The organism is Cupriavidus necator A5-1, from assembly GCF_000744095.1.
GTDB classification, from domain to species: Bacteria; Pseudomonadota; Gammaproteobacteria; order Burkholderiales; family Burkholderiaceae; genus Cupriavidus; species Cupriavidus necator_A.
The window spans coordinates 168,631-283,973 of record NZ_JQLI01000008.1 but is presented as its reverse complement, the minus strand read 5'-3'; the positions used below and the strand labels follow the sequence as shown (position 1 = coordinate 283,973).

The following is a 115,343-nucleotide window of genomic DNA, read 5'->3' as shown; positions in this document are numbered from 1 at the left end:
TGCGGCCGATATCGTTGGCCAGCACTTCATAGCGGATGCCTTGCAGGATGGCATCGCGCACGGTGGACGTGGTCAGCACCACGTAGCCCATCTCGGCATAGTGGCGCGGCACGAAGGCGGCACCGGCGCGCAGGCCGACGTCCGGGTCCGAGGTGGCTTGTTCGAGCCAGTCGAGCAGCGCCAGGTAGGCGGCGCCGGGGATGCGCGTGGTCGTCTGGGCGCCGCTGGCCTGGAGGATATCGGGCGGCACGCCGACGGCGCGCAGCTGGTCGGCGGCGGATATGCCCTGCCGCTCGCCGTGGTCGAGCACGGCGCGGAGGTAGGCGAGCGATACCGTGCCGCTGGCACCGCCGTCGGGCTGGTTGGCGCGTGGCAACAAATCACCTGTCATGCGGGATCAAGACCGGGCCCCGATCTTTATCCAAACTCCGGGTAGCGTCAATGCGGGCCTGCCCCGCCTCAAATCAACAGATCGACGCGAGGAGACAACATGCCCCCTGATCCCTCGCATGCGCCATCGCATGCGCCGCACCGCAGCGCCGATGCCGAGACGCTGCACGCGCTGTCGCGCCGCGGCTTCCTGAAGGTCGGCTTCGGCTTTACTGCCGCGCTGGCCTGTACCGCGCTGGTGCCGTCGCTGGCCGGCTGCTCGGCCGGCAATCCCGCGCCACAGGCCGGCATGGCCTGGCTGCGCCCCGACGACGTGGCGCTGTTCCGCGCGCTGCTGCCGGCCATCGTCACCGAGCTGGCCGAAGCGCCGCCGCCGCGGCGCGCGGCCCTGGTGCAGGACGCGCTGCGCAATATCGACACCACCTGCGCCGCCATGGGCGAGGGCGCACAGGCCGAGCTGCGCAAGCTGTTCGGCCTGCTCGCCAGCACGCTGCTGCGCTGGGCGCTGACCGGCATCCGCCAGGACTGGAATGCCGCCACGCCGCAGCAGGTACAGGCCTTCCTGGCGCGCTGGCGCGCCAGCCGGCTGGCCACGCTCAATGCCGGCGCGGTGGTGCTGGTCAAGCTCACCAGCGTGGGCTACTACGTGCTGCCCGCCGCCTGGGCGGGCACCGGCTACCCCGGCCCGAACGCGGCCGTCTACAAGGCGCTGCACGCCTGATACCGAACATGGCCATCGACAATCTCTACGACGCCGGCATCGCCGCCGGCTGGAAGGTGCTGGACGCGTCCACCTTCACCACGACGCGCACGCTGGATGCGGACGTCGTCATCGTCGGCAGCGGCGCGGGCGGGGGCATCAGCGCCGAGGCGCTCAGCCGCGCCGGCCTGCGCGTGGTGCTGCTGGAGGAAGGCGCGCTGCGCACCTCGGACAGCTTCCGCGACATGGACGAGAACCGCGCCTATCGCGAGCTGTACCAGGAGGCCGCCGCGCGCACCACGGCCGACGGCGCGATTGCGATCCTGCAGGGGCGCTCGGTGGGCGGCAGCACCACGGTCAACTGGTCGTCGAGCTTCCGCACGCCGCCGCAGACGCTGGCGCACTGGGCCGCGCACCACGCCGTGACCGGCCACACCGAGGCGGAGATGGCGCCGTGGTTCGAGAAAGTGGAAGCACGCCTTGGCATCGCGCCGTGGGCAATGGCGCCCAATCCCAACAACGACGTACTGCGGCGGGGCTGCGAGACGCTCGGCTGGGAGTGGCACGTGATCCCGCGCAACGTGAAAGGTTGCTGGAACTCGGGCTATTGCGGCTTCGGCTGCCCGGTCAACGCCAAGCAGTCGATGCTGGTGTCGACCATCCCCGCGGCGCTGGCCAGCGGCGCGACGCTGGTGCACCGCGTGCGCGTGCGCACACTCGACCATGACGGCCAGCGCATCCAGTCGATCACCGGCGAGGCGCTCGGCGCCGATGGCCATACGCCGACCGGCGTGGGCGTGGTCGTACGTGCGCGGCACGTGGTTGCCGCCGGCGGTGCCATCAACACCCCGGCCTTGATGCTGCGCTCGCGCGTGCCTGACCCCCACGGGCGGCTGGGCGTGCGCACATTTATCCATCCGGTGAATATCAGCATCGCGATAATGCCAGATCGCATTGATCCCTATTATGGCGCGCCGCAATCGGTCGCCTCCGACCACTTCCAGTGGAAGGACGGCGCCACCGGCCCGATGGGCTACAAGCTCGAGGTGCCGCCGATGTTCCCCGGCATCAGCGCCGGCGTACTGAACGGCGTGGGCGATGCGTTGCGGCGGGACATGGCGCAACTGCCCAATACCAACGCGATGCTGGCGCTGCTGCGCGACGGCTTCGTGCCGGAAAGCGAGGGCGGGCGCGTGCGCCTGGCGGACGACGGCAGCCCACTGCTCGACTATGCGATGAGCGACTACGCCTGGGACGGCGTGCGGCGCGCGTGGCTGAGCATGGCCGAGGCGCAGTTCGCCGCCGGCGCGGTGGGCGTGCGGCCCGCGCACCTGGACGCTACCGACTACCGCAGCTGGCCCGAGGCGCGCGACGCCATCGCCCGGCTGCCGCTCAAGCCGTTCCGCACCGCGCTGTTCACCGCGCACCTGATGGGCGGCTGCGGCATGAGCGACGACCCGCGCCGCGGCGTGGTGGACAGCCATGGCCAGCACCACCAGCTGGCCAACTTGTCGGTGTTCGACGGCTCGGTGTTCCCGACCAGTGTGGGGGCCAATCCCCAGTTGTCAGTGTTCGCGCTGACGGCGCAGAATGCCGACACGCTGGCGCGACGCATCACGTCGTGATGTACCCGACAGCCTTACACGGCGCAGGCCGTCGCACCAAGGACAGGGCGGGGCGCGCAGGGGTACCCGCCATGTTTCCCGCTGCAGGCAGCTGGCACGCGTGTGCGATGCATCGGGCCGCAGTCATTGTGGTGCGATTGCCAACACCAGGCCCGGGATTAGAGCGGCCATTCCAATTCAGCGCTTGTGAAACGCTCGAAGCGGTGGATAGGCTTCGTACGGCTGTTTCAAGCATCCGTATGCCGTCAGAGCTGGGAGCGAAGCAGCGCAGCAGATTGCTAAGGGGTTCACGGCAGCAAAGAAGAGAGACGCCCCCATGAAGACCGGCAAAAGCACGGCAGGAGACACCAAGGCCCGGATTCTCGACGCCACGGAAAAATTGTTTATCGAGGTCGGCTATGAGGCCACCTCGCTGCGGCAGGTAACTTCGCGCGCCATCGTCAACCTGGCGGCCGTGAATTACCACTTCCGCAGCAAAGACATCATGATGCACGCCGTGTTGAGCCGGCGGCTGGATCCACTCAACGCGCGGCGCCTGGCGCTGCTCGATGCGTGCGAAGCACGCTGGCCCGGCAGCAGCATCCGCTGCGAGCACGTGATGGGCGCGCTGTTCGTGCCCGCGCTGCAGATGGCGCGCGAACCCGCGGTCAGCGGTCCGTCGTTCCTGCGGCTGCTCGGGCGCGTGTATTCGGATACCTCGCCCTTTATCCAGCAATACCTGCTGGAGCACTACGCCCCGGTGTACGACCGCTTCTTCCACGCCTTCGCGCGCGCGATCCCGGCGCTACCGCGGCGCGAGCTCGGCTGGCGCCTGCAGTTCGCGCTGAAGGCGCTGGCGGGCGTGCTGGCCGGCGACGAACTCACCAATCTGCTGCCGGCCTTCACGCAGGGCAAGCCGATGAGCGATGCGCACGTGCTGGCGCAGCTCACCGCCATGGTCGAAGCGGCCATGACGGTGGCGCGCCCGGGCGCAGACGAGTTGTCGGCGCTGCAGGCGGTGTTCGACCTCGTCGAGCAGCAGCAGGCGCGCGCGCAAGCCGAGCACGAACACGACGCCGCGCTGGAGGCAACGGTGCAAGAACAGGCCAGCCATACGGCCGCCGTCACCGCCGCCACCATCGGCAAGACCCGCGTGAGCGCACGCACCGTGCGCAATGAGGGCACCAGCCGCGCCGCCGTGACCAGCGTTACGGTCCGCGCGCGCGAGCATACCGTGAGCTTCCCCAGCAACCCGCTGGATGACTGGATGCGAATGCGCACCAGGACATAGCGGCGCGCGCCGTGCCCGGTGACCACCGGGCCGGCGCCACCGCGCTCACGTTGCGGCCGGCGCCGCAAACCTGAACCGTCGATCTACCTGGCGAGGCATCGCGCATGCCCCGCGGGCTCCGTGCGCCCTTTTGCGTCTCCGCCGGGCGCTGCGGTGGCCCCGTTCGTCCTTGCGGCGCGCGCCGTGCGTTTGAAGCGCGGGACGCACCGCCTGCAGTGCAGGTCCTTGTGACAACGGCAATCGCAGGCCACGTGCGGCCTGCGCGCAAGCCGCCGTCTGTTTGGAACGGCCGCTCTATTGACGCAAAAACACGCCAGCGGCGAGAGTCGCCGCTCCCGCAAAGGGATCCGCCAAGAGGTCCGGCAGCAGGGGTCAGGATAAAACGAGGAGACAGGCAATGACCATGTCGAGGATTCGACGCAGCACGTTGGCTTTCACCGGGGCGAGTCTTGCCATGACACTGGCCGCGTGCGGCGGCGGTGGTAGTAGCGATGATGCCCCACGCACGGCGACGCAGGCCCCGCCGCAATGCGCCAGCACGAATACGTGTCCCGCGCAGGGCCCCGTCACCCTCGGCGGGCCGCCGGGATCGCTGTGCCCTGCGGCGCTGGACTACGGCACGACCTTTACCGGTGGCTCGGGCGCGGGCGAGCTGGTGAAGCTGCGCTTCGATACCGCGGCCCGCACCTACGAGCTGGAGATCGTGGAGTCGCCGGTGCCGAAGCAGCCTGGCAGCGTCAGCCCCACGCGCGCAGGCGTGACCTTCACCGGCACCTTCGCCTACCTGACCTCGCTGCCGACGGCCGAGCAGAACCGCTGCGCGATTTCGCTGCAGACCGCCACGGCCTCCGACGGCACCTCGCAGGCCAATATCGACGGCACGCGACCGCCGGTGATCTTCCTCGGCAACGGCGTCGCCGGCGGTGGCATTCCGGGGGCGACCATCTCCTATCCGGGCGTGCTCGGGCTGGGTGCCATTCCGGCCACCACGTTCCCGTTCTACCCGGTGCTCGCGTTTGCACAGACCGAGACGGACTTCACCAAGGTCGCCGGCAGCTACAACGTGCTGGGCTACCACCAGGTACCATCCGGCGGCTCGCTGACTTCATCGAGCCACTTCACGCCCGCCACCGCGCAGACCACCGAGACGCTCAATGCCGACGGCAGCTGCACGGCAGCGTCCGGCAGCTGCGTCAGCACCGGCAACAAATGGATGCTGCGTAGCGCCGACGGCGCGTTTGAGAGCAGCAACGCCGACGGCAGCCGTCGCTACCCGTCGTTCCAGAGCGCTGCCATCACCGGCAACAACGCCAGCCGCGCCAAGGGGCTGATGGTGGTCGGCAAACTCAACGGCGCGCTGATCCCGCTGCTGGTACGCACCGGCTACGCGCAGATCTCGCTGTTGCCGCTCACCGTCAATGTCGACGACGAATCGGGGCTGGCCGTGCTGGCACCGGCCACGCGGCTGGCCAGCGGGCAGATCGACGGCGGCTATATCGGTTCGGGCAGCGACTTTGCCTATACCGCCTCGCTGATCAAGGGCGCGCACGTCGATCTGCTCGACCCGATGACGATGAACCAGACCGGCGGCTTCCAGCTCGACTTCACCCAGAACGCGCCCGGCATGGTGGCCACCACCGACAACAGCGGCATCACTGGCGCACTGATCGCCAGCGGACGCGTGTTCGGCCACCTGTCCGGTACCGGTGACGCCAGCCCGACCCTCCGCGTCGGCGTGCTGGCAGCGCCCTGAGCACCGCATCCGACAACAGCGAAAACCGAGGAGACAACGCCATGCAAGCCCATCGACTGATCCAGACCCGGTTGCCGGCACGCGCCCTGGCCGTGACTGCCGCCGCCATGCTCGCCGCCTGCGGTGGCGGAGGTGGTGGCGACGACGCGCCGTCCACGCCTTCATCCGCGGAGACGCGGCTCTGCCCCGCATCGCTCGACTATTCGACCACCTTCACCGGCGGCACCGGCTCCGGCGAACTGGTCAAGGTGCAGATCGATACCACGCAGAAGACCTGGCAGGTCACCTTCCTCGACTCCTCGGTGCCGCGCCAGACCGGCACCGTGCAGCCCACGCGCAGCGATCCGACCAACGGCCTGAACGTGATGCGCGGCACGCTGAAGACGGAGACCGGGTTGCCGACTCAGAAGCTGAACCAGTGTGCGTTCGAGCTGGTCGGCGCGAGCCTCGATCCGAGCCGCCCGGCCAAGCTCTTTGTCGGCGAGGGCGTGGCCGGCGGCACCATTCCCGGCGCGCGCATCCAGTTCAACGGTGTGCTTGGCGCCGGCGCGGTGCCGGATACCACCTTCCCGTATTTCCAGTTCATCGGCTTCGCGCAGACCGAGAACGACCTGTCGAAAATCGCCGGGCAGTACAACGGCTCGGGTTTCCATGAAGTGCCATCGAAGCAGTTCCAGACGGTGGCGCAGGATTACCGCGTGTCGCTGGCCGCCGATGGTTCCTTTACGGTATGTGACACCGCCAGCGGCACGTGCGAACGCAAGGGCAACAACTTCGTGCCGCAGGCCAATGGCACGCTGCTGTCGACCAACTACAAGGCCGAGAGCCAGCCGCCCACGCTGGGCTCCACGCTCGGCAAGGCCTACCTGATCGTGGGCAAGCTGCGTGGCCAGCTGGTGCCGATCATGATCCGCGTGGGCTACGCCAATGACTCGCTCGCCAACGGCCCGCTCGGTGCCGACGACGAGATCGGCATTGGCATGATGGCCCCGGCGGTCGCGGTGACCGAAGGCACGGTCAACGGCGAGTACGTCGGCGTCGACAGCAACTTCAACTACCGCGTGACGGCGTTGGTCGCGGCGGCCGCCACCATGATGGATCCGTTCCGGCCCTCGGATGCGTCGCTCGCGATCCCCTACAAGCTGGACTTCTCGCAGGTGGTGCCGGGCGTGGTCCGCACCACGCGCCGCGACGCGCCGGCGGGCACGGGGCCGACCGGCAAGCTGATGTTCACCGGCGGTGTGTTCGGCTTCCTGGAAGCGCGCGACAGCGGGCCGTACTTCACCATCGGCGCCTTCGTGCAGTAAGCCCACGGGCCCGGGCCATTGCAGCCCGGGCCACTTCATGCCGATCCATCACGATTCGACCGGGACACAAGATGAAGACCATACGCCTCACCCTCACGCTGATGCTGGCCGCGCTGGCCGCATTCGCCACGCCTGCGCATGCCCAGAAGAAGGGCGACAACGTCGTGTCGGCCGGCTGGTTCCATATCCGCACGCACGGCCAGAGCGATCCGCTGACCACCACGCTGCTCGACGCGCCGATCAACTACCCGCTGGGCCTGCCGTCCACTTTCACCGCGCCGGGCAGCAGCCTTTCGTCGTCCAATGCCAATACGCTGGGGCTGACCTTCAGCCACTTCGTCACCGACCATATCGCCGTGACCGCAGTGGGCGGCGTTCCGCCCGAGTTCAAGCTCTACGGCCACGGCGAACTGATCCCGCCGGGCCCGGCCGGCGCGCTCGGGCGGCAGAGCCTCGGGGACCCGGCGTTGAATCCGATCATCACCAAGGCGCGCCAGTGGAGCCCGGCGGCGATGGTGCAGTACCACTTCCTCGATCCGGGTACGCGCTTCCGGCCGTTCTTGGGGCTGGGGGTGTCGTATAACTTCTTTACCAACATCGAAGTCAATCCGGCGTTCGCGAATTCGGTGAACAACAACCTTGGTGCGATCCTGGCCGCGGGGGCGGGGATTCCCGGGCCGACATCGGTGGAGGCGGATGCGTCGTCGTCGTGGGCGCCGGTGTTCAATATCGGCGGGACGTACAACTTTGACGAGCACTGGGGGGTGACGGCGGCGGTGACCTACATTCCGCTGAAGACTACGTCGACGATGACGATCAAGGCGGCCAACGGGACGGTGTTGTCGACGTCGAAGACGAAGCTGGAGCCGAATCCGCTGGTGTTCTTTTTGGCGGCTTCCTACAAGTTCTGAGCGCGCCGAACCGGCAAAAAAAACGACGCGCCGGAGCGCGTCGTTTTCCTTTGCAGCATCAGCAATCGCTTACTGCGTCACCGTCCCTTGTTGCGCAGGCGTACCTTGCTGCGCCACCGGACTGTTCTCCTTCAACCCGCCACCCAGCGCGCGATACAGGTCGATCGAATTGTTCAGCCGCAGCTGCCGCGCCTGGATCAGCGCCTGCTCCGCGGTGAACAACTGGCGCTGCGCATCGAGCTCGTCCAGGTAACTGGCGATGCCGCTGCGGAAGCGCAGGCGCGCCAGCTCGTAGCGCGCGGCTTCCGCATTGCGCACTTCTTCCTGGCCGGTGACCTGGTCTTCCAGCGTGCCGCGCGCCACCAGCGCATCCGCCACTTCCGCGAAGGCCGTCTGGATGGTCTTCTCGTAGTTGGCAATCTGGATGTTCTTGCGCACGTTGGCCAGGTCCAGGTTCGACAGGTTGCGGCCATAGTCGAAGATCGGCAGCACCAGTTGCGGCGCGAATGACCATGCGCGCGTGCCGGCATCGAACAGGCCCGAGAACGTCGGGCTGATGGTGCCCGCGCTGGCGGTCAGCGTGATGCGCGGGAAGAACGCTGCGCGCGCCGCGCCGATATTGGCGTTGGCCGACAGCAGCAGCTGCTCGGCCTGGCGGATATCGGGACGCTGCTCGAGCAGCTCGGACGGCAGCCCCTCCGGAATATCGCTGATGATGCGCTCATCCGACAGGCGCACCGGCTCAGGCAGGTTCTCGATGGTGCCGATGGGCTTGCCCACCAGCACTTCGAGCGCGTTCTGCGCCTGCGCGCGCTGGCGTGCGAGCTGGGCTGCCGACACGCGGGCCTGCGCCACCAGCGATTCGTTGTCGCGCAGGTCCAGCGCCGAGGTGGCGCCCGCGTCGAAACGCTGCTTGGCCAGCCCGTAGGTGCTTTCACGCGCCTTCAGCGTGTCGCGTGCCAGGTCGTACTGCTCGGCAAAAGAGCGCTCGGCCAGGTAGGCCTTGGCCACTTCCGACACCAGCGAGATATACGCCGAGCGATGCGCTTCCTCGGTGGCGAAGTACTGCGCCAGCGCGGCATTGGACAGGCTGCGCACGCGCCCGAAGAAATCGAGCTCGTAGGACGAGATGCCCAGGCCGACCTGGTAGACCTCGCTCACCCCGGGCTGGCCGAGCACCGATGCCGCCTGGGCGGCGGTGGTACGGGCCCGGGTGTAGCTGCCGTTCACGTTCACCGTGGGCAGCAGGTCGGAACGCTGCACCTGGTACAGCGCGCGCGCTTCCTCGATGCGCAGCGCGGCGGTGCGCAGGTCGCGGTTGTTTTCCAGCGAGTTGGCGATCAGCACCTGCAGGCGCGGGTCGCGGAAGAACTCGCGCCAGCCGATATCGACGGCGCGGCGGGTTTCGCCGCTCTTCACCTCGGCGGTGGCGTAGCCCTCGGGCGCCACCGGGTAGCTGCCTGCCACCGGCGGGGCGGGGCGGTCATAGTGGGGCGCCAGCGTGCAGCCAGTCAGAACGCCGGCCACCAGCAGCAGCGTGGTCAGAGTCTTGGTCATTGTCAGATTTCCTCTTGCGGCTCATGCCACTTCTTGTCCAGCATGCGCTGGCGCTCGCTGCCCTTGAAGCGCTTGCGCACCACGACGAAGAAGACCGGCACCAGGAAGATCGCCAGCAGCGTGGCCGTGATCATCCCGCCCATCACGCCGGTACCGATGGCGCGCTGGCTGCCCGAACCCGCGCCGGTGGCGATCGCCAGCGGCAGCACGCCCAGGATGAACGCCATCGACGTCATCAGGATCGGGCGGAAACGCAGGTGCACCGCCTCGAGCGTGGCTTCGATCAGGCCCTTGCCTTGCGCCTGCAGGTCCTTGGCGAATTCCACGATCAGGATGGCGTTCTTCGCCGACAAGCCGATCGTGGCGATCAGGCCCACCTTGAAGTACACATCGTTGGGCATGCCGCGCAGCGTCACGCCGAGCAGCGCACCGAGCACACCCAGCGGCACCACCAGCAGCACCGAGAACGGGATCGACCAGCTTTCATACAGCGCGGCCAGGCACAGGAACACGATGATCAGCGACAGCGTGTACAGGATCGGTTCCTGCGAGCCGGCCAGGCGTTCTTCATACGACTGGCCCGACCACTCGAAGCCGAACCCCGGCGGCAGCTTGGCGAAGTTCTCTTCCATCACGCGCATGGCTTCACCGGTACTGCGACCCGGCGCGGCCTGGCCCGCGATCTTCACCGCCGGCATGCCGTTGTAGCGCTCCAGGCGCGGCGAGCCCATGATCCACTTTGAGGTCGCGAACGCGGCAAACGCCACCATGTCGCCGTTGCTGTTGCGCACGCGCAGCTTGGTCAGGTCGTCAGGCAGGCGGCGGTCGCTGCCGTCGGCCTGCACGATCACCTTGCGCACCCGGCCTTCATGGATGAAGTCGTTGACGTAGTTCGAGCCGAACGCGATCGACAGCGTCGAGTTGATCTCCGCCACCGAGACGCCCAGCGCACGCGCCTTTTCGCGGTCGATGTCGATCTGCAGCTGCGGTGCGTCTTCCTGGCCTTCCGGGCGCACGCCCATCAGCACCGGGCTCTGCGCGGCCATGCCGAGCATCATGTTGCGCGCTTCCATCAGCTTGGCGTGACCCTGGCCGGTGCGGTCCTGCAGGCGGAAGTCAAAGCCCGAGGAGTTGCCCAGCTCGGAAATCGCCGGCGGGTTGAGCGGGAAGATGATCGCGTCCTTGATGAACGACAGCGCGCCGAAGGCACGGCCGACCAGCGCCTGCGCGGTCTCGCCGTCGCCGGTGCGCTCCTTCCAGTCCTTCAGGCGCACGAACGCGATACCGCCGTTCTGGCCGCGGCCGAAGAACGAGAAGCCCGCCACCGTGATCATCTGGTCCACCACCTTGCTTTCCTTCTGCAGGTAATAGTCCTCGATCTGCTTGAGCACGCCGATGGTACGGTCCTGGGTCGCGCCGTTGGGCAGCTGCACCACAGTGATCATGTAGCCCTGGTCTTCATCGGGCAGGAACGACGACGGCAGGCGCTTGAACAACACCACCACGCCGAGGATGATCAGCGCGTAGATGATCAGGTAGCGGCCGGTGCGCTTGAGGATGCGCGCCACCACGCCCTGGTAGCTGGTCGAAGCGCGCGCGAAGGTGCGGTTGAACCAGCCGAAAAAACCCTTCTTCTCATGGTGATGGCCGGCTTCGACGGGCTTGAGCAGCGTCGCGCACAGCGCCGGGGTCAGCGTCAGCGCCAGCAGCGCCGAGAACGCCATCGAGGCGATCAGCGACAGCGAGAACTGGCGGTAGATGTTGCCCACCGAGCCCGAGAAGAATGCCATCGGGATGAACACCGCGGTCAGCACCAGCGTGATGCCGACGATGGCGCCGGTGATCTGGCCCATGGCCTTGCGTGTGGCTTCACGTGGCGAGAGTCCTTCCTCGCTCATGATCCGCTCGACGTTCTCGACCACCACGATGGCATCGTCCACCAGGATACCGATGGCGAGCACCATGCCGAACATGGTCAGCACGTTGATCGAGAAGCCGAAGGCCAGCAGCGAGCCGAACGTACCCAGCAGCGCGATCGGCACCACCAGCGTCGGGATCAGCGTGGCGCGGAAGTTCTGCAGGAACAGGTACATCACCAGGAACACCAGCACCACGGCTTCCAACAGCGTCTTGATCACTTCCTCGATCGAGATCTTGACGAAGGCCGAGGTGTCGTAAGGCACCGAGTACTGGTAGTCCGCCGGGAAGCTCTTCGACAGCTCTTCCATCTTGGCGCGCACCGCGGTGGCGGTGGCCAGCGCGTTGCCGGTCGGGGCCAGCTTGATGGCGATGGCCGCCGACGGCTTGCCGTTGGTGCGGGCCAGCGTCGAGTAGTCGGCACCGCCCAGTTCCACATGGCCCACGTCCTTGATGCGTACCGACGAACCGTCAGGGTTGGTGCGCAGCAGGATGTTGGCGAACTGCTCGGGCGTCGACAGGCGGCTCTGCGTGGTGACGGTGGCGTTCAGTTCGGTGCCCTTGGGGGAGGGTGTGCCGCCCAGTTCGCCCACGGCGACCTGGATGTTCTGCTCGCTCACCGCGGCGGTGACGTCCAGCGGGGTCAGGTTGTAGCCGGTCAGCTTGGCCGGGTCCAGCCAGATCCGCATGGCGTACTCGGTGCCGAACAGGTCGGCCTGGCCCACGCCCGGCACGCGGCGGATCGAGTCGATCACCTGCGCCGAGACATAGTTGCCGAGCTGGATCGCGTCAGCCGCGCCGGACTTGGACGACACGGTCAGGAACATCATGTAGTTGTTCCCAGCCTTGTCCACGCGCACGCCCTGCTGGCGCACTTCCGCCGGCAGGCGCGCTTCCACGCGCTTGAGGCGGTTCTGCACTTCGACCGAGTTCAGGTCGACGTTCGAGCCCGGCGCGAAGGCGATGGTGATCGTCGCTAGGCCGGTCGATTCGCTGGTCGAGTTGTAGTAGAGCAGGTTGGGCGCGCCATTCAGCTCTTGCTCGATCACCGAGGTGACGGAATCCTCCAGCGTCTTGGCCGACGCACCCGGATAGGTGGCGGTGACCGAGATCGTCGGCGGGGCGATGTTCGGGTACTGCGCGATCGGCAACTGCAAGATCGACAACAGCCCGCCCAGCACGATGATCAGCGCGAGCACCCACGCGAACACCGGCCGGTCGATGAAAAACTTGGCCATAAGACTGGCTCCCTCTTTGTCTAGCCGTATTTGCCGTAGTGGTGATACGGCCGCTATCAGCCTTGCCTGGCGTCAGCCTTCGGCGCCTGCATGGCCTCGGCCTTGGGGGCTGAAGCCGGGGCTGCCGACGCCGCGGCCGGGGTAGCGGCCGGTGCCGAGGCACCCGCCTGGACGAACGGCACCGCCTTGGCCGGCGCGCCTACCTTGACCTTCTGCAGGCCCTCGACGATCACCTTCTCGCCGCCCTTCAGGCCTTCGGTCACGACCCAGCGGTCGCCGATGGCCTGCGGCGCCTTGACCGGCACCGCCGCGACGTTGCCGTCCGCGCCCACCACCAGCACGCTGGCGCCCTGGGCACCGCGGATCAGCGCCCGCTGCGGCACGGTCAGTGCGTTCTCATCCATGCCCTGCTCGATCTTCACGCGCACGAAGGTGCCCGACAGCAGTTCGCGCCTGGGGTTGGGGAACTGCGCCCGCAGCGTGATCGCGCCGGTGGTCGGATCCACCGTCATGTCCGAGAACAGCAGCTTGCCGGTGTGCTCGTACTCGCGGCCGTCTTCGACGAACAGGTGCACGTTGGCACCGCCGTTGACGCCCTTGACCGTGCCGGATTCGATGGCGCGGCGCAGGCGCGTGACTTCCGAGGCCGGCTGGGTGAAGGTGACCCACATCGGGTCGACCTGTTCCACCAGCGCCAGCTTGGTCGCCTCGCCCTTGCCCACCAGCGCGCCCTCGGTCACCAGCGCGCGGCCGGCACGGCCGCTGATGGGCGCGGTCACGGTGGTGTAGCCCAGGTTGATCTGGGCGGTGCGCACCGCCGCCTTGGCCGAAGCCACATCGGCGTTGGCCTGGCCGGCGGAGGCCACGGCGTCGTCGTACTCCTGCTTGCTGACCGCGTTGACGGCCACCAGTGGCTTGTAGCGGTCGGCCTTCAGGCGCGCCGACACGGCGTTGGCCTCGGCGCGCTGCAGCGCGGCCTGGGCCGAAGCCAGCGTGGCTTGGTAGGGCGCCGGGTCGATGCGGAACATCACCTGGCCGGCCTTCACTTCGCCGCCTTCGGTGTAGTTGCGCGACAGCACGATGCCTTCCACACGGGCACGGACTTCGGCCGTGCGCACGCCTTCCAGGCGGCCCGGCAGTTCATTGACGACGGCGACGGGCGACGGCGTCACAGTGACCACGCCCACTTCCGGCGGCGTCGGGGGGCCGCCTGCGGCCTTCTTCTCGCCGCAGGCGACAAGCGCCAGCGCCGACAGCGCAGCTACTGCATAGGCGGCAACGCAACTGATACGTTGGGACTTCCTCATCGATAACCCCATGATGGCAATTTGAGATCTGCCGCATCGTTCCGACCTGCCATCTTGTGGCAAACGGAAACGACACAGCCCGCCGCACGGTTTGCGGCGGACAAAAGTGTGATGCTAGCCACAATTCGCGACGTCGCGATGTCCTTTGCGATGAAAGGTGGCTTTTATATGACGACTGGATATACGACCGGCTGGCCCCACAGCAGGCGCCAGCTGTGCTGGCTATGTCACAGGATGGGCGGCTGGCCGAAAGCCGGGCGAGCGCGTATTATATATACATTCAAGCATGTATGTTAAGTCGTTCCTTTCGCAAGGCTTTTTGGACGCACACCGGCGTCCCCGGCCACTGCACGGCAAGCGGCGCGGATCCGGTTTTATCCATCGGATTCGTCTCCAAATGCAAGGGACCTGGCCGGGATTGCGGCGCGGACGGCCGAGTCGGGTTAGGATGCGCGCCGTCCTGTCGGCCGCACGGACGCGAAGGCATTGCGATGTGACGACAACGACCCGCCGGTGCCAGGCACCGGCCAGAGCGCCTGCCGCATGCGGCAACGGCGCCAGGGAGATCCCCAACAAGCCGGCCATGAACTACCCATCGGGGCCATGACGCCGGCATCAGAGAGAAAGATGGTCAGACGCACCAAGGAAGAGGCGCTGGAGACGCGCCAACGGATTCTCGACGCGGCCGAAACCGTGTTCCACGCCCGGGGCGTGGCACGCCCGTCGCTGGCCGACATCGCCGAGGCGGCGGGTGTCACCCGCGGCGCGATCTACTGGCACTTCAAGAACAAGAGCGACGTGTTTGCCGCCATGTGCGATCGCGTCAACTTGCCCGTGGAGGCGCTGTGCGATCCCGAACGGCTGGCGCGCCAGGAAGACCCGCTGGGCGGCATCCGCGATATCTGCGCCTATGTCATGCGCCAGACCGTGGTCAACCCGCGCTGGCGCCGGATCTTCGAGATCATCTTCCACAAGTGCGAGATGGTGCAGGACAACGGTGCCATCTTCGAGCGCCAGCGCCAGTCCCACAAGGAAGGCCTGGTCAAGATCCGCGAGCACCTGCGCCTGGCCCTGGAGCGTGGCCAGTTGCCCGCCGAGCTCGACCTGGACCTGGCGGTCAACGCCTTCCATGCCTGCATCGGCGGCGTGCTGGCGCACTGGCTGTTCTCGCCCGAGGACTTCGACCTCGACGCCAATGCCGAGCGCATGGCGGACGCCTTTATCGATACCCTGAAGTATTCCCCCGCGCTGCGGCATGGCTACGTGCCACGCCCGATGGCGAAGCTCGACGAAGAGCTGTCGACGCTGTGCGAGGAGGCCTGCCAGAAGGCAGCCGGGCTGGATACCAGCGACCTCGTGCCCTGAAGGCGCGTGCGCCGGATGATGGCCGGCGCAGCTACCCCCGCATGGCCTCGCGCCAGCGCGCGAGGAACGCGCGCTTGCGCAGCGCGTCCTGCGCCGCCAGCAGGCCGGGGCCGACGCTGATCGGCTTGAGCGCATAGCCCAGCCGCTCCGACAGCGCCGCCGCGGTGTGCACGCTGTCGGTATCGGTGCGGATGGTATAGAGCTGCGAGGTCGACCTGGCCAGCAGCGCCTGCCCGTCGCGCGACAGCAGGTAGTCCAGCCACAGCCGCGCCGCATTGGGCCGCGGCGCGCGCCGGTTGATAAAGGCCACGCGCGACATCACCAGCGTGTAGTCGCGCGGCGCGATCACGTCGATGGCCGCGCCGCGCTCCATCAGCGACAGCGCGTACGACCCCAGCAGGTTGTAGCCCATCACCAGCTCGCCGCTGGCGATGCGCTCGATCATGTCGGCGGTGGACGCCGACAGCTGCACGCCGGCGCGGCCCAGCGCCTGCGCCAGGTACCAGAACTCGCTGCCCATGCGCGCATCCTGCTGCGCCAGCAGGTAGCCCACGCCCGAACGCTCCACGTCGTACGTCACCACCTTCGCGCGCCAGCGTGGCGCATTTTCCTGCAGCAGCCGCGCCAGTCCGCTGCGGCTGCGCGGCGTGCGCATGCCGGCGAAGTGGTGGCGGTTGTAGACGATCACCGCGGGCTCGAAGGTGGTGCCCCAGGCCTCGTCGCGCCATACCGCCCAGCCGGGCAGGCCGGCGCGCTCGGGCGAGGCGTAGCGCTGCGCGTGGCCGTCGTTGACCAGCTTGATCTGCAGGTCCATCGCCGTGCTCCACAGCACGTCGGCGTAGAACGCGCCGGGCGCGGGCCGGCCGCCGCCGAGCGCCGCGGTCTCGGCCAGGAAGCGCTGGTTCAGCTCGAGGGTATTGAGATCCTCGTAGCGCACGCGGATGCCCGGGTAGCGCGCCTCGAACGCGGAGATCAGCGGCTGGGCGACCTTCAGGTCGGTCGAGGCGTAGACCACGACCTCGCCTTCGCGCAGCGCGCGGGCGATGGTGACGTCATACCCGGAGGGGTAGCCCGGCGGCGGCGCGGGCAGCATAGACTGGGCATGGAGGGGTGCGGCGACGGGCAGCGCAGCCCCGGCCAGCAGCGAGGCGCCAAGCAGCCGGCGGCGCAGGTCCGAGGCGGGCGCGCCGTCGGCGGCACCATCGGCCGCGGACGGCACAGGGGCTGACGGCAGGGGCGGTCGCGTGGGCACGGTGGTCGGAACGGGAAAACTGCCTGTGGAAAGGAGTGGGCGCGCTCGCATCGCGCGCCAGGACCGGCGGGCGGGGGTATTATAGGCGCCCGCGGCGGGCGGGCTCCATCGGTGCTGAACCCTGTGTGGCACCTCGTGTACCTGCCGCCGCAACCGACACAATGAACCCAACCGGCGGAGGAGGACCGGCAATGCGCATCCTGCTGGTGGAGGACGAAGTCGAACTGGCACGCTGGGTCGCCCGCGCGCTGGAGCAGGGCGGCTTCGTGATCGAGCATGTCGCCGACGGCCTGCAGGCCGAGGCGCGCTTGCAGGCCGAGGAATACGACGCGGTGGTGCTGGACCTGCGCCTGCCCGGCAAGGACGGGCTGGCCGTGCTCAAGGCCATGCGCGGGCGCGACGACCGTACCCCGGTGCTGATCCTGACCGCGCAGGACACGCTGGACGAACGCGTGCGCGGCCTGAACCTGGGCGCCGACGACTACCTGCCCAAGCCCTTCGCCATCGCCGAACTGGAAGCCCGGCTGCTCGCGCTGATCCGGCGCAGCCGCGGGCGCGCGCATCCGCGCCTGCAGTGCGGCACGCTGGTATTCGACGGCGAGACCCGCAGCTTTACGCTGGACGGCGCGCCGCTGGCGCTGACGCCGCGCGAATCGACGCTGCTGGGCGCGCTGCTGGCACGCAGCGGCCAGCCGCTGACCAAGGCGCAGCTGCTCGACAAGGTGTTCTCGCTGGACGCCGACGTCTCACCCGACGCCATCGAGGTGCTGGTCTACCGCCTGCGCAAGAAGCTGGCCGGGCACGGCGTCACCATCGTCACGCTGCGCGGCTTCGGCTACCTGCTGGAGCCCGAGGCCGGCCGCTAGCAATGTGGCCGCGCCATCCGGTCCTGCTGTGGCGCCGCGGCAGCCTGCGCCGCCAGCTGCTGTTACTGCTGCTGCCGGCGCTGGCGGTGATGATGGCGATCGACACCTGGCTCACCTACGGCACGCTGCGCGACGCCGCCAACACTGCCTATGACCGCTCGCTGTACGGCTCGATCCGCACCATCGACAACGCCATCGGCATGGCCGGCGACAACATCCAGCTGACGCTGCCCGACGCCGCCATGGAGATGTTCGAGACCGCGGCGCAGACCCATGTGTTCTATCGCGTGTCGCGCGAACGCGCCGGCAGCATCGAAACCATTACCGGCTACGACGACCTACCGCTGCCCGCGGGCACGCTGGTGAACAATCAGCCGCGTTTCTACGACGCCGAGTATCGGGGCGAACCCGTGCGCATCGCCGCCATGGCGCGCCCCGTATACCGGCCCGACGCGCGCATGCGCGTGATCATCCAGGTGGCCGAGACCGCCGAGCCGCGCACCGCGCTGATCGGCACGGTCTGGCGCAGCGCGCTGGCGCGCGACCTGCTGCTGATCGTGCTGAGCGCGGCCATCCTGGTCGGTGGCGTCACCTACGTGCTGCGCCCGCTGGCGCGGGTGCGCGATGACGTCGAGGCGCGCTCGCCAGACGACCTGACGCCGCTCACCTTCGAGCGCGTGCCCGCGGAAGTGCGGCCGCTGGTCGATGCGGTCAACCTGCACGTGTCGCGCTCGGCCGCGATGGCGCAGTCGCAGGCGCAGTTCATCGCCGATGCCGCGCACCAGCTGCGCACGCCGCTGGCGATCCTGAAGACGCAGGCCGAATACGCCGAGCGCCAGCTGCGCGCGCCCGATCCCGAAGCCGCGCGCCAGGCTGCCGGCGAGGCCGTGGGCGGCATCGTCACCCAGCTCGGGCAGGCCGCGCGCCTGACCAACCAGCTGCTGGCGCTGGCGCGGGTACGCCAGCACCGCGGCGAATCCGCGCAGGAAGCCGATGCCATCGACATCATCGATGCCGTGGCCGTGGCCGAGCAGGTGGCGCTGGACTACCTGCCGCTGGCGCGCGGCAAGCAGCAGGACTTCGGCTGGGAGCCGGTGCCGGGGCTGAAGCTGCCGGTGCGCGCCGATCCCGCGTTGCTGCGCGAGGCGCTCGCCAACCTGGTCCACAACGCGATCCAGTATTCGCCGCGGGGCAGCCGGATCACGTTGTCGGCCACGCGCGTGGACCAGACCGCCCGCCTGGTGGTCGAGGACGATGGCCCCGGCATCCCGGCGGAGGAGCGCGAGAAGGTGTTCGCGCGCTTCTACCGCCGCGTGGGCAATGCCGAGCCTGGCTCGGGGCTCGGGCTGGCGATTTCGCGCGAGATGGCGGCGCGCTTCGGCGGCACGGTGGAACTGGGCGAGGGCTTGCAGGGCACCGGCGTGCGTGCCGTGCTGAAGCTGCCGGTCGGTGAATAATCCCGGCGAATAGCCGCTAGCCGAAGAATTCCTCCGCCACCGTCGGATGCAGCTGCACCGTGGTCTGCAGGTGCGATTCACGCACCCCCAGCCGCAGCGCCACCGCCAGCGTCTGCACGATCTCGGGTGCGGCGTTGTCCATCACGTGCGCGCCCAGCACGCGCCCGCTGCGCGCGTTGAGCACCAGCTTGAACACTGACTGGTGCGGCGTGCCGCCGAAGCGGTTTTCCAGCGAGACAAAGCGTTTCACGACCGTGCGGACGCGATCGGGCTTGCCGGCCGCCTCGATCGCCTGCGCTTCGGTCAGGCCCACGGCGCCGATGGCCGGCTCGCAGAACACCGCGGTGGGGACGAAGTCGAAGTCCGCGCGATCGCCGCGCTTTCCGTACAGCCGGTCGGCCAGCCAACGGCCCTGCGCGGTGGCCACCGGGGTCAGGTGCAAGCCTTCGATGGCGTCCCCCAGCGCATAGATACCGCGCACGCTGCTGCGGAACTGCCGGTCCACGCGGATGCCGCCCTTGTCGCCGAACTCGACGCCAAGGTCTTCCAGCCCCAGCCCCCGCACATTGGAAACGCGCCCGACCGCGGCCAGCGCCGCCTGCGCGCGCACCGCCTCGGTCTGGCCCGGGCGGTCGGTGGGCCGGTAGCAGATTTCCACCGCGCCGTTGGCCTGGCTGAGCAGGTTCACCTCCGCATTCAGGTGCAGGCGCACGCCGCGCGCGGTCAGCGCATCGGCCAGCGCGCTGCCGATCTCGTGGTCGAAGCGCGGCAGCAGCCGGTCGCCGGCGACGATCAGGTCGACCTTGACGCCATAGCGCGACAGGATCGACGCCTGCTCCACGCCGATATAGCCACCGCCGATCACCGCGATCGAGCCCGGCACGGTCTGCCAGGTGAAGACGTCGTCGGAACTGGCGGCCAGTTCGCCGCCGGGGACTTCGAGCGTGCGCGGGCGCGCGCCGGTGGCGATCAGGATGCGGCGCGCGTAGATGGTCTCGTCGCCGACGCGCACTTCGTCCTTGCCGGTGACCAGTGCGTCGCCGCGCAGGATTTCCACGCCGGATTCGTGCAGGCGCTGGGTGTAGCCCGCGTTCAGCCGCGCGACCTCGGCGTTGACGCGCACGATGGCGTCGCGCCAGTCCTCACGCCCGCCGGTATGCGACAGGCAGCCCGACAAAATGGCCGCCCAGCCGGCGCCGTAGGACAGCATCTTCTTGGGCACGCAGCCGCGGTTGACGCAGGTGCCGCCGATGGCGTCGCGCTCCACCAGGATCACGCGCGCGCCGTGCGAGGCCGCGCGCCGCGCACACGCGACGCCACCGGAGCCGCCGCCGATCACGACCAGGTCCGCCTTGCGCACCTTGTCGTTGCGGCGGGTGCGACCGCTGCGCACGCGCGGTACCTGCTCCACCGGCGGCGCCGCGCTGACCTCGCGGGCACGCCGCGGTTCTTTGATCCCCGCGGGGGTTGTCTGGCGCTTAGTCATCCATGCCTCCTGTCGCGGCACGCGGGCCGCATCGACAACGATCTGGCCGGCGCCACACCACGAAGCTAGGCAGCCGGCCGCAGTTCGAAATTCAGGATCGACGGCCACTCGCGCAGGAAGGTTTCCCCGTCGCGGCGGCCGAGCTCGTAGGCGTGCGTCATGGCATCGGGCCGGGTGTAGTCCCAGCTCGAGATCGGCACGCGCTGCGAGGGCTGCAGGTACAGGCGGCGCTGGCCGCCTTGCTCGAGTACGAAACGGCGCGGGCGCGGATACAGCCGCGTAACCAGCACCAGCACATTGCCCGGCGCGGCGTCGAGCGCGTCCACCGGCACGTTGTCCACCAGCCCGCCGTCGAGCACCGGGCGGCCGTCGCGGCGCAGCACCGGCGTGAACGGCGGCGTGGAAGACGACTGCAACAGCAGGTCGGCCAGCTGCTCGGGCGAGCCGCAGTCCTGCGCGCGCACGAACTCCGGCCGGAAACCCAGCTTGCGCCCCAGCCGCGGATGCAGCGTCTTGAGCACATGCTTGTCGATGTTGTACGCCAGCAGCCCCGCGGCCACCGCCAGGCGCGGGCCGGTCCAGCGCGGGATATGGGCCACGCCGATGCGGATTTCCGGCGCCTGCTGCAAGTGCGCGAGCCTGCCATCGGCAAAGATCGTCAGCAGCGCGGTGCGGTAGATGCCGTAGTGCGGGAACACGCGCTCGTTGCGCAGCAGGTTGCCCCAGTACGCATTGCGGCGGTTGTTGGACAGCACCTCGCGGTAGTAGTCCATGGTCTGGTGCGAGTCGTGCGCATAGACCATGCATGCGGTGGCGGCCCCGGCCGAGATGCCGGCGATCACGCGCGGGCGCAGCTGCAACTCCGGCGCGACCGTGTCCCACCAGCCCGCCTGCCACCAGCAGCGGTTGCCGCCGCCGGCAAAGACGACCTGGTCGAAGGGATTGGCGTGGCCGGAGCGCATCGCGATCTGGAAGGCGCGGGGGCTCAGAGCAGGGCGTAGGTGGTGGTGGCCTGCACCGCCAGCTTGCCGTCCTTGCCGGTCAGTTCGATCTCGCCGAACACCACGGTCTTGCCCAGGCGCAGCACGTTGGCGCGCGCCAGCACGTCGCCATCTATCACCGGGCGCATGAAGTTGGTGGTCAGCGAGACCGTGGTCATCGGGCGGAAGGCGCCGAGCGCACTGGCCACGGCGACGATCATCGCGGTGTCGGCCGCCGACATCAGCACCTGGCCGCAGACCACGCCGCCCGCATGGCGAAACGATTCGCTGAAGGGCAGGCGCAGTGTTATGCCTTGCGCATCGACGGCTTCGGCACGCAGGCCGAGCTGGCGTACCCAAGGGGCCAGCACGCGCTCCAGCATGGCGTTGATGTCGGCAAGGGTCAGTTGCGCTGGCGTGGCTACAACGGCTTCAGACATTGGCAGTCCTTGTTCTGGCAGGCCGCACCGTAGCTGTCCTGTGGCGGACCGCTACTCTGTCTCCTCCGGCGCGACGCGATGTTTGAGCCAATGATACAGGGGCCCGGTGACCAGCACCACGAAGGCCATCCGGATCACATGGAAGGCCGTCACCAGCGGCACGCCCAATTCCAGCACCTTGGCGGTGATGCACATCTCGGCAATGCCGCCTGGCGTGGTGCCCAGGATCACCGTGGCCGGGTGCGCGCCCGACAGCACCGCCAGCCCCCACCCGAGCAGCGCCGACACCGCCAGCGCCAGCAGCGTGTACAGCGCCACGCCCGACAGGAAGCGCGGCGCAGTATGCAGGAACTCGCGCGAGAAGCGCACGCCCAGCGACACGCCGATCAGCAGCTGGCCGGCACGGCTCATCCAGGTGGGAATGGCCGACAGCTCGACGCCCGACGCGGTCAGCACCGCCGCCGCCAGCAGCGTGCCGATCACAAACGGGTTGGGCATGTTCAGCCGCCTGACCAGCAGCGCCACGCCCAGCGTGATCGCGATCAGCGCCAGCAGCCCCGGCGCGCTGACCACGCGCGGGCCCGGGATATAGGGATCGAGGCCATGGATGCCACCGTACTGGAAGACCGCCGGCACCGCCACCACTACCATCAGCACCCGCAGCGAATGCGCCGCCGCCACCTGGTCGATGCGCGCGCCATTGCGCTCGGCGAGGTTGGCCATTTCGGAGGCGCCGCCGATGGCGGTGGAGAAGAACGCGGTCTTGAAGGCGACGCCGGTAGTCCGGCGCAGCATCACCGCGCCGCCCGCGCCCAGCACCAGCGCAAACAGCGACCCGGCAACGATGTAGGGCAGGAACTCCACCAGCCGCGCCACCACGTCGGGCGTGAAGTACAAGCCGAGCGACGCGCCGATCACCCACTGGCCCGCATTGCGCGCCTGCGTCGGCGCGCGCAGGTCGGCGCCCGCCATGCGCGCGCCGGCCACGGAGAGCAGCGGACCGATCATCCACGGCAGCGGTGTATGCAGCAGGCTGCAGAGCAGTGCGGCGGCCAGCCCCAGTGCCAGCGTGGGCACCGCGGACAGCCAGCGGTTGGTGGAAAGACTCATTGGTCAGCGGCCTGGCGCGATGCGCCGGCGGCTTGTTGTTCTGGCAGAGGAAAGACAAAAGGCCCGACGCCAGGGCGTCGAGCCTCAGGAACTACCGCATGCTAACGCGCATCAGGCCGCGTTGTCAGCCTGCGCGTGCGCGGTGCTGCGTCCCGCATGCCAGCGCAGCAGGCGCGGGATCACCACCACGGCCACGGTCAGCGCCAGGATGGTGGCCGAGATCGGCTGGCGCAGGAACAGCGACCAGTCGCCCTGGCCGATCGACAGCGCATTGCGCAGCTGCTTCTCGGCCATCGGCCCCAGGATCATGCCGACGATCACCGGCGCGGTCGGGAAGTCGAAGCGGCGCATCACCATGCCCAGCAGGCCGATCACGAACAGCAGCAGCAGGTCGAACCACGACTGGCGGATGCCGTAGGCGCCCAGGCCCGCGAAGATCAGGATGCCGCCGTACAGCAGCGGCGTGGGCACGCGCAGCATGCGCACCCACAGGCCGATCGCCGGCAGGTTCAGCACCAGCAGCATCACGTTGCCGATATACAGCGACGCCAGCAGGCCCCACACCAGGTCGCCCGAGGTCTGGAACAGCATCGGACCCGGCTGCAGGTTGTAGTTCTGGAACGCGGCCAGCAGGATCGCGGTGGTGTTGGAGGTGGGGATGCCCAGCGTCAGCAGCGGGGCCAGCGTCGCCGTCACGGCGGCGTTGTTGGCGGCCTCGGGGCCGGCCACGCCTTCGATCGCGCCGACCTTGCCGAACTCTTCCTTGTGGTTCGACAGCTTCTTCTCGGACGCGTACGACAGGAAGGTCGGGATCTCGGCGCCGCCGGCGGGGATCAGCCCGAACGGGAAGCCGATGATGGTGCCGCGGATCCACGCGGGGATCGAACGCTTCCAGTCCGACTTGTTCATGTGGATCGAACTGAGCTTGTTGAAGGTGCCCTCCGGCTGCGGGAAGAAGGCGTTGAACAGCGCCTCGCCTACAGCGAACAGGCCCACGGCCACCACCACGATGTCGATGCCGTCGTACAGTTCCTGCACGTTCATCGAGTAGCGCGTCTGCCCCGACAGCGAATCCATGCCGATCAGGCCGATGCCCAGGCCCAGGAACAGGGCGGTCATGCCGCGCAGCAGCGACGAACCCAGCACCGCCGACACCGTGGTGAAGGCCAGCAGCATGATCATGAAGTACTCGCCCGGGCCGAACTGCAGCGCCACGTCGGCCGCCACCGGCGCGAACATCGACAGCAGCACGGTGGCGATGGTGCCGGCCACGAACGAGCCGATCGCCGCGGTGGCCAGCGCCGGGCCGGCGCGGCCGTTCTTGGCCATCAGGTTGCCTTCCATCGCTGTCACCATGGTGGAAGACTCGCCCGGCGTGTTCATCAGGATCGAGGTGGTCGAGCCGCCGTACATCGCGCCGTAGTAGATGCCGGCGAACATGATCAACGCGGCGGTGGGCTCCACCTTGGCGGTCAGCGGCAGCAGCATCGCCACCGTCAGCGCGGGGCCGATGCCCGGCAGCACGCCGATGGCGGTGCCGAGGAAGCAGCCCACCAGGGCCCACATCAGGTTGATCGGCGTGATCGCGACGGCAAAGCCGTGCATCAGCTGGTTCAGGGTATCCATTCAAAGACTCCTTGCTGGACGGGCGGGCTCAGAAGCCGGCGATGGGCAGCAGCGGCAGGTTGATGCCGAGCAGGAATTCAAACAGCGCCCACATCGGCACCGTGATGCACAGGCCGATCAGCGCGTCGCGCACGATGCGGCGGCTGCCGTAGCCGCGCGCCACGCACACCATCAGCAGCGTGGAAGAAAACACGAAGCCGAGCGTGCCGATCAGCGCCATGTTCAGCAGCAGGCCGGCCGCGACCCACAGGAAACCCTTGACGTTGTGCGGGGCATTGGGCAGCTCGGCATCCTCCTCCGGCATGTTGCGGAAGCCCCCGCGTACGCCCTGCCAGGTCAGCAGCGCGCCGCACACGGCCAAGCCGATGGCCACCAGCGTGGGCACGAAGCGCGGCGACAGGCCGGCATAGCCTTCCTCGCCGGAAATGCCGGCGAGGCCGAGGAAGAAGAACAGCGAGAGCGCCAGGACGGCAACGCCGATGGCAAGGTGCGAGGGTTTCATGGAGACTCCTTGGCCTTTGTCGCCAGCGAGGGCGCTGGCGTCCGCGACGCTGGCTTTATGCCCGCGCGGCAGCGGGGCCCGGTGACATATGGTTGTAGTCGTCGGTATCGCAGGTGGACACCGGGCCCCGCGCCGTTTTCCTGCCGCCGGGTTCAGCCGGCGGGGTTGGCAGGCACGACAGGTAAAGCGGTTGATGCGGTCGGTACGGTATTGCAGGGTGCTTCCGAGGCGGGCGCGCCGGTATCAGCGCGCCCGCGGGTCTTACTTGGCGACGCCCAGCTCGCGCAGCGTGCCGCCCAGGCGGGCCGATTCGCTGTCGACGAACTTGCCAAACTCGTCGCCGGTCAGCAGGAACGGCGTCCAGTCGTTCTTCTTCAGCGTTTCCTTCCACGACGGGCTCTCGGTGGCCTTGACCACGGCGTCGATCATGGCCTTGCGCTGGTCGGCGCTGATGCCGGGCGCGCCATACACGCCGCGCCAGTTGTAGATCTCTACGTTGACGCCTTGCTCCTTCAGCGTCGGGATATCGGCGGTGCGGTCCTTGGAGGTCACCGCCAGCGCGCGCATCTTGCCGCTCTTGATGAAGGGCAGGAACTCAGACACGCCCGCGATGCCCGCCGTCACATGGCCGCCCATGATCGAGGCCGAGGCTTCGCCGCCGCCCTGGAAGGGAACGTAGTTGATCTTCTTCGGGTCGACGCCGCTTTCCTTGGCGATCAGGCCGGCGAGGATGTGGTCGATCGAACCCTTCGAGCCTCCGCCCCAGCTGACGCTGCCCGGGTTGGCCTTGAGCTGCGTGGTCAGGTCCTTGATCGACTTGATCGGCGAGCTGGCCGGCACGGTGATGACCATGGTGTCGGCAAACAGGCGCGCGATCGGCGTGGCGTTCTTCAGCGTGACCGGCGGCTTGTTGGTCTCGATCGCGCCGACCATCACCGCGCCCACCACCATCAGCGCATTGGGATTGCCCTTGTCGGTGTTGACGAACTGGGTCAGGCCGATGGTGCCGCCGGCGCCGCCCTTGTTGTCGTACGAAGCGGTCTTGGCCTGGCCCGCGGCGATCATGGCCGCGCCCAGCGAACGGCCGGTCTGGTCATAGCCGCCGCCGGGATTGGCGCCGATCATGAACTTGACGCTGTCCAGCGCATAGGCGGGCGCGGCGGCAACGGTGGCGGCAACGGCGGCCGAGGCCATCACGGCATGGGCCAGGCGGGAAAATGAACGACGCATAGCGGTCTCCTTGGTAGTACCGGTGATCGCCATGGCAGCCGGCTGGCAGCCGCGATCCGACCCGGGGATTCCGGCGGCAGCCAGTGCGTTGCAAGCGGACGGGAACACAGCATGGCGGCTGCGCGAGAAGGCGCAGTGCCGGTTGTTGTCTCCTGTCCGGCGCGGCGGGCGTGGCCGGAACTGTTCTTGGACTTTTGGTGAACATCAGACCGGGGTTACCGGTCATGGGGCGGATTCTAGGACGTGGAAACTGTCAAAAGGCTGTCAAATGGGGGGAGAAGGGATCGGGGTTTACCCCCTTGCGCGGAAGAGGAGCGCGGTTTTGGGTGCTCCAAAGCCGCCCGAGCTAGCCTAAGCAAGGTGTTCTCCCTCTCCCCTCATGGGGAGAGGGACCGGGGTGAGGGGTGGTCTAGCCAGGAGCCACATCAAGCGAAGCCTTCGGTTTTTTCCAGCACGGTGGCTTCGGCCAGCGCCCGCCCTCACCCCTCTCCCGCTTGCGGGAGAGGGGCCTGGGGTGAGGGCAGGCGCATCCAGAACGACCGGCTCTAAAAACCACCTGACCCCGCCGGCCTCGCCTGCAGGCAAGGGTCTTTCCGCTCCACCGCCGGCACCACCACCGCCATATCGAACTCCCCATCCCCCGGCGGGTTTTCCACATAACCCACGCTGAGCACCTTGCCCGCATCCGCCGCCAGCCAGCGCGGCACGCCGATATCGCGCCGCACATGCCCGTTGCCGGCGACCAGCACCGCGCCGCGCTGCGCATGGGGACGCAACACCTGCGCCATCACCGCATCGCGCGCCGCCTGCGCCGACAGCATGCCGGGCAGCATGGCCTTGGGGAAGTTGCCACAGTGGCCGCGATCCAGCACCGCGGTCTGTGCTGAAACGAGGTCGGGCGGCAGGGCGCCGTCCAGGCCGAGCTGCCGGCGCTCGTCCGCCGAGAAGAGCCCGTCCAGCCCGCCACGGACGATCTTCCCCGCATCGGCCCGCGACAGGTTGGCAGCCACCAGCGGCAGATCGTACTCCAGCGCCAGCGCCACCACCGGGCGGTACAGCGGCCATTGCCAGGCGCCGCCGCCAGCCTGGGCGATCAGGTAGTCGGCATCGCGCGGGCGCTCGCGGCGGGCGCGCTCGATATCGGCCTGGCGCTCGCGGTCGAACTGCTCCATGGCGATGGCGGGGCGCCAGCCCTGCTCGACGGCGCGCTTGAGGGCAGCCAGCCGCTGCTGCTGCGCTGCGGCGTTGTCGTGGACTTCGCCCAGCAGCACGTAGGACTTGCCGGTGAAGGCGGCGCTGACGGCGTCGGGCGCGGGCGCCGTGGACGCGCAGCCGGCGGCGAACACGGTGACGGTGGCGGCAAGCATGCCCACAACACGCAAACGGAATGACATCACGCAGTTCCTTATCTGGTCTCAGTCGTCGGGACGGAGGCCTGTTGTCCGGGTTGCTCCGGCACGTACACCATCGACCCGTCCTTCATCCGGTACGCTACGCCGGCCTTGATGCCGTCGCCGCTGCCGACCTGCCCGCTGGCCTCGTAGCGCACCACCTTTTCGCCCTGGCGCGACACGATCTCCATGTTCGGCTTGCCCGGGTTGGTGATGATGGTGACGTCATCATGCGTGAACGGGTTGGCCGGATTCTGCGCGATCGCTACCAGCAGCGCCGCGATCACCACCAGGAACACGTCGATCAGGTTGACCACCGACAGGATCGGGTCGTCGGCTTCGCTCTCTTCCAGGAATTTCATGCGTCGACCTCCCATTGCGGCCGCGACTTGCCCGGCCACACCAGTTCCTCGGCCAGCCAGCGGCGGCGCACGTTGACCACCCAGAAGGTAATGCTGGCCGCGATCAGCGCCAGGATCACCGCGGAGAAGGCGATGGTGAGATTCTCGCCGACATTGGCCAGGTTGCCACCGGACAGCCCCTTCAGCGCCGGGCCCATCGGGATCATGGTGGCTACCAGCCCCAGCATCGGCGCCACACGCGTGGCGATGCGCGGGCGCTCCAGAAGGCGGTGCGCGGCGACGTCGAGGGCGTCGGCATCGGCCACCTTGTGCCGGCGCCCCCACGCCACCAGCACATAGCCGCGGCCGCTGCCGATGGGATGGCGCGCGCGCAGCCAGGCCTGCATGGCGAATTCTCCGAGCGCCCAGAAGGCGTACAGGAACAGCAGGGCGATCAGCGCCAGCGTCGGGATCAGGAACAGCTGGCCGACGTCGTACATCAGGGTTTCAAGCAGGGTGGGTGTCATGGTGTCTCGTCTTCAAGTATTGGATGGACTTAGGCCGACCGCTCAGCGCCGGCCAGGTATCCAGCTGCCGCCGGCAGCCGCCTGGCGCCTGCGTGCACTGATGGCGCCACCGACGATGGCCGCGGCCAGCGCGATGCCGCCCGCCAGCCACGACAGCACCGGCACGATGGCGGCCGCAGGCGGCTTGCGCTCGACCAGTTGCATGCCCTGCACGGGCTGCGGCTGGTTCGGCGCGGGCGCGGGCGCAGGCGCGGGTACGGGTGCGGGCTCGGCGGCGGCAGGCCTGGGTGGTACCGCCGCGGGCCGCGGTGGCGCGGCAGCAGGTGCCTGCAGGCCATAGCCCGGTGCCGCGGCTTGGGCCTGCTGCTTCAGGTACTGGTTGAACGCCCGGTTGTTGCTGACGATGTCGTGCCGCTGCGCCAGCGTCTTGAGCAGCTTGTCGTCGGCCTTCCAGTAGCCCTTGCGCGCGGCTTCGAGCATGCGCTCGATCACCTGCGCCTGGGCCTGCGGGGCGTTCTTCTCGAACCATTCGTTCAGGCCGAGCTTGTGCTTGTCTTTGCCATAGACCTCGGCAAACTCGGTCCACTGGTCGTCGCGCACGACCTCCGGCGACACCGCGGTCCAGCCCCAGAAGTTGTTGACGGTGTCGAGGATATTGAGCCCACCGCTGTAGCCCTCGGCCTTCATGCTTTCGATCCAGCCGGGATGGAAGTAGCGCGTGCGCAGTTCGCTGGCGAGGAAGCCGGCGGCGGTCTCGGTGCGCGCGTTGTTCGCATCGCGCAGGTTGGAGATCAGCAGCTCCGGCGCCTTGCCGGTCAGGTGCCGCACCGCCAGGCCAATGCCGCCCAGATACTGGAACGGATTGTCGGTAGTCAGCATCCCGTACAGGTTGGAGCTGCGCGCCAGCAGCGCGCCGTCCACCTCCTTCGGGTTCCCGGCATAGAGGTTGACCTGCGGCAGCGCCTCGCCCCAGTGCTGCTCGTCGGGACCGTAGGCGTACTGCATGCGCGCGAGGTAGAGCTTCGCCAGCTTCGCATCGGCTTCCCGTCCGCTGCCGAAGGTGTCGGTGGCCATGGTGGCGTCGTTCAGGCCGGTGCCGTAGTTGCCCGATTCGCTGGCGAAGATGCGCGTGACCGCCAGGGCATCGAGGCGATCGGCGGCCGTCGGCGTCCATCACCGGGCCGTCGAAGGTGAGCACGCGCGCGTGGCGCGCTTCCAGGCGGTGGATCAGGTCGTCGATAAAGGCGCTGTCGAGGCCCGACACATAGGCCTGGTGGATGGCGATGCCGATCACCGGGCCTTCGCTGCCAGAAGCCGCCAGTGCTTCTTGCGGCGAAATGGTGATGACTTGCGCCAGCTTGGGGTGGTAGTAGGCGGCCTTCGGGAACCCTTCGGGAACGCGACCGGTGCGGGGATGCCATCATCGGCGCGCATGCGGAACTGCTGCGCGGCGAGGGTGCGCATCATCGCGCTGAAATTGGCGCGGCCGCCGTTGACGTAGTACGCGTGCAGCTGCGCGGCAAGCTTGTCGTCGACGCCATGCGCCTCGATCAGCACGCGCGGCACGCGCGCCTGGGTCCAGAGCGGCCCCAGCGTCTGCAGCATCGCCGTGACGATATGGTCGCGCGGCGCATCGACGATCAGCAGGTCGGCACCGTTGATAAGGGGCGCGAACGTCCTGCGCCGGCATGCGCTCCAGATACTGCGCTTCCAGCGTCATGCCCTGCGCCTGAGGGTTAAGGGGGACGAGGAAAGTACGCCTCAGTGCTGCTGCACCGTCTCCCCAGGCACCTGCACCGGCAGCTTGTTCCCGTCCGAGTCGATCTGCAGCGGACCCGTGCCCGAGAACTTGTCCAGCGCCAGGTAGATCACCGGCGTGATGAACAGCGTGATTACCTGCGAGAACAGCAGGCCGCCCACCACGGCCAGGCCCAGCGGCTGCCGCAGCTCGGCGCCGGCACCAAGACCCAGCGCCAGCGGCAACGCCCCCATCACCGCCGCAAAAGTCGTCATCATGATCGGCCTGAACCGCAGCAGGCACGCCTGCCGGATCGCCTTCGCCGGCGTCATGCCCTGTTCGCGCTGCGCCGCCAGCGCGAAGTCGATCATCATGATCGCGTTCTTCTTGACGATGCCGATCAGCATCAGCACGCCGATCACGGCGATCAGCGACAGCTCGATATTGAAGATAAACAGCGTCAGCAACGCGCCCACCGCCGCCGAGGGCAAACCCGCCAGGATCGTCAGCGGGTGGATATAGCTCTCGTACAGCACGCCCAGCAGCGTGTAGATCACCGCGATGGCGGCCACCAGCAGCACGATCTGCGTGGCCTGCGACGACTGGAACACCGCCGCGTCGCCGCCCCAGTTGGTGAAGATCGAGGTCGGCATCGCGATCTCCTGCCGGTAGCGGTCGATGCGCGACGACGCATCGCCCAGCGCCGCGCCAGGTGCCAGGTTGAACGACACCGTCACCGAAGGCAGCTGCCCCTGGTGGTTGACCGCGATCGGCCCGACCCGGCGCTCGGTGGTGGCGAAGGCGGAGATCGGCACCATCTGGCCGGTCTTGCTGCGCACGTAGAGCTTGGAGAACGCGGTCTCGTCGACGCGGTCGATATCGGCCGCCTGCAGGATCACGTAGTAGTTGTCGATCGGCGTGTAGATGGTCGACACCTGCCGCTCGCCGAACGCGGAATACAGCGCGGTGCGCACGTCCTGCATCTGCACGCCGAGCGCATTGGCCTTGTCGCGATCGATCGACAACTGCGCCTCCAGGCCCGACTGCTGCGAATCGCTGGTGACATCGCGGAACAGGCTGTCGGCGCGCATCTTCGCCATCAGCTTGTCGGAGTACTCCTGCAGCTGGCCGGCCTTCACGCTTTGCAGCGTGTACTGGTAGCGGCTCTTGCTCTGGCGCCCGCCCAGGCGCAGGTTCTGCACCGGCGAGAAGTACACCGCCAGGCCCGGGATGCCGGACACATCCTTGCGCAGCGACTCCACCACCGCGGGCATTTTGGCGCGCTCGCCGAGCGGCTTGAGCTCGATGAACATGCGCCCGGTGTTGATCGCGGGCGAGGGGCCGCCGCCGATGGAAACCACCACGCTCCTGACCGCGGGGTTGGCGCGCATGCGCTCGGCCGCGTCGCGCAGGCGCGCGGCCATGGCATCGAAGGAGATATCCTGCGGGCCTTCGGCGTTGACCTGGATCTGGCCGATGTCTTCCTCGGGGAAGAAGCCCTTGGGGATGATGACGAACAGCACCGCGGTCAACGCAAACGTCAGCCCTGCGACCGCCAGTACGGTGCGGCGATGCGCGAGGCACCAGTCCAGCCCGCGCGCATAGCGGTGCAGCGTGAACTCGAACAGGTTCTCGAACCACTGCGTGGAGCGCATGCCGAAGGTCTGCTTCTGCGCGATGGCGGGCTGCGCCGACGCGTGGTCGCCGTAGGCATGGTGCGATTCATCCACCGGCACGTTCTCGGCCGACAGGAAGCGCGCGCACAGCATCGGGATCAGCGTCAGCGACACCAGCGCCGATACCAGGATCGCCAGCGACACCACCGCGGCAAATTCATGGAACAACAGCCCGATCACGCCCGGCATGAAGAAGATCGGGATAAACACCGCCACCAGCGAGATCGAGATCGACAGGATGGTGAAGCCCATCTCGCGCGAGCCCACCAGCGCGGCCTTCAGCGGCGGCACGCCGTCCTCGATATGGCGCACGATGTTCTCGAGCATCACGATGGCGTCGTCCACCACCAGGCCCACGGCGAGCGTGATTGCCAGCAGCGAGACGTTGTCCAGGCTGTAGCCGAACGCCTTCATCAGCGCCACCGTGCCGATCAGCGAGATCGGCAACGACACCGTCGGGATCAGCGTGGCGGCGGCGCGGCGCAGGAACAGGAAGATCACCATCACCACCAGCGCCACGGTCAGCGCCAGCGTGAACTGCACGTCGTGGATCGATTCGCGGATCGAGCGCGAGCGGTCGTTGACCACCGACACGCTGACCGAGCCAGGCATCTGCTGGATCAGGCGGGGCAGGGCGGCGTTGATCGAATCGACCACCGCCACGGTGTTGGCGTCGGGCTGGCGCAGCACGGCCAGCACGATCGAGCGCTCGTTGTTGAGCCAGCTGCCGGTCTTGATGGTCTCGACGCTGTCCTCGACCTCGGCCACGTCGGAGAGCCGCACCAGCGCGCCGTTGGGCTGGCTGGCGACGATGATGTTGCGAAAGGCGTCGGCGCTGGTCAGCTGCCGGTTGGCCTGGATCGTCAGGGTCTGGCGCGCACTGTCGAGCGTGCCCACCGGCGTGTTGGCGTTGGCGCGGTTCAGCGCCGTGGCCAGTTCGTCCAGCGTGAGGCCGCGCGCGGCGAGCGCGTCGGGGTGGGCGCGCACGCGCACGGCAAAGCGCTTCTGCCCGAAGATCTGCACCTGCGCCACGCCCGGCAGCGTGGCCAGCGTGGGCGAGATCAGGTTGTCGCCGAAGGCATTCAGGTCCGCCAGGCTCATCGCCGGCGAGTTGATCGCCAGCAGCAGCACCGGCGCGTCGGCCGGGTTGACCTTGCGGTACGACGGCGGCACCGTCATCTCGATCGGCAGCGAACGCTGCGCGCGGAACAGCGCCGCCTGCACGTCCACGGCCGCGTCGTCGATATCGCGGTCGCTGTTGAACTCGATGGTGATGCTGGAATTGCCGAGCGTGTTCTGCGAGCTGATCACCGTCACGCCGGGGATGGTCGCGAACTGCTTTTCCAGCTGCGTGGCGACCGATGCCGCCATCGTCTCCGGGCTGGCGCCGGGCAGCGTCGCGGTGACCTGGATCACCGGCGAGTTGAAGCTGGGCAGCGCGGCGATCGGGATGGTCGGGTACAGCACGATGCCGGTGACCACCACGGCCAGGCACAGCAGCACCGTCATCACCGGACGGCGGATACAGAGTTCCGACAGCGTCATGGCTCAGTGCCCCGCTGCGCCGTTGGCCGTGCGTGCCGCGGCGGCGGCCGATGCCGCTGCGGCGGGCGCCTCGCGCACCAGCGCGCCGGGGCGCAGGTTCTGCGTGCCTTCCACCACCACGCGGGCGCCGGGCTGCACGCCCTCGACCACAGCGGCGGCGGCGGTGGTGGTCACCACCTGCACCGGCACGCGCGCGACCGTGCTGTCGGGCTGGACCACGTAGACGAAGCGGCCTTCAGGGCCGGTCACCACTGCCTGCGGCGGCACCGACAGCGCGCCCTTCAGGGTCTGCACCACGGCGCTCACGGTAGCGTAGGTGCCGGGCCACAGCCGCTGCTCGTCATTGTCGAACTGCGCCTTGACGCGGATGGTGCCGTATTGCGGATCGACGGTGTTATCCACAAAGGTGATCTTGCCGGTCACCGGGGTCTTGCTGCCGTCGTTGGGCTGCGCGGTGACCTGTACCGGGCCGGCCCGCAACGCCTCGCGCAGCGCGGCCAGCTGCCGCTCGGGCAGGGTGAAGGTCACGGCGATCGGCTGGACCTGGGCGATGGTGACCATCGGCACGCCGCTGCCGGGCATCACCAGCGAGCCCGGGAAGGCGTTGATCACGCCGGTGCGGCCGCTGATGGTGGCGCGGATCGCGCCATAGCTGATCGCCACGCGGCTGGCTTCGATGGCGGCCTGGTCGGCGCGCACGGTGGCGGCGAAGCCGTCCACCTTGGCCTGCGCGGTGTCGATCGCGCTCCTGGAGATGAAGTTGCGCTCCAGCAGTTCCTGGCTGCGCGCCAGCGTGCGGCGGGCGTCGGCCAGGTCGGCCTGGTCCTTGAGCAGCTGCGCCTGCGCCTTGGCCAGGTTGGCCTCGTCCATGCGGGTGTCGAGCGAGAACAGCAGGTCGCCCGGCTTGACGGACTGGCCTTCCTTGATATGGACGATGCGCACGGTGCTGGACACCTGCGGGCGCACCTCGACCGTGGATAACGCCGAGACATTGCCGTTGGCCGAGACCTGCAGCGGCACGTCGCCCTGCTGCACGCGCGCGGTGGACACCACCACGGCGGCAGGCGCCTTGGGCGCCGGCTTGGGCGCGAGCCAGGTGCGCCACGCCAGCCAGCCAAGGCCGGCCAACACCAGCACCACGGCCACTACCGCCCACGGCGATACCCGGCCACGCCCGGTCCCGGCGGCCGCGCTCCAGTTCCTGTCGACGAAGCCCTTGGGCTGGTCGATCCTGTCAGTTTTCATGTTGTGTGGACCCTCTGCACCCGTCTTCGCGCCACTCCCCGTGATCCGCCCGGCTTGTTGTCATGAAATGTCGCCGGTGCGTGTGCGCAAAGACTCTACTAGTACCGCGCTTCGCCGCCAGGGGCCAGCGCCGCATATTACAGTCCGTTACAGGACCTGCAAGGGTCGCGTGACGGGACGGCGCCAGCAAACGCCGTCCGGACCACGGAGAAGGCCGGGGATGTGGGTAGCGGGGCGCTTGTATGGTTAGACAAACATTATCAGAAAAGCTGCCGCCGGCCATCGCGGCGCCACTGATTGACGCTGTCGACCGAGAGTTCGCGTGGCCCGGCCTGCACAATGACGGCATCGCCGGCGCGAACTGAACCCGGCCGCACCACGCTGAGGTAAACGCCCGTGTAGCCGCTCTGGACCATGTCCCGCACCGCATGGCGGTAAGCCATGGCGGCGTTGAACTTGTAGCAGGGCTGGCGCGGCGATTCCACCCGCAGCAGCGCGGTGCCCACGCGCAGCAGGTCGCCGACCCACAGGTCCGCTTCGACCACCCCTTCCAGCGTCAGGTTTTCGCCCAGCGCGCCATAGGGCAGCGGCCGGCCCGACTCTGGCTGCGAGCAGGCGCGGCGGCGCGCGTTCCACCAGGGGTAGTGCTCGGCCGGATAGGCGTAGAGCGCCTTGTCCAGGCCGCCGTGCACGGTCAGGTCGGCCTGTTCGTCGCCGGCCATGCCCAGCGCCAGCACCTGTACGCAGATCGGGTGCAGCAGCGTGCTGACCGGGTGCTTGCGGATGCCGGAGAGCACCACCGCCTCGGTGCCCGCGCCCGCCACCACCAGCGGGATGGCCTTGCCCAGGCTCACCGCCAGCACACGTGCACGGGCCTGCCAGGGTATGGAATCGCTCACATGCACCCCCGCATCGGTGGTTGTGGAAAGGGATGTGGATAAGCTGCGGATATCCCTGAGGATAACGGGCGGATAACGCTGTGGAAAAAGGCTTGGTGCGGTGCCTCACCAGACACGGTGGCAAGGGCCGGCGCGCCCGGGGCGGGCTGGCGGCACGGCCGTCGGGCCCGCCCCGCCTGGGGATCAGGCCTGCTGTGGCGCCTGCTGGCGCTGTTCCTGGCAGCCGAGCGCGCGGGCACGTTGCGACACCGCCAGCGCCGCCAGCATCAGCGCCGCCGCGCCCCAGTGCAGCGAACCCGCCCCCGCCAGGGTGTAGATCGCGGCACCGGTCATGGCGCCGGCTGCCTGACCCAGGTAGATCGACGAGGAATTGAGCGAGATCGATACCGAGGCCCGCTCCGGCGCCAGCAGCACCAGGCGCGCCTGCTGCGCACTGTTGGTGGCAAACCCGCCCACGCCCCACAGCATGAACAGCAGCACCAGCGCCACGCCGCCCAGCCCGGCCAGCGGCCACAGCACCATGGCGGTGATCGAGGTCAGCAGCGTGACCTGCACGATCCGGCTCGGCGTGACCCGGTCCATGCGCGACGCGGCCACGGCGTTGCCGAGCACGCCGCAGGCACCGTAGGCCAGGAACATCAGGCTGAGCGTGCCGCCGCTGATGCCGTACTGGTCGCGCAGCAGGGGGGCAATATAGGTAAACACCGTAAACATGCCTGCCGACGAGATCATGGTGGTCAGCACCACCAGCATGATCGGTTTGTGGCGCAGCACCGCGCCCCAGGCCTCGCGCCCCACCGGCGGCACGTACAGTCCGCGCGGCAGCGCGCGCCACACCGCCGCCGACACCAGCAGGGCCATGACGCCCACCAGCGCCATGCTGACGCGCCAGCCCAGCGTGGACGAGATCCAGGTGCCCAGCGGCACGCCCACCACGCTGGCGATGCTCCAGCCGAGGAAGACAAAGCTGATGGCGCGCCCGCGCGTCTGCGCATTGACCAGCAGCGGCAGCGTGGCCGCGGTCTGGGGCGTGTAGATGGCCGCGCCGATGGCGGTCAGGAAGCGGATCGCCATCAGCGCCGCGAAGCTGGGGGCGAGCGCCGCGGCGAGGTGCATGACCGCATAGATCAACAGCGATCCGGCCAGCAGCAGGCGGCGGTCGATGCGCGAGCCCAGCGTGGCGAACAGCGGCGCGCCGACGCAGGTCGCCAGCGCAAACACGGACACCAGCTGACCGGCACTGGCGGCGCCCAGGCCGAAATCGCCGGCAATGTCGTTCAACATGCCGGTAACGATCATCGCACCGGTGCCAATGACGAAATTGCCGACGCAGAGCGTCACGAGCCTGGGGTCCATGCCGGCCTTGGGGAGGGATGCGCGCGGGCGCTTGTTGTTGTCGGGGCTGCCGCGGGCCATTGCGGCCGGGGGAAGTCCCGAGTGTAGCGGCTTCGGGGGATTCGCGTTCGCGGCGGAATTTGCGTCCGCCGCAGCGATCACCGTGCGAACGGGGCTTCCTCTCCCGCAGGCGGGAGAGGGAGCAAACCGGCTGGGGGAGACGCGCTCAGCGCGACAGCGCCGGCGTCAACGCCTTCGGATTGACGATGCAGTCGTGCTTGCCGCCCAGCACATCCAGGATGTTCTGGAACGCCGTGCGGAAGTACAGCTCATAGCTGTCACGCTCCACATAGCCCAGGTGCGGCGTGCAGATGCAGTTTTCCATCCGCAGCAACGCGTGCCCCTGCAGGATCGGCTCGGACTCGAACACGTCGACCGCTGCCATGCCGGGACGGCCCCGGTTCAGCGCGGTAACCAGCGCGTTCTCTTCCAGCAGCTCCGCACGGCTGGTGTTGACGAAGAGCGCGGTGGGCTTCATCCGCGTCAGGTCGGTCAGCTTGACGATGCCGCGGGTGTCGTCGTTCAGGCGCAGGTGCAGCGACAGAATGTCGCTGTCGGCAAAGAACTGCTCCTTCGATCCGGCCACGTCCAGGCCGTCGGCGCGGGCCGCTTCCTGCGAAGCCTCGCGGCCCCAGACCAGCACCTTCATGCCGAAGGCGCGGCCATAGCCGGCCAGCAGCCGGCCAATCTTGCCGTAGCCCCAGATCCCAAGCGTCTGGCCGCGCAGCACCTGGCCCAGGCCGAAGTTGGGCGGCATCGTCGTCGATTTCAGGCCCGACTGCTGCCAGGCGCCGTGCTTGAGGCTCGCCACATACTGCGGGATGCGCCGCTGCGCCGCCATGATCAGCGCCCAGGTCAGCTCGGCCGGGGCCACCGGCGAGCCCACGCCTTCCAGCACGGCGACGCCGCGGTCGGTGGCCGCATCCACGTCAATATGACTGCCCGGGCCCGCGCCGACCTTGCCGGTCTGGCTGATCAGCTTCAGTTTGGGCAGTTTTTCCAGCAATTGACGGGTGATACGGGTGCGTTCGCGGATCAGCACCACGGCTTCCACGTCGGACAGGCGCGCGGCCAGCTGGCCCACGCCCTTGACGGTGTTGTTGAACACCTTGACGTCGTGCCCCTCCAGCAAGCTGAAGCATGGCAGCTTGCGCACAGCGTCCTGGTAATCGTCGAGTACGGCAATCTTCATCGGCAACTCTGGTTGTCTACCGGCCTTTGTGCCGGTTGGTGCGCGCGGCAACGGAGCCGCGCGCCGGTCAACAGTATTGTTGAATACCCCTCGCCGGCGCTACGCAAACATACCCGCCGTGCGACGGGTATGCCGCGCCAGCCGGCCGCGGCAATTGCTGCGCAGCAAAAAACAGGGGGGTGCGCCAGTGGTATCCTTGCCCGCTCCGGTGTCGCCGCGGATTGTCGGTCGAGCCCTGTTCCCAGGTTTGCTCCCAGCCTTGCTCCCGTCACGCAGCCCCATCCGGACAAAGCCCACCCGGCGCGCGCAGCCACCCCTGCGCGGGCGAAGCGCAACTTTAGCGCAGCCGCAGGGACCGCCGCGACCTTTGCATAACCCGGGTCGCCGCGGAGTTGTAACGGGATGTGACGATTCGGATATCTGATGTTACCCACATCCTGTGACGATCGCGGATTTGCCGCCCGCCGGCCAAGGCTTTGCAAGGTTTCCCATTCCCTTACTTCCCTTTACGAACCGGAGTTGCAGTATGAACCACCCCACGATGCAAGGCACGGCGCCAGTCAACGCACCGGCCTGGGTCAAGCACCCGAAGCTGGTGTCCTGGGTCGCGGAAATCGCCGCCCTGACCAAACCCGACAATATCTACTGGTGTGACGGGTCGCAGGAAGAATACGACCGCCTGTGCGAGCAGATGGTGGCCGCCGGCACCATGAAGCGCCTGAACCCCGCCAAGCGCAAGAACTCTTTCCTGGCGCTGTCGGACCCCTCCGACGTGGCCCGCGTGGAAGACCGTACCTTCATCTGCTCCGAAAAGCAGGAAGACGCCGGCCCGACCAACAACTGGACCGCCCCGGCCGAGATGCGCCAGACGCTGAACGGCCTGTTCGAAGGCTGCATGCGCGGCCGCACGCTGTACGTGGTGCCGTTCTCGATGGGCCCGCTGGGCTCGCCGATCGCCCATATCGGCGTGGAACTGTCAGATTCGCCGTACGTGGCGGTGAACATGCGCATCATGACGCGCATGGGCAAGGCCGTATACGAAGTGCTGGGCAGCGACGGCGAGTTCGTGCCGTGCGTGCACACCGTGGGCAAGCCGCTCGCCGCCGGCGAGAAGGACGTGCCGTGGCCGTGCAACCCGACCAAGTACATCGTCCATTTCCCGGAAACGCGCGAGATCTGGTCGTTCGGCTCGGGCTACGGCGGCAATGCGCTGCTGGGCAAGAAGTGCTTCGCGCTGCGCATCGCCTCGACCATGGGCCGCGATGAAGGCTGGCTGGCCGAGCACATGCTGATCCTGGGCGTGACCTCGCCCGAGGGCAAGAAGTACCACGTCGCCGCCGCGTTCCCGTCGGCCTGCGGCAAGACTAACTTCGCCATGCTGATCCCGCCCAAGGGCTTCGAGGGCTGGAAGGTCACCACCATCGGCGACGACATCGCCTGGATCAAGCCGGGCAAGGACGGCCGCCTGTACGCGATCAACCCGGAAGCCGGCTACTTCGGCGTGGCCCCGGGCACCAGCGAGAAGACCAACTTCAACGCGATGGCGACGCTGAAGGAAAACGTCATCTTCACCAACGTGGCGCTGACCGACGACGGCGACGTGTGGTGGGAAGGCATGACCAAGGAAGCGCCGGCGCACCTGGTCGACTGGCAGGGCAAGGACTGGACCCCGGAAACCGCCAAGGCCACCGGCGCCAAGGCCGCGCACCCGAACGCCCGCTTCACCGCGCCGGCCTCGCAGTGCCCGTCGATCGACGAGAATTGGGACAACCCGGCCGGCGTACCCATTGATGCGTTCATCTTCGGCGGCCGCCGCTCGACCACCGTGCCGCTGGTGACCGAGGCCCGCAACTGGACCGAAGGCGTCTACATGGCCGCCACCATGGGTTCGGAAACCACCGCCGCGGCCGCCGGCCAGCAAGGCGTGGTGCGCCGCGACCCGTTCGCCATGCTGCCGTTCTGCGGCTACAACATGAGCGATTACTTCGGGCACTGGCTCGAACTCGGCAAGAAGCTGGAAGCCGCGGGCGCGAAGCTGCCGAAGATCTACTGCGTCAACTGGTTCCGCAAGGACGCCGACGGCAACTTCGTGTGGCCGGGCTTTGGCGAGAACATGCGCGTGCTGTCGTGGATGATCGATCGGGTCGAAGGCAAGGGGCAGGGCGCCGAGCATGTGTTTGGCACGACGCCGCGGTATGAGGACATCAACTGGAATGGTGTGGAGTTCTCGCCGGCGCAGTTCGAGCAGGTGACGTCGATCGATCGCGATGCGTGGCGCAAGGAGCTGGCGCTGCATGATGAGCTGTTCACGCAGCTCAAGCAGCATCTGCCGCAGGCGCTGGCGGAAACGCGGGCTAAGCTGGGCAAGCGGCTGGAGGGCTGACGGTCGGCGCTGGTTTTCTCCCCTCTCCCGCCTGCGGGAGAGGGTCCGGGGGAGAGGGCTGGAGTGTCAAAGGCTGACGCCTGTGGGCTTAAACCGTTTGGCCCCGCTTGATGTGGCTCCTTGCTAGCCCACCCCTCTCCCCGGTCCCTCTCCCCATGAGGGGAGAGGGAGAATACCTTGCTTAGGCGAGTTCGAGCGGCTTTGGAGCACCCAAAACCGCTCTCCTCTTTAGCGTCGTGGGGCGCCTATCATCCCGCCTCGCTATCCCCCAACGTCTCCACCGCGTACTTCACCAACCCCGCGCGCCCCTCGATCCCCAGCTTGCGCTTCAGGTTGAGCCGGTGCGTTTCCACCGTGCGCACCGACACCCCGAGCTGCACCGCTATCTCCTTGTTGGCCATGCCACGCCCGATGCAGCCAAGAATGTCGCGCTCGCGCCGGGTCAGCGCATCGAGCGGGCCAGGGCTTTGCTCCGCCATGCCGCGCGCGATGCGGGCGCTGTAGAACACGCGCCCCGCCAGCACCGACTGGATCGCCGCCATCAACTCGTCAGCCGGCGCGTCCTTGAGCACATACCCGCGCGCCCCGGCGCGCACCGCCTGCCGCACGTATTCCAGGTTGTCGTGCATCGACACGATCAGCACCGCCAGTTCCGGATAGCGGTCGTGCAACGCCGCCGCCAGCGCGATGCCGCCCATGCCGCGCATGCCGATATCGGTGATGACGAGGTCCGGCAGCTCGGCTTCAGCGGCACGGTCCAGCCACGCCAGCGCGGCCTCGCCGTCGTCGGCCTCGCCCACCACGCGCAGCCCCGGCTGCAGCGCCAGGTGCATGCGCATGCCGTCGCGCACCAGCGCGTGGTCGTCGATCAGCAGCACGCGGGCGGGTGCATCGGCGCTGCCGGGGGCGAAATCGGGAAACTGGGTCATGACTGCGAGGGTCCTGCTGAAACGGGATCGTGCGGAATGGCCGTGAGCTTTGCTGCAGGCTTTGCCAGCGGCAGGGAAGCGACCAGCTCGGTGCCGCCGATGCCGGAGACGATGCCGAACTGCCCACCCAGCGCGGCGATGCGCTCGCGCAGGTTGCGCAGGCCGATGCCGCGCTGCGGGTCGAGCTGCATGCGCGCCACGTCGAAGCCGCTGCCATCGTCGCGCACGGTCAGGCGCGTGGCGTCGGCATCGAACGCGAGCAACACGCTCACGCGCCGCGCACGGGCGTGGCGCTCCACATTGGTCAGCGCTTCCTGCGCAATGCGGAACAGTGCCGTGGCCTGTTCATCCGGCAGCTCGCGCGGCGTACCGGATTGCGTCACCGCGATCTCCAGCCGGCTGCCGCCCTGCATCTCGCGCGCCAGGTGCTGGAGCGCGGCGTAGAGGCCCAGGTCGTCGAGCAGGGCGGGGCGCAGGTTGCGCGCCACGCGCCGCACTTCGTTGAAGACGGTGTCGAGCCGGTTCAGCGCCATGCCCAGCACCGGCGCCACCGCGGCGCCTTCAGTGGGCGCCAGCCGCAGTCGGTTGGTGGCGGTCTCCAGCACCAGCTTGACCGACACCAGCAACTGGCTGATGCCGTCGTGCAGCTCGCGCGACAGCCGCGCGCGTTCCTCTTCCTGCGACTGCACCACGCGCTGCGCCAGCTGGCGCAGCTTGGCATCGGCCTCGCGGTGTTCGCTGACGTTCAGCGCCAGGCCGCTGGCGGCCACCAGCAGGATGCTGATCGCGGCGATCACGCCGATCCAGGCCATGGTCTCGCGGATATCGGTCTCGGCGCGGGCGTCGAGCTGGCGCAGCGTGCTTTCCACGTCATCCAGGTAGATGCCGGTGCCGAGCATCCAGCCCCACTCAGGCACCGCCACAACGTAGCCGAGCTTGGGGGCAAGCTGCTGCGACGAGGGCTTTTTCCACAGGTAGCGCACCGCGCCGCCGCCATTCCTGGCCGCGGCGATCAGTTGCTGGATGGTCAGCGCACCCTGGGGATCGCGCATGGTCCACAGGTCCTGGCCGACCAGCTCGGGCTGGCGCGGATGCATCAGGTTGCGGCCCTGCAGGTCGTACAGGAAGAAGTAGCCGTCAGGGCCGTAGTCGAGGCCCGCAAGTGCCTCCATCGCCGCCCGCCGGGTGTCGGCGTCGTTGCGTCCGGAGCGCACCATCGGCGCGATCGCGCTCTGCGCCAGTTCTACGTAGTGGCGCAGCTCCATTTCCTTGCTCTGCAGGTAGGCGGCTTCGACCAGCGCGCGTTCATGCTGGGCAAGCTGGGTGGCCTGGTAGCGCACGGCAAGGGCAATGCCGAGCATGGCCACCGCCAGCGGCGCCACGGCAAGCAACAGGATCTTCTGGCGGAGTTTCATCTGGGACCGGGGGTAAACACCGACGCCGCGCAGGCGGCATGCCACCGTCGATTTGCGTAGTACTACGCAGAAGTGCTGCGTAGTTACGCGCTTGTGCGGGGTTTGGCGGGTGTCAATACTACACGCCGGACACGCCGCCGCCCCAGCAGGGCGCGCGAGTCGACGCAGTTGGTGCACCTGACAACCCTGGACGGTGCATCGCCTGCCTGCAAGACGAGATCCGGAAACGACGACAAACCGGGCGCGCAGCAGCAGATCCCAGGAGACGCCCTCGCCGCCGGATTCACCGCAAGCTGCCCGCCTTTGGCGCATGCCACCGCTGTTCGCCGTTCCCCGTCCTTCGCCGCCGCAGGCTATCCAAGAAATCCCGGTCTGAGGAGACCTTCACTATGAATCGCATCGGAGAACACCTGGTGTGGCTGGCCGTCGCCTTGCTCGGCGCGTTTGCCTTCGGCACCGTCGCGCTGGCGCGCGGCGAGGCCGTCAGCGCGCTGTGGATCGTGGTTGCCGCGCTCTGCATCTACCTGATCGCCTACCGCTACTACAGCCGCTTTATCGCCGACAAGGTGATGCAGCTCGATCCCAAACGCATGACGCCCGCCTGGCGCCACAACGACGGCCTGGACTACGTGCCGACCAACAAGGCGGTGCTGTTCGGCCACCACTTCGCGGCGATTGCCGGCGCCGGCCCGCTGGTCGGCCCGGTGCTGGCCGCGCAGATGGGCTATATGCCGGGCATGCTTTGGATCCTGGCCGGCGTGGTGTTCGCCGGCGCGGTGCAGGACTTCATGGTGCTGTTTATCTCCACGCGCCGCGACGGCCGCTCGCTGGGCGACCTGGTCAAGTCCGAGATGGGCACGGTGCCGGGCCTGATCGCGCTGTTCGGCTGCTTCATGATCATGATCATCATCCTGGCGGTGCTGGCGCTGATCGTGGTGAAGGCGCTGGCCGACTCGCCGTGGGGCACCTTCACCGTGGCGGTGACGATTCCCATTGCGCTGTTCATGGGCATCTACACGCGCTACATCCGCCCCGGCCGCATCGGCGAGGTGTCGGTGATCGGCTTCGTGCTGCTGATGCTGGCCATCATCGGCGGCCAGTACGTGCATGAAAGCGCCACGCTGGCGCCGCTGTTCACCTACGACGGCAAAGCATTGACCTGGATGCTGATCATCTACGGCTTTATCGCCGCCGTGCTGCCGGTGTGGCTGCTGCTGGCGCCGCGCGACTACCTGTCGACCTTCCTGAAGATCGGCACCATCATCGCGCTGGCCGTGGGCATCCTGATCGTCGCGCCGGAGCTGAAGATGCCGGCCTTCACGCAGTTTGCCAAGGGCGGCGGGCCGGTGTGGACGGGCAACCTGTTCCCGTTCCTGTTCATCACCATCGCCTGCGGCGCGGTGTCGGGCTTCCATGCGCTGATCTCGTCGGGCACCACGCCCAAGCTGCTGGAAAATGAATCGCACGCGCGCTTTATCGGCTACGGCGCGATGCTGGCCGAGTCCTTTGTCGCCATCATGGCCTTGGTGGCCGCTTCGGTGATCGAGCCGGGCGTGTACTTCGCCATGAACAGCCCGGCCGCCGTGATCGGCACCACGCCGGATGCGGTGGCACATGCGGTGTCGACCTGGGGCTTCGTAATCACGCCGGACGTGCTGGTGCAGACCGCCAGGGACGTCGGCGAGAACACCATCATCTCGCGCGCCGGCGGCGCGCCGACGCTGGCCGTGGGTATCGCCCATATCCTGCACCAGGTGGTGGGCGGCCAGGCCATGATGGCGTTCTGGTACCACTTCGCCATCCTGTTCGAGGCGCTGTTTATCCTGACCGCCGTCGACGCGGGCACCCGCGCCGGCCGCTTCATGCTGCAGGACCTGCTGGGCAGCTTTATCCCGTCGATGCGCAAGACCGATTCGCTGGTTGCCAACCTGACCGCCACCGCGCTGTGCGTGGCGGCCTGGGGCTACTTCCTGTACCAGGGCGTGGTCGATCCGCTGGGCGGCATCAACACGCTGTGGCCGCTGTTCGGCATCTCCAACCAGATGCTGGCCGCGGTGGCGCTGGTGCTGGGCACCTGCGTGCTGGTCAAGATGAAGCGCGGCCAGTACGCCTGGGTCACGCTGGTGCCGACCATCTGGCTGCTGGTGTGCACGCTGACCGCCGGCTGGCAGAAGCTGTTCCATGCCGATCCCAAGGTCAGCTTCCTGACCCACGCCGCGAAGTTCAGCGCCGCCATTGCCGAAGGCAAGGTGCTGGCCCCGGCCAAGTCGATGGAGCAGATGCACCGCATCGTCTTCAACGACTACCTGGATGCCGGCCTGTGCGCGCTGTTCATGCTGGTGGTGCTGTCGATCGTGTTCTACGGCTTCAAGACTGCGATGCAGGCACGCGCAGTGAACCGCCCGACCGACAAGGAAACGCCGTTCGAGCCCCTGCCGGGCGCCGCTTCGGCCCAGTAACCCGGGAGCCCGCCATGCTGGAACAACTCGGAACCATGGGGCGCTACCTGGGGCAGTCGCTGCGGCTGATGGTCGGGCTGCCTGACTACCAGACCTATGTGGCGCACATGGAAAGCACCCACCCGGACCGCGAGCCGATGAGCTACGAGGAATTCTTCCGCGAGCGCCAGGAGGCTCGCTACGGTGGCGGGCAGGGCAAGTGCTGCTGAGCACACGCTGATGCGCGGCCCGGCGCTGGTGGGCTGCAGACAAAGCAGACAGGCGATCACATGATCGCCTGTCTTTTTATTAAGTGTTGTATTTTCGCCGCGCATTTGTAACGGGCGAAGGCCGTTTCCGTAGAGGGTTACAGGGCTTTACAGGTGGTTACAGCAAGGGTAGGGCTCCTTATCTACACTTGCGTCACATCATGGCAATTCGAGGAAAAAACATATGACTCGCCATCCCGTTCGCAACCTGACTATTGCCCTCGCCCTGGCGGCCAGCGCACTGCCGGCCTTCGCGGGCGACATGAACAACGCCCTGGGCGGCGCGCTCGGCGGTGTCGCCGGTGCCGCGGTGGGCGGCGCGCTGGGTGGAAGCACCGGCGCGGTGATCGGTGGGGCAGTGGGTGGCGGCGCCGGTGGCGCAGTGACCTCCAACCGCCGCGAGCGCACGGGCGCCATCATCGGCGGCGCGCTGGGCGGCGGTGCCGGTACCGCGGCGGGCAACGCCATGGGCGGCCGCACCGGCGGCCTGATCGGTGCCGGCCTGGGGGGTGGCGCGGGTGCGGCGCTGGGCGGCAATATCTCGCGCAGCAACTCGTACGACGATGACCGCCGCTATTACAACAGCAGCTACAAGCGCAAGAAGCACAAGCACCACCATCACCACTACGACGACTAAGTCGCCGTGAGGTAAGCAAGAACGGGCCTGAATGGCCCGTTTTTCATTTGCGGCGTCTGGCATAATCGTTCGCACTACCTCGCCCGCCTGCCGGAAGCTGAAACAAAGAAGCCCGCAACCGGCGTGGGCCGGAGCGGGCTTCTTCCCCAATAAAGTAGGAGAGGCCGCCAGGGCGCTCTCCTAAAGACCTGTGGAGACCAGGTTGAAACAGAAGGGGCCGCCCCTGGAGAGGGAGCGACCCCGGATCGCGCTTGCAGGTGCCGCTGGCAGTGGCTGCGCGGCCCGGGAGGGTGGCCGCTCAGAGCGGCGCGCGATCGGTAGTGGTTTCGTACTTGGCGCCGTCGGTGAAGGCGTCGAACTTGCCGGCACGGGCGCCGTCGGTGAAGGCATCGAACTTGCCGGCACGAGCGCCGTCGGTGTACGGGTCGAACTTGCCCACCTTGGCGCCGTCGCTGTAGACGTCGAACCGGGCACCATCGGTGAACACGTCGAACTTGCCGTTCTTGGCAAAGGCCGGTGCGGCCGACAGGGCGGCGACGAGGGTGGCGACAGTGATCAGGGCGTAGCGGTTGGTTTTCATGGTTCAGCCTTCTGTGTAGCGCGGATGCCTGAGCCGTCACTTCGACGAAAGACTATGTTGCGTTGCGGCATCCAATGGCTAGATATTAGGCATTTCCCTCATATCAATAAATATCAGGAGCCACAATGATTAGTTTTACTTCGAACAATAAAGCAACCTGATTGCGTAAAAATTCAGCGCAGAACCGGGAGACTATGTCATGGATCGCCTGCAATCGATGCGTGTGTTTTCCAAGGTGGTGGAGTTGGGAAGCTTCGCGCGTGCAGCGCAGCAGCTGGAAATGTCCAATGCCGTGGTCACGCGCTACGTGGCCGACCTGGAAAGCCACCTCGGTACGCGCCTGCTCAACCGCACTACGCGCAGCCTGTCGCTGACCGACGCCGGCGAGACCTACCTGCAGCGCTGCCAGCAGATCCTGGAGGACGTGGAAGAAGCCGAGAGCGTGGTCACCGCGCGCAGCCAGTCGTTGTCGGGCACGCTGCGGCTGGTCACACCCGTGATGTTCGGGCTGCACCTGCTGCCCGATCTGCTTGCGCGCTTCCAGCAGCAATACCCGGATGTGGTGTTCGACGTGATCCTGTCGGACCGCAATGTCGATATCGTCGAAGAAGGCCGCGACGTGGCCGTGATGCTGTCCGACCTGGGCCTGGGATCGCACCTGGTGGCGCGCCCGCTGCTGTCGGCCGAGGTGGTCCTGTGTGCGTCACCCGGCTACGTGGCTGCGCATGCGCCGCTGCGCCATGCCCATGAACTGACCCACCACCGCTGCATAGCGATGCGGCTGCCCAATGCCGAGCATGAGTGGACGCTGCTGGGCCCGGAAGGCGAGGTGACCGTGCCGATCCGCCCCGGGCTGCTGTGCAGCGACGCCGAGCTGGCGCACCAGGCGGCGCTGGCCGACATGGGCGTGGCGATGCTGTCCTCGTACCTGGCGCGCCCGAATATCGAATCCGGCAAGCTGCTGCATGTGCTGCAGCAATACCAGCTGCCGCGGCGCGATGTCAGCGTGGTGTATCCCAGCCGCAAGTTCCTGCCAACCAAGGTACGCGCCTTTATCGACTTCCTGCTGGAAGAAGGGCAGGTGCGCGGCAAGGTCGCACCTGAGCCGGCCCCCGGGCGTGATGCCCAGGCTGTGCGGACCTGACGCCAGGCCGTACCCGGCCAGCAAAGCAAAAGCGCCCGGACATGCCGGGCGCTTTTGCTTTGCTGGCGCTGACAGGCGCTGCGGCGCGCTGTGGCGCGCTGTTGCCGATTACTCGCCGGCAGCCGCGGCGCGAGACTTCTTCACCGCTGGCGTCTTGGCCGGGGCCTTCTTGGCCGCGGTCTTGGTGGCCGCCGCCTTCTTGGCCGGGGCCTTGGTCGCGGCCGTCTTGGTTGCCGCGGTCTTGGCGGCCGTCTTGGTGGCTGGCGCCGCCTCGGCCTCGGCCGCGCCGCGCGAAGCCGGCTTGGCGGCGGTCTTCGCCGCCGTCTTGGCGCCCGCCTTGGGCTCGCGCGCCTCGAACTCGAAGCCGATCTTGCCGTCTGGCTGCTTGACCAGGAAGGCCTTGAAGTTGCGGCCCGTGCGCGACGACTTGAAGCCGGTCAGCAGGTCGGTCTTGCCGTCATTGAGCAGCTTGCCGATCTGTTCGCGGCTGATCTCCTGCTGCAGGATGATCTTGCCGGTGGTGAAGTCGCAGCTCTTGGGGCTGGCCACGCTGTTCTCGCAGACGTACTTCATGCCGTGCTCGAACACCGCGCCGCCGCACTTCGGGCAGGTGCCCACCGGCTCCTGGCCGCTGAAGTCGACCGGCTCGCCATCGCCTTCCTCGTCGTTCTGGCCGAAGTCGAATTCCATCTTGTAATGGCCTTCGTCGTCCTTGGCCAGCTTCAGGATGGCCGCGAACGGGCGGCCCATCTTGCTGCGGAAGCCCTGCAGCGGACCGATCTCCTTCTTCAGCAGCAGCTCCTCGACCTCTTCGATCTCGAACTGGCGCCCGCCCGGGATCTTGCTGATCGAGAACTCGCACGCGGTGCAGGCAAAGCGGCGGTAGTTTTCCTTGACCTGCCCGCCGCACTGCGGGCATGGCGTGTCCAGCGTGGCGTAGTCGCCCGGGATGGTGTCGCTGTCGTACTCCTTGGCGCGCTTGACGATCTGCTGCGTCATCTGCGCGATCTCGAGCATGAACTCGTCGCGCTTCAGGCGCCCGCGCTCGATCTGCGAGAGCTTGTGTTCCCACTCGCCGGTCAGCTCGGCCTGCGTCAGTTCCTGCACGCCCAGGCCGCGCAGGAGCGTCATCAGCTGGAACGCCTTGGCGGTCGGGATCAGTTCGCGGCCTTCGCGCACCAGGTACTTTTCCGTCAGCAGGCCTTCGATGATGGCCGCGCGCGTGGCCGGCGTGCCCAGGCCCTTGCCGGCCATGGCTTCGCGCAGCGCGTCGTCGTCCACCAGCTTGCCGGCGCCTTCCATCGCGGACAGCAGCGTGGCTTCGTTGTAGCGGGCGGGCGGCTTGGTCGAGAGGCCCACGCTCTCGACCTTGTCGGTCTTGACCTTCTCGTCCTTGGCCACCGGCACCAGGTTGGCGGCATCCTTGTCGCCTTGCGCCTCGCGGCCGTAGATCACCAGCCAGCCCGGGTTGACCAGCACCTTGCCTTCCGTCTTGAAGTGGTGGCCGGCAACTTCCGTGATGCGGGTCGTGACCTGGAACTCGGCCGCCGGGAAGAACACCGCCAGGAAGCGGCGCACCACCAGGTCGTACAGCTTCTGCTCGGGCTCGGACAGGTTCTTGGGCGCCTGCAGCGTCGGGATGATGGCGAAGTGGTCGCTGATCTTGCTGTTGTCGAAGATGCGCTTGTTCGGCCGTACCCAGCCCTGCGCCAGGATCTTCTTGGCGTGCGGCAGGTAGTTGGGCGAGCTGTCGGTCAGCATGTCCATGGTCTGCTTGACCGTGTCCAGGTAGTCCTCGGGCAGCGCGCGCGCATCGGTACGCGGGTAGGTCAGGACCTTGTGCTTTTCATACAGCGCCTGCGCCAGGCCCAGCGTGTTCTTGGCCGAGAAGCCGAAGCGCGAGTTGGCCTCGCGCTGCAGCGTGGTCAGGTCGAACAGCGCCGGCGACTGCTGTGTCGATGGCTTGGATTCCTCGGTGACGGTGCCCGGCTTGTCGCGGCAGGCGGCGACGATGCTCTTGGCCTCGGCCTCGCTCCACAGGCGCGACTCGCGTGCCTCGGGATCGAACTCGTTCTTCTTGAACTTGGGATCGAACCAGCGGCCTTCATACAGGCCGGCGGCGGCGATGAACTCGGCGTGCACTTCCCAGTAGTCGCGCGGCACGAAGTGCTTGATCTTCTCTTCGCGCTCCACCACGATCGACAGCGTCGGCGTCTGCACGCGGCCCACGGTGGTCAGGAAGAAGCCGCCGCCCTTGCTGTTGAAGGCGGTCATGGCGCGGGTGCCATTGATGCCGACCAGCCAGTCGGCCTCGGAGCGGCAGCGCGCGGCATCGGCCAGCGGCAGCATGTCTTCGTCTTCACGCAGGCTGGCGAAGCCGTCGCGGATCGCCTGCTGCGTCATCGACTGCAGCCACAGCCGGCGCACCGGCTGCTTGGCCTTGGCCTGCTGCGCGATCAAGCGGAAGATCAGCTCGCCTTCGCGCCCCGCGTCGCAGGCGTTGATCAGCGCGGTGACGTCCTTGCGCTTGATCAGGCGGTTGAGCACCTTCAGGCGCGACTCGGTCTTGGGAATCGGGCGCAGGTCGAAATGCGGCGGGATCACCGGCAGATTGGCAAAGCTCCACTTGCCGCGCTTGACCTCGTATTCGTCCGGAGCGGCGATCTCGACCAGGTGGCCGACTGCCGAGGACAGCACGTAGTCGTCGCTCTCGAAATACTCGTCGTGCTTGGTGAACCCCCCGAGGGCACGGGCGATATCCGCCGCGACCGACGGCTTTTCCGCGATGATGAGGGCTTTTGACATTGGAAAGGGTCCTTGCGAGCCGCTTCCGGCAACCCGCTAATGCACTGCAAACGAAGTAATCAGAACGCCGGGAGGCTTTGAGGCGCCAATAATAAGCGCGGTATCAACGGCGGTGCAAGCAAGCCCCGCCGCGGCTTACCGCGCCGCCAGAGCTTAACCTAGGCGGCACCGCGGCTTCCGGCAAGTAACCAGTCCAGCACTTGCGGCACATCGTCGGCACTTGCCGGCATCGCTGCACCGCGCGTCAGCATACGCTCCAGCACCTCGATATGCGGCAGGAGCGTGCCGTAGAACTGCGGCGTGCCGCCCGACGCCGGCTGCACCAGCACCGTCGGGAAGTTCTCGATATCGATATCGCCGAGGTCGTCCGCATGCGTCTCGATGTCGATCCAGACAAAGCAATCCTCCGGATGGCGCCCGGCCAGGGCCGTCAGTGCCGGCAGGTAGTCCCGGCAGGTGCCGCACCACTGCGCGCACAGGCAGGCAACCAGGCGGCCCTGCGGCCGCGCCGCCAGGCACTCGGCGATGGCGTCGGCATCACGCTCGGGGAAGTAAACGGTCATGGCATCGGAAACATGAGGCGCCCGCGGCACGCGGACAGCTCGCGATTGTATCGGTATTGCGCTCCGGCCCCCTCGGGGCGCCTCGCGGGCGGCTCAACCAAGGCGCCGGAACAGGTTTCCCGGTAGACGCTCGGCGTGGCCGGCCAGTTCCAGTTCGAGCAGGCGCACCGCGACGGCTTCCGGGGGCTGGCCGCTGCGCTCGCACATCGCGTCCAGCCTAACGGGATCGTAGCCGAGTGCGGCCAGCAGGGGGTCGGAAGGGTCGGCAAAGTCAGAAAAGTCCGGTTGGCCCGGCTGGTCGGGTGGGGCGGAGGCGGGGGTGGCCGCAGGGCTGGGTACGCTCGTGCCGGCGTCTGGCGCGAGGGCGGGCAGGCCCACTTCGTCCACCAGCACGTCCCGCGGGCATTCCACCAGCTTCGCGCCCTGGCCGATCAGCAGGTGGCAGCCTTTGGACAGCGGCGCGTGGATCGACCCCGGGATGGCGAACACATCGCGCCCGAGTTCGGCAGCCAGCCGCGCCGTGATCAGCGAACCCGAGCGTGCCGCCGCCTCGACGACCAGCACGCCGCGCGCCAGCGCCGCGATGATCCGGTTGCGCCGCGGGAAGTTGCCGGCCAGCCCGCGCATGCCCAGCGGGAATTCGGTGACGATGGCACCGCGTTCGGCCACCTCGTGCGCCAGCGCCAGGTTCTCGCGCGGATAAACGATATCGGCGCCGGTGCCGGACAGCGCGCGCCCGAAGGCCTGCGCATTGCGCCTGCCCTGCGTGGTGGCGCCGCGCGCGCCGACGATGGCCACCGCGGGGCGCGCCAGCAGCGTGGGATCGCCTTTGATATATAGCAGCGGCGGCGGATCGGGCAGGTCGAACAGGCGCGCGGGGTAGGCGTCGTCGGCCAGCGTGACGAGGTGGTTGCCGGGGGTGTCGAGCCAGGCGAGCGTGCGCGCGGCCAGCGCCGACAGCGCGGCGCCGGGCGCGGCCAGCACCGCACGCGCCTGCTTTTTCGGCACCACCGAGGACAGCGCCTCGACGCTCTGCGCCAGCACTTGATGCGGCAGCCCGAACGCGGCCAGCAGCAGGCGCGCGGCCACCGGGCCGACCCCGGGCGCACAAGCCAGCCGCAGCCACGCCATCACGTCATCGGGGTCGCGCGTGCTGTCGCGCCGCGCCGGGCCGGCGGCGGCGTTGCCTGGAACAGCGGCGGCCGCCAGCCAGGTTCCGACCAAGGCCGGCTCAGCGCGGCGAGGTGGCGCGATCGCCCACCGAGATCACGTTGGAGGCGTCGGTCACCAGCGCGTACGCCACGCCGGGGAACACGCGGAAGACAAAGGCCAGCCCGTAGCGTTCGTCCGGCAGGCGGATGTTGCGGTTGCTGTCGGTCTTGTCGTGCACGATCTCGCCGGCGCGCGACAGCGCCAGCACCTGACCGGGCTCGAGCCCTGCCTTGCTGCCGACGTTGAGCACCACCACCTGCTTGGCGCCGCCGTACTGCACGCCGCCGAAGACCTTGGCGACACGACCGTCGACCTCGGTGTCGGGCGCATGCGGCACGTAGCGCACGGCTTCGCGGGCGGGCTGCGGCATCAGCATCGTGCCCACCCCCATCTCCTGCTGGGCCTGGGTGACCTGCAGCGTCGACACCGCGTCCGGGCCCTGCGCACCGCGCGCCAAGCGGGCGTTGCCTTCGTATTCGGCCTCGTAGCCCAGCACGGCATTGGTGACGGGGTCGCGCACCGGGGTGACCGGGCGGTAGGCCTGCCAGTCGCTGCCCGGCGGCGCGTCGACGGCGATGCCGCGCGCGTAGGCATTGTCGTCGCGGCCCAGGTACACGCGCGACTCGGGCACCGCGACGATGCGTGCGGAGGTGGCGAGCGTGCCTTCGTCGACCACCAGCGGGCGGATCAGGAAGGGCTCGATATCGCCGGCGGGGATGCTCAGGATGGCGGCGCTGTCGGCGTCGCCGCCGCGCGTGCGCGGCGACAGGTGCACCGTGCCGCTGCCCCCGGGCGTGGTCGAGAGCCAGGCGCGTCCGTCACGCTGGATCAGGTACAGGATCTGGCCTGGATAGATCAGGTGCGGGTTGCGGATCTGCTGCTGGTTCATGCCCCACAGCTCGGGCCAGCGCCAGGGCTGGCGCAGGTAGCGGCCCGAGATCCCCCACAGCGTGTCGCCGGTGCGCACGGTGTACTGCGACGGCGCATTGGGGGCGAGTTCTGAAACGGGGATGCCCTGCTGGGCGATGCGCTGGGCCTCGGCCTGCTGCGCCGGCGTGACCGTGAGGTCCACGGCCAGTGCCGGCAGGCTGGCCGCGGCTGTGAGGCCGGCAGCACTCAGCAAGAGGAGGGGGAACGCGTGCAGCCTGCGGCCCGACGCCGCCTGGTGTTCTTTGGTAAGATCGCGCATTTTCCTGACCGGCCGGTGGTTCGGCCGGATTGACCCGGGAGAGCGTGCCTGCTGCGGCGCGCCTTGAATTTTTGTACTTGCGCCCCGATTCTGCATGTAAACACTGTCCGCCGCAACGCGGCCGGTGCGCCGGCAGCGGCCGGCGTTGCGCCCTAGCATCATGGCAAAACTCGACATCCTGACCTACCCCGATCCCCGCCTGCACACCGTTGCCAAACCCGTGGCCGCGGTGGACGACCGCATCCGCCAGCTGGTCAAGGACATGGCTGACACCATGTATGAAGCGCCTGGCATCGGACTGGCCGCGACCCAGGTCAACGTGCACGAGCAGGTGGTGGTGATCGACATCTCCGAAACGCGCGACCAGCTCCAGGTCTTCATCAACCCGGAAATCATCTGGGCCAGCGAGAACCGCAAGGTGTGGGAAGAGGGCTGCCTGTCGGTGCCCGAGGTCTACGACCGCGTCGAGCGCCCGGACCGCGTGCGCGTGCGCGCGCTCAACGAGAAGGGCGAGAGCTTCGAGCTTGACGCCGACGACCTGCTGGCCGTGTGCATCCAGCACGAGATCGACCACCTGCGCGGCAAGGTCTTCGTGGAATACCTGTCGCCGCTCAAGCTCAACCGCATCAAGAGCAAGCTGCAGAAGCGCGAACGCACGCGCATGTAAGCGGCGCCCCTCACGAAGATGTAACAGCCCGCCGGAATCCGGCCACCAGCGCGTGGCGCCCGCGTGGTGTCTGTTATCTTTATGACTTCCGAAGAACGAAGGTACCGGCCGCTATAGCGGCCGGTTCTGCTTTAGGGCCTACCGGTCCTGACGCCAGCAAGCCCCGGAACCTGCCATGTCGCAAGCCTCCCAAGCCAGACCCCTGCGTGTCGCCTTTGCCGGCACACCCGAGTTCGCGCGCGTCGCGCTTGAAGCCATCCACGCAGCCGGCCTTCCCGTCGTGGCCGTGCTCACACAGCCGGACCGGCCCGCCGGCCGCGGCATGCAGCTGCAGGCCAGCCCGGTCAAGCAGTACGCTGTCGCCAGCGGGCTCGGCCCGGTGCTGCAGCCGCGCTCGCTGCGCCGCCAGGGCAAGTATCCGGAAGAAGCCGCGGCCGCGGTGGACACACTGGCTGAGATCGGCCCCGACGTGCTGGTGGTGGCTGCCTACGGCCTGATCCTGCCGGCCGAGGTGCTGGCGCTGCCGCGCCTGGGCTGCCTCAATATCCACGGCTCGCTGCTGCCACGCTGGCGCGGCGCGGCACCGATCCACCGTGCCATCGAAGCGGGCGATGCCGAGACCGGCATCACGCTGATGCAGATGGACGAAGGCCTGGACACCGGCGACATGCTCACGCGTGAAGCGGTGCCGATCGGCCCCGAGGACACCACCGGCACGCTGCACGACACGCTGGCCGCGCTGGGCGCGCGCATGATCGTCGAGGCGCTGACGGAACTGGACGCGGGCCGCACCCTCACCGCCACGCCGCAGCCGGAAGCGGGCGTCACCTACGCCGAGAAGATCGCCAAGGACGAGGCGCCGCTGGACTTGCGCCGCCCGGCGGTGGAACTGGCCAACCAGGTGCGCGCGTTCAATCCGTTCCCGGGTGCAACGGTGCAGGTCGGCGACACCATGATCAAGTGCTGGCACGCCGTGCCGCTTGCCGCTGCCAGCAGCCTGCCGCATCCGCCTGGTACGGTACTCGCGGCCGATGCCGCCGGCATCCTCATCGCCTGCGGCGACGGCAGCGCACTGCTGGTCACCGAGCTGCAAAAGCCGGGCGGGCGCCGCCAGCCGGCGCAGCAGTTCCTGCAGGGCATGCCGCTGGTGCCGGGTACGCGCTGCGCGGTGCCCGGGGACGGCCCGAGCCCGGCATAATCTGGCTCGCATGGTGGCATATGTGCCGGCAAGGTCGCCCGGCCGGCCCATTGCCCATCGCGCCGGGTGCGCGGCTCGCCATCGCGTGGCGCGCAGGGCCCGGACCTTGCCCAGCCGTTGAATTTTCGGGTATCGGTCCCTATCTAACGGTCATCGCGCCAGCTTTCCCGGCTGGGCGCGAATCACGCGATTCGCGATTACACGGAGATCACCGCAATGTTCAACTGGGTCAAGACCTTCATGCTGATGGCGGCCATCACGGCGCTGTTCATCGTCATCGGCGGCATGATCGGCGGGCGCAGCGGCATGATGTTCGCGCTGCTGATCGCGCTGGGCATGAACTTCTTCTCCTACTGGTTCTCGGACAAGATGGTCCTGCGCATGTACAACGCGCAGGAAGTCGATGCCGGCAGCGCGCCGCAGTTCTACGGCATGGTGCAGGAGCTGGCGCAGCGCGCCGGGCTGCCGATGCCGCGGGTGTACCTGATCAATGAAGACGCGCCCAACGCGTTTGCTACCGGCCGCAACCCGGAACACGCCGCTGTGGCCGCCACCACCGGCATCCTGCGCGTGCTGTCCGAGCGCGAGCTGCGCGGCGTGATGGCGCACGAGCTGGCGCACGTGCGCCACCGCGACATCCTGACCTCGACCATCGCCGCGACCATGGCCGGTGCCATTTCCGCGCTGGCCAATATGGCGATGTTCTTTGGCGGGCGCGACGAGAACGGCAACCGCAGCAACCCGATCGCCAGCATTGCCGTGGCGATCCTGGCGCCGCTGGCGGCCTCGCTGATCCAGATGGCGATCTCGCGCGCGCGTGAATTCGAAGCCGACCGCGGCGGCGCCGAGATCTGCGGCGACCCGCAAGCGCTGGCCAGCGCGCTGGACAAGATCCACCGCTACGCGCAGGGCATCCCGTTCCAGGCGGCCGAGGAGCACCCGGCTACGGCGCAGATGATGATCATGAACCCGCTGTCGGGCGGCGCCATCGCCAACCTGTTCTCGACCCACCCGGCCACCGAGGAGCGCATCGCACGGCTGATGCAGATGGCGCAGACGGGTACGTACCCGGCCTGATCGCCTGCTCCCGGCCCCGCCAGGGGCCGGAAAACCGGCCCCGGCCCGCGCACAGGGTAAACTGCCCGCTGTTTCCGCATGGACCGGCGGGCTTTTTCATGGCCCGCGCCGTGCGTCGCGATTCAACCACCTTTACTGCCTTAGCTGCTGCCTGACCGATATGCGCCTGCCTCCCGATTCGCTTGCCTTCCAGATGCTCGGCGCCGCCGCCGCGGTACGTGCCGTCAGCGAAGGCACCGCCTTGCCTCAGGCGATCGAGGACGCCGCCGCGCAGCTGCGCCTGGACCGCGTGCGCGATGCCGCCACGCGCGGCGCGCTGCAGGACATCGCCTATCGCACCATGCGCCAGTTCGGCACCGCGCGTGCGCTGGTGACCAAGCTGGTCACGCGCCCGCCCGGCGCACAGGTCGACTCGCTGCTGGCGGTGGCCCTGGCCTTGCTGCTGGAACACGCACCGGGCCCGCGCGACAAGCAGGACAATGCGGACAAAGACCAGCAGGACGGGGACGCGGGCCGCCCCGGCTACAGCACCTTCACGGTGGTCGACCAGGCGGTGAGCGCCGCCGCCTCCGAACCCAAGACCGCGCACGCACGCGGCCTGGTCAATGCGGTGCTGCGCCGCTTCCTGCGCGAACGCAAGGCGCTGCTGGCCGACGTCAACCGCGACGAGCAGGCGCGCTGGAACCTGCCGCCGTGGTGGCTGCGCATGCTGCGCGAGGCCTACCCAGACCAATGGATGACGCTGGCCGCGAGCGCCAACGTGCGCCCGCCGATGACGGTACGCGTGAACACCGCGCGCACCTCGGTCCAGCAATACCAGACCGACCTCGCCAATGCCGGCCTGGCCGGCACCGTGGTCGGCCCGCAGGCCGTGCGCCTGATCCGCGCGGTGCCGGTAACGCAGTTGCCGGGCTTTGCCGAAGGCGTGGTGTCGGTGCAGGATGCCGGCGCGCAACTGGCCGCGCCGCTGCTGGAAGTGGCCGACGGCATGCGCGTGCTCGACGCTTGCGCCGCGCCCGGCGGCAAGACCGGCCACCTGCTGGAACTGGCCGATATCGATGTAACCGCAGTGGAGAGCGATCCGCAGCGCGCCACCCGCATCGGCGAGAACCTGGCCCGCCTGGGCAAGGAAGCAAAGATCGTGGTGGGCGATGCCAGCCGGCCCGCCGACTGGTGGGACGGCCAGCCATTCGACCGCATCCTGGCCGACGTGCCGTGCTCGGCCTCGGGCATCGTGCGGCGCCATCCCGATATCCGCTGGCTGCGCCGCGACACCGATATCGCCAAGCTGATCACCGAACAGCGCCGCATCGTCTCGCAGCTGTGGCCGCTGCTCAAACCGGGCGGTATCCTGGTCTACGTCACCTGTTCTATTTTCCCAACGGAAGGCGAGGAGCAGGCGCGCTGGTTTGGTGCACAGCTGGCAGATGCGATACGATTGCAGGCGCCGGGGCAGCTGCTGCCCGGCACCCGAACCACGCAAATGGCTGGCGAACAAGGTGAAAAGGAAGCCGGCCAGGCCAGCCTGCCATCGGATCACGATGGCTTCTTCTACGCCCGCTTCCAGAAACGCGCCTGATCTGATCCGATGCTGAGCATGCCGCGCCTGTCAGACTGCCGCGCGACCGTGGACACTACGGCGGACAAGGCGTGCCTGCTTTCGCCCCACCACGGCGCGGCCAGGCGTGGCACGCTGGTGCGCTGGTATCTGGCCCTGGTGCTGGCACTGGCGACACTGCTGCTGCAGCCGCCTGTGGTGCAAGCACAGGTCATCGAAGCCACCGAAGCGCGCATCGAATACCAGGACGGCGGTTTCGAACTCGCCGCCAGTTTCGATTTCGACCTGCCGCCCGCGCTCGAAGACGCGCTGCACAAGGGCATCTCCCTCTATTTCGCGGTCGACTTCCAGCTTTCGCGTTCGCGCTGGTACTGGTTCGACGAAAAGCCCGTCAACACCAGCCGCAGCGTGCGCCTGTCGTACCAGCCGCTGACGCGCCAGTACCGTGTCTCGACCGGCGGCCTGCAGCTGCCGTTCACACGCCTGAAGAGCGCGCTGCAATTCATCCAGCGCGTGCGCGGCTGGCGCGTGTTCGAGCGCAATACAGTCAAGCCGGGCGAGAGCTACCACGCTGAAGTGCGCATGCGGCTCGACCTGTCGCAGCTGCCCAAGCCATTCCAGATCAATGCCGTCAATACGCGCGACTGGAACCTGGCGTCGGACTGGCGGCGCTTTATCTACACGGTGCCGACGGACCTGAACGCGGCGCCACCACCACCTCCGCCGCCACCGCCTGCGCCGCCCGCACCGTCCCCGGCTCCCGCATCGCCGCCGCTGCCGGCTTCGCCCGCCGTGCCCGCGCCGGCATCGGTGCCGGGCGCGCCCGCCGCCGCCAACGATGTGCGCGGCACTGTCTTCATGCAGGCGGCGTCGACCGCGCTGTCGCCCACGTTGCTGGCGCAGCCCGCATCGAGCCAGCCATGAACACCTCGCTGTGGGACAGCCGGTTCCGGCGCGTGCTGTACCGCATCGTGGCCGGAATCATCGTCTTCCTGGCACTGGTGCTGGTGGGGCTGCTGGCCGGCGCGTCGGCCAACACCGAATTCTTCGATCGCTATTTCACGCTGCTGTTCAAGGTGAACCTGGTGATCGGCGGGCTGCTGGTGCTGATCATTGGCGCGCTGGCGCTGACGCTGTGGCTGCGCTATCGCCGCGGCAAGTTCGGCACGCGACTGATGACCAAGCTCGCCGTGTTCTTCGGCGTGGTGGGCGTGCTGCCGGGCGTGCTGATCTACCTGGTATCGCTGCAGTTCGTCTCGCGCAGCATCGAGTCCTGGTTCGACGTGCGCGTGGAAACCGCGCTCGAGGCGGGCCTGAACCTGGGCCGCTCCACCATCGACAGCTCGCTCGCCGACCTGCAGGTCAAGGCGCGGCTGATGGCCGACCAGCTCTCCGGTTCCACCGGCGTGGCCACCTCGCTGCAGCTAAACCGGTTGCGCGAGCAGTACGGCATCCAGGAAGCGGCGATCTTCACCGGCAGCGGCCGCGTGCTGGCGACCGCGTCGAGCAACTATGCCACGCTGGTGCCCGACCTGCCGTCGGGCGTGCTGGCCGAGCAGGCACGCCTGGCCGGCGGCTTTGCGGCGGTTGAGGGTGGCACCGACCCGTCCACCGACAGCGGCCGGGGCGCCGAGCGCGTCGACAGCAGCCACTTGTACCGGCTGCGCGTGATCATTCCGCTGGGCGCGGCGCCGACCGCGACGCAGGACATGGTCGCGGGCGCCAGCGTGCCGCGCGCGGCACCGAAGTCGCGCTGGGCCGGCTCCGGCCTGTCGGTCGAGCGCCGACAGGAAGAGTCCCCCTCCAGCGGCTTCGGCCTGGTCGGCGAGACCGTGCGCGAAGAGCGCTACCTGCAGGTGCTGCACCCGGTGCCGGCGGTGCTCGCGCGCAATGCCGACGAGGTCCAGCGCGCGTACCAGGAATACCAGGAAAAGGCGCTGGGCCGCACCGGCCTGCGCAAGATGTATATCGGCACGCTGACGCTGACGCTGTTCCTGGCGGTGTTCATCGCGGTGATGCTGGCGCTGCTGCTGGGCGGACAGCTGGCGCGGCCGCTGCTGATGCTGCTGCAGGGGACCAAGGAAGTGGCCGAGGGCGACCTCTCGCCCAAGCGCGAGCTGAAGAGCCGCGATGAACTCGGCATGCTGACGCAGCAGTTCAACCAGATGACGCGCCAGCTGGCCGAGGCGCGCCTGGCCGTCGAAGAAAACCGCGCCGCGCTGGAGCAGTCCAAGGCCTACCTGGAAAGCGTGCTGCAGAACCTGACCGCGGGCGTGCTGGTATTCGACCGCCGCTTCGTGCTGATCACCGCCAATCCGGGCGCCGAGCGCATCTTCCGCCAACCGTTTGCCGCGGTGCTGGGCCTGCCGGTGGAGCAGATCCCTGGCATGGGGCCCTTCGGCGAGATCGTGCGCCAGGCCTTCTCGGACCAGAACACCAGCGAGGTGCTGGGTGGCGCCGAGCACTGGCAGAAGCAGATCGAACTGCCACACGGCAATATTGGCAACGAGGAACAACCGCTCACGCTGCTGGTGCGCGGCGCGCGCCTGCCCGGCGGCGAGCGCGACGAGCCCGGCTATGTGGTCGTGTTCGACGATATTTCCGATGTGATTTCCGCTCAACGCTCGGTGGCATGGGGCGAAGTGGCGCGGCGCCTCGCGCACGAGATCAAGAACCCGCTGACGCCGATCCAGCTGTCGGCCGAGCGGCTGCAGATGAAGCTCTCGCCCAAGCTGGAAGGCACCGATGTGGATGTGCTAAAGCGCGGCGCGGCCACGATCGTTAACCAGGTGGCGGCGATGAAGCGCATGGTCGATGACTTCCGCGACTACGCACGCACGCCGCCGGCGGTGCTGCAATCGCTGCAGCTCAACAGCCTGGTGGCGGACGTGCTGCACCTGTACGGTATCGACGATCCGGCGGTGCACGAGCACCCGGTGATCCATCCGACGCTGGGCGCGGGCCTGCCTGATATCAAGGGCGATCCCACGCAGTTGCGCCAGGTCATCCACAACCTGCTGCAGAACGCGCAGGATGCGGCCGCGGAGAACGTGGTGGCGGGTAGGGCCGCGCCCCATATCACTCTGAACACCGAGACTGTAGAATACAAAGATTCTGCCGGCGAAAACCGGCAGGCCGTCAAGCTCACCATTGCGGACAATGGTCCCGGCTTTGCACCACGAATCCTGAGCCGTGCGTTCGAGCCCTATGTGACCACGAAAGCCAAGGGCACGGGTCTCGGGCTCGCGATGGTAAAAAAGATCATTGACGAACACGGTGCGCGCATCGAGCTGCGCAATCGCATGGAAGGTGCGGAGGTGGTCGGTGCACAGATCTCGATCCTGTTCGTTAAACTGGCATAGTCAAACATTGGCGTCCGGTCCCGGAACGCTGCGGTGGGGTTAAGAGGGGAAGTATGGCAACGATCCTCGTAGTCGATGACGAAATGGGAATCCGGGAGCTGCTCTCGGAGATCCTCAGCGACGAAGGCCACGTGGTCGAACTCGCGGAAAACGCGCACCAGGCGCGCGAATACCGCGCGACGGGCACGCCTGACCTCGTGCTGCTCGATATCTGGATGCCCGACACCGATGGTGTGACGCTGCTCAAGGAATGGTCCGCGCAGGGCCAGCTGACGATGCCCGTCATCATGATGTCGGGCCACGCCACCATCGACACGGCAGTCGAGGCGACCAAGATCGGCGCACTGAATTTCCTGGAGAAGCCGATCGCGCTGCAGAAGCTGCTGTCCGCGGTCGAGCAGGGACTGGCGCGCGGCGTCGATCGCCCGCGCAGCGCCCCGGCCACTGCGGCCGCGCCGGCCACCGCGCCCTCGGCCGAAGCCGGCACGGTCGGCGCCGCGCCCGAGCCCGCCGTCGAGGCCGCCCCCAACGGCAACCCCGCGCGCGTGCCCGAGGCCGAGATGCAGTTCTCCTTCGACATGCCGCTGCGCGAAGCGCGCGACCTGTTCGAGCGCGCCTACTTTGAATACCACCTGCTGCGCGAACACGGCAGCATGACCCGCGTGGCCGAGAAGACCGGCCTGGAACGCACCCACCTGTACCGCAAGCTCAAGCAGCTCGGCGTCGAACTGGGCCGCAACAAGCCCGAGCCTGCCGAACAATGAGGCAGTGACGCAGATGACGCTTGACTGGCTAAAAAAGTCCAGTTATAGTTTCGCTTCTTTGGCCCGGTAGCTCAGTCGGTAGAGCAGAGGATTGAAAATCCTTGTGTCGGCGGTTCGATTCCGTCCCAGGCCACCAGAACAAGAAAAGCCCGGCTCCTGCAGCCGGGCTTTTTGCTTTGGGCGCTGTCCTGCTGCCAAGGCAATACCTTTGCACAACTTGCAACAGACAATCCAGAAGTAAATAACTTCTACTTGGCACCCGATATATGTATCTCTACGATGCCCTGATGCCCTGCCACCCGGCAGCGCATGCCGAGCCGGTCAAGCCGCGCCAATAGAGCGGACAACGCCGGTCCAGGGCTATCGTTTCTCTACCGGGGGTCTGATGGATACGTTGATCGGGGATGACAAGCGCTGGCCGCCGGAAGGCGCGAGCAGCGAGCGCGGACTGTGGAAGAGCACCATGGCCGCGGCCAGCCACGCGCTTGGCGCGGCCGGGCGGATACAGCAGGCGGTCACGCAGACGCTGAAGCTGCAGCGCAAGGTCCGCGATTTGCGCGACGAACTCCACAAGGCGGAAGCCGAGCGCGATGTCTACCGTGAGCTGCACGCCCGCACCGTCGACGAACTGCACCAGGCCATCGACCGCAGTCCGGCGCAGATGAAACGGCTGCGCGCGGAGGCCGAGGCGATGCAGGTGCGGCACCGCGCCTACAAGCTGCTGGTCCAGCACTACATGCGCCTGGGTACGCCGATCGATGCGGCGGCATTCGCCGAGCAGCGCAGCCGCGTGCAGCAGCACATCCTGTTCCAGCGCCGCAAGGGCATCCCGGTGTCGCAGATCAGCGTCGACGACATCGCGTTCCTGTTGCGCTGAGGCGCGCGCTGCGGCCGTGATGCCGCTCGCTTTGCCGCGATGGGCCCGGCTGCACTAACGGCCCGCGGCCAGCGCGGCGATTCGATACCGCGCGTCTGCACACAACAAAGCGGCCACGCATTGACGCGCTCCGTGCGCGAACGGAACACTGTCGCGTCCGCGCTCACCACGTGTGCGCGGGTTTGCTACTGAACCGCCACCGTTCGAGGCGTCGTCTCAGGCGACGTTTTCCATCTTGCCGCTGCACGCTTTCCCCACTGCCTTTGCCGCGATCTCGCGGCCGCTCTCGTATCCCGTTCGTGGCTCCGCTCGATCGCCGCTGCGCGCCGTCAACGGAGCGCAGCGATGAGTACGCTGGCACGCCGCCTGGTGGCCGAAGGCCTGGGCACGGCCCTGCTGGTGGCGATCGTGGTGGGCTCCGGCATCCGCGCCGAGCGGCTCGCCGCGGGCGACACCGCGCTGGCGCTGCTGGCCAATTCGCTGGCCACCGGGGCCGGGCTGGTGGCGCTGCTGGTGTCGCTGGGCCCGGTGTCGGGCGGACATTTCAACCCGGTGGTGAGCCTGTCGGCGCTGGTGCAGGGCGCGCTGTCGCCGCGCGATGCGCTGCGCTACGTGCTGGTGCAGGTGGCCGGCGGCGTCTGCGGCGTGCTGGCCGCGCATGCGATGTTCGGCGAGCCGGCGCTGGCCTGGTCGGCGCAGAGCCGCACCGGTGCGTCGATGTGGTGGAGCGAGTGCGTGGCGACCTTCGGGCTGGTGGGCGTGGGCATCGGCACGCTGCGCAGCCGGCCGCAGCTGGTGCCGTTCGTGGTGGCGGGCTATATCACCGCGGGGTACTGGTTCACGTCGTCGACCTCGTTCGCCAACCCCGCGCTGACCATTGCCTGCGCGCTGACCGATACCTTTACCGGGATCCGACCGGCGGATGTGCCGGGCTTTGTGCTGGCGCAGATCGGCGGCGGGCTGGCCGCGACGCTGCTGTTCCACTGGCTGTGCCGCAAGCCCGTGCCCGCGGCTGGCGATATCAAGGGCTCGCGCCGCGCCTACCAGCGCCGATTGAGCTGCACGCCGAAGATCGAGCCGCTCGGCTGCGAGGCCCAGGCGTCGGCGGGCGCGGTGTAGCCGATGCCGTCCACGTCCGAGGCCCGGCTGTAGGTGTAGAACGCGCGCAGGTTGGCGTTGCCCGCCGACTTGCCCAGCGTCAGCGTCGGCGCCACGGTAAGCGCGGTGCGCTGGCCGCTGACGCCGAAACCGGAAGAGATCTGGTCGTGCGAGACCTCGAAATTCAGCCGGAACTGGTCGCTGGCCACATAGGCGGGGCGCAGGCGCGTGGTGGTCCACTGCATCGTGCCGACCGGCGAGCGGTCGAACTGCAGGCTTTGTTCCACCGCGCCGGTCAGCCCCGAGCGCCCCTTCCATTCGATCGATTCGGCCACACGCATGCGCGACAGCGACGGGCCCATGCCGGTATAGCCGGTCATGGCGTTGCGCGAGCCCGAGCCGAACTGCAGGCCGAGGCGGTTGGTGCCGAACAGCACGCCTTTCTGCTCATGCAGGGCGGACGCCCACCAGGCGCCGCCAGTGTCTTCCACCATCGGCTGCGCTTCCACGCGCGTAAAGCCGAGCTGGACCGAGCCCTTTTCGTTGGTGCTGATCGGCGCGGTGCGCACCGAGTGGTAGCTCGGCAGGTTCTGGCCGTTCTGGTCGGCGCGCGCGGTGTACTGGTAGCTCAGGCCGATATCGCCGATCACCTTGGCGTTGTCCACGCCGAAGCGCATCGCCGTGGAATTGGGCGGCAGCAGGCCGGACGACATAAGGAAGGGCGCGTTGTCGCGCCGGCCGGCCCACATGGTGCCGCCGTCCAGCACCGCGAGGCCACTGACTGCGGTATAGAACTGCGGTACCAGCGCATAGGGATCGACCGCCGTCGGGCGGCCGTTGACGGTGGTGGCATCGGTGCCGCGCGCCTGCGCAATGAACATCACCTGCGCACCGCCGTCCAGGTCAAGCACGGATTCGCGGATCTTGACCTCCCCGGCGCTGCGGCAGTCCAGGCCGCCGCCGATTCCGGTCGAGAGCGCGCCGCCGGGGCAGGCGCGCATGGTGGCCGGGCGCTCCTCGACTGCGGCTCGGCCGCTGTAGCTCAGGCGCCACACGGTGTCGACTGCGGCATCGTCGGCGGGCAACTGCGAGCGCAGCACCGGCGGGGCATCGGGTGGTGCCTCCCCTGGGGCCTCGGCCCTGGTCTGCGTGGGCTGGGCGGGCGCCTCGGCCTGAAACTCGCCGAGCCGGGGCGGGAACAGCACCAGTGGCGGCGGCGCAGGGGGCGGTGGCTCGGGTGGGCCGACGAAGTTCGGGTCGGCTGCCGGGTTGGTGGCGGCAACGCTTGCGGGGGCGCTGGTGTCGGGCTGCGCAGCAGACGGTGCGGGCTGAGCCTGGGCCTGTGCAGGCGGGGCGGCGGCAGCGTCCGGCGCTGGTGCCGCGTCGCCGGCAATCAGTGCGGCCAGCGGGTCGTCCGGGGCCGCAGCGGCTTGCGTGGCTGGCTGGGCCGACGTGGCCGGCGCATTAGTCGCGGCTGGCTGCGCCATGGCGGGGCCAACTGCGGACACCACGGACGGCACCTCCGGCCGCGGCTCAAAGCGCGGCGGCGGCGTGGTCGTGTCCGTGCTCGTGCTGAAAATCGAGCCACCGGTCTGCGCGCACGCCACCAGTCCCCACGCGGCGAGCACGGCAAAGCCGAGGCGGCGCAGGGGCAGGCCGCCGCGCCCGGCCGGGATGCGCGGGCAGGGCGGCGAAGCGGTGATGCGGCGGGAGGCGGACAACAATTCAGGCATGCAGCAATGGTGGCCGGAGCAGACAAACCCTCCGGGGGGTGGGGTCTGTTTTTTATCAGCCGGTTCATTTGACCGCAAGCCGGGTTACAAAATCCATCGTAGTGTTGCTCGTCTCACAATGCGAAAAGCACTTGGGACTGGCGTGATCGACTAGCGAAAACCCGCACTTGCGCAGGGCCCCGTGGCGAAAGGGCCACCGCTATAATCGGCTGGCTTGTCTTTCGGGTAAGACAGCCCTCGCCGCGCGCGCCGCTTTTCCGATCACGACTGGGCGGACAAGTCCGTGGCTGCCGCGACCAGTGTCCGGCACTGGGGGGCACACCGCCGTGCCCGTTCGCAACAGGCACAGCGTTGCGCAGGCCACCGTACCCCGGCGGCCGGTGCGTCACGGTCTGGTGCGTGGCCTCATGCGAGCCGCGCGCCCGCATCCGAATCAATATCTATAAGAGGAGAAGTGGAGATGGAACGTCGTTCCTTTCTGTTGAAAGCGTCGGCCGTGGCCGCAACCGGGGCACTGGCCGCGTGCGGCAAGGGTGAACAAAAGGCAGCGCCCGCTGCCGCCAGCGGCCCGGCAGCGCCGGCCGTGGTCGGCAGCAACCCCGCCGTGGAATGGCGCCTGGCCTCGAGCTTCCCCAAGTCGCTCGACACCATCTTCGGCGGCGCCGAACTGCTGTCCACGCGCGTGAAGGAACTGACCGACGGCAAGTTCAATATCAAGGTCTTCGCCGCCGGCGAACTGGTGCCGGGCCTGCAGGTGCTGGACGCGGTGCAGAACAACACCGTGCAGCTCGGCCACACCGCCGGCTACTACTACTTCGGCAAGAACCCGACGCTGTGCTTCGACACCACCGTCCCGTTCGGCCTGACCGCGCGCCAGCAGAACGCGTGGATGCTGCAGGGCAACGGCATGAAGCTGATGCGCGAGTTCTTCAAGGAATACAACGTCGTCAACTTCCTGGGCGGCAACACCTGCGCGCAGATGGGCGGCTGGTTCCGCAAGGAAATCAAGACCGTGGCCGACCTGCAGGGCCTGAAGTACCGCATCGCCGGGTTTGCCGGCGTGGTGCTGTCGCGCCTGGGCGTGGTGCCGCAGCAGATCGCCGGCGGCGACATCTACCCGGCGCTGGAAAAGGGCACCATCGACGCGGCCGAGTGGGTGGGCCCGTACGATGACGAGAAGCTGGGCTTCTACAAGGTGGCGCCGTACTACTATTACCCGGGCTGGTGGGAAGGCAGCGCGCAGCTGTCGTTCTACGCCTCGGCCACCGAGTACGAGAAGCTGCCGGCGCTGTACAAGCGCGCGCTGGAAACGGCCACCATCGAGGCCCACACCAACATGATGGCCAAGTACGACACGGTCAACCCGCAGGCGCTGGCCCGCCTGCTGGAAAACGGCGTCAAGCTGCGCCCGTTCTCCAAGGAGATCATGGAAGCGTGCTTCAAGGCGACCCAGGAAGCCTACGCCGACGAAACCGCCAAGAACCCGTCGTTCAAGAAGATCTACGACGACTGGCGTGTGTTCCGCAACAACGAGGCCGCCTGGTTCAACGTGGCCGAGCAGGCCTTCGCGCAGTTCAGCTACGCGCGCAAGTTGTAAGCGGCACGCCGCCCGGGTGACTCCGGGGCGTCCTGCAAACCCCATGTTCCTTCTGGAGCATGGGGTTTTTTGTTGCCGGCCTGACTTGGTCTGCCTTGACCCACCTGCGCGGCGCGGTTTGGCCGGCGCCGGTAGAATCGCCGGCATCTACCGGAATTCCCTATGCAACTCGGCATCCTCTACGCCCTCCTGGCCTATGTCATCTGGGGGCTGCTCCCGCTCTACATCAAGTCGCTGCCCGGCATCGCGCCGGTGGAGATCCTGCTGCACCGGATGGTGTGGTCGCTGGTGTTCCTGGGGCTGATCCTGGCCTGGCGGCGCCAGTGGGGATGGCTCGGCAAGGTGTTGCACGACCGGCGCCTGTTGCTGTCGTTCACGGCCAGCGCGGCGCTGCTGTGCGGCAACTGGTTCCTCTATATCTGGGCGGTGTCCGCCAACCGCGTGGTCGATGCCAGCCTGGGCTACTTCATCAATCCACTGTTCAGCGTGCTGCTGGGCGTGGTGTTCCTGCACGAGCGGCTGCGCCCGGTGCAGTGGCTGTCGATCGCGGTGGCCGCGGCCGGCGTGGCCTGGCTGACGGTGGCGGCGGGCCAGCTGCCGTGGATCGCGCTGGGGCTGGCGGCCAGCTTCGGTGGCTACGGGCTGCTGCGCAAGACCGGGGCGCTGGGCGCGCTCGAAGGGCTGTCGCTGGAAACCCTGCTGTTGTTCCCGATCGCGGCGGCGGTGCTGGCCTACCTGTTCGCCACCGGGCAGGACGGCTTCACCCACGCAGCACCGGGTACGCAGTTGCTGCTGCTGATGGCGGGGCCGGTGACGGCGGTGCCGCTGCTGTTCTTTGCGGCCGGTGCGCGCCGCATCCCGCTGTCGCTGCTGGGCCTGCTGCAGTACACCGGGCCGACGCTGCAGCTGCTGCTGGGCGTGTGGCTGTGGAACGAGCCGTTCCCGGCGCAGAAGCAGGTCGGCTACGCGCTGATCTGGATCTCGCTGGCGCTGTATGCGGCCGAGGGACTGTGGATGAACGCGCGGCAGAAGCCATCGGCCATCCAGCCGACTAATGAGTCAGTCTAAAGATTGACCAGCTTCATTCTTCACACGGATAACAATACGGTGCCTGGCCACCATGTCCGCCCCGCCTGATGCCACGCCCGCGCTCCAGCGCAAGATCATCCATTGCGACTGCGACTGCTTCTACGCCTCGGTCGAGATGCGCGACGACCCGTCGCTGCGCGGCCGCCCGATGGCCGTGGGCGGCTCGCCCGACCGCCGCGGGGTGATCGCCACCTGCAACTACGAGGCGCGCGCCTTTGGCGTGCGCTCGGCGATGGCGTCGGCGCAAGCGCTCAAGCGCTGCCCCGAGCTGCTGATCGTGCGCCCGGCGATGGACAAATACCGCGAGGTGTCGCGCCAGATCTTCGCGATCTACCGTGAATACACCGAGCTGGTCGAGCCGCTGTCGCTGGACGAGGCCTACCTCGATGTCAGCCGCTGCACCCGCCACGCCGGCAGCGCCACGCGCATCGCCGAAGAGATCCGCCAGCGCGTGCGCGATGAGGTGGGGGTGACGGTCTCGGCGGGCGTGGGACCGAGCAAGTTCGTCGCCAAGGTCGCCAGCGACTGGAACAAGCCCGACGGGCTGTTCGTGGTCAGGCCCGCGGCGGTCGACGCCTTTGTCGCCACGCTGCCAGTGGAGCGCATCCACGGCGTGGGCACGGTCACCGCAGCCAAGTTGCGGCGCCTGGGAGCCGAGACCTGCGGCGACCTGCGGCCCTGGTCGGCCGACCGGCTGCACCGCGAGTTCGGTGCCTTCGGGGCGCGGCTCTACCGGCTGTGCCGGGGCGTGGACGAGCGCGAGGTGTCGCCGGAGCGTGAGCGCAAGTCGATCAGCGTGGAAGAAACCTATGCCGACGACCTGCCCGACCTGCAGGCGTGCCTGGCCGAGCTGGAGCCGCTGGTCGCGATGCTGGAGGGCCGCATTGCGCGGGCGCAGGCGCACGACACCATCGACAAGCTGACGGTCAAGCTGCGTTTCTCGGATTTCCGCCAGACCACGGTGGAATGCCGTGGCCATGCGCCCGACCGCGCCGTCTATGCGCGCCTGCTGGCCGAAGGGCATGCGCGCCGCGGGCTGCCGGTGCGGCTGCTGGGCGTCGGGGTAGGGACCAGCGACCGGGATACGTCGCAGCTGGAATTGTTCGACTGAGCCTCGACTGGGCCCCAATGATTATTCAAGCGAATAATCAACGAACCAAGAAAATCATCACCTCGATAAGTCGCGACAATACTTTTGCCTACTGCAGGTCATTGCGCATCACCAGCAGCCACGGCATATGCGAGTTGGTCAGGCCATCGAGCCGGCCTGAATCACCCAGCTCGATCTCTTCCATCGACACCGACTGCTGCACGTTGCCGCCGATGGCGCGTACCATGCGCGCTGCCGGATCCACCGCGACCACGATGTCGCAATGCATCGGCGTGGTGCCGAAGCCGATCTCGCCGATGTCCTCCAGGTAGCGCTCACGCCCGCGACCCGCGCAGATGATGTCGCCGGGGCGCGGCATGGCAGGCATCGGCTCGAGATGGAAGGCAGGTCGGGGCAGGATGCCGTCGCGCGCATCCACCACGTACATCGAATGCGACTGGCCGGTCAGGAACTGGCGCTCGTCCAGTCCCGCCTTGCGCAGCACCCAGGAGACGAACACCGCCGACCAGGCCCACGCACCCTGCGTCACCTGCTGGCAGCTCGGGGCCTCGCCGACGATGCCCCAATAGCGGCGGGCGAGGGTGCAGCCCAGCGGCGTCGCTTCCATGCCGGTGCCGTCGGGGAAGGACAGGCAGTTGGACAACGGCGGCTGGTTGGCATTGGTTTCGGTGTCGGCGCTGGTGGGGAACTGGCCGGGGGCCTGCCTATCGCCCGGGACCTCCGGCGGCTCGGGCAGCGGCGGGGGCAGTTCCGGCGCGGGCAGCGGGCTGTAGGTGACGCAGGCGGTATCGTCGCGGCCCAGCCGCACCACCTGGCCGCCCCAGCGTGCCCACTCCTGCGTGGCAATCTCCACGATACGTTCACGCGGCGTGGCGCCTGGATGCGTTAGCGGCCTTTCGTTGTCGGGCAGGGCGCGCGCCTGCGGCCGGGCGGTTTCGCTGATGGTGGTACAGGCGCTGAGCAGCGCAAGCGCCACGGCGGCGCAAAATGCCTGTGGAGAAACCTGTGGAATCGACTGTGGAAAGCGTTGTGAATAACGCTGTGGAGATCTGCGGCGCGGCGGACGGGCAAACATGGGAGCCCCACGTACTGCGGCACCCGGTCAGGCCAGCAACAGCCAAGGCTGGACGCCTGTTGGAAGACTTCGCTCGCGATCGCTGTGGCTGCGGCTACAGCGATGCGGCGGATACTGCAGAAATTCCGATTCCCTACTGTGGATAACGTCCCCCGCCTGGCGCACACCTGCGCCCTCGGGCACCGGGCGGCGGCATGGCGGGGTCAGGCAAATCCGGGCCGTGCAGTGCTGCAGCCCGTCAGGCTCACTGGTTGACCGCGTCCTTGAACTTCTGGCCGGCCTTGAACTTCACGGTCTTGGCGGCTTCGACCTTGATTTCTTCGCCGGTGCGCGGGTTGCGCGCCATGCGCTCGCCACGCTCGCCCTTGCTGAACGTGCCAAAGCCGATGAGGCTCAGCGTGTCGCCCTTGGCCACGGCGTCCATGATGGCCGACAGGGTCACGTTCAGTGCCTGTTCCGCCTTGGCCTTGGTCAGACCGTCAACCCCGGCTGCGATCGCGTCGATCAGTTCGGTTTTCGTCATGCTTCACTCCGTATCGAGTTGATAAAACACAGGCGTCCCGGTCCCGGGCGGCCAGGCTGGCACGGCCCCGGCAAAGACGCCGCGGGCCACATGATACCGTGTCGGACAAGGCGCACCGGGAACAGATTGTTACGGGGTAGTTTCCGCCAGCCCGCTTCAGGCCGTGCTTCGCGGCAATGTGACGCAGACTTCGGGCCTGCCGCGCAGGGCCGAAGGCGTGACGGAAACGCTTCATGGAGCCTCTACACGGCCCTGGACGCGTTCCGGGCTAGCCAGGGGGTGGAGCAGCGTGCAAGAGGGCCCTGGGAGGCTGTAGAGGGCCTCTCGTCGTCTTTCGCAGGACGGAGTAGCCCACAGACCTCAATCGCGCTCAGGGACCGCTGGCGGCGCCATACAGCCGCCATACCAGCCGCCATGCACTATGTTGCACATCCGCCTACCCAGCCGCAGCTGACCGAAACCTTGCTGGTATTCGGCCCATGCATGAGGTCCAGGCGCTTCCGGCAGCCGCCGCGCATCGCGCCGCAGGCGCCCGCGTATACGCCGTCGACACATCAGTGCTGCGTATACCCCCCGGCGGCGTATACGCCGCTTCCCTCAAAAACCAAAGAGTCTCGCCCAAGCCTGGCGTAAACGGCCACCTCCATTCGGCTGAGCCTTGCTTCGGGCCGCCGGGGTGGGCTCGTTCTTTCGGTTTACGTCTTTCTTTTCATGTATACAAATAGTGGTAGTAGGTAAACACCCGCCCGCGCTGTGGAAAACCCCGTAAACGTCTTTTGGCTCAACGGTTTACGTAAACGAGAAGTAGGCTTGTCCAGTGTTGGTCGCGGTGGATGACTCGGCCATATGGGTGAGGTCGGTGCCGGAGCCCCTCCGACTTATGCCTGACGCATCCCCATACCAGCCCCAGGCAGCCCACATCGAATCCGCGTGCTTTTCCACAGTTGGGGGCCGGGTTATCCACAGCGGGAGACGTAAACGATTGGCGCGGCGGTTGGGAAACGGCTTGGCGTATGCCGCGTAAACCGGGCGGTCACACCGGCGCGCGAGGTATACGCGGTCGCGCAGAGGTGGGTGCGCGTATACGGGCGGCGGCGCCTGGTGCCGGCACGCGCAGAGCGCACGTATACGTGTCGCGGCCGCGCCGGTATCATGCCGATCGCGCCGGAACGGCCGGCACAGCAGCCACAACAGGCGATACGCACGGAAAGGCAAATGGCGGACAAGGCAAAGCGCAAGGCAGCGGGCGAGGGCAGGAAGAAGACGGCGAGCGACCGGATCGAGGTGCGCCAGTCAGGCGTGCACGGCAAGGGCGTCTATGCGATCGCGCCGATTGCCGAAGGCGAGCGCGTGATCGAGTACAAGGGTGAGCACATCTCGTGGAAGAAGGCGCTGGAGCGCCATCCGCACGATCCAAGCGATCCCAACCACACCTTCTATTTCAGCCTCGACGATGGCAGCGTGATCGACGCCAAGTACGGCGGCAACCGCGCACGCTGGATCAACCACGCCTGCGAGCCCAACTGCGAGGCGCGCGAGAAGAAGGGCCGGGTGTTTATCCATGCGCTGCGCGATATCGCCCAGGGCGAAGAGCTGTTCTATGACTACGGCCTGGTCATCGACGCGCGCTATACCGCGAAGCTGAAGAAAGAGTTCGAGTGCCGCTGCGGCAGCCCGCAATGCCGCGGCACGATGCTGGCGCCCAAGGAAAAGAAGAAGAAGTAAGCCGGCGCCCGAGCCCGCCTCGCGCGCAGCGAGCGGGGTCAGGCCACCGAGCCCGCCGGCTCGCAGGGGATCCGGATCACGAAGCGCATCGTCGGCCGCCGCTCCGGCGGGCCGTCACCCAAGTTTGCCGGAGCCGGCGCAACGCCAGGCACCGGCGGCACATCCTCGATGCGGATGGAGCCCTGGTGCAGGGTCACGATCTCATGCACGATGGCCAGCCCCAGGCCGGCGCCGCCGGTGGGCGCGGCACGGCCGCCCCCGCCCGGTTCCGGCGAGCGGTCGCCGCGGAAGAAGCGCTTGAACACCTCCTCGCGCCGCTGCGGCGGGATGCCGGGGCCGTTGTCTTCCACCATCACCACCGCCATGCCGCGATGGCCCATGGCCTCGCCGCCGGCGCGCACCGTGATGCGCCCGCCCGCGGGCACGTACTTCACCGCATTGTCGATCAGGTTGGACAGCGCCTCGCGCATCAGCAGCCGGTTGCCGCGCACGATCGCCGGCGCGCTGCCGGTGAAGGTGGGGCCGGGCAGCACCTCGAAGCCCAGGTCGATGCGGCGCGCCAGCGCCTGCGGCACCCACTCGGCGCCGGTTTCGAAGGCAAGCTCGGCCAGGTCGAAGTGTTCCACCGGCCCCAGCCGTTCCAGCGACAGCCCGGGCTCGGCGCGCGCCAGCGACAGCAGCTGGTTGGACAGCCGCACCGCGCGGTCGGCCGCGGTCTGCACCTCGCGCAGCGCGTGACGGGTGATTTCCAGCGAATCGGCCTCCATGGCCCGGTCGGCGTGCAGCTTGACCGCGGTCAGCGGCGTGCGCAGCTGGTGCGCGGCGTCGGCGATGAACTTGCGCTGGGCGTCGAGCGCATCGCGCAGCCGTGCCAGCAGCGCGTTCAGGCCGCGGATCAGCGGCGCGACCTCGGCCGGCACCTGGGTTTCGTCCAGCGGCGCCAGCGACTTCGCGGTCTGCCGGTTGAGCTTGTCGGCCAGGATCTGCAGCGGCACCAGCTCTTCCTTGAGCACGTGCGACAGGATCAGGCTGCCCACCAGCAGCAGCAGGATCAGCGGCACCGAGACCGACAGCAGGATCTCGTTGGCGGCGGTCTCGCGCCGGTCGAGCAGCTCGGCCACTTCCACCACGATCGGCCCCCCGCGCGCGGCCTTGCCTGCCTCGCTGGTGCCGAGTTCGTCCACGGCGGGGCTGGGCAGCATTACCGGCAGGCGCACAGCGCGTACCTGGCGCCCGCTGAACCAGGCGTAGAAGAGCCGGGCGTCGTGCAGCGTGGTCTGGCCGGTGCCGTAGCCGAGCCACGTGTCCATGCCGCCGATCAGCCCGTCGGGGCCGTGGATGCGCCAGTAGATGCGGTCGGTGCCCTCGGCCTCGACCAGCGTCTGCGCGATCATCGGGATGTCCTGCTCCAGGCGCGGGCCGGCGATGCGGATCTGCTGGGCGATATTGTTGGCCACGCCGTACAGCGCGCGGTCGAACACCTGCGTGGTGTAGTGCGCCGCCAGCCAGTACGACAGCGAGCCGCTGGTCAGCACCAGGGCAAACAGCGGCGTGGCCAGCGCGCGCAGCAGGTGCACGCGTAGGCTGGGATTGGAGCCGGGGCGGGTGGCCTGGCGTGCAACAGATGCAGCGGGCTCGGCGCCAGACACGGCCGCGCCGCCGCCGGCGACGGGCTCGGCGGCAGAGGCGGAACGGGAATTACGAGATCTGGGCCACATTGCCGGCTAGGCCGAGAGGCGCGGCCGCAACGCTGCCTGCGGCCGGTCGGGGTTCATTGGCCGGCGCGGTTCTGCAGCAGGTAGCCGAAGCCGCGCACGGTGACGATCTCGACATCGCTGTCCTCGAGCTTCTTGCGCACGCGGTGCACATAGACCTCGATCGCGGTGTCGCCCACTGTGTCGCCGCCTTCGCCGGCGGGGTGTGCAAAGGTGGCCAGATGGTCCTGCAGCTGCGCCTTGCTGACCACGCGGCCCTGGCGTTGCAGCAGCAGCTCGAGCACCGCGAACTCGCGCGGCGACAGTTCCAGCGGGCGGGCGTCGATAAACATGCGGCGGTCGTTGCCCGACAGCCGCAGGCGCCCCAGGCGCACGTCGCGTTCGGGCGCGGCCTCGCCGTGCTGGCTGCGGCGCAGCAGCACGCGCACGCGGGCTTCCAGCTCGGGCAGCGCGAAGGGTTTGATCAGGTAATCGTCGGCGCCGGCGTTCAGGCCGGAGAGCTTGTCTTCCAGCTCGTCGCGCGCGGTCAGGATGATCACGGGGGTGGTGCGGTTGCGGGCGCGGTAGCGCGCCAGCAGGGTCATGCCGTCGATGCCGGGCAGGCCCAGGTCGAGGATGACCAGGTCGTGCTGCTCGCGCAGCAGGTGTTCGGTGGCATAGACGCCGTCATGGACGACGCGCACCTGGTGGCCGGCGCGGGACAGGCCAGCTTCGACGCCGCTGGCAATCTGGCGGTCGTCCTCGATCAGCAGGATACGCATGGCGGCTCGGGCAGGAAGTTGGGCATGGCTGGAAGGTAGGGCCCCTGGCGCACATGTGGTGCGGGCCTGCCAGAGATTGTACAAGGCGCGGGCGGCCGGTTCCTTACGGTTAGCCTACAGCCGCGCCCGCAGCCATGCCCGGCTGCGCCCCCGTACTCAGTCCTGCGCCACCGCGGCGGCGGCGCGCTCGATAAAGTGGGCCAGGTCGATGTCGCGCTGCGTCAGGCCGTTGGCGTCATGCGTGGACAGCGTGATATCGACGCGGTTGTAGACGTTGAACCATTCCGGGTGGTGGTCGGCCTTCTCGGCCTGGATCGCCACGCGCGTCATGAAGCCGAAGGCGGCGTTGAAGTCGTGGAAGGTAAAGCGCTTGAAGATCGCGTCGCGGTCCTGGACGGTCGTCCAGCCGGGCAGGTCGGCCAGCAGCGTGGCGCGTGCTTGCGGAGAAAGAGGGGTCATAGGGGGCTCGATCTGGTCGTAGGAAAACGAAGGCCGCAACAATGCGGACAGCCGGCCCGCCCGCGCCGTGGCGGCGGGCATGCCGGCATTGTTTCACAAAGCGGAAAGTGAGGCAGGGCCCGAAGGCCCCGGGTTTGCGGGCGTTGCCGCTCAGTTGTCGTTGCGCGGCGCTCAGATATCGTCCGTCTGGGCCCAGCCTTCGCGGGTGCCGACGTTGATCACCTGGTCGCCCGGCGCCACGTCGCCCGCGCCCAGCGTGGGCTGCGCGCGCAGTTCCTGGTACAGCGGCGCGAAGTCGGGCCGGGTAGCGTCGAACAGCTGCTCGAAGCTGTCGATCACGAAGTAGGTCTTCTGGAAGGTATCGATGCGGTAGCGCGTGCGCATGATGCGGCGCACATCGAAGCCGATGCGGTTGGGGCTGGCCGAATCCAGGCTGTAGATCGACTCGCCCTGGCTGGAGACGATGCCCGCGCCGTAGATGCGCAGCCCTTGCGGCGTGCGGATCAGGCCAAATTCAACGGTGTACCAGTACAGGCGCGACAGCATGTCCAGCGCGCCCATCCCGGCCGCCTTCAGGCCGCCCTTGCCGTAGGCCTCCATGTAGTCGGCAAAGACCGGGTTGATCAGCAGCGGCACATGCCCGAACACATCATGGAAGCAATCCGGCTCCTGCAGGTAGTCGAGCTGCTCGGGCTTGCGCATCCACCAGCTGGCCGGGAAGCGGCGGTTGGCCAGGTGCTCGAAGAACACCTCGTCCGGCACCAGCCCCGGCACGGCCACCACCTGCCAGCCGGTGGCGCGCATCAGGGTTTCGTTGAGCTGGTCGAATTCGGGGACGCGGTCCTTTTCCATGCCGAGCGTGGCCAGGCCTTGCAGGAACTCGTCGCTGACCCGGCCCTGCAGCATCGAGGCCTGGCGCTCGTACAGCTTGCGCCAGATGGCGTGGTCGGTGCTGGTGTAGCGGTGCACCGGCTGCTCGATGGTGAAATCCGGGCGCAGCGACTGGCCGGACAGCAGACCGGCGTCGAACTGTTCCTTGAGCTTGTCGGTCAGGGTGCCCTGGAAGGCGCTGTCGGGGGCCGGTGCGGCCGTAGCGGTGGCGGACATGGGGGAACGTCTCCTTGGAATGCGTGGCTGCTGCATCGTCGGCAGCAAGAATGCGGATTTACTGCGTAGTTTAGCCATCGACACGCGCAAACTGGCCGCATAATCCGCTTGTTTCCAGGATCGCGTGCATGTAATGTGCATCCTGCGATCACGGAATGCGGGATTTGTGTATGACTGCCCAGAACGTCTCCCTCGACCCCTTCGACTTGGCCCTGCTGGCCGCGCTGCAGGCCGACGGCCGCTCCACCCACCAGCAGCTGGCCGAACGCGTGCACCTGTCGCCCAGCCAGGTCGGCCGCCGCCTGGCGCGGCTGGAGGCCGACGGCGTGATCACCGGGTACCGCGTCAGCCTGTCGTCGCAGGCGCTGGGCCTGGGCGTGCTGGTCTTTATCAGCGTCAAGCTGGCCCACCACGGCGACACCATCGTCGAGCGCTTCCGCGAAGAGATCCTGCTGCTGGAAGAAGTGCAGGAGTGCTACTCGGTGGCGGGCGAGGCCGACTACCTGATCCGCGTGGTCGTCCCCGACCTGCCCACGCTGGCCGAATTCACCATGAAGCGGCTAATGCGCGTGCCCGGCGTGGAAAGCGTGCGCTCGAATATCGTGCTGACCGCGATCAAGTGCGAAGGCGCGCTGCCGCTGTCCCACCTGCGCTGAATCTTTTCCCGCAGCCACTTGCAGGATTGCGTGCCGGTCTTGCACTCCTGTGGCGTGCGTGTCACCCTCGCCGGGTGCCATAACCGGAGGATGGCAGGATGAAGGGAATCGTCGCCCGAGCAGATCGGGGCCTTGGCAAGACGCCGCAGCAACCGCACGCGCGGCGCGCCGCCGCCGCACTGGCTCTGGCGGGCGCTTTCATAACGCTGGTGGGCGCCGGCGCCCAGGCGGCACAGGCGACCCGCTTCTCGCCGGAAGGCACGGTCGGGCAGGTCAGGCAGGTGGCGATCCGCTTCGACGAAGCCATGGTGCCGATGGGCGATGTCCAGGCCGCCGCGCCCGCGACGGTCTCCTGCACCGGCGCCAGCACCGGCGGGCAGGCCCGCTGGGTCGATGCGAAAAACTGGGTCTACGATTTCGCCAGCGACCTGCCGCCCGGCGTGCGCTGCAGCGTGCGCATGCGCGCCGACTTGCGCAGCGTGGCCGGCACCGCCTACGCCGGCAAGCCGGAATACCGCTTCGAGACCGGCGGCCCCACTGTCATCGCCAGCCGTCCCTCGGGCGGCGAGATCGAGGAAGACCAGGTCTTCGCGCTGCGCTTCAACGGCGTGGCCACGCCGGCCTCGGTGCGCGAGCATGCCTGGTGCCAGGCGCAGGGGCTGGGCGAGCGCATCCCGGTGCGGCTGCTGTCCGGCCAAGAGCGCGAGTCAGTGCTCAAGGCCATCTACTGGGAACGCATAGCCAAACAGGCGCCGGATGCCGTGCACCTGCTCGCCTGCCAGCAGCGCCTGCCGGCCGCGGCCCGCGTGCAGCTGGTGCTGGGCGCGGGCATTGCGACCCCGTCCGGTGTCGCCACGCGCGACGAGCGCCGCTTCGACTACACCGTGCGCGAGCCTTTCACCGCCAGCTTCAGCTGCGAGCGCGAGCACGCGCAGTCGCCCTGCACGCCGCTGCGGCCGATGTCGGTCACCTTCTCCTCGCCGGTATCGCGCAAGCAGGCCGAGCGTGTGGTGCTGAAGGGCTCCGCGGGTCCGCGCGCGCCGAAGTTCGACCCCGACCTGGCGCCGGATGCCAGCATCAATGTGCTGACCTTTGCCGCGCCGTTTGCCGAAAAGGCCCAGTTCACCATCGATGTGCCCAAGGACCTGAAGGACGACAGCGGCCGCACGCTGGCCAATGCCGACCTGTTCCCGCTCAAGGTCGCCACCGCGGCGATGCCGCCGCTGGCCAAGTTCGCCGCCGCGCCGTTTGGCGTGGTCGAGCGCTTTGGCGAGCTGCCGCGCGGCAAGTCCCCGGCGGACTATCCGCCGTTGATGCCGGTGACGCTGCGCAATGTCGAGGCCGATCTCGCGGTGCGCGGCGTGCAGGCGCAGGCCGGCACCGTGATGAAGCTGAAGCTGGATGACGATGCGGCGGTGATGCATTGGTTCGGCCTGGTGCGCCGCATGCACGAAAGCAGCTATACCCGCGCGGAGCTCGATGCCGTGCTGGCGGGCCGCTCGCCATACAGGGTCAACAATCCGCGCAATGCCGTGGCGATCGAGACGCGCTCGGTGTCGCTGCTCGAGCGCGCCCCCGGCGTGCAGAAGCTGGCCGTGCCCAAGCCCTCGGGCGATGCGCCGCGGCCGTTCGAGGTGGTCGGCATCCCGCTGCCGGAACCTGGTTTCCATGTGGTCGAGATCGCTTCGCCGATGCTGGGCGAGGCGCTGCTCGGCAAGCGCGCGCCGATGTACGTGCGCACCGCGGCGCTGGTGACCAACCTCGGCGTGCATTTCAAGCTGGGGCGCAGCACCGGCAACGAGGACGACGGCAGCCGCAGCGGGCTGGCGTGGGTGACCACGCTCGATGACGGCAAGCCGGTGGCCGATGCCGCCGTGGCGGTGCGCGATTGCAACGGGCGCCTGCTGGGCGAGGGGCGTACCGATGCCAGCGGCGTGGTGCGTTTTGCGAAGCTCGATGCCGCGCCTGAGGCTTCATGCGACCAGAACGGGCTGTCAGGCTATTTCGTCTCGGCGCGCATCGCCGCCGGCCATCCGCTGGCGCGCGGCAAGGCCGACATGGCCTTCGTGATGTCGGACTGGAACCGCGGCATCGAGAGCTGGCGCTTCAACGTGCCGACCGATACCAGCACGGCGCCCACGGTGCGCGCGCACACCATTTTCGACCGCACGCTGCTGCGCGCCGGCGAAACCGTGTCGATGAAGCACCTGATCCGCGCCGAGACCTTGCAGGGCTTTGCCCTGCCGCCGGCCAGCCGTCCGCTGCCCACGCGCGCGGTCATCCGCCATGAAGGCAGCGGCCAGACCTACGAGCTGCCGCTGCAATGGCGCCAGACCGCGACCGGCGGGCGCAGCGCGGAAAGCACGTTCCAGGTGCCGCCGGCGGCGAAACTCGGTGTCTACACCGTCGAGCTGGAAACGCAGAAGGGCGAAGGCGCGCAGGACGGTGGCGGCGCGCGCAGCTACACCAGCGGCAGTTTCCGCGTCGAGGCGTTCCGCTTGCCGGTGCTGGCCGGCACGCTGCAGGTTGCCGGCAAACCGGGCGCCGTGATCGCGCCCGCCGAACTGCCGGTCGGCGTCGAGATCCACTACCTCTCCGGCGGTGGCGCCGCGGGCCTGCCGGTGCGCGTGTCTGCACTGCTGCGCGACAAGTACGTGAGCTTCCCCGGCTATGACGAGTTCTCGTTCAACCCGCCGCGCGCGGAGCGCGAAAGCACCAGGGGCGACGAGGAGATGGACCAGGATGCGCAGAGCGATGCCGACGGCCAGAAGCTGGTCGCCGACAAGCTGCCGGTGACGCTCGACAAGAACGGCAATGGCAGCGTGATGCTGCGCCAGCTGCCCAAGACCGAAGCGCCGCGCGACCTGGTGCTCGAAGCCGGCTTTGCCGATCCCAACGGCGAGATCCAGACGCTGCGCCAGACCGTGCCGGTATGGCCGGCGGCGGTGGTGGCCGGCATCCGCACCGAAGGCTGGGTCTCGGTCAAGCAGAAGCTGGCCGTGCATGGTGTGGTGCTGGACGTCAATGGCAAGCCCGTGGCGGACGCGCCGGTCAAGGTCAGCGCGCGCGTCCGTATCACCACCTCGGCGCGCAAGCGCGTGGTGGGCGGCTTCTACCGCTATGACAACCGCAGGGAGACGCGCGACCTCGGCACCGTCTGCGAGACCCGCACCGACGCGCAGGGCCGCGCGCGCTGCGAAGTGGCGCTGGACCAGGCCGGCCAGGTGGAACTGATCGCGAGCGCGCGCGACAAGGACGGGCGCACCGCGCAGGCCGCGTCGACGGTCTGGGTCACGCGCCAGGGCGAGCTGTGGTTCGGCGGCGAGAACCACGACCGCATCGACCTGCTGCCCGAGAAGAAGTCCTACGCCCCGGGCGACACCGCGGTGTTCCAGGTGCGCATGCCGTTCCGCCACGCCACCGCGCTGGTGGCGGTCGAGCGCGAAGGCATCTACCAGACCCAGGTGGTCGAGCTGCACGGCAGCGATCCTACGGTGCGCGTGCAGGTAAAGCCGGAATGGGGCCCCAACGTCTACGTATCGGTGCTGGCCCTGCGCGGGCGCCTGCATGAAGTGCCCTGGTATTCCTTCTTCACCTGGGGCTGGCGCCAGCCCGGCGAATGGTGGCGCGCGTTCCGCAGCGAAGGCCGGGACTACGCCGCGCCGACGGCGCTGGTGGACCTGTCCAAGCCGGCCTTCCGGCTGGGGCTGGCCGAGATCCGCGTCGGCAATGCCGGCCACCGGCTCGATGTCACCGTGACGCCGGACAAGACGACATACCAGGTGCGCGGCAAGGCGCGCGTGGCGATCCAGGTCAAGCTGCCCGACGGCAAGCCCGCTGCCAACGGCGAAGTGGCGCTGGCCGCGGTGGACCAGGCGCTGCTGGAGCTGATGCCCAACACCAGCTGGGATTTGCTCGACGCGATGCTGCAGCGACGCGGCTATGGCATTCAGACCTCGACCGCGCAGATGGAGATCATCGGCCGGCGGCACTACGGCCGGAAGGCGGTGCCCGCGGGCGGTGGCGGTGGCAAGAGCCCCACGCGCGAGCTGTTCGACACGCTGCTGCTGTGGAACCCGCGTGTGCAACTCGATGCCGAGGGCCGCGCCAGCGTGGACGTGCCGCTCAACGATTCGCTGACCAGCTTCCGCATCGTCGCCGTGGCCGACCTGGGCGTGGGCCGCTTCGGCACCGGCAGCGCGACCATCGCCGCGACCCAGGACCTGCAGGTGATTTCCGGCCTGCCGCTGCTGGTGCGCGAGGACGACCGCTATCGCGCCATGTTCACGCTGCGCAATACCACCAAACGCGCGATGACCGTGCAGGCGAGCGCACGCGCCACGCTGGTCGGCAATGAAGCCGCGCTGCCCGCGCAAACCGTGCAGATCCCCGCCGGCGAGGCGCGCGAGATCGGCTGGGACGTGACCGCGCCGGCGCTGCTGGCGTATTCGCGCAGCGGCACGATACAGTGGGAAGTGCAGGCGAGCGAGCAGGGCACCGGTGGCGCAGCCGACCGCATCAAGGTGTCGCAGCAGATCGTGCCCGCCGTACCGGTGACCGTGCAGCAGGCCACGCTGGCGCAGTTGTCGCCGTCGCTGTCGGTGCCAGTCAAGGTGCCGCCGGGCGCGCTGACCGATCCCTCCGGCAAGCTGCGAGGCGGGTTGCAGGTGAACTTCCAGTCGTCGCTGGCGGGCGGCATGCCGGGTGTGCGGGACTGGTTCCGCAACTACCCGTTCACCTGCCTGGAGCAGCGCGCATCGAAGGCCATTGGCCTGAACGACACGGCCGCGTGGGATGCGCTGATGACGCAACTGCCGTCCTACCTCGATGCCAACGGGTTGGCCTCTTACTTCCCGCTCAATGCCGATGGCGACTTCGGCAGCGAAGTGCTGACCGCCTACCTGCTGTCGGTGACCGACGAGGCCGCGCGCGCCGGCCTGCTGCTGCGCATCCCCGACGCGCAGCGCGCGCAGATGGAGCGCGGGCTGACGGACTTTGTCGAAGGCCGCATCCGCCGCGACAGCTGGGCCCCGGTCGGCGGCACGCAGTACCTGGAGGTGCGCAAGCTGGCGGCGCTCGAAGCGCTGTCGCGCACCGGCCATGCGCAGGCACGCATGCTCGGCTCGATCCAGATCCTGCCGGCACAGTGGCCCACGTCCGCGCTGCTCGACTGGACCCTGCTGCTGACGCGCGTGCAGGACATCCCGCAGCGCGAGCAACGGCTGGCCGAAGCCCAGCAACTGCTGCGCTCGCGCCTGACGGTGCAGGGCACGCGGCTGGCCTTCTCCACCGAGCGCAATGACGACTGGTGGTGGATGATGGCCGGCGGCGATACCAACGCCGCGCGCCTGCTGGCGCTGGCTGCCGAACTGCCGGGCTGGAAGGACGACGCACCGCAACTTGCGACCGGGCTGCTGGGCCGGCAAGTGCGCGGCGCCTGGGGCACCACCACCGCCAACGCGTGGGGCATGCTGGCGGTGACGCGCTTCGCGCAGGTGTTCGAGAAGACGCCGGTGGCGGGCAGCACGCGCGTGAGCGTCAGTCATGCCGCCGATGCCACGCGCAGCTTCGACTGGGCGCGCGCGCAGCGTACCGATGGCGTGGCGCAGGGCGGCGTCGACCTGCCTTGGCCAGGTGGCGCTGACGGTGGCACGCTGCAGATCGACCAGGCCGGTGCCGGTCATCCCTGGGCGACGGTGCGCGCGCTGGCCGCGGTGCCGGTAACCGAGCCGCTGGCCGCGGGCTACCGCATCAAGCGCACCGTGACGCCGCAGGAGCAGGCGGTGGCGGGCAAGTGGTCGCGCGGCGACGTGTACCGCGTCAAGCTGGAGATCGATGCGCAGGCCGACATGACCTGGGTGGTGGTCAGCGATCCGGTGCCCGCCGGCGCGACCATCCTCGGCAGCGGCCTGGGCCGGGATTCCCAGATCGCCACGCGCGGCGAGAAGCGCAAGGGCATGGCCTGGCCGGCCTATACCGAGCGCACGCCGCAGGCCTATCGCGAGTACTTCGCTTACCTGCCCAAGGGCACGGCCTCGGTCGAATACACCGTGCGGCTGAACAACGCCGGCGACTTCGCGCTGCCGCCCACGCGCGTCGAAGCGCTGTACGCGCCGGACGTGTTCGGCGTGGTGCCCAACGCGCGGCTGGTGGTGGGGGCGCGTCCATGAACTGGCAGGCGCTGAGGATGCCGGCACGCGTGCGCGAGTGGTGGCTCGCGGGGGCGGTCGCCGGCGTGGTCTACGGCGCGCTGCTGGTGCAGGTGGCGATGGAACTGCCCGAAGGCGCGCCGCTGACCGGGCATATCGCCATGCAGCCGCTGTGGAAATGCGCGATGGTGCTGCTGCTGGCGCGCGCTGCGTGGTTCCACCGGCCCGTGGCGGAGCGGAACTGGATGGTGACGGCGCTGGTGTTCTCGGCGCAGGGCGACTTCCTGCTGGCGGTGCCGTCGCTGTCGGTCTCGTTTGTCGGTGGCCTAGGTGCCTTCCTGCTGGCGCACCTGGCCTACATGTGCGTGCTGGTGCCGCGTGCGGGTGACTACCGTGCGCACCGGCTGATCGCGTGCGGCGCCATCATGGGCGTGGCCGGCACCATGCTCGGCCGCTTCTGGCCGAACCTGGGCGTGCTGATGCTGCCCGTGGTGGTGTACGTGATCGTGCTCACGGCGATGGTGTGCAGCGCGCTGGTGGCGCGGCTGCCTACGCCGCTGGCGGCACTGGGCGCGCTGTGCTTTGCCGCATCGGACCTGATGATCGGCATCGCGCGCTTCCTGTTGCCGTTCGATAACTTCCACCTCAGCATCTGGTGGACCTACGCCGCCGCGCAGCTGTTGCTGGTAGCGGGCATCGTGTCGGGGCGCGCGCAGGCATGAGGCCACATTGCCGTTGCGCCTTGCTGATCGCGGTAGTGGCCTGGTCCGCACCGGCTGCGGCCTTGCCGTCCTTCGAGCAGGTCCGCACCGACTGGCGCAGTGCCGACGTGGTGGTGCTGGACCGCCACGGCGATACCGTGGGCCGCGTGCGCGACGATTTCCGCGCGCGCCGCGGCGACTGGGTCGCGCTGGCGGATACCTCACCCGCCTTGCGCACTGCCATCGTGCTGTCGGAGGACCGGCGCTTCTATGCGCATAGCGGCGTGGACTGGCAGGGTGTGGCCGCCGCCGCGTGGGCCAACCTGTGGAATACGCGCACGCGCGGCGCCTCGACGCTGACCATGCAGCTGGCGGGGCTCCTCGACGACGACCTGCGCCGGCCCGGCGCGGCGGGGCAGGGGCGCAGCTTTACGCAGAAGCTGGGACAGGCCGCGGGCGCGGCCGCGCTGGAGCGCAGCTGGAGCAAGGACCAGATCCTGGAGGCCTACCTGAACCTGGTGCCGTTCCGCGGCGAGCTGGTGGGCTTGTCGGCGATGTCGCAGGTGCTGTTCGGCAAGTATCCGGAAGGGCTCAACGCGCGCGAGTCGGCGCTGGCGGTGGCGCTGGTGCGCGCGCCCAATGCGAAGGCGGCGCAGGTGGCGAGCCGCGCCTGCGGCATCCTGCGCGAGATGCGGTTGCCGCGCGAGTGCGACGGGCTGGAAGGCGTCGCGCAGCTCGCGCTGCTGCGTACCGGGCCGGTGGCACAGCGCGCGGCGGCAGCGATGGCAACGTCCGCCTCGCCACAGCTTGCGCCGCACCTGTCGCGCCGCCTGGTCGGCGAAACGCGTGCGCAGCTGGCGCCCGGTGCACCGATGCCCGCACGTATCGCCTCCACGCTCGACGCCCGCCTGCAGCGCGCGGCCACGGCCAGCCTCGACCGGCACCTGCGCGAACTGGCCGGGCGCAATGTCGAAGACGGCGCGGTGGTGGTGATCGACAACGCCAGCGGCGACGTGCTGGCCTACGTGGGCTCGTCGGGCGCGCTGTCGGCGGCGGCGCAGGTGGACCATGCCGCAGCGCAGCGGCAGGCGGGTTCGACGCTCAAGCCTTTCCTGTACGAACAGGCGCTGGAAGAGAAGCGGATCACCGCGGCCTCGCTGCTGGACGACCGGCCCGTCAACCTGCCGGTCGGCGGCGGGCTCTACGTGCCGCAGAACTACGACCACCGTTACGCCGGCTGGGTCAGCACGCGCGCGGCGCTGGCAGCTTCGCTGAACGTGCCGGCGGTGCGCACGCTGGTGATGGTGACCCCGCACCGCTTCCACAAGCGGCTGGTGGCACTCGGGCTGCCGCTGACCGAGGCGGGCGACTACTATGGCTACAGCCTCGCGCTGGGCAGCGCCGATGTATCGCTGCTGGCGCTGACCAATGCCTATCGCGCGCTGGCCAACGGCGGACGCTACGCGCCGCCGCGGCTCAGGCAAAGCACGCCCGCGCCGGCGATGACAGCGGTGATGCAGCCGGCCGCGAGCTACGTGATCGCCGACATCCTGTCCGACCGCCATGCGCGGGCGCGCACCTTCGGCCTCGACAGCCCGCTGACCACACGCTTCTGGACCGCGGTCAAGACCGGCACCAGCAAGGACATGCGCGACAACTGGTGCATCGGCTGGTCGCAGCGCTATACCGTGGGCGTGTGGGTCGGCAATGCCAGCGGTGCCAGCATGCACGATGTCTCGGGCGTGTCGGGCGCGGCGCCGGTGTGGCATGACGTCATGGAAGCGCTGCACCGCATGCAAGGCAGCCGCGCGCCCGTGGCCCCGGCGGGCGTGGAACGCGTGGCGCTGAGCTTTGCCGATGGCCTCGAACCCGCGCGCGAAGAAGTCTTCCTGACCGGCACCGCGATCATGCGCGTCAGCGTCGGCGCCCCCGCCGCGCGCCCGAGCGCACCGGTGATCGCCAACCCGGCCGACGGCACCGTGTTCGCCCTCGATCCCGACATGCCGCCCGCGTCGCAGCGGGTGTGGTTCCAGGCCGAGGGCGTGGCGGGGCAGGGCGCGCGTGCAGTGAGCTGGCGCATGGACGGCAAGCCGCTGGGCCGCGGCGGCGAGGTGGCGTGGCTGCCGTGGCCGGGACGGCACCAGGTGGAACTGCTCGATGCCGCGGGCAAGGTGGTGGACCGCATCGGCATCGAAGTGCGCGGCGCGTCGGTGCGCGCACCGGCCGCGACGACAGGGCACTCAAACCGGCGCTGAAACCGGCGCGCGCGCTTTCAGGAAGTCGACAAACACCCGCAGCTTGGGCGGCATCAGAACGCGGCCTGGGTAGTACAGGTAAAAGCCGTCGAACGGCGGCAGCCAGGCATCGAGCACGGTGACCAGCCGGCCGCTGTCGAGCGCGGCCTGGATGTGCACCGGGAACTCGTAGATCAGCCCCATGCCGTCGAGCGCCGCCTGGTGCAGCAGCGTCTTGTCGTTGGCGATCAGCGCGGCGCGCGTGTCGACGGTAAAGGTGCGGCCGTCCTCGACGAACTCCCAGCGGTAGACGCCGCCGTGCGGGCCGAAGCGGTACTGCAGGCAGGCGTGCGCATGCAGCTCGCGCGGATGGCGCGGCGTGCCGTGGCGCGACAGGTAGGCGGGTGCGGCAGCCACCACCATGCGCAGCGGGCCGGTGACGGGGATGGCCACCATATCGCGCTGCAGCGCTTCGCCCAGGCGCAGGCCGGCGTCGAAGCCTTCGGCGATCAGGTCGGCAAAGCGATCGTCCGTGACGACGTCGACGGTAATGCCGGGGCAGGCGCGCATGAATTCGGCCAGCAGCGGACGCAGCACCAGCGCGCCGGCGGTGGTCGGCGTGGTCAGGCGCAGCGTGCCGGCGGGCATGTCGCGCTGCTGGCGGATATCGTCGGTGGCGGCGCCGATCTCGGCCAGCGCGGGCTCGACGCGTGCCAGCAGCGCGGCGCCGGCTTCCGTCAGCCCCACGCTGCGGGTCGTCCGCTGCAGCAGCCGCACGCCCAGCCGCGCTTCCAGCTGGCGGATGGTCTGCGAGATCGCGGACGGGCTCACCGCCAGCTCGGCCGCGGCGGCGGTGAAGCTGCCCAGCCGCGCCACGCGGGTGAATGCGGCCATGGCGGGCAGTGAATCGGCGTCGATTGTGAAGTCTGGCTTCATGATGCATGCAGCGTACCACGCTGTTTTCGCGCGGGTCGAGTGGCCATACTTGCCTGCATCCGACGCACATGCCGGCAGGCTGCCGGCCAACAGGAGCCTCTCGATGACCGCGAACGCCATATCCGTCCCACACCGCCAGCTCGGCAACACTGGCCCCAAGGTTTTTCCGCTTGGCCTCGGCTGCATGGGCATGAGCGACTTCTACGGCGCGCGTGACGATGCCGAATCGATCCGCACCATCCACCACGCGCTCGAGCGGGGCATCAACCTGCTCGACACCGCCGATATCTACGGCCCGCACACCAACGAGCAACTGGTGGGCCGCGCCATTGCCGGCAGGCGCGAGCAGGTGGTGCTGGCGACCAAGTTCGGCATCGTGCGCGACCCCGCCAACCCGGTCGCGCGCGGCGTCAACGGCCGCCCCGAGTATGTGCGCGCGAGCTGCGATGCCAGCCTGAAGCGGCTGGCCACGGACCATATCGACTTGTACTACCAGCACCGAGTCGACCCGGAAGTGCCGATCGAGGAAACCGTGGGCGCGATGGCCGAGCTGGTCAAGGCCGGCAAGGTGCGCTGGCTGGGGCTGTCGGAAGCGAGCGCCGCCACCGTCGAACGCGCGCACAAGGTGCATCCGATTACCGCGTTGCAGAGCGAATACTCGCTGTGGACCCGCGATGTCGACGAAGACGGCATCCGGGCCACCTGCGAGCGCCTGGGCATCGGCTTCGTGCCGTACAGCCCGCTGGGGCGCGGCTTCCTGACCGGCGCGATCCGCAGCCCGGAAGACTTTGCCGAGGACGATTTCCGTCGCACCAACCCGCGCTTCATGGGCGAGAACTTCGCGCGCAACCTGGCGCTGGTCGACAAGGTGCGCGCACTGGCGGCCGACAAGGGTTGCACCCCCGCGCAACTGGCGCTGGCCTGGGTGCTGGCGCGCGGGCCGCAGGTGGTGCCGATCCCCGGCACGCGCCGCGTGGCCAACCTGGAGGACAACCTGGGCGCGCTCGCGGTGCGGCTCGATGCGCAGGACCTGGCCGGGATCGACGCGGTGTTCCCGGCCGGCGCAGCGGCGGGTACGCGTTACGCCGCGCCGGTGATGCGCCTGCTGGCGCGCTGAGGGGGCGGGGCTGCGCAATAATGGCGGTTCGCCAACGTCTTGCCGGAGTGAGCGCATGTCCCTGGTCCCCCTCGATGCCGCCAGCACCGCCGCGCGTTTGCCGTATCCCGAGCTGGCGCAAGCCATCTCCGACATGCTGGCCGAACTGCGCGACGGCACCGCCATGGCGCCGCCGCGCATCGCACTGCCGGTAGGCGATGCCGGGCGCGGCGAGGGCACGCTGCTGGTGATGCCGGCGCGCAACCGCGACCTGGTGATGACCAAGAACATCACCGTCCATCCCGGCAACCCGCAGCGCGGGCTGCCCAATATCCTCGGCGAAGTGGTGGTGGCCGATGTGCACACCGGCGAGCGCGTTGCCATGCTCGACGGCCCCACCGTGACGGGCCGGCGCACTGCGGCGGTCTCGCTGCTGGCGGCGCAGCGCTTTGCGGCACGGCCGGAGGGCGAGTTGCTGATCGTCGGCGCCGGCGTGCAGGCGCTGACCCACCTGGAGGCCTTCGTCGCCGGGCTGGGCGTGCGCAAGGTGTGGCTGCATTCGCGCACGCGCGACAAGGTGGAGGCGCTGGCCGCGCATGCGCGTACGCTGGGTGTCGAGGCCGAGGTGACCGATACGGTCGCGGCAGTGCTCGCGCGCGTGTCGATGGTGGTGACGGTCACGTCCAGCCGCGCCCCGGTACTGCCGGACCTCGACAGCGGCCTCTGGCGCGACCATCACTTCGTCGCCGCCGTCGGTGCCTTCCGGCCCGATATGTGCGAACTGCCGCCTGCGCTGTGCCATGCCGCCGCGGACAACGGCCGGCTGCTGGCCGATACGCTGTTCGGCATCGAGGACGAAGCGGGGGACCTGCTGCAGGCTGGCATCGACTGGGGCACGGTGCAGCCATTCGAGACCGCGATCCTGCAGGCCGATGCGATCCGCGCCCGTACCGGCAGCCCGCTGGTGTTCAAGAGCGTGGGTTACGCGCTGTGGGACCTAGCGGCCTGCGTGCTGGCCAGCCGGGCTGGCGCCGCCTGAACCGCTAGCGTGATGAGCGCCGGCGCGTGCTGCCGGCCTTGCCTTCAGCCTCGTGTGGCTCGCGGCCGCGCAGCCAGCCGCTGAACAGCTCGCGCGCCGGCGCCAGGAAGCTGGCCATCGGTTCGCTGCGGTCGCTCGCATACCAGTGGCAGTAGCAGCCGTGGATGGTCGCCACCATCAGCCGCGCCATGGCCGCAGGCAGCGGCTGGCCGGGCTCCGACAGCGCCTCGGCCAGCGCCTGCACGTGCGCGTCCCAGCTGCGCCGGATTTCCTCGCGCACGCTGGCGGGCACGCTGCCCGAGAACAGCAGCGCCAGCACCACGCCCTTGGCTTCCGGATTCGCGGCGAAGTACGCCGCCACCTCGTCGAATACGTTTTCCAGCCGCTGCGCCGGCGTCTTGCCGGCATGCGGTTCCAGGCCGAGTTCCTGGCCGAACTCGCGGAACATGCTGGTAGCGGCTTCCGCCAGCAGCATCTCCTTGCTGCCGAAGTGCCATAGCAGGCTGCTCTTGGCGACGCTGGCCGCGGCGGAAATCTGGTCCAGGGTCACTTCGGCGTAGCCGTGGGTGCCGATCAGTTCGCGCGTCACCTCGAGCACGCGCTCGCGTGTCTCCAGTCCGCGCCGGTTTTTGGCGGGCGCTGGCATGTCAGGGGTTGCGGCCTGTGTGGCCGGTCGGGTCGAGGGCATGGTGGTGGGAGCGGAGGGTGGCCAGCTTACGAATTTTCAGATCGCTGTGCATTTGACAGCGAACAGGGTCTGCCAGCAAACTCCAGAATTGTACTGAACGTTCAGGACAATTGCAGAAGAGCCGGCCACGGTGCAAGCGCCGGCCGCAGCATTCCAAGGAGACACGCATGCCGTACCCGACCGCCATCGCCGCGGCCGCCGCCGCGCTGGCCGCCGCAGTCAGCCTCGCCGGCCCAGCCCACGCCGCTACTCCTGCCAATCCCGCCACCGAGATTACCGCCCGTGCCCAGGCGGCCGTATTGCAGCAACTGCCGTTCAAGGACCAGCGCGACTTCGAGGACGCGCGCCGTGGCTTTATCGGCACCATCGACAACCCCGAGATCCGTGATGCACAGGGCAACGTGGTGTGGTCACTCACGCCCTACGCCTTCCTGGGCGAGGCCAGCGCGCCGGCCACGGTCAATCCCAGCCTGTGGCGGCAGGCCCGGCTGAACATGAACCACGGCCTGTTCCAGGTGACGGACCGCATCTACCAAGTGCGCGGCTTTGACATCGCCAACATGACGATCATCGAGGGCAACACCGGCCTGATCCTGATCGATCCGCTCACGGCGATGGAAACTTCGCGCGCCGGCCTCGACCTGTACTACAAGCACCGGCCCAGGAAGCCGGTGGTTGCGGTCATCTACACGCACAGCCATGCCGACCACTTCGGCGGCGCCAGGGGCGTGATCAGCGAAGACGACGTCAAGGCCGGACGCGTCACGGTGCTGGCGCCCGAAGGCTTCATGGAAGAGGCCGTCAGCGAGAACGTCTTTGCCGGCAATGCCATGAGCCGGCGCGCGCAGTACATGTACGGCTTCAACCTGCCACGCTCGGCCACGGGGCAGGTGGACGTGGGGCTGGGCAAGGCCGTTGCGAACGGCACGCTGACGCTGGTGCCGCCGACGGACCTGATCACCAGGACCGGCGAGACCCGCACCATCGACGGCGTGCAGATCGAGTTCCTGATGGCGCCCGGCACCGAGGCCCCGGCCGAGATGCTGCTGTACCTGCCGCAGTGGAAGGCGCTCTGCGCCGCCGAGGACGCCACCCACAACCTGCACAACCTGTACACCATCCGTGGTGCGCAGGTGCGCGATGCCGACCAGTGGTGGCGCGCGCTGGACGAGACCATCGACCGCTTCGGCGGCCGCACCGAGGTGCTGTTCGCGCAGCACCACTGGCCGACCTGGGGCCGCGACAATATCGTCACTTACCTGGGCAAGCAGCGCGACGGCTACAAGTTCATCCACGACCAGTCGCTGCGGCTGGCCAACCTGGGCTTCGTGCCGGCCGAAATCGCCGAGCGCGTGAAGCTGCCGCCGTCGCTGGCCGCCGAGTGGCACCTGCGCGACTACTACGGCACGGTCAACCACAATGCCAAGGCGGTCTACCAGCGCTACCTCGGCTGGTATGACGGCAACCCGGCCAACCTGCACCCGCTGCCGCCGGAAGAGGCGGGCAAGCGTTACGTCGAGTACATGGGCGGCGCGGCGCGGGTGCTGGAGCAGGCGCGCGCCTCCTACGCGCGCGGCGAGTACCGCTGGGTCGCCGAGGTGCTCAAGCACGTGGTCTTTGCCGACCCGTCCAACCAGGCCGCGCGCCGGTTGCAGGCCGACGCGCTCGAGCAGCTCGGCTACCAGACCGAATCCGCCACCTGGCGCAACGCCTACCTGACCGGCGCCACCGAGCTGCGTGACGGCCCGCCCAAGGCCGGCCGCCGCACTGCCAGCGCGGACGTGCTGCGCGCAATGACGGACGCCATGTTCCTCGACTACTTGGCAATCAGCCTGAACGGCGACCGCGCCGCGGGCAAGACGGTGGCGATCAACTGGGTGCAGCCGGACACCGGCAAGCGCTACGCGTTGACCGTCGAGAACGGCGTGTTCCGCTACAAGGCCGATGCCCAGCATGCGTCGCCCCAGGCCACGCTGACCATGCCGCGCGCGGTGCTGACCGGCGTGCTGTTGGGCCAGACCACGCTGCAGGCCGAGACCCAGGCCGGCCGCGCCCGCGTGGACGGCGACCCGCAGGCGCTGGGTGCGTGGGTGGCGCTGATGGATAAGTTCGAGCCGAACTTCGGCATCGTGACACCCTGACTGCCCTGAAAGGGGCAGGCGGTCGCTCGCTATTGCATGGTTGCCCCATAAAACCGCCACATGCGCAGGGTTTTTTCCGGAGCGCGATACAAAGCGTTGCGTGGATGCAGCGCAGCACCGGCCTTCGGGCCGGCTTTCGGGTGTTTCCTTAGTGGTTAACCCTTTCTTTAGGGCCCGGCCTCTATGAATCTGTATCGTTGGTGAAACAGCCTCCCTCCCGCAAGTCGGATAATGCAAGCCGCAGTAACCGAATGAGGAGTATGAGGACTATGAAATCGACTAATAAGAAGATATTGGTGGCGGGCGCTTTCCTGGCACTGGCAGGCGCCGCCCACGCACAGTCCGCCGGCAGCAATATCGTCAGCCTGGGATGGTTCCGCGTGATGCCGAACAGCTCGGCCGATCCGCTGACCGTCGACAGCATCAACGGCCGCCCGATCGGCGTCACCCGCCCGAACACTGGCGCGGAGATCCAATCCGCCGACACGCTGGGCCTGGCCTTTTCGCACTACTTCACCGACAACATCTCGGCCGAATTCGTCGTCGGCATCCCGCCCAAGCATGACGTCAAGGGCACCGGCAACTATGCCCAATATGGCAACCTGGGTTCGGTCAAGCAGTGGAGCCCGGCGGTGGTGGTCAAGTACCACTTCTTCGACGCCAAGACCAGGTTCCGCCCGTATGTCGGCATCGGCGTGAACTACACCTGGTTCACCGACGAAACCATCACCAACCAGAACTTCGTGAACCGCGAGTTCGCGCCCGGTGCCACCATGACCGCCAGCGCCAAGTCGTCGTGGAACCCGGTGTTCAATATCGGCGCCAACTACGCCATCAACGACAACTGGTTTGTGGGCCTGTCGGTGTCGTACGTGCCGCTGTCGACCCGCGCGTCTTTCACCACCCAGGCGGGTCCGGTGACGATCCAGTCGCACACCAAGATCAAGATCGATCCGGTGGTGACCTTCCTGAACGTGGGTTATCGCTTCTGAGCGAGGCCCGCGGACAGAGCACAAAAGGGCGCCCGGGCGCCCTTGCGATTTACGCCACGGACTTGACCGGGTAGCCGGCTTCCTCGATGGCTTGGCGCAGTGCCTGCGTATCGGCGCCGCTTTCCACGCGCACCGCCTGCGTGGATACGTCGGCGCTCACCTTCGCGCCCGGGTCGACTGCCTGCACCGCGCGCGTGATGGCGCCGACGCAGTGGTTGCACGACATGCCTTCGACCTGGAACTGGATCATGGCTGGAATCTCCTGAAGAAGTTGGAAGGACGGCAGGACGCCGCGACAGACGTAGTTTGAACCTTCCCATCGTGGGAAGCGCAAGCGGAATTTGCTGTGGGTTGAAAGTGGCGCTTGCGGCATGGCATCCGGCCTTGACCTTCCTATGATGGTAAGGTCCATCATGCAGTCATAGCCACTGACGATGATCCAGAACCATGCCAAGTTCCAGCGCAGTCCTTCCTTCCCAGCCGGTGCAGCCGGCCGCTGACGCGCCCGAGTGGCGCCTGCCGGTCGATGGCATGACCTGCGCCTCATGCGTGCGCCGCGTGGAGAACGCGCTGGCGCGGGTGCCGGGCGTGCGCGACGTGGCCGTCAACCTGGCCACCGAAGCCGCCACGCTGCGCGCCGACTCCGGCGCGGTGCTGCCCGCCGCCGCCCGCGCCGTGGCCGATGCCGGCTATGCGGTGCCGCAGGACACCATCGAACTGGATATCGCCGAGATGACCTGCGCCTCATGCGTGGCGCGCGTCGAGAAGGCGCTGCGCGCCGTGCCAGGCGTGATGGACGCGCAGGTCAACCTGGCGACCGAACGTGCCAGCGTCACCGTGCTGCGCGGAGCGGCGGATACCGCGGCGCTGGCGGCCGCGGTCGCGCGCGCCGGCTACGGTGCCACGCCGGTCACCGAAGCGGCCCCGCAGGCAGAGCAGGCCGCACGCGCCATTGCGTTCTGGGACGGCCCGTGGCCGGTGGCGATCTCGGCGGCGCTGTCGCTGCCGCTGGTGGCGCCGATGGTGCTGGAATGGTTCGGCGTGCACTGGATGCTGCCGGCCTCGGTGCAGTGGCTGCTGGCCACGCCGGTGCAGTTCGTATTCGGCTGGCGCTTCTACAAGGCGGGCTGGAAGGCCGTGCGCGCGGGTGCGGGCAATATGGACCTGCTGGTGGCGCTCGGCACCACGGCGGCCTATGGGCTGTCGCTCTGGCTGATGTGGCGCACGCCGGCCGATGCCATGCCGCACCTGTACTTCGAGAGCGCTGCGGTGGTGATCACGCTGGTGCGCCTGGGCAAGTGGCTGGAGACGCGTGCCAAGCGCCACACCGCCGATGCCATCCGCGCGCTGGCCGCGCTGCGCCCGGATACCGCGCGCGTGCGCCGCAGCGGGCACGAGCAAAGCGTACCGCTGGCGGCGGTGCGCGTGGGCGATGAAGTGGTGGTGCGCCCCGGCGAACGCATCCCGGTCGATGCCGAGGTGATCGAAGGCAACAGCCACGCGGACGAGTCGATGCTGACCGGCGAAAGCGTGCCGGTGCCGAAGACGCCCGGCGACCGAATCACCGGCGGCGCCATCAACTTCGAAGGCTTGCTGGTTGCGCGCACTGTCGCGGTGGGCGCCGAAACCGTGCTGGCGCGCATCATCCGCATGGTCGAGCACGCGCAGGCGGCCAAGGCGCCGATCCAGCGCATGGTCGACCGGGTCAGCGCGGTCTTCGTGCCGGTGGTGCTTGGCATCGCGCTGGTGACGGTGCTGGGGTGGGGACTCTTTGCCGGCGACTGGGAAGCGGCGCTGCTCAATGCGGTCGCGGTGCTGGTGATCGCCTGTCCGTGCGCATTGGGGCTGGCCACGCCCACCGCGATCATGGCCGGCACCGGCGCGGGCGCGCGCGCGGGCATCCTGATCAAGGACGCCGAGGCGCTGGAGATTGCCCACCGCGTCAGCGTGGTGGCGTTCGACAAGACCGGCACGCTGACGGTGGGCAAGCCCGAGGTGGTGGCGCTGCACGCGGCCGATCCGGCAGATGCCGATGGCAGCGCGCTGCTGGCACGCCTGGCCGCGCTGCAGGCCGGCAGCGAACATCCGCTGGCGCGCGCGGTGCTGGCCCTGGCACAGGCGCGCGGCATTGCCGAGCCGCCGGCCGCCGGGGTGCAGGCGCTGCCCGGGCGCGGCATCGCCGGCGTGGTGGCGGGCCGGGCGCTGCAGCTAGGCAGCGAGCGCCTGCGCGAAGCGCTGGGTGCTGGAGCGGGTACGCTGGCGCCAGTGGCAGACAAGTTGCGCGAGGAAGGCCGCACCGTCTCGTGGCTGGTCGAAACCACGCCGCCGCGCGTCGTCGGCCTGGTTGCATTTGGCGACGCCATCAAGCCCGGCGCACCGGCGGCCATCGCACGGCTGCGCGCCGCCGGCGTGCGTACCGTGATGCTGACCGGCGACAACGCCGGCGCGGCGGCGCGCGTGGCGCAGGCGCTCGGCCTGGACGAGGTGCAGGCCGAGGTACTGCCCGAGGACAAGGCCGCCCGTGTGCGGGCGCTGGGGCGGGGCGGCGCGGTGGTGGCAATGGTCGGCGACGGCATCAACGATGCGCCGGCGCTGGCCGCGGCGGATGTGGGCATCGCCATGTCCACCGGCACCGACGTGGCCATGCACGCCGCCGGCATCACGCTGATGCGCGGCGATCCGGCGCTGGTGGCCGATGCGCTGGCGGTCTCGCACCGCACCGTGCGCAAGATCCGGCAGAACCTGTTCTGGGCGTTTTTCTACAACGTGGTGGGCATTCCGCTGGCGGCAGCCGGGCTGCTGAACCCGGTGGTGGCGGGTGCGGCGATGGCGTTCTCCAGCGTCAGCGTGGTCAGCAATGCGCTGCTGCTGCGCCGCTGGCGCCCGCAGGCCGGGGTTGCCACGGCGCAGGGAGGGGAATGATGAATATCGGCGAAGCGGCGCAGGCCTCGGGCGTGTCGGCCAAGATGATCCGGCACTACGAATCGATCGGGCTGGTGGAGACGCCGCCACGCACCGAGGGCGGCTACCGCCGCTATGACGAACGCGCGGTGCATACCTTGCGCTTCGTGCGGCGGGCCCGTAATCTGGGATTCTCGCTCGACGAGATCCGCAACCTGCTGTCGCTGTGGCGCGACCGCGGCCGCGCCAGCGCCGACGTCAAGGCGCTGACGCTGCGCCACCTGGCCGACCTGGAGCAGCGCATCGCCGAGCTGGCCGCGATGCGCGACACGCTGCGCGAGCTGGCGCAACACTGCAGCGGCGACGCGCGGCCGGACTGCCCGATCCTGGCCGACATTGCCGATCCGGCGCCGCCGGAAGCGCCTGGCAGGGCCGCCTGCCACGGCTGAACCGGCGGGCGGCGCAACCGAAGAAGCAACTAGAACAACGCCGGTGCACGCGCTCCGTGCTGCAGGAGATTTGCGCGAATGGACAAGCCCATGACGACGGACAACCCGATGACGGAGCCTCCCGCTGCCGCCGATGCCATGGCCGGTGCGCCCGCCGGCATCCCCGCCGGCACGCACACCCCGGTACAAAGCCGCCAGCGCATGCGCGACGGCACCGAGCTGCTGCTGCGCACCTGGCAACCGGACCCGGCGCGCTTTGCCGAGCCGCTCGGTTCGGTGCTGCTGGTGCACGGACTTGCCGAACACGCCGGGCGCTACCAGCACGTGGCCGATGTGCTGTGCGGCCTGGGCCTGCGCGTGCGCGCGTATGACCTGCGCGGCCACGGCGCCAGCGGCGGCGCGCGCATGGTGGCGGAGCATCCTGACGCCTACCTGGACGACCTCGCCGAGATCTACGACGCCGCGCTGCGCAGCTGGAACGAGCTGCCGATTTTGGTTGGCCACAGCATGGGCGGCCTGATCGCGGCGCGCTTTGCCACCGCGCGCGTGCGGATGGTGCGTGCGCTGGTGCTGTCTTCGCCCGCGCTCGCGTTGCGGCTGTCGCCGGCGATGCTGACCGTGCACCGCGTGCTGCTGGCGCTGGCGCCGCGGCTGCGCGTGCCCAACCCGATCGACGCGCGCCATCTGTCGCACGATCCCGCGGTGGTGGCCGCGTATCGCTCCGATCCGCTGGTGCAGACCACCATCACCGCCACCGTGCTGGCGAGCTTTATCCGCGGCATGGCGCAGGCGCAGGCCGATGCCGCGCAACTGGAGGCGCCAATGCTGATGCTGGTCGGCGGCGCCGACCGCGTGGTGGATCCGTCCGGCAGCCGCACCTTCTTCGACCACGCGCCGCCGGACCTGCGCGACGAAGTCTGGTTCCGGCAGGGCTACCACGAGATCTTCAACGAGGCCCAGCCGCTGCGCGGCGAAGTCTTCGCGGCGCTGACCGGCTGGCTGCGCCGGCACCTGCAGCCGGCACAACAGTAGGCGGGACTACGTCCGGAATACCGATTCCGCGACGCCGAACACCGCCGCGACCACCGGGTCGTCGCGGCGCGTGGCCAGGCAGACCAGCGTCAGCTCGGTCGGCACCGACATCCCTTCGACGATCACCAGCCCGTGCGCGTGCGATTCGCGCAGCGCAATGGAGTCGCGCACCAGCGACAAGCCCACGCCCGAGCGCACGAGGTCCAGCATCGACGCCTCCTGGTCCACATGCGCCACCTTGGGCACGGTCGCCGCATCGACCCCGGCCTGCGCGAAGCGCGCCGACAGCAGCCGATGGTGCGCGGATTCGGGCGGCGTCCAGATCCACGGCAGCGTCGCCAGCTGCGCCCAGGAGCGCAGCGCAGTGCGCTCCTTCCAGCCCTTGGGCGCCAGCACGTAATAGGAGAATGGCGTCAGCGTCAGCGCATGGAAGCCTGCATCGGGCGGCTGGCCCAGATAGAAGCCGACATCGAGCGCGCCGCTGCGTACCTGTTGCAGCACCCAGCCCGACATGCCGTGGCGCAGCTCGGTGCCGATCTGCGGGTGACGTTCCACCAGCGTGCGCAGCATCGGCCCCAGCCGCGTGAACTCCGGGTCGAGGATGGTGCCGATCGCCAGCCGGCCGCGCACGGTGTGATGCATCGCGCTGACGGTGTGCTGCAGGTCGCCCACGCCGTCGAGGATGCGCTCGGCCAGTGGCAGCAGCGCGGCGCCGTCGGCGGTCAGCGTCAGGCCCGCGGCAGTGCGCTCGAACAGCTTGATGCGCCACGCCGACTGCAGTGCCTTGAGCTGCAGGCTGACCGCCGGCTGCGTCAGGTGCAGCCGCTGGGCGGCACGGGTGAGGTTGCCTTCGCGCGCGACGGCGACAAAGGCACGCAGATGGTGGAGGTCCAAGGGGCAGCGTCGGAGGGCGGCAGGGAGCGGCAGGTGGTGCGGCGCAATATTTTGCGCGGCTTATATTGCGATTGACGATAAATCATTGGACGGGGCCGCGCAACTGCACCAAGCTTGCGCTCATCGACGGCCTATAGTCCTTGTGCGGCGCGCTATCCGCGTCGCCAGGGGTCACCACCCGGCACGAAGCAGCGTCTTCAACGGACGCAAAGATCGGCGGGCCGCATGCCATCAGAGATTCAAGCATTGAGGAGCGGAAGTGGAAGACATCCTTGCAGAAGCCAGCGCGGTGCAAACCACCATCGGCCATGTCATCGCAGGCCGGCAGACGCGCGGCGCGTCGCAGCGTCTGGCCAAGATCTACAACCCCGCTACGGGCGAAGTCGCCGCGCGCGTGGCGCTGGCCACCGCGCAGGACGTGGGCGACGCCGTGGCTGCCGCCAAGGCCGCCTTTCCGGCATGGTCCGAAACCCCGCCGCTGCGCCGCGCGCGCATCCTGTTCAAGTTCAAGGAACTGCTCGACCGGCACCACGACGAGCTGGCCGCGCTGATCACGCGCGAACACGGCAAGGTGTTCTCGGATGCCAAGGGCGAAGTCACGCGCGGCATCGAGGTGGTGGAGTTCGCCTGCGGCATCCCCAATCTGCTCAAGACCGATTTCACCGACAACATCGGCGGCGGCATCGACAACTGGAACCTGCGCCAGCCGCTGGGCGTGGTGGCCGGCATCACGCCGTTCAACTTCCCGGTGATGGTGCCGATGTGGATGTTCCCGGTGGCAATCGCCTGCGGCAATACCTTCGTGCTGAAGCCTTCGGAGCGCGATCCGTCGCCGAGCCTGCTGATTGCCGACCTGCTGCGCCAGGCGGGCCTGCCCGATGGCGTGTTCAATGTCGTGCAGGGCGACAAGGAAGCGGTTGATGCGCTGCTGGCGCATCCGGATGTGCAGGCACTTTCGTTCGTGGGTTCGACGCCCATCGCCGAGTACATCTACACGGAAGGCACGAAGCACGGCAAGCGCGTGCAGGCGCTGGGCGGAGCCAAGAACCACCTGGTGGTGATGCCCGATGCCGATCTCGACCAGGCAGTCGATGCGCTGATCGGTGCTGCGTACGGCTCCGCCGGCGAGCGCTGCATGGCGATCTCGGTGGCGGTGGCAGTCGGCGATGTCGCCGACCAGCTGGTGCCGCGCCTCGCCGAACGCGCCAGCGCGCTGAAGATCCGCAACGGCATGGAGTCGGACGCCGAAATGGGTCCGCTGGTGACCGCTGCGCACAAGGCGAAGGTGGAGGGCTATATCGCCAAGGGCGTGGAAGAGGGCGCGACGCTGGTCACCGATGGCCGCGGCCATACCGTGCCCGGCCACGAGAACGGCTTCTATGTCGGCGGCACGCTGTTCGACAACGTCAAGCCGGACATGACGATCTACAAGGAAGAGATCTTCGGCCCGGTGCTGTCGGTGGTGCGCGTGCATGATTTCGCCGAGGCGGTGGCGCTGATCAACGCGCACGAGCTCGGCAACGGCGTCTCGTGCTACACCAGCGATGGCGGCATCGCGCGCGCGTTTGCGCGGCAGATCCAGATCGGCATGGTCGGCATCAACGTGCCAATCCCGGTGCCGATGGCCTGGCACTCGTTCGGCGGCTGGAAGCGTTCGCTGTTCGGCGACCATCACGCTTACGGCGAAGAGGGCGTGCGCTTCTACACGCGCTACAAGAGCGTGATGCAGCGCTGGCCGGATTCGATTGCCAAGGGCGCGGAGTTCACCATGCCGGTCGCGAAGTAATTCCTGCCCCCCTGCCACGATAACGAAAGGAGCCATGGAGACATTCGACTACATCATCGTGGGCGCCGGCTCGGCCGGCTGTGTCCTGGCGAACCGCCTGACGCAGGACCCTGACGTCAATGTGCTGCTGCTGGAAGCCGGCGGCAAGGATGACTACCACTGGATCCATATTCCGGTCGGCTACCTGTATTGCATCGGCAATCCGCGTACCGACTGGCTCTATCGCACCGAGGCGGAAGCCGGACTGAACGGCCGCTCGCTGGGCTATCCGCGCGGGCGCGTGCTCGGCGGATGCTCGTCCATCAACGGCATGATCTATATGCGCGGCCAGCGTGAGGACTATGACGAGTGGGCGCGGCTCACCGGCGACGACGGCTGGCGCTGGGACAACGTGCTGCCGCTGTTCAAGCGCAGCGAGGACCATCACCGCGGCCCGAGCGAATTCCATGGCGCCGGCGGCGAGTGGCGCGTGGAAGGCCAGCGGCTGCGCTGGGATATCCTGGAGCGCTTTGCCGATGCGGCCGAGCAGGCAGGCATCCCGCGCACCGAGGACTTCAACCGCGGCGACAACTTCGGTGTCGGCTATTTCGAAGTGAACCAGCGCCGCGGCATCCGCTGGAATACGGCCAAGGCCTTCCTGCGGCGCGCCTCCGAGCGGCCCAATCTGACCATCGTCACTGGCGCGCAGGTGAGCGGCCTGACCTTCGACGGGCGCCGTTGCACCGGCGTGAACTACGTCGGCGGCGGCCAGCCGCATACGACAGCAGCCTCGCTCGAGGTTATCCTTGCCGCGGGCGCAGTCAATACGCCGCAGTTGCTGGAACTGTCCGGCATCGGCCAGGCCGAGCGGCTGGGCGCGCTGGGCATCCCGGTGCGCCACGCGCTGCCCGGCGTGGGCGAGAACCTGCAGGACCACCTGCAGCTGCGCACGGTGGTCAAGGTCAACGGCGTGCGCACGCTCAATACGCGCGCCGCCAGCCTGTGGGGCAAGTTCTGCATCGGCGTGCAATATGCCATCAACCAGAGCGGACCGATGAGCATGGCACCGTCGCAGCTGGGCGCGTTCGCGCGCTCGGACCCCGGGCAGGCGCGCGCCAATATCGAGTACCACGTGCAGCCGCTGTCGCTGGACAAGTTCGGCGACCCGCTGCACGCGTTCAATGCCTTTACCGCCAGTGCCTGCAACCTGCGGCCGACCTCGCGCGGCAGCGTGCATATCGGCAGCGCGGACTTTCGCCAGGCGCCGGCGATCGCGCCGAACTACCTGTCGACGGAAGAGGACCGGCGCGTCGCTGCCGATTCGATCCGGCTCACGCGCCGCATCGTGGCCTCGCCCGCGCTGGCACCGTACCAGCCCGAGGAATGGCTGCCGGGCCCCGCGTTCCAGACCGACAAGGAGCTGGCCGAAGCCGCCGGCAATATCGGCACCACCATCTTCCACCCGGTGGGCACCTGCAAGATGGGCCGCGCCGACGATCCCACGGCGGTGGTGGACCATCGCCTGCGCGTGCTCGGCATCGACGGCCTGCGCGTGGTCGATGCCTCGGTGATGCCGCTGATCACCTCGGGCAATACCAACTCACCGACCATCATGATCGCCGAACGCGCCAGCGACATGATCCGCGAGGATCGCCAGCGCGCGGCGGGCACGCAGGAGATCGCCGCCCCGGCGCCGCCAGCGGCGGTGGAGAGCGCCTGACGGCGCGGCGCCGCAGCAGAAAAGTCAGGCAGGCAGGCGGCGTTGGCCAGGTGACGCCGCCTGCTCATGTGCGCCTGCAAAAAAACTGACACTTGGTTCATGTTTCATAGTGCAAACCCCGATGTTTTGCGATGCAACAGGCGCACACAATAGACGCCTCACAGGGTGCGGCGGCAGCACATGCTAGCCAGTCGCCAGGCACCAGCGGGAGCCGCCCCGCGCACAGACAAAAGTCCGCGGGCAAGGTCGCAGTAGCGGCCGGCCTGACGGAATATGCGGCAGCAAGGGCCTACCAGGCCGGTTCGGACCATTGTCAGTGCCGGGCATCACCCCGGCAGTTCAGCAAGAGGGCGGGCAGGAGACATGAACCAGCAGGAAACCATCCTGGAAACGCGGAACCTCACCAAGGAGTTCAAGGGGTTCACGGCGGTGAGCGACGTCAACCTGCGGGTGCGCCGCGGGTCGATCCATGCATTGATCGGGCCCAACGGCGCGGGCAAGACCACTTGCTTCAACTTGCTCACCAAGTTTTTGGAGCCGACCACCGGCACCATCCTGTTCAACGGCATCGACATCACCCGCGAGAAGCCCGCGCAGATCGCGCGCCGCGGCGTGATCCGTTCCTTCCAGATCTCGGCGGTGTTCCCGCACCTGACGGTGATGGAGAACGTGCGCATCGGCCTGCAGCGCCAGCTCGGCACCGCGTACCAGTTCTGGCGCAGCGAGCGCTCGCTCGACGTGCTCAACGACCGCGCCATGGAGCTGCTCGAGCAGGTCGGGCTGACCGAGTTCGCGCACACCGTCACGGTGAACCTGCCGTACGGCCGCAAGCGCGCGCTCGAGATCGCCACCACGCTGGCGATGGAGCCCGAGCTGATGCTGCTGGACGAGCCCACGCAGGGCATGGGCCACGAGGATGTGGACCGCGTCACGCAGCTGATCAAGAAGGTCTCCGCGGGCCGCACCATCCTGATGGTCGAGCACAACATGAGCGTGGTGTCGTCGATCGCAGACAAGATCACGGTGCTGCAGCGCGGCGCGATCCTGGCCGAGGGCCCTTACGCCGAAGTGTCGAAGGACCCGCGCGTGATGGAGGCCTACATGGGCACCGTCGACGCGGAACTGCAGGGCGCGCACTGAGGGGCACCACATGACGACATCGAATACACCTGCCCTCGAGATCAAAGGCCTGGAGGCCTGGTACGGCGAATCGCACATCCTGCACGGGGTGGACCTGACCGTGAACCCCGGCGAGGTGGTGACGCTGCTGGGCCGCAACGGCGCCGGTCGCACCACCACACTGCGCGCGATCATGGGCCTGACGGGCGCGCGCAAGGGCTCGATCAAGGTCAATGGCCATGAAACCATCGGCCTGCCCACGCACAAGATTGCGCACTACGGCATTGGCTATTGCCCGGAAGAGCGCGCCATCTTCTCCAGCCTCTCTTGCGAAGAAAACCTGATGCTGCCGCCGGTGCTCAAGGGCGCCGACACCAGCAAGGGCATGAACGAGGCCGAAATCTACGAGATGTTCCCGAACCTGAAGGAGCGGCGCCAGAGCCAGGGCACGCGTCTTTCCGGTGGCGAGCAGCAGATGCTGGCGGTCGGGCGCATCCTGCGCACGGGTGCGAACCTGCTGCTGCTCGATGAAATCTCGGAAGGGTTGGCACCGGTGATCGTGCAGGCGCTCGCGCGCATGATCCTGATGCTCAAGCAGAAGGGGTACACGGTGGTGATGGTGGAGCAGAACTTCCGCTTTGCCGCGCCGCTGGCCGACCGCTTCTACGTGATGGAGCATGGCAGCATCGTCGAGCGCTTCGCGGCCAATGAGCTGCAGGCCAAGATGCCGGTGCTGCACGAACTGCTCGGGGTCTGATCCGCACGGATCATTGGTTGCTGTTTGGCAGGAACGGGTGGCGCGCACGCCGCCGCAAATCAGGAGACATAGACATGAAAAAGACTCGGCTCGCGGCCGCGATGGCGGCCATTGCCATGGGTGCCGTTTCCTTCAGCGCCGCTGCGCAGGTGTCGGGCGACACCGTGAAGATCGGCTACATCACCGACATGTCGGGCCTGTACGCCGACATCGATGGTCCCGGCGGCCTGGAAGCCATCAAGATGGCGATCGAGGACCGCGGCGGCAAGGTGCTGGGCAAGCCCATCGAGATCGTCTCCGCCGACCACCAGAACAAGGCTGACATCGCCGCCTCGAAGGCGCGCGAATGGATGGACCAGCAAGGCCTGGACATGCTGCTGGGCGGCACCAACTCGGGCACCGCGCTGGCGATGAACAAGGTCGCCTCGGAGAAGAAGCGCGTCTACATCAATATCGGCGCCGGCACCGCGCGCCTGACCAACGAAGAGTGCTCGCCGTACACGGTGCACTACGCCTATGACACGGTGGCGCTGGCCAAGGGCACCGGCAGCGCGGTGGTCAAGCAGGGAGGCAAGTCGTGGTTCTTCCTGACCGCCGACTACGCCTTCGGCCATTCGCTGGAAAGCGACACCGCGGCGGTGGTCAAGGCCAGCGGTGGCACGGTGGCGGGTCAGGTGCGCCATCCGCTGTCGGCGTCTGACTTCTCGTCGTTCCTGCTGCAGGCACAGTCGTCCAAGGCGCAGATCCTGGGCCTGGCCAACGCCGGCGGCGACACCATCAACGCGATCAAGGCGGCCAAGGAATTCGGCATCACCAAGACGATGAAGATCGCCGGCCTGCTGATGTTCATCAACGACATCCACAGCCTGGGGCTGAAGAACACCGAAGGCCTGCTGATGACCGACAGCTGGTACTGGGACATGAACGACGACACCCGCAAGTTTGCCAACCGCTTCTTCGGCAAGATGAAGAAGATGCCGAGCAGCCTGCAGGCAGCGGACTACTCGGCGGCCAGCACCTACCTGAAGGCGGTGGAGGCGGCCAAGACCGACGATCCGGACAAGGTCATGGCCGAGCTGAAGAAGATGAAGATCAACGACTTCTACACCAAGGGCTATATCCGCCAGGACGGCCGTGGCATCCACGACATGTACCTGATGCAGGTGAAGACGGTGGCCGAATCGAAGAAGCCGTGGGATTACCTGAAGGTGGTGGCGACCATCCCGGGCGAGCAGGCCTTCACCACGGTGGCCGAGTCGAAGTGCGCGATGTTGAAGAAGTAAGACCCAGCAGGCCTGCGACGGTTTGTTCCCCTCTCCCGCTTGCGGGAGAGGGGCAGGGGGAGAGGGCGGGCGTCGGCCGGAGCGAGACCGGCAGACACAGCGCGGCGTGAGGAATGCCTGCGGCCGTGTTGAAGTTCGTAGCCCCTTCCGCGCCGGCCCTCTCCCCCAACCCCTCTCCCGCGCGCGGGAGAGGGGAGACCCCACCAGCAATCGATGCTCATGGACATCTTCGGAATCCCCTTGCCTGCCATGCTCTCCCAGCTATTGCTGGGGCTGGTCAACGGCGCTTTCTATGCGATGCTGAGCCTGGGCCTCGCGGTCATCTTCGGCCTGCTCAACGTCATCAATTTCGCGCACGGCGCGCTCTTCATGCTCGGTGCGGTGCTGGCCTGGATGGGCATGGAGTACGCCGGGCTGAACTACTGGATCATGCTGCTGCTGTCGCCGCTGGTCGTTGCTGCGCTGGGCGTGGTGATCGAGAAGACCATGCTGCGCTGGATCTACAAGCTCGACCATATCTACGGCCTGCTGCTGACGCTGGGCATCACGCTGGTGATCGAGGGCATCTTCCGCTCGATCTACGGCGTGTCGGGGCTGCCGTACTCGACGCCGGACGCGCTGCAGGGCGCGACCGACCTGGGCTTCATGACCCTGCCCAACTACCGCGCCTGGGTCGTGGTGGCGTCGCTGGTGGTGTGCTTTGCCACCTGGTACGTGATCGAGAAGACCAAGCTGGGCGCCTACCTGCGCGCAGGCACCGAGAACCCCAAGATGGTCGAGGCCTTCGGCGTCAACGTGCCGCTGATGGTGACGCTGACCTACGGCTTCGGCGTGGCGCTGGCAGCGTTTGCGGGCGTGCTCGCGGCGCCGGTGATCCAGATCTCGCCGCTGATGGGGCAGAACCTGATCATCATCGTGTTCGCGGTGGTGGTGATCGGCGGCATGGGTTCGATCATGGGCTCGATCCTGACCGGCCTGGGGCTGGGCGTGATCGAGGGGCTGACCAAGGTGTTCTATCCTGAAGCATCGTCGACCGTGGTGTTCTTCATCATGGTGATCGTGCTGCTGCTGCGCCCGGCCGGGCTGTTCGGTAAGGAGAAGTGATGAGCGCACCATCCACATCGTCGACGCCATCGACGCAAACCACGGTGGCGGCCAACGCAGGCCAGGCAGGAAAGGGACAAGGCGTGCAGAAGAAACTGTTGTACGGATTGCTGTTGCTGGCGCTGATTGCCGCGCCGATGGCGGGCGCGTATCCGGTGTTCGTACTCAAGGTGCTGTGCTTCGCGCTGTTCGCGTGTGCCTTCAACCTGCTGATTGGCTATACCGGGCTGCTGTCGTTCGGCCATGCGGCGTTCTTCGGCGGCGCGGGCTACGCGGCCGGTCATGCGATGAAGGCCTGGGGCGTGACCCCGGAGATCGGCCTGATCCTGGGCACCGCCACCGGCGCGCTGATCGGCTACGTGGTGGGCTCGGTGGCGATCCGCCGGCAGGGCATCTACTTCTCGATGATCACGCTGGCGCTGGCGCAGATGCTGTTCTTTATCTGCCTGCAGGCGCCGTTCACCGGCGGCGAGGACGGGCTGCAGGGCATCCCGCGCGGCAAGCTGTTCGGCGTGCTGTCGCTGTCTAGTGACCTGACGCTGTACTACGTGGCGCTGGTGATCATCGTCGCGGCCTTCGCGCTGATCGTGCGCACGGTGCATTCGCCGTTCGGCCAGATCCTGAAGGCGATCAAGGAGAACGAGCCGCGCGCGATCTCGCTGGGCTATGACGTCGACCGCTTCAAGCTAACCGCCTTCGTGCTGTCGGCGGCGCTGTCGGGGCTGGCCGGCTCGATCAAGGCGCTGGTGCTGGGCTTTGAGACGCTGACCGACGTGCATTGGTCGATGTCGGGCTCGGTGATCCTGATGACGCTGGTCGGCGGCCTGGGCACATTGTCGGGCCCGATTGTCGGCGCCTTCGTGGTCGTGGCGCTGGAGAACAAGCTGGGCGACATCGGCAGCTTCCTGGCATCGGCGACCGGCATCGGCTGGTTCAACACCCTGGGCGAGTCGGTGACGATGGTGACCGGCGTGATCTTCGTGATCTGCGTGCTGACCTTCCGCCGTGGCATCATGGGCGAGCTGCTGGCGCGCTTCGGTCGCAAGCACGAGTGACCGCGGGTCGACATGCCCGATTGTGGGGCTAGGGTTTTTTCTAGCTTGTCCTCGATGCACCGCTTCGTTACATTCCATATACGGTTTTCGCAGGTTAAATGGAGGCGGAAGCGAGGAGACGACAGGCGCGCACCCGGTGTCGGGTAGCAGCGTTATAAATAAAGGGCGTTGCCGGGTGATCCTCGGCAACGCTTTTTTCATTTGAGCTTCCCTTCACTCCTGTGCTGCATTCGCCCCATCCTGGGGCATCCATGCCGCAGCGGCATCACCTGGCCCCTTGCCGCGTGAGACAATGCGGGCGCTCTCCGTTGCCCGCCATGCCCGCCGTTCCTGACTCGCCCGAATCCCCAGATACCCCCGATTGTCCCGGCTCACCCGCGCCGCAGGGGTTGGTACGCCTTGGGCTAGGTGCCGATGCCGCCATGCTGGCGGCCTGGCTGGACGCCGTGCAGGCGCTGCCGGTGCCTGCCGCCCGCGCGCGCCGGCTGATGCTGGACGAGCTCCTGGCCCAGTCCGGGCGCGGCATCTGCCTGATCGCGCACGGGGCGGCGCCGGACGATGTGCTGGGTTGCCTGCCAGTGGCGCTGGTGCCCAGACTGGACTTTGCAGGGCTAGCCGCCTGCGCGACGGAGTGGTGGGTGCGCCCCGGCCTGCCGCCGGAGGCCAGCCGGACCTGCCTGCAGGCCTGCTGCGACACGCTGGCCGACTGGGGCCGCGCCCACGGCATCCGCCATGCGCTGCTGGCGCCTGGCCTCGTGAGCGGGCACGGCGATCCGCCGGCGGGCTTCAGCCCCCACGGCAGCGGCCTGTGGCATCGCAGCCTGGTTCCGGCCGCCAAGGTGCTCGGGTGAGCCGGCACACCCGGCCGAGCGCCTCACGTTCCCTTCCGTTTCTCCCTTCTCGCTTTCCCGTTTCCTGCAATGATGGAATTTGCATTCCTGGCGGTTGCCGCCTTTCTCGCCGGCCTGATCGATGCGGTCGCCGGTGGCGGCGGCCTGGTCCAGATCCCGGCGCTGTTCTCGGCCTATCCCGGCATGTCGCCGGCCACGCTGCTCGGCACCAACAAGGTCGCGTCGATCGCCGGCACCGCCAACGCGGCACTGCGCTACGGCCGCAGCGTGCGCATCTACTGGGGCGCTACCGCGCCGGCGGTGCTGGCGGCCTTTATCTGCTCGATGGCCGGCGCCTGGGCGCTGACCATGATTCCGGCCGAGCCGATGCGCAAGGCGCTGCCGTTCATCCTGGTGGTGCTGCTGGTCTATACGGTGGCCAAGAAGGACCTGGGCACCGAGCACGCGCCCACGCTGTCGGGCGGACGCGAACGGCTGGCCGCGCTGCTGGCCGGCGCGGTGCTCGGCTTCTATGACGGCGTGTTCGGTCCCGGCACCGGCAGCTTCCTGATGATCGTGTTCGTGCGCGTGTTCGGCTATGACTTCCTGCACGCAGCGGCCTCGACCAAGCTGGTCAACCTGGCCACCAACCTGGCAGCGTTGCTGCTGCTGGCCAGCAAGGGCCATATCTGGTGGCAGCTGGGGCTGGTGATGGCGGTGGCCAACGTCGCCGGCAGCCAGGTGGGCAGCCGGCTGGCGCTGAGGCATGGCAGTGCCTTCGTGCGCAAGATGTTTATCGTGGTGGTGAGTGCGCTGATCCTGAAGACCGCGTGGGATGCGTTCCTGCGCTGATCCGGCCAGGGCCCGCGCCGTGGCGCGCGATGCGGGTTAATCCTCCCTTTTCGCGCCAAAACGCTGTGATAGACTCGATCCGCATTCCCGACCGTGCGGTCGGTGAATTACGGAAGCGCCAAGTCCGGGGGCTGGTGCGGACGGGAGAAGCGGAACGGTGTTGCATCGTTCCTAGCTGTAGCGCGGGCGCCAGCGATGTGCCTGCGTCAGACCCGAGGGGTCGTTACTAGAAAAAAGGCATCCGCCGGCGGACGCCGGACGGATGCCTTTCTGTTTCAGGAACCGAAGGAGACAAGATGGATTTCAAGCGCGCCAGCCTGCTGGCAATCGCGGCGGCCAGCCTGAGCCTGGTTGTCGGCGCAGCCCACGCACAGGTCAAGGTCGGGGTCACGGTATCGGCCACGGGTCCGGCGGCATCGCTGGGCATTCCGGAAAAGAACACCTTCACGCTGATGCCCAAGGAAGTGGCGGGCAAGAAGATCGAGTACATCGTGCTCGACGATGCCTCCGATACCACCACCGCGGTCAAGAACACGCGCAAGCTGATCACTGAAGACAAGGTCGATGTGGTGGTGGGTTCCACCGTGACGCCGAACTCGCTGGCGATGGTCGACGTGGTCTCCGAGAGCGAGACGCCGATGATCACCATGGCCGCCTCGGCCCGCATCATCGAGCCGATGGACGCCAAGCGCGCCTGGGTCTTCAAGACGCCGCAGAACGACTCGCACATGGCGACTGCCATCGCCGAGCATATGGGCAACAACAACGTGAAGACGGTGGCCTTTATCGGCTTCGCGGATGCCTATGGCGACAGCTGGGCGCAGGAATTCGCCAAGGTGGCGGACATGCGCAAGATCAAGGTGGTCGCTAACGAGCGCTTTGCCCGCACCGATACCTCGGTGACCGGCCAGGTGCTGAAGATGATGAGCGCCAACGCCGACGCCGTGCTGATCGCAGGCTCGGGTACGCCCGCTGCGCTGCCGGCCAAGACGCTGAAGGAGCGCGGCTTCAAGGGCAAGATCTACCAGACCCACGGTGTGGCCAATCCCGACTTCCTGCGCGTGTGCGGCAAGGACTGCGAGGGCACCTACCTGCCGGCAGGCCCGCTGCTGGTGGCCGAGCAGCTGCCTGACAGCAACCCGGTGAAGAAGCCGGCGATGACCTACAAGACCGCTTATGAGAAGGCGTTCGGCGGGCAGGTCTCGACCTTCGGCGGCCATGCCTGGGATGCAGGCCTGATCCTGCAGCACGCCATCCCCGAAGCGCTGAAGAAGGGCCAGCCCGGCACCAAGGAATTCCGCAAGGCGCTGCGCGATGCGATGGAGCAGACCAAGAACCTGCCCGTGTCGCACGGCATCATGAACATGAGCGCGACCGACCACCTCGGCTTCGACCAGCGTGCCCGCGTGATGGTGCAGATCGTCGACGGCAAGTGGAAGCTGCTGACGAAGTAGGGCAGGCAGCGCATTCATTCACCGCATCGCTTCGCTACGGCGGGACGCAGCACGAGCGCATGGTTCGGCCATGCGCTTTTTTTTTGCCCGATGCGGATTGCACGACGCACGGCCTCGCGCCATCCTGAGCGTGGGGCCGTCAGGGCCGTCAGGGCCGTCATTAGGGTCGTCGTTAGGGTTGCCCTGTATTTGCGCTATAGGCAATCCGTTTACTATTTCGTAATCCCAACGCGCTCAGCGCCCTGTCGGCCCCCTTCGATGCAGGCAGGTATATCTACGACACGGGGAGACAATGGACTTATCTATCGCTGCCATCCTGGCGCAGGACGGCATCACCTCGGGCGCGATCTACGCGCTGCTGGCACTGGCCCTGGTGCTGGTGTTCTCGGTGACCCGCGTCATCTTCATCCCGCAAGGGGAGTTCGTGGCCTACGGCGCGCTGACGCTGGCGGCAATGCAGGCCGGGCACGCGCCGCAGACCAGCTGGCTGCTGCTGGCGATGGGCGTGCTGACCTTCCTCTATGAAACCGTGACCGTGCTGCGCAGCGCCGAACTGCGGCGCACGCTGGGCCAGCGTCTGGGCGTGCTGGCCGGCAAGTACCTGGTGTTCCCGCTCGCGGTGCACTGGGTGGCGCAGCAGTATGGCGCGCAGCCGCTGCCGATGCTGGCGCAGATCGCGCTGACGCTGCTGATCATCATCCCGCTCGGGCCGATGCTGTACCGGCTGGCCTACCAGCCGCTGGCCGAGGCCAGCACGCTGGTGCTGCTGATCGTCTCGGTCGGCGTGCACTTTGCGCTGGTGGGGCTGGGGCTGGTGATGTTCGGTGCGGAAGGCTCGCGTACCACGGCATTCTCGGATGCGCGCTTCGACGTGGGCGCGCTCAGCATCTCGGGGCAGAGCCTGTGGGTGGTGGGCGTGTCGGCGCTGCTGATCGGCGCACTGTACTTCTATTTCGATCGCACGCTGCAGGGCAAGGCGCTGCGCGCGACCGCGGTGAACCGGCTGGGCGCGCGCCTGGTCGGCATCGGCACCACGCAGGCGGGGCGCCTGTCGTTCACGCTGGCCGCGGCGATGGGCGCGCTGTGCGGCATCCTGATCGCGCCGCTGACCACGGTCTATTACGAGTCGGGCTTCCTGGTGGGCCTGAAGGGCTTTGTCGGCGCCATCGTCGGCGGGCTGGTCAGCTATCCGGTCGCAGCACTGGGTGCGCTGCTGGTGGGCCTGCTCGAATCCTATTCGTCCTTCTGGGCCAGTGCGTTCAAGGAGGTTATCGTCTTCACACTGATCATCCCGGTGCTGCTGTGGCGCTCGCTGACGAGCAAGCATGTCGAGGAGGAGGAATAAGCCATGACCATGCTGACCGACAAGCAGGCGGCCGTGGCCGGTACCGAGGCAGGCAGCCGCGCGCGGCTGAATCGCAACCGATTGTTGGCGCTGGCGTTCGTCGTGGTGCTGGCGTTGCTGCCGCTACTGCCGACGCCGGAATTCTGGATCACGCTGGGCAACTACATTGGCCTGTACAGCATCGTGGCGATCGGGCTGGTGCTGCTGACCGGGGTGGGCGGGATGACCTCGTTCGGGCAGGCCGCGTTCGTGGGGCTCGGTGCGTACAGCACCGCGTACCTGACCACGCAGTTCGGGCTGTCGCCGTGGTTCGGCCTGCTGGTGGGGCTGGTGATCACGATGGCCTCGGCTTATGTGATCGGGCTGATCACGATGCGCATGTCCGGGCATTACCTGCCGCTGGCGACGATCGCGTGGGGCCTGTCGCTGTTCTTCCTGTTCGGCAACCTGGAATTCCTCGGCAAGTATGACGGGCTGAACGGGATCCCGGTGCTGTCGTTCCTTGGCATCGAGTTGCAATCGGGCCGCTCGATGTTCTACCTGATCTGGGCCGTGGTGCTGGTGTCCGTGCTGGCGATGCAGAACCTGCTGAACTCGCGCCCGGGACGTGCCATCCGCGCGCTCAAGGGCGGCGGCGTGATGGCCGAGGCGATGGGTGTGAACACGGCGTGGATGAAGGTGGTGATCTTCGTGGTCGCGGCGACCCTCGCCTGTGTGTCGGGCTTCCTCTATGCGCATCTGCAGCGCGCGGTGAACCCGACGCCGTTCGGTCTGAACTACGGTATCGAGTATTTGTTCATGGCGGTGGTCGGCGGCGTTGGCCACGTGTGGGGCGCAGTATTGGGTGCGGGCATCCTGACCATCCTGAAGGATGTGCTGCAGGGCGTGCTGCCCAAGCTGCTCGGTGCCAACGGCAACTTCGAAATCATCGTCTTCGGCGTGCTGCTGGTGCTGCTGCTGCAGTACGCGCGCGATGGCATCTGGCCGTTCCTGCGTCGCCTGGTCCCGTCGGGCCCGCCGGTGCTGGCGCCCGCGCAGGCCGAAGCACTGGCCGTGCGCCAGAAACCGGAGGCCGGCGAGCTGATCCTCGATGTACGCGCCGCACGCAAGGAGTTCGGCGGACTGGTCGCGGTCAACGATGTCAGCTTCCAGGTGCGCGCGGGGGAGATCATCGGGCTGATCGGTCCCAACGGCGCCGGCAAATCCACCACTTTCAACCTGGTGACGGGCGTGCTGCCGGTCACACGCGGCGAAGTGCGCTATCGCGGCGAGGTGATCTCGGGCCTGCCGTCGCGCGAGATTGTCAAGCGCGGCATCGGCCGCACCTTCCAGCATGTGCACCTGCTGCCGACCATGACGGTGCTGGAGAACGTCGCCATCGGCGCGCACCTGCGCGGCGACTTCCGCGCGCAGGGCGGTGTCTCCGCCGCGATCCTGCGCATGAACAAGGCCGAGGAAGAGAAGCTGCTGTTCGAGGCCAGGCGCCAGCTCGAGCGCGTGGGCCTGGCCGACTGCATGTACATGGAAGCGGGTAGCCTGGCGCTGGGCCAGCAACGCATCCTGGAGATCGCGCGCGCGCTGTGCTGCGACCCGGCGCTGCTGCTGCTCGACGAACCCGCCGCGGGCCTGCGCTACAAGGAGAAGCAGGCGCTGGCCGAACTGCTGCGCAAACTGAAGGGCGAGGGCATGAGCGTGCTGCTGGTGGAGCACGACATGGACTTCGTGATGAACCTGACCGACCGGCTGGTGGTGATGGAATTCGGCACACGCATTGCCGAGGGCGTGCCGGAGGAAGTGCAGAAGAACCCCGCGGTGCTGGAAGCCTACCTGGGTGGTGTGGAATAAGGACCCGACATGAGCCTGATTCTCGAAGTGAAGGACCTCCACGTCCGCTACGGCAAGGTGGAAGCGGTGCACGGCGCCAACCTGAAGGTGGAGGCCGGCAAGATCGTCACGGTGATCGGCCCCAACGGTGCCGGGAAGTCGACCATGCTCAACGCGATCATGGGTGCGCTGCCGGTGAACGGCTCGTCGAGCGGCTCGGTCAGCTACCTCGGCCACGACTTGGCCGGCATCCCGGTGGAGGGGCGCGTCGCGCGCGGCATGTGCCTGGTGCCGGAGAAGCGCGAGTTGTTCGCGTCGATGACGGTCGAGGACAACCTGCTGCTGGGCGCCTTCCGCCGCAAGCGCGCGGGCGAGAAAAACTTCCTCGACCAGATGGACGTGGTTTATGAATTGTTCCCGCGCCTGCGCGAGCGCGCGCGCCAGGACGCCGGCACGCTGTCGGGCGGCGAGCGCCAGATGCTGGCGGTGGGGCGCGCGCTGATGGCCAAGCCGCAACTGCTGATGCTGGACGAACCCAGCCTCGGCCTGGCGCCGCTGATCGTCAAGGAGATCTTCCACATCATCAGCAACCTGCGCACGACGGGCGTGGCGACGCTGCTGATCGAGCAGAATGCGCGCGCCGCGCTGCAGGTGGCGGACTACGGCTATGTGATCGAGACCGGGGATATGTCGATGGAAGGGCCGGCGAATGAGCTGGCGGCGAATCCAAAGGTGATCGAGACTTACCTTGGATTGGCGAAGAAAGCGGCGTAAACGGCGCGACGATTGCCGCATGAATGAGGGCCCGCAGTTGCGGGCCCTTTTTTATTTTTCCTGTGAATAACTTTGGGGATAACCCAATTCGCGAATGGGTTCAGCGGAGCAATCGCCAGATGCGCTGAGATGGGTATGCGAGAATTTGTTGGATGAATGACGTAGCCAAGAACTTGATGCCTCACATTTCTCAAGCGAATGAACTGTCGCCATAAATCAACCGGACGAATCATATCTTTAGTCTCGTGATGGCAA

Annotated in this window: 91 protein-coding genes and 1 tRNA gene (1 of these 92 running past the window's edge); 52 read left to right on the top strand and 40 right to left on the bottom strand. The window is 68.1% G+C overall.

Going from position 1 to position 115,343, the window contains the following annotated elements; translation table 11 throughout:
- Nucleotides 1–391, bottom strand: the start of a protein-coding gene (locus tag K307_RS25470; RefSeq protein WP_196251620.1) for an AraC family transcriptional regulator. It extends 674 nt beyond the left edge of the window; the window shows 391 of its 1,065 coding nt (coding positions 1–391); it begins with the start codon at nucleotides 389–391; the stop codon falls past the left edge of the window.
- Nucleotides 392–490: 99 nt separating this feature from the next.
- Here K307_RS25470 and K307_RS25465 point away from each other — a divergent pair, with 99 nt between their 5' ends.
- The 6 genes from K307_RS25465 (at nucleotide 491) to K307_RS25440 (ending at nucleotide 7,956) form a co-directional block, all read left to right on the top strand.
- Entirely contained in the window at nucleotides 491–1,111 is a 621-nt protein-coding gene (locus K307_RS25465) for a hypothetical protein (protein ID WP_042883642.1), read from the top strand.
- An 8-nt stretch (nucleotides 1,112–1,119) separates the two neighbouring features.
- Complete coding sequence (locus tag K307_RS25460; RefSeq protein ID WP_042883641.1) at nucleotides 1,120–2,715, top strand: GMC family oxidoreductase; 1,596 nt, start codon at nucleotides 1,120–1,122, stop codon at nucleotides 2,713–2,715.
- Nucleotides 2,716–3,031: 316 nt separating this feature from the next.
- Complete coding sequence (locus tag K307_RS25455; RefSeq protein WP_042883640.1) at nucleotides 3,032–3,985, top strand: TetR/AcrR family transcriptional regulator; 954 nt, start codon at nucleotides 3,032–3,034, stop codon at nucleotides 3,983–3,985.
- A gap of 397 nt (nucleotides 3,986–4,382) precedes the next feature.
- Nucleotides 4,383–5,738 carry a DUF2957 domain-containing protein gene (locus K307_RS25450; RefSeq protein WP_042883639.1) on the top strand — a complete coding sequence of 452 codons (1,356 nt, stop codon included), beginning with the start codon at nucleotides 4,383–4,385 and terminating at the stop codon, nucleotides 5,736–5,738.
- Between the two features lie 41 nt (nucleotides 5,739–5,779).
- Nucleotides 5,780–7,045, top strand: a complete 1,266-nt coding sequence (locus K307_RS25445) for a DUF2957 domain-containing protein (protein ID WP_051975180.1) — start codon at nucleotides 5,780–5,782, stop codon at nucleotides 7,043–7,045.
- A 71-nt stretch (nucleotides 7,046–7,116) separates the two neighbouring features.
- Nucleotides 7,117–7,956: an OmpW/AlkL family protein gene (locus tag K307_RS25440; protein WP_042883638.1), complete on the top strand. Its 840-nt coding sequence runs from the start codon at nucleotides 7,117–7,119 to the stop codon at nucleotides 7,954–7,956.
- A 69-nt stretch (nucleotides 7,957–8,025) separates the two neighbouring features.
- On the opposite strand, the gene K307_RS25435 is transcribed toward K307_RS25440, so the two are convergent.
- Genes K307_RS25435 through K307_RS25425 form a run of 3 tightly spaced genes read right to left on the bottom strand, consistent with a single transcriptional unit; the run spans nucleotide 8,026 to nucleotide 13,975 of the window.
- Nucleotides 8,026–9,513, bottom strand: a complete 1,488-nt coding sequence (locus K307_RS25435; protein WP_042883636.1) for an efflux transporter outer membrane subunit — start codon at nucleotides 9,511–9,513, stop codon at nucleotides 8,026–8,028.
- 2 nt (nucleotides 9,514–9,515) lie between these two features.
- Nucleotides 9,516–12,668, bottom strand: coding sequence for an efflux RND transporter permease subunit (locus tag K307_RS25430; RefSeq protein ID WP_042883635.1), 3,153 nt, complete (start codon nucleotides 12,666–12,668; stop codon nucleotides 9,516–9,518).
- Nucleotides 12,669–12,724: 56 nt separating this feature from the next.
- Nucleotides 12,725–13,975 (bottom strand): efflux RND transporter periplasmic adaptor subunit, encoded by a 1,251-nt coding sequence (locus K307_RS25425; protein ID WP_042883634.1) that lies wholly within the window; start codon nucleotides 13,973–13,975, stop codon nucleotides 12,725–12,727.
- A gap of 627 nt (nucleotides 13,976–14,602) precedes the next feature.
- On the opposite strand from K307_RS25425, the gene K307_RS25420 reads away from it, so the two are divergent.
- Nucleotides 14,603–15,340 (top strand): TetR family transcriptional regulator, encoded by a 738-nt coding sequence (locus tag K307_RS25420; RefSeq protein WP_042883633.1) that lies wholly within the window; start codon nucleotides 14,603–14,605, stop codon nucleotides 15,338–15,340.
- Nucleotides 15,341–15,371: 31 nt separating this feature from the next.
- Here the strand turns inward: K307_RS25420 and K307_RS25415 are convergent, their stop codons facing one another.
- Nucleotides 15,372–16,466 carry an ABC transporter substrate-binding protein gene (locus K307_RS25415; RefSeq protein ID WP_155301391.1) on the bottom strand — a complete coding sequence of 365 codons (1,095 nt, stop codon included), beginning with the start codon at nucleotides 16,464–16,466 and terminating at the stop codon, nucleotides 15,372–15,374.
- A 317-nt stretch (nucleotides 16,467–16,783) separates the two neighbouring features.
- On the opposite strand from K307_RS25415, the gene K307_RS25410 reads away from it, so the two are divergent.
- Together K307_RS25410 and K307_RS25405 are read left to right on the top strand one after the other, a co-directional pair.
- Nucleotides 16,784–17,458, top strand: coding sequence for a response regulator (locus tag K307_RS25410; RefSeq protein WP_042883632.1), 675 nt, complete (start codon nucleotides 16,784–16,786; stop codon nucleotides 17,456–17,458).
- 2 nt (nucleotides 17,459–17,460) lie between these two features.
- Nucleotides 17,461–18,915 carry a sensor histidine kinase gene (locus K307_RS25405; RefSeq protein ID WP_042883631.1) on the top strand — a complete coding sequence of 485 codons (1,455 nt, stop codon included), beginning with the start codon at nucleotides 17,461–17,463 and terminating at the stop codon, nucleotides 18,913–18,915.
- Nucleotides 18,916–18,931: 16 nt separating this feature from the next.
- Here K307_RS25405 and K307_RS25400 read toward each other — a convergent pair whose 3' ends face one another.
- The 17 genes from K307_RS25400 to K307_RS25320 all read right to left on the bottom strand — a co-directional run bounded on the left by K307_RS25400 (nucleotide 18,932) and on the right by K307_RS25320 (nucleotide 38,238).
- Nucleotides 18,932–20,401, bottom strand: coding sequence for a dihydrolipoyl dehydrogenase family protein (locus K307_RS25400; RefSeq protein ID WP_042883630.1), 1,470 nt, complete (start codon nucleotides 20,399–20,401; stop codon nucleotides 18,932–18,934).
- Between the two features lie 65 nt (nucleotides 20,402–20,466).
- Entirely contained in the window at nucleotides 20,467–21,363 is an 897-nt protein-coding gene (locus K307_RS25395) for a patatin-like phospholipase family protein (RefSeq protein ID WP_042883629.1), read from the bottom strand.
- A 23-nt stretch (nucleotides 21,364–21,386) separates the two neighbouring features.
- On the bottom strand, nucleotides 21,387–21,821 hold the full coding sequence (locus K307_RS25390; RefSeq protein WP_051975179.1) for a PaaI family thioesterase: 435 nt from the start codon (nucleotides 21,819–21,821) through the stop codon (nucleotides 21,387–21,389).
- A gap of 51 nt (nucleotides 21,822–21,872) precedes the next feature.
- Nucleotides 21,873–22,931: an AbrB family transcriptional regulator gene (locus tag K307_RS25385; protein ID WP_042883628.1), complete on the bottom strand. Its 1,059-nt coding sequence runs from the start codon at nucleotides 22,929–22,931 to the stop codon at nucleotides 21,873–21,875.
- A 111-nt stretch (nucleotides 22,932–23,042) separates the two neighbouring features.
- Nucleotides 23,043–24,557 (bottom strand): tripartite tricarboxylate transporter permease, encoded by a 1,515-nt coding sequence (locus tag K307_RS25380; RefSeq protein WP_042883627.1) that lies wholly within the window; start codon nucleotides 24,555–24,557, stop codon nucleotides 23,043–23,045.
- Nucleotides 24,558–24,585: 28 nt separating this feature from the next.
- Complete coding sequence (locus K307_RS25375; RefSeq protein WP_042883626.1) at nucleotides 24,586–25,059, bottom strand: tripartite tricarboxylate transporter TctB family protein; 474 nt, start codon at nucleotides 25,057–25,059, stop codon at nucleotides 24,586–24,588.
- 261 nt (nucleotides 25,060–25,320) lie between these two features.
- Nucleotides 25,321–26,289, bottom strand: a complete 969-nt coding sequence (locus K307_RS25370) for a Bug family tripartite tricarboxylate transporter substrate binding protein (protein ID WP_042883625.1) — start codon at nucleotides 26,287–26,289, stop codon at nucleotides 25,321–25,323.
- A 545-nt stretch (nucleotides 26,290–26,834) separates the two neighbouring features.
- The gene (locus K307_RS25365; protein ID WP_042883624.1) at nucleotides 26,835–27,683 is read right to left on the bottom strand and encodes a ChaN family lipoprotein; all 849 of its coding nucleotides are present in this window, start codon (nucleotides 27,681–27,683) and stop codon (nucleotides 26,835–26,837) included.
- Nucleotides 27,684–27,694: 11 nt separating this feature from the next.
- Complete coding sequence (locus K307_RS25360) at nucleotides 27,695–28,042, bottom strand: DUF2149 domain-containing protein (protein ID WP_042883623.1); 348 nt, start codon at nucleotides 28,040–28,042, stop codon at nucleotides 27,695–27,697.
- On the bottom strand, nucleotides 28,039–28,548 hold the full coding sequence (locus K307_RS25355; RefSeq protein WP_042883622.1) for a MotA/TolQ/ExbB proton channel family protein: 510 nt from the start codon (nucleotides 28,546–28,548) through the stop codon (nucleotides 28,039–28,041). The genes K307_RS25360 and K307_RS25355 overlap by 4 nt, the downstream gene beginning before the upstream one ends.
- A gap of 42 nt (nucleotides 28,549–28,590) precedes the next feature.
- Complete coding sequence (locus K307_RS25350; RefSeq protein WP_080745226.1) at nucleotides 28,591–29,688, bottom strand: cobaltochelatase subunit CobN; 1,098 nt, start codon at nucleotides 29,686–29,688, stop codon at nucleotides 28,591–28,593.
- Nucleotides 29,689–29,838: 150 nt separating this feature from the next.
- Nucleotides 29,839–30,153 (bottom strand): hypothetical protein, encoded by a 315-nt coding sequence (locus tag K307_RS25345; RefSeq protein ID WP_042883620.1) that lies wholly within the window; start codon nucleotides 30,151–30,153, stop codon nucleotides 29,839–29,841.
- A gap of 156 nt (nucleotides 30,154–30,309) precedes the next feature.
- Nucleotides 30,310–33,507, bottom strand: a complete 3,198-nt coding sequence (locus K307_RS25340) for an efflux RND transporter permease subunit (protein WP_042883619.1) — start codon at nucleotides 33,505–33,507, stop codon at nucleotides 30,310–30,312.
- A 3-nt stretch (nucleotides 33,508–33,510) separates the two neighbouring features.
- Nucleotides 33,511–34,752 (bottom strand): efflux RND transporter periplasmic adaptor subunit, encoded by a 1,242-nt coding sequence (locus K307_RS25335; protein WP_042883618.1) that lies wholly within the window; start codon nucleotides 34,750–34,752, stop codon nucleotides 33,511–33,513.
- A 260-nt stretch (nucleotides 34,753–35,012) separates the two neighbouring features.
- Entirely contained in the window at nucleotides 35,013–35,651 is a 639-nt protein-coding gene (locus K307_RS25330) for an MOSC domain-containing protein (RefSeq protein WP_042883617.1), read from the bottom strand.
- A 183-nt stretch (nucleotides 35,652–35,834) separates the two neighbouring features.
- Nucleotides 35,835–37,007 (bottom strand): MFS transporter, encoded by a 1,173-nt coding sequence (locus K307_RS25325; protein ID WP_042887396.1) that lies wholly within the window; start codon nucleotides 37,005–37,007, stop codon nucleotides 35,835–35,837.
- Nucleotides 37,008–37,212: 205 nt separating this feature from the next.
- Entirely contained in the window at nucleotides 37,213–38,238 is a 1,026-nt protein-coding gene (locus tag K307_RS25320; RefSeq protein ID WP_042883616.1) for a D-2-hydroxyacid dehydrogenase family protein, read from the bottom strand.
- Between the two features lie 526 nt (nucleotides 38,239–38,764).
- On the opposite strand from K307_RS25320, the gene K307_RS25315 reads away from it, so the two are divergent.
- Nucleotides 38,765–40,621, top strand: a complete 1,857-nt coding sequence (locus K307_RS25315; protein ID WP_042883614.1) for a phosphoenolpyruvate carboxykinase (GTP) — start codon at nucleotides 38,765–38,767, stop codon at nucleotides 40,619–40,621.
- 248 nt (nucleotides 40,622–40,869) lie between these two features.
- On the opposite strand, the gene K307_RS25310 is transcribed toward K307_RS25315, so the two are convergent.
- Both K307_RS25310 and K307_RS25305 read right to left on the bottom strand, forming a co-directional pair.
- Nucleotides 40,870–41,550 carry a response regulator gene (locus tag K307_RS25310; RefSeq protein ID WP_042883613.1) on the bottom strand — a complete coding sequence of 227 codons (681 nt, stop codon included), beginning with the start codon at nucleotides 41,548–41,550 and terminating at the stop codon, nucleotides 40,870–40,872.
- Nucleotides 41,547–42,965, bottom strand: coding sequence for a cache domain-containing protein (locus K307_RS25305; protein ID WP_042883612.1), 1,419 nt, complete (start codon nucleotides 42,963–42,965; stop codon nucleotides 41,547–41,549). The genes K307_RS25310 and K307_RS25305 overlap by 4 nt, the downstream gene beginning before the upstream one ends.
- A gap of 389 nt (nucleotides 42,966–43,354) precedes the next feature.
- Here K307_RS25305 and K307_RS25300 point away from each other — a divergent pair, with 389 nt between their 5' ends.
- The 3 genes from K307_RS25300 (at nucleotide 43,355) to K307_RS25290 (ending at nucleotide 46,309) form a co-directional block, all read left to right on the top strand.
- Nucleotides 43,355–45,424: a carbon starvation CstA family protein gene (locus K307_RS25300; RefSeq protein ID WP_042883611.1), complete on the top strand. Its 2,070-nt coding sequence runs from the start codon at nucleotides 43,355–43,357 to the stop codon at nucleotides 45,422–45,424.
- 14 nt (nucleotides 45,425–45,438) lie between these two features.
- Nucleotides 45,439–45,633: a YbdD/YjiX family protein gene (locus K307_RS25295; protein WP_010811333.1), complete on the top strand. Its 195-nt coding sequence runs from the start codon at nucleotides 45,439–45,441 to the stop codon at nucleotides 45,631–45,633.
- Between the two features lie 223 nt (nucleotides 45,634–45,856).
- Nucleotides 45,857–46,309 carry a hypothetical protein gene (locus K307_RS25290; protein WP_042883610.1) on the top strand — a complete coding sequence of 151 codons (453 nt, stop codon included), beginning with the start codon at nucleotides 45,857–45,859 and terminating at the stop codon, nucleotides 46,307–46,309.
- Nucleotides 46,310–46,607: 298 nt separating this feature from the next.
- Here K307_RS25290 and K307_RS25285 read toward each other — a convergent pair whose 3' ends face one another.
- Nucleotides 46,608–46,889, bottom strand: a complete 282-nt coding sequence (locus K307_RS25285) for a hypothetical protein (protein ID WP_042883609.1) — start codon at nucleotides 46,887–46,889, stop codon at nucleotides 46,608–46,610.
- Between the two features lie 199 nt (nucleotides 46,890–47,088).
- Here K307_RS25285 and K307_RS25280 point away from each other — a divergent pair, with 199 nt between their 5' ends.
- Nucleotides 47,089–48,033 (top strand): LysR family transcriptional regulator, encoded by a 945-nt coding sequence (locus K307_RS25280; RefSeq protein ID WP_042883608.1) that lies wholly within the window; start codon nucleotides 47,089–47,091, stop codon nucleotides 48,031–48,033.
- A gap of 108 nt (nucleotides 48,034–48,141) precedes the next feature.
- Here the strand turns inward: K307_RS25280 and K307_RS25275 are convergent, their stop codons facing one another.
- From K307_RS25275 to K307_RS25260, 4 genes are all read right to left on the bottom strand, one after another.
- The gene (locus K307_RS25275) at nucleotides 48,142–50,838 is read right to left on the bottom strand and encodes a DNA topoisomerase III (RefSeq protein WP_042883607.1); all 2,697 of its coding nucleotides are present in this window, start codon (nucleotides 50,836–50,838) and stop codon (nucleotides 48,142–48,144) included.
- 158 nt (nucleotides 50,839–50,996) lie between these two features.
- Nucleotides 50,997–51,401 (bottom strand): thioredoxin family protein, encoded by a 405-nt coding sequence (locus K307_RS25270; RefSeq protein ID WP_042883606.1) that lies wholly within the window; start codon nucleotides 51,399–51,401, stop codon nucleotides 50,997–50,999.
- Between the two features lie 93 nt (nucleotides 51,402–51,494).
- Nucleotides 51,495–52,625: a DNA-processing protein DprA gene (locus K307_RS25265; RefSeq protein ID WP_419187177.1), complete on the bottom strand. Its 1,131-nt coding sequence runs from the start codon at nucleotides 52,623–52,625 to the stop codon at nucleotides 51,495–51,497.
- 7 nt (nucleotides 52,626–52,632) lie between these two features.
- Complete coding sequence (locus tag K307_RS25260; protein ID WP_042883605.1) at nucleotides 52,633–53,802, bottom strand: LysM peptidoglycan-binding domain-containing protein; 1,170 nt, start codon at nucleotides 53,800–53,802, stop codon at nucleotides 52,633–52,635.
- Between the two features lie 160 nt (nucleotides 53,803–53,962).
- Here K307_RS25260 and def point away from each other — a divergent pair, with 160 nt between their 5' ends.
- From def to K307_RS25210, 10 genes are all read left to right on the top strand, one after another.
- Complete coding sequence (gene def / locus K307_RS25255) at nucleotides 53,963–54,469, top strand: peptide deformylase (protein WP_042883604.1); 507 nt, start codon at nucleotides 53,963–53,965, stop codon at nucleotides 54,467–54,469.
- A 175-nt stretch (nucleotides 54,470–54,644) separates the two neighbouring features.
- Entirely contained in the window at nucleotides 54,645–55,667 is a 1,023-nt protein-coding gene (gene fmt, locus K307_RS25250; protein WP_042883603.1) for a methionyl-tRNA formyltransferase, read from the top strand.
- Between the two features lie 216 nt (nucleotides 55,668–55,883).
- A complete protein-coding gene (gene htpX / locus K307_RS25245; RefSeq protein WP_042883602.1) occupies nucleotides 55,884–56,744 on the top strand; it encodes a zinc metalloprotease HtpX in 861 nt (286 codons plus the stop codon).
- Between the two features lie 160 nt (nucleotides 56,745–56,904).
- Complete coding sequence (rsmB, locus tag K307_RS25240) at nucleotides 56,905–58,323, top strand: 16S rRNA (cytosine(967)-C(5))-methyltransferase RsmB (protein WP_042883601.1); 1,419 nt, start codon at nucleotides 56,905–56,907, stop codon at nucleotides 58,321–58,323.
- A gap of 9 nt (nucleotides 58,324–58,332) precedes the next feature.
- On the top strand, nucleotides 58,333–59,226 hold the full coding sequence (locus tag K307_RS25235; RefSeq protein ID WP_042883600.1) for a DUF4390 domain-containing protein: 894 nt from the start codon (nucleotides 58,333–58,335) through the stop codon (nucleotides 59,224–59,226).
- Complete coding sequence (locus tag K307_RS25230; protein WP_042883599.1) at nucleotides 59,223–61,664, top strand: sensor histidine kinase; 2,442 nt, start codon at nucleotides 59,223–59,225, stop codon at nucleotides 61,662–61,664. The genes K307_RS25235 and K307_RS25230 overlap by 4 nt, the downstream gene beginning before the upstream one ends.
- A gap of 53 nt (nucleotides 61,665–61,717) precedes the next feature.
- Nucleotides 61,718–62,428, top strand: coding sequence for a response regulator (locus tag K307_RS25225; RefSeq protein WP_042883598.1), 711 nt, complete (start codon nucleotides 61,718–61,720; stop codon nucleotides 62,426–62,428).
- Nucleotides 62,429–62,488: 60 nt separating this feature from the next.
- Nucleotides 62,489–62,564: transfer RNA gene (locus K307_RS25220), tRNA-Phe, on the top strand.
- A gap of 249 nt (nucleotides 62,565–62,813) precedes the next feature.
- Nucleotides 62,814–63,305 carry a hypothetical protein gene (locus K307_RS25215; protein WP_042883597.1) on the top strand — a complete coding sequence of 164 codons (492 nt, stop codon included), beginning with the start codon at nucleotides 62,814–62,816 and terminating at the stop codon, nucleotides 63,303–63,305.
- 345 nt (nucleotides 63,306–63,650) lie between these two features.
- Entirely contained in the window at nucleotides 63,651–64,424 is a 774-nt protein-coding gene (locus tag K307_RS25210) for an aquaporin (RefSeq protein WP_230626104.1), read from the top strand.
- Here K307_RS25210 and K307_RS25205 read toward each other — a convergent pair.
- The gene (locus tag K307_RS25205) at nucleotides 64,346–66,136 is read right to left on the bottom strand and encodes a carbohydrate porin (RefSeq protein ID WP_080745225.1); all 1,791 of its coding nucleotides are present in this window, start codon (nucleotides 66,134–66,136) and stop codon (nucleotides 64,346–64,348) included. The two genes, K307_RS25210 and K307_RS25205, sit on opposite strands and share 79 nt — an antisense overlap.
- A 460-nt stretch (nucleotides 66,137–66,596) precedes the next feature.
- On the opposite strand from K307_RS25205, the gene K307_RS25200 reads away from it, so the two are divergent.
- From K307_RS25200 to dinB, 3 genes are all read left to right on the top strand, one after another.
- Entirely contained in the window at nucleotides 66,597–67,733 is a 1,137-nt protein-coding gene (locus tag K307_RS25200; RefSeq protein WP_042883596.1) for a TRAP transporter substrate-binding protein, read from the top strand.
- Nucleotides 67,734–67,895: 162 nt separating this feature from the next.
- Nucleotides 67,896–68,801, top strand: a complete 906-nt coding sequence (gene rarD, locus K307_RS25195; protein WP_042883595.1) for an EamA family transporter RarD — start codon at nucleotides 67,896–67,898, stop codon at nucleotides 68,799–68,801.
- Nucleotides 68,802–68,853: 52 nt separating this feature from the next.
- A complete protein-coding gene (dinB, locus tag K307_RS25190) occupies nucleotides 68,854–69,933 on the top strand; it encodes a DNA polymerase IV (RefSeq protein ID WP_042883594.1) in 1,080 nt (359 codons plus the stop codon).
- Between the two features lie 88 nt (nucleotides 69,934–70,021).
- Here the strand turns inward: dinB and K307_RS25185 are convergent, their stop codons facing one another.
- Nucleotides 70,022–71,008 carry a DUF2272 domain-containing protein gene (locus K307_RS25185; RefSeq protein ID WP_042883593.1) on the bottom strand — a complete coding sequence of 329 codons (987 nt, stop codon included), beginning with the start codon at nucleotides 71,006–71,008 and terminating at the stop codon, nucleotides 70,022–70,024.
- Between the two features lie 244 nt (nucleotides 71,009–71,252).
- Nucleotides 71,253–71,531: an HU family DNA-binding protein gene (locus K307_RS25180; protein WP_012354324.1), complete on the bottom strand. Its 279-nt coding sequence runs from the start codon at nucleotides 71,529–71,531 to the stop codon at nucleotides 71,253–71,255.
- Nucleotides 71,532–72,746: 1,215 nt separating this feature from the next.
- Here K307_RS25180 and K307_RS25175 point away from each other — a divergent pair.
- The gene (locus tag K307_RS25175) at nucleotides 72,747–73,256 is read left to right on the top strand and encodes an SET domain-containing protein (protein ID WP_042883592.1); all 510 of its coding nucleotides are present in this window, start codon (nucleotides 72,747–72,749) and stop codon (nucleotides 73,254–73,256) included.
- Between the two features lie 38 nt (nucleotides 73,257–73,294).
- Here K307_RS25175 and K307_RS25170 read toward each other — a convergent pair whose 3' ends face one another.
- From K307_RS25170 to phhA, 4 genes are all read right to left on the bottom strand, one after another.
- Entirely contained in the window at nucleotides 73,295–74,974 is a 1,680-nt protein-coding gene (locus K307_RS25170) for a sensor histidine kinase (RefSeq protein ID WP_042883591.1), read from the bottom strand.
- A gap of 53 nt (nucleotides 74,975–75,027) precedes the next feature.
- Nucleotides 75,028–75,732: a response regulator transcription factor gene (locus tag K307_RS25165; protein WP_022537042.1), complete on the bottom strand. Its 705-nt coding sequence runs from the start codon at nucleotides 75,730–75,732 to the stop codon at nucleotides 75,028–75,030.
- Nucleotides 75,733–75,888: 156 nt separating this feature from the next.
- A complete protein-coding gene (locus K307_RS25160) occupies nucleotides 75,889–76,191 on the bottom strand; it encodes a 4a-hydroxytetrahydrobiopterin dehydratase (protein WP_042887391.1) in 303 nt (100 codons plus the stop codon).
- A gap of 171 nt (nucleotides 76,192–76,362) precedes the next feature.
- Complete coding sequence (phhA, locus tag K307_RS25155; RefSeq protein WP_042883590.1) at nucleotides 76,363–77,298, bottom strand: phenylalanine 4-monooxygenase; 936 nt, start codon at nucleotides 77,296–77,298, stop codon at nucleotides 76,363–76,365.
- 170 nt (nucleotides 77,299–77,468) lie between these two features.
- Here phhA and K307_RS25150 point away from each other — a divergent pair, with 170 nt between their 5' ends.
- The 4 genes from K307_RS25150 to pbpC all read left to right on the top strand — a co-directional run bounded on the left by K307_RS25150 (nucleotide 77,469) and on the right by pbpC (nucleotide 87,059).
- The gene (locus K307_RS25150) at nucleotides 77,469–77,954 is read left to right on the top strand and encodes an Lrp/AsnC family transcriptional regulator (protein WP_042883588.1); all 486 of its coding nucleotides are present in this window, start codon (nucleotides 77,469–77,471) and stop codon (nucleotides 77,952–77,954) included.
- Nucleotides 77,955–78,052: 98 nt separating this feature from the next.
- Complete coding sequence (locus K307_RS25145) at nucleotides 78,053–84,124, top strand: alpha-2-macroglobulin family protein (RefSeq protein WP_042883587.1); 6,072 nt, start codon at nucleotides 78,053–78,055, stop codon at nucleotides 84,122–84,124.
- On the top strand, nucleotides 84,121–84,825 hold the full coding sequence (locus K307_RS25140) for a lysoplasmalogenase (protein WP_042883586.1): 705 nt from the start codon (nucleotides 84,121–84,123) through the stop codon (nucleotides 84,823–84,825). The genes K307_RS25145 and K307_RS25140 overlap by 4 nt, the downstream gene beginning before the upstream one ends.
- Nucleotides 84,822–87,059, top strand: a complete 2,238-nt coding sequence (gene pbpC, locus K307_RS25135; RefSeq protein ID WP_042883585.1) for a penicillin-binding protein 1C — start codon at nucleotides 84,822–84,824, stop codon at nucleotides 87,057–87,059. Before K307_RS25140 ends, pbpC begins: the two co-directional genes overlap by 4 nt.
- On the opposite strand, the gene K307_RS25130 is transcribed toward pbpC, so the two are convergent.
- Entirely contained in the window at nucleotides 87,045–87,974 is a 930-nt protein-coding gene (locus K307_RS25130; RefSeq protein WP_042883584.1) for a LysR family transcriptional regulator, read from the bottom strand. The two genes, pbpC and K307_RS25130, sit on opposite strands and share 15 nt — an antisense overlap.
- A 103-nt stretch (nucleotides 87,975–88,077) precedes the next feature.
- Here K307_RS25130 and K307_RS25125 point away from each other — a divergent pair, with 103 nt between their 5' ends.
- Together K307_RS25125 and K307_RS25120 are read left to right on the top strand one after the other, a co-directional pair.
- The gene (locus K307_RS25125; RefSeq protein WP_042883583.1) at nucleotides 88,078–89,091 is read left to right on the top strand and encodes an aldo/keto reductase; all 1,014 of its coding nucleotides are present in this window, start codon (nucleotides 88,078–88,080) and stop codon (nucleotides 89,089–89,091) included.
- Nucleotides 89,092–89,146: 55 nt separating this feature from the next.
- Nucleotides 89,147–90,109 (top strand): delta(1)-pyrroline-2-carboxylate reductase family protein, encoded by a 963-nt coding sequence (locus K307_RS25120; RefSeq protein WP_042883582.1) that lies wholly within the window; start codon nucleotides 89,147–89,149, stop codon nucleotides 90,107–90,109.
- A 4-nt stretch (nucleotides 90,110–90,113) separates the two neighbouring features.
- Here K307_RS25120 and K307_RS25115 read toward each other — a convergent pair whose 3' ends face one another.
- The gene (locus K307_RS25115; RefSeq protein WP_051975178.1) at nucleotides 90,114–90,797 is read right to left on the bottom strand and encodes a TetR/AcrR family transcriptional regulator; all 684 of its coding nucleotides are present in this window, start codon (nucleotides 90,795–90,797) and stop codon (nucleotides 90,114–90,116) included.
- Between the two features lie 167 nt (nucleotides 90,798–90,964).
- Here K307_RS25115 and K307_RS25110 point away from each other — a divergent pair, with 167 nt between their 5' ends.
- Both K307_RS25110 and K307_RS25105 read left to right on the top strand, forming a co-directional pair.
- Nucleotides 90,965–92,938 carry an alkyl/aryl-sulfatase gene (locus tag K307_RS25110; protein ID WP_042883581.1) on the top strand — a complete coding sequence of 658 codons (1,974 nt, stop codon included), beginning with the start codon at nucleotides 90,965–90,967 and terminating at the stop codon, nucleotides 92,936–92,938.
- Nucleotides 92,939–93,207: 269 nt separating this feature from the next.
- A complete protein-coding gene (locus K307_RS25105) occupies nucleotides 93,208–93,930 on the top strand; it encodes an OmpW/AlkL family protein (RefSeq protein WP_042883580.1) in 723 nt (240 codons plus the stop codon).
- Nucleotides 93,931–93,979: 49 nt separating this feature from the next.
- Here the strand turns inward: K307_RS25105 and K307_RS25100 are convergent, their stop codons facing one another.
- Complete coding sequence (locus tag K307_RS25100) at nucleotides 93,980–94,180, bottom strand: heavy-metal-associated domain-containing protein (protein ID WP_042883579.1); 201 nt, start codon at nucleotides 94,178–94,180, stop codon at nucleotides 93,980–93,982.
- A 197-nt stretch (nucleotides 94,181–94,377) separates the two neighbouring features.
- Here K307_RS25100 and K307_RS25095 point away from each other — a divergent pair, with 197 nt between their 5' ends.
- From K307_RS25095 to K307_RS25085, 3 genes are all read left to right on the top strand, one after another.
- Nucleotides 94,378–96,852 (top strand): heavy metal translocating P-type ATPase, encoded by a 2,475-nt coding sequence (locus K307_RS25095; RefSeq protein ID WP_042883578.1) that lies wholly within the window; start codon nucleotides 94,378–94,380, stop codon nucleotides 96,850–96,852.
- Nucleotides 96,852–97,280, top strand: a complete 429-nt coding sequence (cueR, locus tag K307_RS25090; protein WP_042887389.1) for a Cu(I)-responsive transcriptional regulator — start codon at nucleotides 96,852–96,854, stop codon at nucleotides 97,278–97,280. The genes K307_RS25095 and cueR overlap by 1 nt, the downstream gene beginning before the upstream one ends.
- Before the next feature lie 108 nt (nucleotides 97,281–97,388).
- Nucleotides 97,389–98,312: an alpha/beta hydrolase gene (locus tag K307_RS25085; protein WP_051975444.1), complete on the top strand. Its 924-nt coding sequence runs from the start codon at nucleotides 97,389–97,391 to the stop codon at nucleotides 98,310–98,312.
- A 6-nt stretch (nucleotides 98,313–98,318) separates the two neighbouring features.
- On the opposite strand, the gene K307_RS25080 is transcribed toward K307_RS25085, so the two are convergent.
- Nucleotides 98,319–99,206: a LysR family transcriptional regulator gene (locus tag K307_RS25080; protein WP_042883576.1), complete on the bottom strand. Its 888-nt coding sequence runs from the start codon at nucleotides 99,204–99,206 to the stop codon at nucleotides 98,319–98,321.
- 301 nt (nucleotides 99,207–99,507) lie between these two features.
- On the opposite strand from K307_RS25080, the gene K307_RS25075 reads away from it, so the two are divergent.
- The 13 genes from K307_RS25075 (at nucleotide 99,508) to K307_RS25015 (ending at nucleotide 115,088) form a co-directional block, all read left to right on the top strand.
- Nucleotides 99,508–100,992 (top strand): CoA-acylating methylmalonate-semialdehyde dehydrogenase, encoded by a 1,485-nt coding sequence (locus tag K307_RS25075; RefSeq protein ID WP_230626359.1) that lies wholly within the window; start codon nucleotides 99,508–99,510, stop codon nucleotides 100,990–100,992.
- A gap of 34 nt (nucleotides 100,993–101,026) precedes the next feature.
- Nucleotides 101,027–102,691, top strand: a complete 1,665-nt coding sequence (locus tag K307_RS25070) for a GMC family oxidoreductase (RefSeq protein WP_042883575.1) — start codon at nucleotides 101,027–101,029, stop codon at nucleotides 102,689–102,691.
- Between the two features lie 363 nt (nucleotides 102,692–103,054).
- Entirely contained in the window at nucleotides 103,055–103,831 is a 777-nt protein-coding gene (locus K307_RS25065; RefSeq protein ID WP_042883574.1) for an ABC transporter ATP-binding protein, read from the top strand.
- Between the two features lie 10 nt (nucleotides 103,832–103,841).
- A complete protein-coding gene (locus K307_RS25060) occupies nucleotides 103,842–104,567 on the top strand; it encodes an ABC transporter ATP-binding protein (RefSeq protein ID WP_042883573.1) in 726 nt (241 codons plus the stop codon).
- Nucleotides 104,568–104,641: 74 nt separating this feature from the next.
- On the top strand, nucleotides 104,642–105,850 hold the full coding sequence (locus tag K307_RS25055; protein WP_042883572.1) for an ABC transporter substrate-binding protein: 1,209 nt from the start codon (nucleotides 104,642–104,644) through the stop codon (nucleotides 105,848–105,850).
- 219 nt (nucleotides 105,851–106,069) lie between these two features.
- Complete coding sequence (locus tag K307_RS25050) at nucleotides 106,070–106,954, top strand: branched-chain amino acid ABC transporter permease (protein ID WP_042883571.1); 885 nt, start codon at nucleotides 106,070–106,072, stop codon at nucleotides 106,952–106,954.
- A complete protein-coding gene (locus K307_RS25045; RefSeq protein ID WP_230626102.1) occupies nucleotides 106,954–108,009 on the top strand; it encodes a branched-chain amino acid ABC transporter permease in 1,056 nt (351 codons plus the stop codon). The genes K307_RS25050 and K307_RS25045 overlap by 1 nt, the downstream gene beginning before the upstream one ends.
- A gap of 317 nt (nucleotides 108,010–108,326) precedes the next feature.
- Nucleotides 108,327–108,860 (top strand): hypothetical protein, encoded by a 534-nt coding sequence (locus tag K307_RS25040; RefSeq protein ID WP_042883570.1) that lies wholly within the window; start codon nucleotides 108,327–108,329, stop codon nucleotides 108,858–108,860.
- A 72-nt stretch (nucleotides 108,861–108,932) separates the two neighbouring features.
- Nucleotides 108,933–109,691, top strand: coding sequence for a sulfite exporter TauE/SafE family protein (locus tag K307_RS25035; protein WP_042883569.1), 759 nt, complete (start codon nucleotides 108,933–108,935; stop codon nucleotides 109,689–109,691).
- 296 nt (nucleotides 109,692–109,987) lie between these two features.
- Entirely contained in the window at nucleotides 109,988–111,145 is a 1,158-nt protein-coding gene (locus K307_RS25030; protein WP_042883568.1) for an ABC transporter substrate-binding protein, read from the top strand.
- A 292-nt stretch (nucleotides 111,146–111,437) separates the two neighbouring features.
- Entirely contained in the window at nucleotides 111,438–112,490 is a 1,053-nt protein-coding gene (locus K307_RS25025; protein ID WP_042883567.1) for a branched-chain amino acid ABC transporter permease, read from the top strand.
- A gap of 3 nt (nucleotides 112,491–112,493) precedes the next feature.
- A complete protein-coding gene (locus K307_RS25020; protein WP_051975176.1) occupies nucleotides 112,494–114,335 on the top strand; it encodes an ABC transporter permease subunit in 1,842 nt (613 codons plus the stop codon).
- Nucleotides 114,336–114,344: 9 nt separating this feature from the next.
- The gene (locus tag K307_RS25015) at nucleotides 114,345–115,088 is read left to right on the top strand and encodes an ABC transporter ATP-binding protein (RefSeq protein WP_042883566.1); all 744 of its coding nucleotides are present in this window, start codon (nucleotides 114,345–114,347) and stop codon (nucleotides 115,086–115,088) included.
- The last annotated feature ends 255 nt before the right edge of the window (nucleotides 115,089–115,343 follow it).

Excerpts from the sequence above, each read along its gene's own strand:
- K307_RS25390 (WP_051975179.1), bottom strand. The coding sequence starts at position 21,821 with ATGTCTGAAGCCGTTGTAGCCACGCCAGCGCAACTGACCCTTGCCGAC.
- K307_RS25015 (WP_042883566.1), top strand. The coding sequence starts at position 114,345 with ATGAGCCTGATTCTCGAAGTGAAGGACCTCCACGTCCGCTACGGCAAG.
- K307_RS25440 (WP_042883638.1), top strand. The coding sequence starts at position 7,117 with ATGAAGACCATACGCCTCACCCTCACGCTGATGCTGGCCGCGCTGGCC.
- K307_RS25375 (WP_042883626.1), bottom strand. The coding sequence starts at position 25,059 with ATGAAACCCTCGCACCTTGCCATCGGCGTTGCCGTCCTGGCGCTCTCG.
- pbpC (WP_042883585.1), top strand. The coding sequence starts at position 84,822 with ATGAGGCCACATTGCCGTTGCGCCTTGCTGATCGCGGTAGTGGCCTGG.
- K307_RS25305 (WP_042883612.1), bottom strand. The coding sequence starts at position 42,965 with ATGAAACTCCGCCAGAAGATCCTGTTGCTTGCCGTGGCGCCGCTGGCG.
- K307_RS25035 (WP_042883569.1), top strand. The coding sequence starts at position 108,933 with ATGGAATTTGCATTCCTGGCGGTTGCCGCCTTTCTCGCCGGCCTGATC.
- K307_RS25100 (WP_042883579.1), bottom strand. The coding sequence starts at position 94,180 with ATGATCCAGTTCCAGGTCGAAGGCATGTCGTGCAACCACTGCGTCGGC.
- htpX (WP_042883602.1), top strand. The coding sequence starts at position 55,884 with ATGTTCAACTGGGTCAAGACCTTCATGCTGATGGCGGCCATCACGGCG.
- K307_RS25060 (WP_042883573.1), top strand. The coding sequence starts at position 103,842 with ATGACGACATCGAATACACCTGCCCTCGAGATCAAAGGCCTGGAGGCC.
- K307_RS25355 (WP_042883622.1), bottom strand. The coding sequence starts at position 28,548 with ATGACACCCACCCTGCTTGAAACCCTGATGTACGACGTCGGCCAGCTG.
- K307_RS25445 (WP_051975180.1), top strand. The coding sequence starts at position 5,780 with ATGCAAGCCCATCGACTGATCCAGACCCGGTTGCCGGCACGCGCCCTG.
- K307_RS25120 (WP_042883582.1), top strand. The coding sequence starts at position 89,147 with ATGTCCCTGGTCCCCCTCGATGCCGCCAGCACCGCCGCGCGTTTGCCG.
- K307_RS25235 (WP_042883600.1), top strand. The coding sequence starts at position 58,333 with ATGCTGAGCATGCCGCGCCTGTCAGACTGCCGCGCGACCGTGGACACT.
- K307_RS25160 (WP_042887391.1), bottom strand. The coding sequence starts at position 76,191 with ATGACCCCTCTTTCTCCGCAAGCACGCGCCACGCTGCTGGCCGACCTG.
- K307_RS25370 (WP_042883625.1), bottom strand. The coding sequence starts at position 26,289 with ATGCGTCGTTCATTTTCCCGCCTGGCCCATGCCGTGATGGCCTCGGCC.
- K307_RS25150 (WP_042883588.1), top strand. The coding sequence starts at position 77,469 with ATGACTGCCCAGAACGTCTCCCTCGACCCCTTCGACTTGGCCCTGCTG.
- rarD (WP_042883595.1), top strand. The coding sequence starts at position 67,896 with ATGCAACTCGGCATCCTCTACGCCCTCCTGGCCTATGTCATCTGGGGG.
- K307_RS25380 (WP_042883627.1), bottom strand. The coding sequence starts at position 24,557 with ATGGATACCCTGAACCAGCTGATGCACGGCTTTGCCGTCGCGATCACG.
- K307_RS25065 (WP_042883574.1), top strand. The coding sequence starts at position 103,055 with ATGAACCAGCAGGAAACCATCCTGGAAACGCGGAACCTCACCAAGGAG.
- dinB (WP_042883594.1), top strand. The coding sequence starts at position 68,854 with ATGTCCGCCCCGCCTGATGCCACGCCCGCGCTCCAGCGCAAGATCATC.
- K307_RS25430 (WP_042883635.1), bottom strand. The coding sequence starts at position 12,668 with ATGGCCAAGTTTTTCATCGACCGGCCGGTGTTCGCGTGGGTGCTCGCG.
- K307_RS25270 (WP_042883606.1), bottom strand. The coding sequence starts at position 51,401 with ATGACCGTTTACTTCCCCGAGCGTGATGCCGACGCCATCGCCGAGTGC.
- K307_RS25145 (WP_042883587.1), top strand. The coding sequence starts at position 78,053 with ATGAAGGGAATCGTCGCCCGAGCAGATCGGGGCCTTGGCAAGACGCCG.
- K307_RS25450 (WP_042883639.1), top strand. The coding sequence starts at position 4,383 with ATGACCATGTCGAGGATTCGACGCAGCACGTTGGCTTTCACCGGGGCG.
- K307_RS25345 (WP_042883620.1), bottom strand. The coding sequence starts at position 30,153 with ATGCTGCAGACGCTGGGGCCGCTCTGGACCCAGGCGCGCGTGCCGCGC.
- K307_RS25455 (WP_042883640.1), top strand. The coding sequence starts at position 3,032 with ATGAAGACCGGCAAAAGCACGGCAGGAGACACCAAGGCCCGGATTCTC.
- K307_RS25410 (WP_042883632.1), top strand. The coding sequence starts at position 16,784 with ATGCGCATCCTGCTGGTGGAGGACGAAGTCGAACTGGCACGCTGGGTC.
- K307_RS25320 (WP_042883616.1), bottom strand. The coding sequence starts at position 38,238 with ATGAAGATTGCCGTACTCGACGATTACCAGGACGCTGTGCGCAAGCTG.
- K307_RS25385 (WP_042883628.1), bottom strand. The coding sequence starts at position 22,931 with ATGAGTCTTTCCACCAACCGCTGGCTGTCCGCGGTGCCCACGCTGGCA.
- K307_RS25085 (WP_051975444.1), top strand. The coding sequence starts at position 97,389 with ATGACGGAGCCTCCCGCTGCCGCCGATGCCATGGCCGGTGCGCCCGCC.
- K307_RS25165 (WP_022537042.1), bottom strand. The coding sequence starts at position 75,732 with ATGCGTATCCTGCTGATCGAGGACGACCGCCAGATTGCCAGCGGCGTC.
- K307_RS25050 (WP_042883571.1), top strand. The coding sequence starts at position 106,070 with ATGGACATCTTCGGAATCCCCTTGCCTGCCATGCTCTCCCAGCTATTG.
- K307_RS25125 (WP_042883583.1), top strand. The coding sequence starts at position 88,078 with ATGACCGCGAACGCCATATCCGTCCCACACCGCCAGCTCGGCAACACT.
- K307_RS25425 (WP_042883634.1), bottom strand. The coding sequence starts at position 13,975 with ATGAGGAAGTCCCAACGTATCAGTTGCGTTGCCGCCTATGCAGTAGCT.
- K307_RS25095 (WP_042883578.1), top strand. The coding sequence starts at position 94,378 with ATGCCAAGTTCCAGCGCAGTCCTTCCTTCCCAGCCGGTGCAGCCGGCC.
- K307_RS25395 (WP_042883629.1), bottom strand. The coding sequence starts at position 21,363 with ATGCGCTCCGGCCACGCCAATCCCTTCGACCAGGTCGTCTTTGCCGGC.
- K307_RS25110 (WP_042883581.1), top strand. The coding sequence starts at position 90,965 with ATGCCGTACCCGACCGCCATCGCCGCGGCCGCCGCCGCGCTGGCCGCC.
- K307_RS25140 (WP_042883586.1), top strand. The coding sequence starts at position 84,121 with ATGAACTGGCAGGCGCTGAGGATGCCGGCACGCGTGCGCGAGTGGTGG.
- K307_RS25360 (WP_042883623.1), bottom strand. The coding sequence starts at position 28,042 with ATGAAATTCCTGGAAGAGAGCGAAGCCGACGACCCGATCCTGTCGGTG.
- K307_RS25260 (WP_042883605.1), bottom strand. The coding sequence starts at position 53,802 with ATGCGCGATCTTACCAAAGAACACCAGGCGGCGTCGGGCCGCAGGCTG.
- cueR (WP_042887389.1), top strand. The coding sequence starts at position 96,852 with ATGAATATCGGCGAAGCGGCGCAGGCCTCGGGCGTGTCGGCCAAGATG.
- K307_RS25115 (WP_051975178.1), bottom strand. The coding sequence starts at position 90,797 with ATGCCCTCGACCCGACCGGCCACACAGGCCGCAACCCCTGACATGCCA.
- K307_RS25180 (WP_012354324.1), bottom strand. The coding sequence starts at position 71,531 with ATGACGAAAACCGAACTGATCGACGCGATCGCAGCCGGGGTTGACGGT.
- K307_RS25070 (WP_042883575.1), top strand. The coding sequence starts at position 101,027 with ATGGAGACATTCGACTACATCATCGTGGGCGCCGGCTCGGCCGGCTGT.
- K307_RS25315 (WP_042883614.1), top strand. The coding sequence starts at position 38,765 with ATGAACCACCCCACGATGCAAGGCACGGCGCCAGTCAACGCACCGGCC.
- K307_RS25020 (WP_051975176.1), top strand. The coding sequence starts at position 112,494 with ATGACCATGCTGACCGACAAGCAGGCGGCCGTGGCCGGTACCGAGGCA.
- K307_RS25225 (WP_042883598.1), top strand. The coding sequence starts at position 61,718 with ATGGCAACGATCCTCGTAGTCGATGACGAAATGGGAATCCGGGAGCTG.
- K307_RS25290 (WP_042883610.1), top strand. The coding sequence starts at position 45,857 with ATGACTCGCCATCCCGTTCGCAACCTGACTATTGCCCTCGCCCTGGCG.
- K307_RS25205 (WP_080745225.1), bottom strand. The coding sequence starts at position 66,136 with ATGCCTGAATTGTTGTCCGCCTCCCGCCGCATCACCGCTTCGCCGCCC.
- K307_RS25300 (WP_042883611.1), top strand. The coding sequence starts at position 43,355 with ATGAATCGCATCGGAGAACACCTGGTGTGGCTGGCCGTCGCCTTGCTC.
- K307_RS25400 (WP_042883630.1), bottom strand. The coding sequence starts at position 20,401 with ATGACTAAGCGCCAGACAACCCCCGCGGGGATCAAAGAACCGCGGCGT.
- K307_RS25340 (WP_042883619.1), bottom strand. The coding sequence starts at position 33,507 with ATGACGCTGTCGGAACTCTGTATCCGCCGTCCGGTGATGACGGTGCTG.
- def (WP_042883604.1), top strand. The coding sequence starts at position 53,963 with ATGGCAAAACTCGACATCCTGACCTACCCCGATCCCCGCCTGCACACC.
- K307_RS25045 (WP_230626102.1), top strand. The coding sequence starts at position 106,954 with ATGAGCGCACCATCCACATCGTCGACGCCATCGACGCAAACCACGGTG.
- K307_RS25280 (WP_042883608.1), top strand. The coding sequence starts at position 47,089 with ATGGATCGCCTGCAATCGATGCGTGTGTTTTCCAAGGTGGTGGAGTTG.
- K307_RS25365 (WP_042883624.1), bottom strand. The coding sequence starts at position 27,683 with ATGTCATTCCGTTTGCGTGTTGTGGGCATGCTTGCCGCCACCGTCACC.
- K307_RS25325 (WP_042887396.1), bottom strand. The coding sequence starts at position 37,007 with ATGGACCCCAGGCTCGTGACGCTCTGCGTCGGCAATTTCGTCATTGGC.
- K307_RS25310 (WP_042883613.1), bottom strand. The coding sequence starts at position 41,550 with ATGACCCAGTTTCCCGATTTCGCCCCCGGCAGCGCCGATGCACCCGCC.
- K307_RS25465 (WP_042883642.1), top strand. The coding sequence starts at position 491 with ATGCCCCCTGATCCCTCGCATGCGCCATCGCATGCGCCGCACCGCAGC.
- K307_RS25210 (WP_230626104.1), top strand. The coding sequence starts at position 63,651 with ATGAGTACGCTGGCACGCCGCCTGGTGGCCGAAGGCCTGGGCACGGCC.
- K307_RS25170 (WP_042883591.1), bottom strand. The coding sequence starts at position 74,974 with ATGTGGCCCAGATCTCGTAATTCCCGTTCCGCCTCTGCCGCCGAGCCC.
- K307_RS25105 (WP_042883580.1), top strand. The coding sequence starts at position 93,208 with ATGAAATCGACTAATAAGAAGATATTGGTGGCGGGCGCTTTCCTGGCA.
- K307_RS25275 (WP_042883607.1), bottom strand. The coding sequence starts at position 50,838 with ATGTCAAAAGCCCTCATCATCGCGGAAAAGCCGTCGGTCGCGGCGGAT.
- K307_RS25460 (WP_042883641.1), top strand. The coding sequence starts at position 1,120 with ATGGCCATCGACAATCTCTACGACGCCGGCATCGCCGCCGGCTGGAAG.
- K307_RS25285 (WP_042883609.1), bottom strand. The coding sequence starts at position 46,889 with ATGAAAACCAACCGCTACGCCCTGATCACTGTCGCCACCCTCGTCGCC.
- K307_RS25185 (WP_042883593.1), bottom strand. The coding sequence starts at position 71,008 with ATGTTTGCCCGTCCGCCGCGCCGCAGATCTCCACAGCGTTATTCACAA.
- K307_RS25175 (WP_042883592.1), top strand. The coding sequence starts at position 72,747 with ATGGCGGACAAGGCAAAGCGCAAGGCAGCGGGCGAGGGCAGGAAGAAG.
- K307_RS25335 (WP_042883618.1), bottom strand. The coding sequence starts at position 34,752 with ATGAAAACTGACAGGATCGACCAGCCCAAGGGCTTCGTCGACAGGAAC.
- K307_RS25200 (WP_042883596.1), top strand. The coding sequence starts at position 66,597 with ATGGAACGTCGTTCCTTTCTGTTGAAAGCGTCGGCCGTGGCCGCAACC.
- K307_RS25215 (WP_042883597.1), top strand. The coding sequence starts at position 62,814 with ATGGATACGTTGATCGGGGATGACAAGCGCTGGCCGCCGGAAGGCGCG.
- phhA (WP_042883590.1), bottom strand. The coding sequence starts at position 77,298 with ATGTCCGCCACCGCTACGGCCGCACCGGCCCCCGACAGCGCCTTCCAG.
- K307_RS25420 (WP_042883633.1), top strand. The coding sequence starts at position 14,603 with ATGGTCAGACGCACCAAGGAAGAGGCGCTGGAGACGCGCCAACGGATT.
- K307_RS25055 (WP_042883572.1), top strand. The coding sequence starts at position 104,642 with ATGAAAAAGACTCGGCTCGCGGCCGCGATGGCGGCCATTGCCATGGGT.
- K307_RS25295 (WP_010811333.1), top strand. The coding sequence starts at position 45,439 with ATGCTGGAACAACTCGGAACCATGGGGCGCTACCTGGGGCAGTCGCTG.
- K307_RS25130 (WP_042883584.1), bottom strand. The coding sequence starts at position 87,974 with ATGAAGCCAGACTTCACAATCGACGCCGATTCACTGCCCGCCATGGCC.
- K307_RS25230 (WP_042883599.1), top strand. The coding sequence starts at position 59,223 with ATGAACACCTCGCTGTGGGACAGCCGGTTCCGGCGCGTGCTGTACCGC.
- rsmB (WP_042883601.1), top strand. The coding sequence starts at position 56,905 with ATGCGCCTGCCTCCCGATTCGCTTGCCTTCCAGATGCTCGGCGCCGCC.
- fmt (WP_042883603.1), top strand. The coding sequence starts at position 54,645 with ATGTCGCAAGCCTCCCAAGCCAGACCCCTGCGTGTCGCCTTTGCCGGC.
- K307_RS25435 (WP_042883636.1), bottom strand. The coding sequence starts at position 9,513 with ATGACCAAGACTCTGACCACGCTGCTGCTGGTGGCCGGCGTTCTGACT.
- K307_RS25025 (WP_042883567.1), top strand. The coding sequence starts at position 111,438 with ATGGACTTATCTATCGCTGCCATCCTGGCGCAGGACGGCATCACCTCG.
- K307_RS25030 (WP_042883568.1), top strand. The coding sequence starts at position 109,988 with ATGGATTTCAAGCGCGCCAGCCTGCTGGCAATCGCGGCGGCCAGCCTG.
- K307_RS25405 (WP_042883631.1), top strand. The coding sequence starts at position 17,461 with ATGTGGCCGCGCCATCCGGTCCTGCTGTGGCGCCGCGGCAGCCTGCGC.
- K307_RS25040 (WP_042883570.1), top strand. The coding sequence starts at position 108,327 with ATGCCCGCCGTTCCTGACTCGCCCGAATCCCCAGATACCCCCGATTGT.